This is a genomic window from Halomonas sp. R57-5 (assembly GCF_900070345.1).
GTDB classification, from domain to species: Bacteria; Pseudomonadota; Gammaproteobacteria; order Pseudomonadales; family Halomonadaceae; genus Vreelandella; species Vreelandella ventosae_B.
In genome coordinates, this window is record NZ_LN813019.1 from 4,035,141 (window position 1) to 4,150,483 (window position 115,343).

102 protein-coding genes (2 of these 102 cut by a window edge) are annotated in these 115,343 nt (G+C 54.5%); 44 read left to right on the forward strand and 58 right to left on the reverse strand.

The window, feature by feature from the left end:
• A protein-coding gene (locus tag HALO_RS18380; RefSeq protein ID WP_035577046.1) for a hypothetical protein crosses the window boundary here: on the reverse strand, nt 1–1,098 show its 5' portion. The gene continues 348 nt to the left of window position 1, outside the view; the window shows 1,098 of its 1,446 coding nt (coding positions 1–1,098); the start codon lies at nt 1,096–1,098; its stop codon lies off the left edge, out of view.
• 324 nt (nt 1,099–1,422) lie between these two features.
• Here HALO_RS18380 and HALO_RS18385 point away from each other — a divergent pair, with 324 nt between their 5' ends.
• From HALO_RS18385 to HALO_RS18395, 3 genes are all read left to right on the forward strand, one after another.
• Nucleotides 1,423–1,803 carry a septal ring lytic transglycosylase RlpA family protein gene (locus HALO_RS18385; RefSeq protein ID WP_035577043.1) on the forward strand — a complete coding sequence of 127 codons (381 nt, stop codon included), beginning with the start codon at nt 1,423–1,425 and terminating at the stop codon, nt 1,801–1,803.
• Nucleotides 1,804–2,069: 266 nt separating this feature from the next.
• Nucleotides 2,070–3,068, forward strand: a complete 999-nt coding sequence (locus tag HALO_RS18390) for an NADP-dependent oxidoreductase (protein WP_050713819.1) — start codon at nt 2,070–2,072, stop codon at nt 3,066–3,068.
• Between the two features lie 213 nt (nt 3,069–3,281).
• A complete protein-coding gene (locus tag HALO_RS18395; protein WP_050713820.1) occupies nt 3,282–5,837 on the forward strand; it encodes a glucose/quinate/shikimate family membrane-bound PQQ-dependent dehydrogenase in 2,556 nt (851 codons plus the stop codon).
• Between the two features lie 78 nt (nt 5,838–5,915).
• Here the strand turns inward: HALO_RS18395 and HALO_RS18400 are convergent, their stop codons facing one another.
• Nucleotides 5,916–7,934 (reverse strand): TonB-dependent receptor family protein, encoded by a 2,019-nt coding sequence (locus HALO_RS18400; RefSeq protein WP_035583093.1) that lies wholly within the window; start codon nt 7,932–7,934, stop codon nt 5,916–5,918.
• Between the two features lie 211 nt (nt 7,935–8,145).
• Here HALO_RS18400 and HALO_RS18405 point away from each other — a divergent pair, with 211 nt between their 5' ends.
• Nucleotides 8,146–8,319 (forward strand): YqaE/Pmp3 family membrane protein, encoded by a 174-nt coding sequence (locus tag HALO_RS18405; protein WP_009722289.1) that lies wholly within the window; start codon nt 8,146–8,148, stop codon nt 8,317–8,319.
• A gap of 82 nt (nt 8,320–8,401) precedes the next feature.
• Here the strand turns inward: HALO_RS18405 and HALO_RS18410 are convergent, their stop codons facing one another.
• Both HALO_RS18410 and HALO_RS18415 read right to left on the reverse strand, forming a co-directional pair.
• Complete coding sequence (locus tag HALO_RS18410; RefSeq protein ID WP_331710087.1) at nt 8,402–8,881, reverse strand: nucleoside deaminase; 480 nt, start codon at nt 8,879–8,881, stop codon at nt 8,402–8,404.
• A gap of 38 nt (nt 8,882–8,919) precedes the next feature.
• Nucleotides 8,920–10,182, reverse strand: a complete 1,263-nt coding sequence (locus HALO_RS18415) for a dicarboxylate/amino acid:cation symporter (RefSeq protein WP_035577035.1) — start codon at nt 10,180–10,182, stop codon at nt 8,920–8,922.
• A 396-nt stretch (nt 10,183–10,578) separates the two neighbouring features.
• Between HALO_RS18415 and HALO_RS18420 the strand changes: the two genes are divergently transcribed.
• From HALO_RS18420 to HALO_RS18430, 3 genes are all read left to right on the forward strand, one after another.
• Nucleotides 10,579–11,067: a DUF6438 domain-containing protein gene (locus tag HALO_RS18420; RefSeq protein WP_035577033.1), complete on the forward strand. Its 489-nt coding sequence runs from the start codon at nt 10,579–10,581 to the stop codon at nt 11,065–11,067.
• Nucleotides 11,068–11,133: 66 nt separating this feature from the next.
• Nucleotides 11,134–11,349, forward strand: coding sequence for a TIGR02450 family Trp-rich protein (locus tag HALO_RS18425; protein WP_035577031.1), 216 nt, complete (start codon nt 11,134–11,136; stop codon nt 11,347–11,349).
• 255 nt (nt 11,350–11,604) lie between these two features.
• Nucleotides 11,605–11,811 carry a cold-shock protein gene (locus HALO_RS18430; protein WP_007111402.1) on the forward strand — a complete coding sequence of 69 codons (207 nt, stop codon included), beginning with the start codon at nt 11,605–11,607 and terminating at the stop codon, nt 11,809–11,811.
• A gap of 135 nt (nt 11,812–11,946) precedes the next feature.
• Here HALO_RS18430 and HALO_RS18435 read toward each other — a convergent pair whose 3' ends face one another.
• Together HALO_RS18435 and HALO_RS18440 are read right to left on the reverse strand one after the other, a co-directional pair.
• Complete coding sequence (locus HALO_RS18435) at nt 11,947–12,813, reverse strand: putative RNA methyltransferase (RefSeq protein ID WP_035577030.1); 867 nt, start codon at nt 12,811–12,813, stop codon at nt 11,947–11,949.
• A gap of 55 nt (nt 12,814–12,868) precedes the next feature.
• The gene (locus HALO_RS18440; RefSeq protein ID WP_231896750.1) at nt 12,869–13,705 is read right to left on the reverse strand and encodes a DMT family transporter; all 837 of its coding nucleotides are present in this window, start codon (nt 13,703–13,705) and stop codon (nt 12,869–12,871) included.
• A 190-nt stretch (nt 13,706–13,895) separates the two neighbouring features.
• Here HALO_RS18440 and HALO_RS18445 point away from each other — a divergent pair, with 190 nt between their 5' ends.
• Entirely contained in the window at nt 13,896–14,831 is a 936-nt protein-coding gene (locus tag HALO_RS18445) for a LysR substrate-binding domain-containing protein (protein ID WP_035577025.1), read from the forward strand.
• On the opposite strand, the gene HALO_RS18450 is transcribed toward HALO_RS18445, so the two are convergent.
• On the reverse strand, nt 14,828–15,565 hold the full coding sequence (locus HALO_RS18450; RefSeq protein ID WP_050714211.1) for a helix-turn-helix domain-containing protein: 738 nt from the start codon (nt 15,563–15,565) through the stop codon (nt 14,828–14,830). The two genes, HALO_RS18445 and HALO_RS18450, sit on opposite strands and share 4 nt — an antisense overlap.
• Before the next feature lie 160 nt (nt 15,566–15,725).
• Here HALO_RS18450 and HALO_RS18455 point away from each other — a divergent pair, with 160 nt between their 5' ends.
• A complete protein-coding gene (locus HALO_RS18455; protein WP_035577023.1) occupies nt 15,726–19,193 on the forward strand; it encodes an acyl-[ACP]--phospholipid O-acyltransferase in 3,468 nt (1,155 codons plus the stop codon).
• 105 nt (nt 19,194–19,298) lie between these two features.
• Here HALO_RS18455 and HALO_RS18460 read toward each other — a convergent pair whose 3' ends face one another.
• From HALO_RS18460 to HALO_RS18490, 7 genes are all read right to left on the reverse strand, one after another.
• Complete coding sequence (locus HALO_RS18460; protein ID WP_050713823.1) at nt 19,299–20,054, reverse strand: alpha/beta hydrolase family protein; 756 nt, start codon at nt 20,052–20,054, stop codon at nt 19,299–19,301.
• A 131-nt stretch (nt 20,055–20,185) separates the two neighbouring features.
• Nucleotides 20,186–20,620: a helix-turn-helix domain-containing protein gene (locus tag HALO_RS18465; protein WP_035577017.1), complete on the reverse strand. Its 435-nt coding sequence runs from the start codon at nt 20,618–20,620 to the stop codon at nt 20,186–20,188.
• Between the two features lie 92 nt (nt 20,621–20,712).
• Complete coding sequence (locus HALO_RS18470) at nt 20,713–22,440, reverse strand: mechanosensitive ion channel family protein (RefSeq protein ID WP_050713824.1); 1,728 nt, start codon at nt 22,438–22,440, stop codon at nt 20,713–20,715.
• A gap of 189 nt (nt 22,441–22,629) precedes the next feature.
• Complete coding sequence (locus tag HALO_RS18475) at nt 22,630–23,163, reverse strand: GDYXXLXY domain-containing protein (RefSeq protein ID WP_050713825.1); 534 nt, start codon at nt 23,161–23,163, stop codon at nt 22,630–22,632.
• A complete protein-coding gene (locus tag HALO_RS18480; protein WP_231896751.1) occupies nt 23,160–24,293 on the reverse strand; it encodes a DUF4401 domain-containing protein in 1,134 nt (377 codons plus the stop codon). The genes HALO_RS18475 and HALO_RS18480 overlap by 4 nt, the downstream gene beginning before the upstream one ends.
• Nucleotides 24,257–25,228, reverse strand: coding sequence for a DUF2157 domain-containing protein (locus HALO_RS18485; protein WP_035577012.1), 972 nt, complete (start codon nt 25,226–25,228; stop codon nt 24,257–24,259). Before HALO_RS18485 ends, HALO_RS18480 begins: the two co-directional genes overlap by 37 nt.
• Nucleotides 25,229–25,233: 5 nt before the next feature.
• The gene (locus HALO_RS18490; protein WP_035577011.1) at nt 25,234–26,889 is read right to left on the reverse strand and encodes an FMN-binding glutamate synthase family protein; all 1,656 of its coding nucleotides are present in this window, start codon (nt 26,887–26,889) and stop codon (nt 25,234–25,236) included.
• Between the two features lie 170 nt (nt 26,890–27,059).
• Here HALO_RS18490 and msrP point away from each other — a divergent pair, with 170 nt between their 5' ends.
• Nucleotides 27,060–28,076, forward strand: a complete 1,017-nt coding sequence (gene msrP, locus HALO_RS18495; RefSeq protein WP_050713826.1) for a protein-methionine-sulfoxide reductase catalytic subunit MsrP — start codon at nt 27,060–27,062, stop codon at nt 28,074–28,076.
• Complete coding sequence (gene msrQ, locus HALO_RS18500) at nt 28,076–28,696, forward strand: protein-methionine-sulfoxide reductase heme-binding subunit MsrQ (RefSeq protein ID WP_050713827.1); 621 nt, start codon at nt 28,076–28,078, stop codon at nt 28,694–28,696. Before msrP ends, msrQ begins: the two co-directional genes overlap by 1 nt.
• Nucleotides 28,697–28,725: 29 nt before the next feature.
• Here msrQ and HALO_RS18505 read toward each other — a convergent pair whose 3' ends face one another.
• The gene (locus HALO_RS18505) at nt 28,726–29,304 is read right to left on the reverse strand and encodes an NAD(P)H-dependent oxidoreductase (RefSeq protein ID WP_035577008.1); all 579 of its coding nucleotides are present in this window, start codon (nt 29,302–29,304) and stop codon (nt 28,726–28,728) included.
• Nucleotides 29,305–29,477: 173 nt separating this feature from the next.
• Here HALO_RS18505 and HALO_RS18510 point away from each other — a divergent pair, with 173 nt between their 5' ends.
• A complete protein-coding gene (locus tag HALO_RS18510; protein ID WP_035577005.1) occupies nt 29,478–30,380 on the forward strand; it encodes a LysR substrate-binding domain-containing protein in 903 nt (300 codons plus the stop codon).
• Nucleotides 30,381–30,389: 9 nt separating this feature from the next.
• Here the strand turns inward: HALO_RS18510 and HALO_RS18515 are convergent, their stop codons facing one another.
• From HALO_RS18515 to HALO_RS18535, 5 genes are all read right to left on the reverse strand, one after another.
• Nucleotides 30,390–31,262 (reverse strand): alpha/beta hydrolase, encoded by an 873-nt coding sequence (locus tag HALO_RS18515; protein WP_035577002.1) that lies wholly within the window; start codon nt 31,260–31,262, stop codon nt 30,390–30,392.
• Nucleotides 31,263–31,292: 30 nt separating this feature from the next.
• Nucleotides 31,293–33,590: a TonB-dependent siderophore receptor gene (locus tag HALO_RS18520; RefSeq protein ID WP_231896752.1), complete on the reverse strand. Its 2,298-nt coding sequence runs from the start codon at nt 33,588–33,590 to the stop codon at nt 31,293–31,295.
• Between the two features lie 194 nt (nt 33,591–33,784).
• Nucleotides 33,785–34,759 carry a FecR domain-containing protein gene (locus tag HALO_RS18525; RefSeq protein ID WP_050713828.1) on the reverse strand — a complete coding sequence of 325 codons (975 nt, stop codon included), beginning with the start codon at nt 34,757–34,759 and terminating at the stop codon, nt 33,785–33,787.
• A complete protein-coding gene (locus HALO_RS18530) occupies nt 34,756–35,280 on the reverse strand; it encodes a sigma-70 family RNA polymerase sigma factor (protein ID WP_035576998.1) in 525 nt (174 codons plus the stop codon). The genes HALO_RS18525 and HALO_RS18530 overlap by 4 nt, the downstream gene beginning before the upstream one ends.
• 53 nt (nt 35,281–35,333) lie before the next feature.
• Entirely contained in the window at nt 35,334–36,218 is an 885-nt protein-coding gene (locus tag HALO_RS18535) for a helix-turn-helix transcriptional regulator (protein WP_035576995.1), read from the reverse strand.
• A gap of 143 nt (nt 36,219–36,361) precedes the next feature.
• Here HALO_RS18535 and HALO_RS18540 point away from each other — a divergent pair, with 143 nt between their 5' ends.
• Nucleotides 36,362–37,528, forward strand: coding sequence for an MFS transporter (locus HALO_RS18540; protein WP_050713829.1), 1,167 nt, complete (start codon nt 36,362–36,364; stop codon nt 37,526–37,528).
• A gap of 109 nt (nt 37,529–37,637) precedes the next feature.
• Here HALO_RS18540 and HALO_RS18545 read toward each other — a convergent pair whose 3' ends face one another.
• From HALO_RS18545 to HALO_RS18555, 3 genes are all read right to left on the reverse strand, one after another.
• Nucleotides 37,638–38,327 carry a YoaK family protein gene (locus HALO_RS18545; RefSeq protein WP_197671951.1) on the reverse strand — a complete coding sequence of 230 codons (690 nt, stop codon included), beginning with the start codon at nt 38,325–38,327 and terminating at the stop codon, nt 37,638–37,640.
• A 158-nt stretch (nt 38,328–38,485) separates the two neighbouring features.
• Nucleotides 38,486–39,379: an NAD(P)/FAD-dependent oxidoreductase gene (locus tag HALO_RS18550; protein WP_035576987.1), complete on the reverse strand. Its 894-nt coding sequence runs from the start codon at nt 39,377–39,379 to the stop codon at nt 38,486–38,488.
• A gap of 148 nt (nt 39,380–39,527) precedes the next feature.
• Nucleotides 39,528–39,977 carry an Rrf2 family transcriptional regulator gene (locus HALO_RS18555; RefSeq protein WP_035576985.1) on the reverse strand — a complete coding sequence of 150 codons (450 nt, stop codon included), beginning with the start codon at nt 39,975–39,977 and terminating at the stop codon, nt 39,528–39,530.
• 265 nt (nt 39,978–40,242) lie between these two features.
• Here HALO_RS18555 and HALO_RS18560 point away from each other — a divergent pair, with 265 nt between their 5' ends.
• The 3 genes from HALO_RS18560 to HALO_RS18570 are packed head-to-tail and all read left to right on the forward strand — an operon-like array spanning nt 40,243 to nt 43,403.
• A complete protein-coding gene (locus tag HALO_RS18560) occupies nt 40,243–40,461 on the forward strand; it encodes a DUF1656 domain-containing protein (protein ID WP_035576982.1) in 219 nt (72 codons plus the stop codon).
• Nucleotides 40,462–40,484: 23 nt separating this feature from the next.
• Complete coding sequence (locus HALO_RS18565; RefSeq protein ID WP_035576980.1) at nt 40,485–41,369, forward strand: efflux RND transporter periplasmic adaptor subunit; 885 nt, start codon at nt 40,485–40,487, stop codon at nt 41,367–41,369.
• A gap of 3 nt (nt 41,370–41,372) precedes the next feature.
• The gene (locus tag HALO_RS18570; RefSeq protein ID WP_050713831.1) at nt 41,373–43,403 is read left to right on the forward strand and encodes an FUSC family protein; all 2,031 of its coding nucleotides are present in this window, start codon (nt 41,373–41,375) and stop codon (nt 43,401–43,403) included.
• A gap of 106 nt (nt 43,404–43,509) precedes the next feature.
• Here the strand turns inward: HALO_RS18570 and HALO_RS18575 are convergent, their stop codons facing one another.
• On the reverse strand, nt 43,510–44,403 hold the full coding sequence (locus HALO_RS18575) for a LysR family transcriptional regulator (RefSeq protein ID WP_035576974.1): 894 nt from the start codon (nt 44,401–44,403) through the stop codon (nt 43,510–43,512).
• 109 nt (nt 44,404–44,512) lie between these two features.
• Between HALO_RS18575 and HALO_RS18580 the strand changes: the two genes are divergently transcribed.
• Entirely contained in the window at nt 44,513–45,349 is an 837-nt protein-coding gene (locus tag HALO_RS18580) for an SDR family oxidoreductase (RefSeq protein WP_035576971.1), read from the forward strand.
• A gap of 85 nt (nt 45,350–45,434) precedes the next feature.
• Here HALO_RS18580 and HALO_RS18585 read toward each other — a convergent pair whose 3' ends face one another.
• On the reverse strand, nt 45,435–46,367 hold the full coding sequence (locus tag HALO_RS18585; protein ID WP_035576967.1) for a LysR family transcriptional regulator: 933 nt from the start codon (nt 46,365–46,367) through the stop codon (nt 45,435–45,437).
• 141 nt (nt 46,368–46,508) lie between these two features.
• On the opposite strand from HALO_RS18585, the gene HALO_RS18590 reads away from it, so the two are divergent.
• On the forward strand, nt 46,509–46,901 hold the full coding sequence (locus HALO_RS18590; RefSeq protein WP_035576965.1) for a RidA family protein: 393 nt from the start codon (nt 46,509–46,511) through the stop codon (nt 46,899–46,901).
• 13 nt (nt 46,902–46,914) lie between these two features.
• Here the strand turns inward: HALO_RS18590 and HALO_RS18595 are convergent, their stop codons facing one another.
• Entirely contained in the window at nt 46,915–47,835 is a 921-nt protein-coding gene (locus HALO_RS18595; RefSeq protein ID WP_050713832.1) for an AraC family transcriptional regulator, read from the reverse strand.
• A 204-nt stretch (nt 47,836–48,039) separates the two neighbouring features.
• On the opposite strand from HALO_RS18595, the gene HALO_RS18600 reads away from it, so the two are divergent.
• Nucleotides 48,040–48,783: an SDR family oxidoreductase gene (locus HALO_RS18600; protein WP_050713833.1), complete on the forward strand. Its 744-nt coding sequence runs from the start codon at nt 48,040–48,042 to the stop codon at nt 48,781–48,783.
• A 142-nt stretch (nt 48,784–48,925) separates the two neighbouring features.
• On the opposite strand, the gene HALO_RS18605 is transcribed toward HALO_RS18600, so the two are convergent.
• Nucleotides 48,926–49,492 carry a sugar O-acetyltransferase gene (locus tag HALO_RS18605; RefSeq protein ID WP_035576959.1) on the reverse strand — a complete coding sequence of 189 codons (567 nt, stop codon included), beginning with the start codon at nt 49,490–49,492 and terminating at the stop codon, nt 48,926–48,928.
• Nucleotides 49,493–49,701: 209 nt separating this feature from the next.
• Nucleotides 49,702–50,583 carry a LysR family transcriptional regulator gene (locus HALO_RS18610; RefSeq protein ID WP_035576957.1) on the reverse strand — a complete coding sequence of 294 codons (882 nt, stop codon included), beginning with the start codon at nt 50,581–50,583 and terminating at the stop codon, nt 49,702–49,704.
• Nucleotides 50,584–50,687: 104 nt separating this feature from the next.
• Here HALO_RS18610 and HALO_RS18615 point away from each other — a divergent pair, with 104 nt between their 5' ends.
• The 3 genes from HALO_RS18615 to HALO_RS18625 are packed head-to-tail and all read left to right on the forward strand — an operon-like array spanning nt 50,688 to nt 52,702.
• A complete protein-coding gene (locus tag HALO_RS18615; protein ID WP_092490869.1) occupies nt 50,688–51,266 on the forward strand; it encodes an SRPBCC family protein in 579 nt (192 codons plus the stop codon).
• A gap of 55 nt (nt 51,267–51,321) precedes the next feature.
• The gene (locus HALO_RS18620; RefSeq protein ID WP_050713834.1) at nt 51,322–52,191 is read left to right on the forward strand and encodes an SDR family oxidoreductase; all 870 of its coding nucleotides are present in this window, start codon (nt 51,322–51,324) and stop codon (nt 52,189–52,191) included.
• Nucleotides 52,192–52,228: 37 nt separating this feature from the next.
• Nucleotides 52,229–52,702, forward strand: coding sequence for an SRPBCC family protein (locus tag HALO_RS18625; RefSeq protein WP_050713835.1), 474 nt, complete (start codon nt 52,229–52,231; stop codon nt 52,700–52,702).
• Between the two features lie 324 nt (nt 52,703–53,026).
• On the opposite strand, the gene HALO_RS18630 is transcribed toward HALO_RS18625, so the two are convergent.
• From HALO_RS18630 to HALO_RS18650, 5 genes are all read right to left on the reverse strand, one after another.
• Nucleotides 53,027–54,868, reverse strand: coding sequence for a DUF3413 domain-containing protein (locus HALO_RS18630; protein ID WP_050713836.1), 1,842 nt, complete (start codon nt 54,866–54,868; stop codon nt 53,027–53,029).
• A gap of 267 nt (nt 54,869–55,135) precedes the next feature.
• Nucleotides 55,136–55,411: a hypothetical protein gene (locus tag HALO_RS18635; protein ID WP_035576952.1), complete on the reverse strand. Its 276-nt coding sequence runs from the start codon at nt 55,409–55,411 to the stop codon at nt 55,136–55,138.
• Between the two features lie 148 nt (nt 55,412–55,559).
• The gene (locus tag HALO_RS18640; protein ID WP_035576950.1) at nt 55,560–56,702 is read right to left on the reverse strand and encodes an amidohydrolase family protein; all 1,143 of its coding nucleotides are present in this window, start codon (nt 56,700–56,702) and stop codon (nt 55,560–55,562) included.
• An 8-nt stretch (nt 56,703–56,710) separates the two neighbouring features.
• Nucleotides 56,711–59,770: an efflux RND transporter permease subunit gene (locus HALO_RS18645; RefSeq protein WP_050713838.1), complete on the reverse strand. Its 3,060-nt coding sequence runs from the start codon at nt 59,768–59,770 to the stop codon at nt 56,711–56,713.
• Nucleotides 59,767–60,888 (reverse strand): efflux RND transporter periplasmic adaptor subunit, encoded by a 1,122-nt coding sequence (locus tag HALO_RS18650; protein WP_231896753.1) that lies wholly within the window; start codon nt 60,886–60,888, stop codon nt 59,767–59,769. The genes HALO_RS18645 and HALO_RS18650 overlap by 4 nt, the downstream gene beginning before the upstream one ends.
• Nucleotides 60,889–61,100: 212 nt before the next feature.
• Between HALO_RS18650 and HALO_RS18655 the strand changes: the two genes are divergently transcribed.
• The 7 genes from HALO_RS18655 to HALO_RS23165 all read left to right on the forward strand — a co-directional run bounded on the left by HALO_RS18655 (nt 61,101) and on the right by HALO_RS23165 (nt 66,661).
• On the forward strand, nt 61,101–61,916 hold the full coding sequence (locus HALO_RS18655) for a MipA/OmpV family protein (RefSeq protein ID WP_050713839.1): 816 nt from the start codon (nt 61,101–61,103) through the stop codon (nt 61,914–61,916).
• Nucleotides 61,916–62,602 (forward strand): response regulator transcription factor, encoded by a 687-nt coding sequence (locus HALO_RS18660; protein WP_009286853.1) that lies wholly within the window; start codon nt 61,916–61,918, stop codon nt 62,600–62,602. The genes HALO_RS18655 and HALO_RS18660 overlap by 1 nt, the downstream gene beginning before the upstream one ends.
• Nucleotides 62,571–64,031, forward strand: a complete 1,461-nt coding sequence (locus HALO_RS18665) for an ATP-binding protein (protein ID WP_050713840.1) — start codon at nt 62,571–62,573, stop codon at nt 64,029–64,031. The genes HALO_RS18660 and HALO_RS18665 overlap by 32 nt, the downstream gene beginning before the upstream one ends.
• Complete coding sequence (locus HALO_RS23375) at nt 64,028–64,258, forward strand: response regulator transcription factor (RefSeq protein WP_081899021.1); 231 nt, start codon at nt 64,028–64,030, stop codon at nt 64,256–64,258. Before HALO_RS18665 ends, HALO_RS23375 begins: the two co-directional genes overlap by 4 nt.
• Before the next feature lie 262 nt (nt 64,259–64,520).
• A complete protein-coding gene (locus HALO_RS18675) occupies nt 64,521–64,946 on the forward strand; it encodes a Rid family hydrolase (protein WP_035576937.1) in 426 nt (141 codons plus the stop codon).
• Between the two features lie 131 nt (nt 64,947–65,077).
• Entirely contained in the window at nt 65,078–66,229 is a 1,152-nt protein-coding gene (locus HALO_RS18680) for an alpha/beta hydrolase (protein ID WP_050713841.1), read from the forward strand.
• Between the two features lie 102 nt (nt 66,230–66,331).
• Complete coding sequence (locus tag HALO_RS23165; protein ID WP_152561120.1) at nt 66,332–66,661, forward strand: hypothetical protein; 330 nt, start codon at nt 66,332–66,334, stop codon at nt 66,659–66,661.
• A gap of 589 nt (nt 66,662–67,250) precedes the next feature.
• Here the strand turns inward: HALO_RS23165 and HALO_RS23225 are convergent.
• Together HALO_RS23225 and pip are read right to left on the reverse strand one after the other, a co-directional pair.
• A complete protein-coding gene (locus HALO_RS23225; RefSeq protein WP_172821683.1) occupies nt 67,251–67,421 on the reverse strand; it encodes a hypothetical protein in 171 nt (56 codons plus the stop codon).
• A 718-nt stretch (nt 67,422–68,139) separates the two neighbouring features.
• On the reverse strand, nt 68,140–69,117 hold the full coding sequence (pip, locus tag HALO_RS18685; protein WP_035576931.1) for a prolyl aminopeptidase: 978 nt from the start codon (nt 69,115–69,117) through the stop codon (nt 68,140–68,142).
• 194 nt (nt 69,118–69,311) lie between these two features.
• On the opposite strand from pip, the gene HALO_RS18690 reads away from it, so the two are divergent.
• Complete coding sequence (locus HALO_RS18690) at nt 69,312–69,818, forward strand: hypothetical protein (protein WP_081899020.1); 507 nt, start codon at nt 69,312–69,314, stop codon at nt 69,816–69,818.
• A 119-nt stretch (nt 69,819–69,937) separates the two neighbouring features.
• Nucleotides 69,938–70,234 (forward strand): DUF1330 domain-containing protein, encoded by a 297-nt coding sequence (locus tag HALO_RS18695; RefSeq protein ID WP_035576926.1) that lies wholly within the window; start codon nt 69,938–69,940, stop codon nt 70,232–70,234.
• A gap of 95 nt (nt 70,235–70,329) precedes the next feature.
• On the opposite strand, the gene rhuM is transcribed toward HALO_RS18695, so the two are convergent.
• From rhuM to HALO_RS18710, 3 genes are all read right to left on the reverse strand, one after another.
• A complete protein-coding gene (gene rhuM, locus HALO_RS18700; RefSeq protein ID WP_022519810.1) occupies nt 70,330–71,319 on the reverse strand; it encodes a virulence protein RhuM/Fic/DOC family protein in 990 nt (329 codons plus the stop codon).
• A gap of 233 nt (nt 71,320–71,552) precedes the next feature.
• Nucleotides 71,553–73,679: a TonB-dependent siderophore receptor gene (locus HALO_RS18705; RefSeq protein WP_050713842.1), complete on the reverse strand. Its 2,127-nt coding sequence runs from the start codon at nt 73,677–73,679 to the stop codon at nt 71,553–71,555.
• 292 nt (nt 73,680–73,971) lie between these two features.
• The gene (locus tag HALO_RS18710) at nt 73,972–75,171 is read right to left on the reverse strand and encodes a Bcr/CflA family efflux MFS transporter (protein ID WP_035576918.1); all 1,200 of its coding nucleotides are present in this window, start codon (nt 75,169–75,171) and stop codon (nt 73,972–73,974) included.
• Between the two features lie 244 nt (nt 75,172–75,415).
• Between HALO_RS18710 and HALO_RS18715 the strand changes: the two genes are divergently transcribed.
• Nucleotides 75,416–75,925 carry a cupin domain-containing protein gene (locus tag HALO_RS18715; RefSeq protein ID WP_035576916.1) on the forward strand — a complete coding sequence of 170 codons (510 nt, stop codon included), beginning with the start codon at nt 75,416–75,418 and terminating at the stop codon, nt 75,923–75,925.
• Nucleotides 75,926–76,055: 130 nt separating this feature from the next.
• On the opposite strand, the gene HALO_RS18720 is transcribed toward HALO_RS18715, so the two are convergent.
• The 3 genes from HALO_RS18720 to HALO_RS18730 all read right to left on the reverse strand — a co-directional run bounded on the left by HALO_RS18720 (nt 76,056) and on the right by HALO_RS18730 (nt 82,014).
• A complete protein-coding gene (locus tag HALO_RS18720; protein ID WP_050713843.1) occupies nt 76,056–77,570 on the reverse strand; it encodes an MFS transporter in 1,515 nt (504 codons plus the stop codon).
• A gap of 117 nt (nt 77,571–77,687) precedes the next feature.
• The gene (locus HALO_RS18725) at nt 77,688–80,834 is read right to left on the reverse strand and encodes a multidrug efflux RND transporter permease subunit (RefSeq protein WP_050713844.1); all 3,147 of its coding nucleotides are present in this window, start codon (nt 80,832–80,834) and stop codon (nt 77,688–77,690) included.
• 22 nt (nt 80,835–80,856) lie between these two features.
• Entirely contained in the window at nt 80,857–82,014 is a 1,158-nt protein-coding gene (locus HALO_RS18730) for an efflux RND transporter periplasmic adaptor subunit (protein ID WP_035576910.1), read from the reverse strand.
• 130 nt (nt 82,015–82,144) lie between these two features.
• On the opposite strand from HALO_RS18730, the gene HALO_RS18735 reads away from it, so the two are divergent.
• Both HALO_RS18735 and HALO_RS18740 read left to right on the forward strand, forming a co-directional pair.
• Nucleotides 82,145–82,918, forward strand: a complete 774-nt coding sequence (locus HALO_RS18735) for a response regulator (RefSeq protein ID WP_231500604.1) — start codon at nt 82,145–82,147, stop codon at nt 82,916–82,918.
• Nucleotides 82,915–83,994, forward strand: coding sequence for an ATP-binding protein (locus HALO_RS18740; RefSeq protein WP_035576908.1), 1,080 nt, complete (start codon nt 82,915–82,917; stop codon nt 83,992–83,994). Before HALO_RS18735 ends, HALO_RS18740 begins: the two co-directional genes overlap by 4 nt.
• A gap of 349 nt (nt 83,995–84,343) precedes the next feature.
• Here the strand turns inward: HALO_RS18740 and HALO_RS18745 are convergent, their stop codons facing one another.
• From HALO_RS18745 to HALO_RS18775, 7 genes are all read right to left on the reverse strand, one after another.
• Nucleotides 84,344–85,030 (reverse strand): TetR/AcrR family transcriptional regulator, encoded by a 687-nt coding sequence (locus tag HALO_RS18745; protein ID WP_035576907.1) that lies wholly within the window; start codon nt 85,028–85,030, stop codon nt 84,344–84,346.
• Between the two features lie 25 nt (nt 85,031–85,055).
• Nucleotides 85,056–86,654, reverse strand: a complete 1,599-nt coding sequence (gene ggt, locus HALO_RS18750; RefSeq protein ID WP_231896754.1) for a gamma-glutamyltransferase — start codon at nt 86,652–86,654, stop codon at nt 85,056–85,058.
• Nucleotides 86,655–86,678: 24 nt separating this feature from the next.
• The gene (locus tag HALO_RS18755) at nt 86,679–87,959 is read right to left on the reverse strand and encodes a TRAP transporter large permease (RefSeq protein ID WP_035576903.1); all 1,281 of its coding nucleotides are present in this window, start codon (nt 87,957–87,959) and stop codon (nt 86,679–86,681) included.
• Nucleotides 87,960–87,963: 4 nt separating this feature from the next.
• Nucleotides 87,964–88,467 (reverse strand): TRAP transporter small permease, encoded by a 504-nt coding sequence (locus tag HALO_RS18760; protein WP_050713846.1) that lies wholly within the window; start codon nt 88,465–88,467, stop codon nt 87,964–87,966.
• A gap of 85 nt (nt 88,468–88,552) precedes the next feature.
• Nucleotides 88,553–89,563, reverse strand: a complete 1,011-nt coding sequence (locus tag HALO_RS18765; RefSeq protein ID WP_035576900.1) for a TRAP transporter substrate-binding protein — start codon at nt 89,561–89,563, stop codon at nt 88,553–88,555.
• A gap of 357 nt (nt 89,564–89,920) precedes the next feature.
• Nucleotides 89,921–90,058, reverse strand: a complete 138-nt coding sequence (locus tag HALO_RS18770; protein ID WP_231896755.1) for a hypothetical protein — start codon at nt 90,056–90,058, stop codon at nt 89,921–89,923.
• Nucleotides 90,059–91,138: 1,080 nt separating this feature from the next.
• Nucleotides 91,139–92,077, reverse strand: a complete 939-nt coding sequence (locus HALO_RS18775; protein ID WP_035576899.1) for an aromatic alcohol reductase — start codon at nt 92,075–92,077, stop codon at nt 91,139–91,141.
• Nucleotides 92,078–92,381: 304 nt separating this feature from the next.
• Here HALO_RS18775 and HALO_RS18780 point away from each other — a divergent pair, with 304 nt between their 5' ends.
• Together HALO_RS18780 and HALO_RS18785 are read left to right on the forward strand one after the other, a co-directional pair.
• On the forward strand, nt 92,382–93,230 hold the full coding sequence (locus HALO_RS18780) for an aldo/keto reductase (protein WP_035576895.1): 849 nt from the start codon (nt 92,382–92,384) through the stop codon (nt 93,228–93,230).
• 56 nt (nt 93,231–93,286) lie between these two features.
• Nucleotides 93,287–94,213 carry a LysR family transcriptional regulator gene (locus tag HALO_RS18785; RefSeq protein WP_050713847.1) on the forward strand — a complete coding sequence of 309 codons (927 nt, stop codon included), beginning with the start codon at nt 93,287–93,289 and terminating at the stop codon, nt 94,211–94,213.
• A gap of 75 nt (nt 94,214–94,288) precedes the next feature.
• Here HALO_RS18785 and HALO_RS18790 read toward each other — a convergent pair whose 3' ends face one another.
• A complete protein-coding gene (locus HALO_RS18790; protein WP_035576890.1) occupies nt 94,289–95,212 on the reverse strand; it encodes a bifunctional helix-turn-helix transcriptional regulator/GNAT family N-acetyltransferase in 924 nt (307 codons plus the stop codon).
• Between the two features lie 176 nt (nt 95,213–95,388).
• Nucleotides 95,389–96,198, reverse strand: a complete 810-nt coding sequence (locus HALO_RS18795; RefSeq protein WP_050713848.1) for a sulfite exporter TauE/SafE family protein — start codon at nt 96,196–96,198, stop codon at nt 95,389–95,391.
• Between the two features lie 107 nt (nt 96,199–96,305).
• On the opposite strand from HALO_RS18795, the gene HALO_RS18800 reads away from it, so the two are divergent.
• Nucleotides 96,306–97,088, forward strand: coding sequence for an AraC family transcriptional regulator (locus HALO_RS18800; protein WP_050713849.1), 783 nt, complete (start codon nt 96,306–96,308; stop codon nt 97,086–97,088).
• A gap of 15 nt (nt 97,089–97,103) precedes the next feature.
• Here the strand turns inward: HALO_RS18800 and HALO_RS18805 are convergent, their stop codons facing one another.
• Nucleotides 97,104–97,907, reverse strand: coding sequence for a PhzF family phenazine biosynthesis protein (locus tag HALO_RS18805; protein WP_035576884.1), 804 nt, complete (start codon nt 97,905–97,907; stop codon nt 97,104–97,106).
• A gap of 405 nt (nt 97,908–98,312) precedes the next feature.
• Here HALO_RS18805 and HALO_RS18810 point away from each other — a divergent pair, with 405 nt between their 5' ends.
• Together HALO_RS18810 and HALO_RS18815 are read left to right on the forward strand one after the other, a co-directional pair.
• Entirely contained in the window at nt 98,313–99,995 is a 1,683-nt protein-coding gene (locus tag HALO_RS18810) for a hypothetical protein (protein ID WP_152561119.1), read from the forward strand.
• Nucleotides 99,996–100,702: 707 nt separating this feature from the next.
• Nucleotides 100,703–101,011, forward strand: a complete 309-nt coding sequence (locus HALO_RS18815; protein ID WP_035576879.1) for a hypothetical protein — start codon at nt 100,703–100,705, stop codon at nt 101,009–101,011.
• Nucleotides 101,012–101,117: 106 nt separating this feature from the next.
• Here the strand turns inward: HALO_RS18815 and HALO_RS18820 are convergent, their stop codons facing one another.
• Nucleotides 101,118–101,852 carry an SDR family oxidoreductase gene (locus tag HALO_RS18820; RefSeq protein WP_035576876.1) on the reverse strand — a complete coding sequence of 245 codons (735 nt, stop codon included), beginning with the start codon at nt 101,850–101,852 and terminating at the stop codon, nt 101,118–101,120.
• 200 nt (nt 101,853–102,052) lie between these two features.
• Here HALO_RS18820 and HALO_RS18825 point away from each other — a divergent pair, with 200 nt between their 5' ends.
• Nucleotides 102,053–102,988 carry an AraC family transcriptional regulator gene (locus HALO_RS18825; protein WP_035576873.1) on the forward strand — a complete coding sequence of 312 codons (936 nt, stop codon included), beginning with the start codon at nt 102,053–102,055 and terminating at the stop codon, nt 102,986–102,988.
• Between the two features lie 30 nt (nt 102,989–103,018).
• On the opposite strand, the gene HALO_RS23580 is transcribed toward HALO_RS18825, so the two are convergent.
• The 3 genes from HALO_RS23580 to HALO_RS18835 form a co-directional block, all read right to left on the reverse strand.
• Complete coding sequence (locus tag HALO_RS23580; RefSeq protein ID WP_231896756.1) at nt 103,019–103,309, reverse strand: DUF808 family protein; 291 nt, start codon at nt 103,307–103,309, stop codon at nt 103,019–103,021.
• Entirely contained in the window at nt 103,294–103,971 is a 678-nt protein-coding gene (locus HALO_RS18830; protein ID WP_231896757.1) for a DUF808 domain-containing protein, read from the reverse strand. The genes HALO_RS23580 and HALO_RS18830 overlap by 16 nt, the downstream gene beginning before the upstream one ends.
• A gap of 191 nt (nt 103,972–104,162) precedes the next feature.
• Entirely contained in the window at nt 104,163–105,119 is a 957-nt protein-coding gene (locus tag HALO_RS18835) for a hypothetical protein (protein ID WP_152561118.1), read from the reverse strand.
• A gap of 635 nt (nt 105,120–105,754) precedes the next feature.
• On the opposite strand from HALO_RS18835, the gene HALO_RS18840 reads away from it, so the two are divergent.
• Nucleotides 105,755–108,478, forward strand: coding sequence for an AAA domain-containing protein (locus tag HALO_RS18840; RefSeq protein WP_050713850.1), 2,724 nt, complete (start codon nt 105,755–105,757; stop codon nt 108,476–108,478).
• A gap of 424 nt (nt 108,479–108,902) precedes the next feature.
• Nucleotides 108,903–109,379 (forward strand): DUF805 domain-containing protein, encoded by a 477-nt coding sequence (locus tag HALO_RS18850; RefSeq protein ID WP_081899018.1) that lies wholly within the window; start codon nt 108,903–108,905, stop codon nt 109,377–109,379.
• 312 nt (nt 109,380–109,691) lie between these two features.
• Here HALO_RS18850 and HALO_RS18855 read toward each other — a convergent pair whose 3' ends face one another.
• Nucleotides 109,692–110,630, reverse strand: a complete 939-nt coding sequence (locus HALO_RS18855) for a LysR substrate-binding domain-containing protein (RefSeq protein WP_035576865.1) — start codon at nt 110,628–110,630, stop codon at nt 109,692–109,694.
• Between the two features lie 93 nt (nt 110,631–110,723).
• On the opposite strand from HALO_RS18855, the gene HALO_RS18860 reads away from it, so the two are divergent.
• The gene (locus HALO_RS18860; protein WP_050713851.1) at nt 110,724–111,644 is read left to right on the forward strand and encodes a DMT family transporter; all 921 of its coding nucleotides are present in this window, start codon (nt 110,724–110,726) and stop codon (nt 111,642–111,644) included.
• Between the two features lie 34 nt (nt 111,645–111,678).
• Here the strand turns inward: HALO_RS18860 and HALO_RS18865 are convergent, their stop codons facing one another.
• Together HALO_RS18865 and HALO_RS18870 are read right to left on the reverse strand one after the other, a co-directional pair.
• Entirely contained in the window at nt 111,679–112,629 is a 951-nt protein-coding gene (locus HALO_RS18865) for a DUF808 domain-containing protein (RefSeq protein ID WP_035583080.1), read from the reverse strand.
• A gap of 146 nt (nt 112,630–112,775) precedes the next feature.
• A complete protein-coding gene (locus HALO_RS18870) occupies nt 112,776–113,048 on the reverse strand; it encodes a DeoR family transcriptional regulator (RefSeq protein ID WP_231896758.1) in 273 nt (90 codons plus the stop codon).
• A 300-nt stretch (nt 113,049–113,348) separates the two neighbouring features.
• Between HALO_RS18870 and HALO_RS18875 the strand changes: the two genes are divergently transcribed.
• A protein-coding gene (locus tag HALO_RS18875) for a hypothetical protein (RefSeq protein WP_157693186.1) crosses the window boundary here: on the forward strand, nt 113,349–115,343 show its 5' portion. 1,878 nt of this gene lie beyond the right edge of the window; only the first 1,995 of its 3,873 coding nucleotides appear in the window; its start codon is at nt 113,349–113,351; the stop codon falls past the right edge of the window.

Below are 115,343 nucleotides of genomic sequence, written 5' to 3' on the forward strand. Positions count from 1 at the left end.
CGGCTCCATGGTGAGCGTAAACATGCCGCTGCTCTCGCCATAGGCTGTGCGTGCCGTTAACTGATATTCACCGGGAGCCAGAAAATCAGCGATGCTGGCATCTAGATTACCGGCACTATCATCATCTTCTCGGTAGTAACCGTTAGGCCCCTCAAGTACCAGATACGAGTCGATGTCGCTGGAGCGCATGTCAATCTGGTACATGCCAGCTTCTTCTACTTCTACTTGGTAGCCAAGGTCCTGACCACTGTACCAACCGTTGAGAGAGTCATCGGGAGTGAGCGCTCCATCATTGCGCAGCTCGCCATCTCCCGGTAACTCGTGAGGCTCTACTGAAAGCGTATAGATGCCATCACCATCACCGTAGGCGCTGCGTGCCGTTAGCGTATACTCACCGGGCTCCAGGAAATCAGCAATACGTGCGTCTAAATCACCGGCACTGTCGTCGTCTTCACGAGCGTAGCCATTCGGCCCTTCAATCTCTAGGTAAGCGTCGAAGTCGTCGGAGCGCATTTCCAGTTGGTAAAGGCCCGCTTCTTCTATATTCAGAGTGATTTCACGGGCATCCCCCTGCAGCCAACTGTCGATAGGCTCACCCACTGCCACTGTGTCCGCGTCCGTCAACTCAACGGCGCGGCTGTCAACGGTAAACGGGCCATAGCTGTGGGCATCAGCACCGCTAACCACCACCACGTAGTCACCACTCTCCTCAATACGGTGGCGCACGACGGGGGCATTATCGAGTAGCTGTAACTGGTCATCATAAAGCGCCACAACGCCCTGCAAGGCACCGTTGAGAGAAATCTCAACGATCTCATCCTCTTCCAGTGAAATGGCATAGCGCATGAAGCGGCTACCATCGTTACCGTTCAGTTCGCTGGCCGAGGTTATTTCGCCACGCAGGCGCTCATCAAGGGTGAGCTTTTCAAGGCCAACAATAGCCTCGGCAACCGCCGGCTGATCAGTTGTGTCTACGCTTTCCGCAGACGTTTCATCAGCAGTTTGCCCTGGCAAGGGAATAAGTTGCGCGGCGAGAAAACCCACGGCGGCGCCACCAACCGCCACCAATACAAACGCAAACGAAGAGGATTTAGCCATGAGCTGTTCCTTGTTGAGTCGTAATGACAATCATTAATTAGATAAGCAGTCGTGATTATAAGCTGCTTACTCAATTAAAGTGAGCGTTTCATAAAAAATGCTGCATTGCGCAACGACCATTCTTTATGCATCTCATACCTGGGCTGATAAGTCACTGAAACCCAAGGCCACATAAGCAGAGATTAAAAAATCTTGAAATTGAACCTATTTGCATCGATCTTCTCAAAGCTTGCTGACTCGTTGCGACAAGGGKAGTATCGACAAGCCTATCAGGCACCTCATCAAGAGTGCGGGATTCGCAACACGAAAAACTGAGGTACTCCTATGGGAGCCCAAAAACGACTGATCCGAACGATTTGTTTGGCAGCGGTACTAGTCAGCAGCGCTGCCAACAGTGCTTTTGCACACGAAACAGAAACACAGCAAGGCGTCGCCTCTTTTTACAGTGACCGCTTTCAAGGAGCGACCACCGCAAGTGGGCAACCCTTTGATCAACAGGCACTGACCGCCGCCCATCCGAGTTTGCCGTTTGGAACAAAGGTGTTGGTGACACGCCCGGACACGGGACAAGAAGTAGAAGTTCTGATCAATGACCGCGGCCCTTTCATTCAAGGACGCATTATTGATTTATCTAAACGCGCGGCAGCGAAGCTTGGCATGATTCGCCGCGGTACAGCTCCAGTGATGGTAACGCTGTTGGATTAACGGATAACACATCCTTGGTTGTTGTGTGATACCCATTAGCCTAATCAATGCGACAGCACACGAAGCATCGTTATCTTAAGCAGTCAACAGACAGGGCGACCAGCAATGGTCGCCCTGTTTTTTTTTATATGACTTACCTCATGTGAATTGCTTCCCGATACATTAACGAACTTGCAAGCAGGCTAAGGGTCTCTATGCTGCAAGGAGTTCGAACGCCCAGCCCAAAATACACAGCTCAAAACGCTAAGTATTCGCAGGAGAAATTTATGCAGTCACAATTTTATACGCTTACCGATTACCCCAAGGGCCTTCCCGACCGCGCGCTGTTCAAGTTAGAGACACAAACGCTTCCCGATCTGGCCGAAGGCGAAGTGCGCATTCGTAACCACTGGCTTTCCGTTGACCCTTACATGCGCGGCCGCATGAGCGGCATTCGCACCTATGTGGACCCGTTTGAACTCGGCAAGCCCATGGAAGGCGGCGCCATTGGCGAAGTTATAGAGACCAATGATCCCAGCCTGAAAGTGGGCGACAGCGTCAGCCATATGGGCGGCTGGCGGGATATCGCCCAACTGCCTGCACAAGGGGTCACAAAACTACCCGATCTTGATGTTCCTGAGCAGGCCTATCTAGGTGTACTGGGAATGCCCGGCATGACAGCTTGGACAGGCCTCAACCTGATTGCCGAATGTAAGCCTGGCGATAACGTTTTAGTCAGCGCCGCCAGCGGTGCAGTTGGCTCGCTAGCCGTCCAACTGGCTAAAGCGAAGGGCTGCCATGTGGTGGGTATTGCAGGCGCCGCTCATAAGCTAGCTTGGCTGGRGTCATTGGGCGTCGAGCCGGTCAGCTACCGAGATAGAGATGCTCACGAGCTTAGCGATGCMATTAAGCTCGCCAGCCCCAACGGTATCGATGTCTATTTCGAAAATGTCGGCGGCATTTGCCTTGAAGCGGCGCTTAGCCAGCTGAATGAAGGCGCGCGGATCGCCGTGTGCGGGATGATTGATGGTTACAATGCCAAAAAGCCGGCTCCTGGCCCTAGCAACCTTGCCCAGCTAATTATGCGCAAAGCCAAAATGCAGGGCTTTATCGTCACCGATCACTGGTCGAGTTACCCCTATTTCCTGAACGAAGTAGCTCCTCAGGTAGCGGAAGGCAAGCTGGACTATAAAGAGACAGTGAAAGAGGGCTTAGAAAGCACGCCCGACGCCTTTCTCGCCCTGTTTGATGGCGCCAACACCGGTAAAATGCTGGTCAAACTGTAGCGCTCCGTTCACCTCTATCCCATCCTCATTGCACTCTGGCCGCAGCACGCTTTTCGCTGCGGCCAGCGCTGCAGCTAAGAAAAAATTGTCAAAACGTTAGACCAATAGCGAATTGATAATTAAAATCATCTTTCAGAAATGTGTGTTTTAACCCATCGGCACTGTCGATGGGTTAGAGCGCGTTGTCGGTAGGTTGTAACAAGGGGACACCTCATGGAAGAAAGCACGCGTGATCACGGTAAATGGCCAGCGATTATCGTTGGCCTACTACTCCTTATTGTCGGCTTGGCGCTCGCTTTTGGCGGTAGCAAGCTCGTCAGCGTAGGCGGCAGTGCCTACTACTTAATCGCCGGGCTTAGTATTATTGCCTGCGGCGTTTTATTTACCCTGCGTCGCGGCGCCGCTCTATGGCTCTACGCGCTGATTCTTTTTGCCACCTTGGTGTGGGCCCTGTGGGAGGTTGGCCTCGACTGGTGGCAGTTAGTGCCCCGCGTCGCCATCCTCTGCTTAATCGGCATTCTGCTGCTCCTGCCCTGGTGGCGTAAGCCGCTAGGCTCAAAAGGCGGCAGTCTGGCGCTTGTTGGCAGCATTGCTGCCGCTGTTATCGTGGCCATTGCCAGTCAGTTTAACGATCCTGGCACTATCGAAGGGTCGCTGGCAGATAGCGAGACAGCCACCGCCGATAGCGTCAACCCTGCCCAAGTGGCAGGCGATGACTGGCCCGCCTATGGCGGCACCAATGCGGGCACCCACTACTCTTCGCTCGATCAGATCACTCCGGAAAACATCGGCGAGCTTGAAGAGGTATGGCGCATTCAAACCGGTGACGAAGCGGGCCCCAATGCGCCCCCCGAAATCACCAATCAGAATACCCCGCTGAAAGTGAACGACAGTTTGTATATCTGTACCTCGCACAGCCGGGCGATGGCGCTGTCTCCCGAAACGGGAGAAACCCTATGGGCGTTTGATCCTGAAATCAGCACTATGGGGGCGGATGACTTTTCTGGCTGGGCGCATATGACCTGCCGCGGCCTCGCCTACTATGACGCCGCAAACTATTCTACTGACACTAACGACGCTGCCACCGATAGCGCAGAAGAAACAAACAGTGACGCTGCGCCGAGCAGTGCAACGGCTCTCTCTTTCGACATCTTCGATGACAGCGATATTTTCAGTCTGGATCTCTCCTTCTTGTCCCTGCTGTTTGGTGTTGAAGAAGAAAACGGCGCCCCGCAGCAACCCATGCTCAGCGAGACCGACGTCATGTGCCCTCGCAGGCTGTACCTACCCACGGCAGATGCACGCTTGATTGCGCTGAATGCTGACACCGGTGAGCGGTGTGCCAGCTTTGGCAATAACGGTGAAATTGATCTCACCAACAATATTGGCGAGTTTTCTCCAGGCGGGTACTACTCCMCCTCCCCTGCTACGGTGACTGAGAACCTGATTATTCTAGGCGGACATGTCACCGACAACAGCTCTACCGACGAGCCGTCCGGCGTTATCCGCGCCTTTGATGTACATACCGGCGAGCTGGTATGGAACTGGGATAGTGGCAACCCAGACAATACCGACCCGCTACCAGAAGGCGAAACCTACACGCGCAACTCCCCCAACGTATGGGCACCGATCAGCGTTGATGAAGCGCTAGGCTTGGTTTACCTGCCCATGGGTAACGCTACGCCTGACCAGTATGGCGCCGACCGCACTGAGAACGATGAAACCTACAGTGCAGGTCTAGTGGCACTCGACCTGGAAGATGGCCAGGTTGAGTGGGTTTACCAGTTTGTGCATCACGATCTATGGGATATGGATACACCCGCGCAGCCGGTACTGATTGACCTGGCCACCAATAATGGCACCCAGCCCGCGGTTATTCAGCCGACCAAGCAAGGCAGCCTGTATGTATTGAACCGCGAAACCGGCGAACCGATTGTACCCATTGAAGAAGTACCGGTTCCGCAAGGGGCTGTGGAGGGCGACTGGACGGCCGAGACACAGCCGCGTTCAGCGCTTAACCTGCTACCACCGCCGCTCACCGAGCGCGATATGTGGGGCGCTTCCCCGTTTGATCAAATGATGTGCCGCATTCAGTTCAACTCTTTGCGCTACGAAGGCCAGTACACGCCACCTTCACTGGAAGGCAGCATCGTTTATCCAGGTAACGTGGGTGTGATGAACTGGGGTGGCGTCGCAGTTGACCCCGAACGCCAAGCGCTCTTCACCGGGGCTAAATACCTGGCGTTCGTTTCCAAGCTGGTACCCCGCGAAGAGGTTGAAGAGGGCCAAGGCTCTGCCAGTGAGCAAGGCCTACAAGTTAATGAAGGGGCACCCTATGCTGTTGAACTCGGCCCGCTGCTTTCAGTACTCGGCCTGCCCTGCCAAGCGCCTTCCTGGGGCGATGTGGCGGGTATCGATCTGCAAAGTAACCAAGTGACCTGGAAACACCCCAATGGCACCACACGCGATAGCATGCCGTTTGACCTGCCAATTGGTTTGAACGTTGGCGTTCCGGCGCTAGGCGGCCCGCTGACCACCGCAGGCGGTGTTTCGTTCTTGAGTGGCACGCTGGATCAGTACCTGCGCGGATACGATATCACCACCGGTGAGGAGCTGTATAAAGCGCGCCTGCCAGCAGGTGGTCAGGCCACACCGATGACGTACACGGGCCAGGATGGCCGCCAGTATGTGGTCGTTACGGCGGGGGGTCACGGTACCTTTGGTACCAAGATGGGCGATTACGTGATTGGCTACGCACTACCGGAGTAACCGGTTAGCTTAGCCTCATCACCAACGAGAACGGGCGGCCTCATAAATGAGCGCCGCCCGTTTTTATTTATAAAGCTTTTAGAAACGTACCTCTAGCCCGCCATAAACACTGCGCCCTGGGGCCGGTTCATAGAAACGTCCATAAGTGCCATTCAAGCGAACATTGGCGTAGTGCTCTTCATCTAGCAGATTGCGCACGCCGACATAGGCATTCAACCGCGTATTGCTACCTAACTGCCAGCCATCCCCCACCCGCAGGTTTACTAACCAGTAGCTATCCACCTCTGTCTCATTGGCGTTGTCCGCCACCAAGTCACCTACGTACTGGGTTTCCAGCGTGGCAAAGCGCTCATCCAGACCCTGCCAAGTGAGTTGATTGACCCAGGTTTGCTCGGGCAGGCCAGGAATGCGATTCCCGCCAAAGCTTTCAGTTGGTGTAGCAAATTGATCAAACTCATAGCTCGCCAGCGTAAGAGCGCTATCCAACCGCCATTGGTCGGCGAGCTGCCAGCCTAGCGCCAGCTCAATGCCGTCGCGGTCGGTATCGCCTGCGTTTTGGTAGAAGGTGCGACCGCCGTCATCATAAGGCACCAGCTCATCGCGCACGCGTACCGAAAACAGCGCCAGATCGTAATCCATCGCCAGTGGCTCAATATAACCCCGCAGACCCACCTCACGGTTCCAGGCTTTTTGCGGCGACACCGACGGGTTAAAACCACCGCCCGCCGGATTGGCAAACTCGGAGAACGTCGGCGTTTCAAACGCCGTACCGGTATTGATATAGGCTTGATGCTGCGGACGATAACGGTAACTTAACCCCGCCGAACCGCTCCACTCATTGAAGGTCTGGTCACCGCTTTGATCGCCATCGTCCTGATAGCGATCATCTACTTCTAGCTCCACTCGGTCAAAGCGTGCGCCAAGCGAGAACGTTACCTGCTCGGTCAGCGCTAAATCGCCCTGGGCAAATACCCCAGCGGAGGTCGCCGTTTGGGTCTCTTCCGCCAACTGCTCGCCGACAACACCTTGGCCGTTTACATCGTTGCGGAAGCGCTCATCGTCTTGGCGGGCCACATCAACACCGGTGATATAGCTCAACGGCAGGCTACCCAGGCTGACTTCATGGTGATACTCAGCGCTCGCGCCCAGGTAATCACGCTGATAGCCAATGCGGCTATCACCCACATAGGGCAGCTGCTGCTCAAAATCGCGCTGGGCGATAAAACCTTTGAGATACAGCTCGCCAGGGCCAGCGGACAAATCCTCGTACTGTAAGCCAATAAGCTGCTGATCTACGTTCTGTCCTGCATCCAACGCTAATGAGTTCGGCGCCGCTTGATCACGGCCACTGGCCACTTCACCGGCGTTCAGCGCGCCGGGGTCTTCGGAGCGGGGATTGTCCAGTAGATTGATAATCGCGGTTAACGCCCGGTCGCTGCCTAACTCCCGGCGCAGCTTGGCATTCAGCAAGTATTTCTCTGTTGAGCTCTGCTCCCGATAGCCATCCACATTGAGCGCTGAAAAGCTCACATGGTGCGACCAATCCCCCTGGGCGCCCCCTGTTTGCACAACCGCCTTACGGTAACCATCGCTTCCCACTTCGGTACGCACACTCGAGCCAGGATTATCACGCCCATCGGCGGTGGTGATATCAATCACCCCACCTGCTGCGTTGCCGTAGAGCACCGAAGAGGGCCCACGAATCACTTCGATGCGCTCGGCGCTGTCCAGATCAATGGCATCTAGCTGCGCCTGGCCATCCGGCAGCGTATAGGGAATACCATCCACCATCACGGTAATACCGCGCACCCCAAACGGCGCCCGGGCGCCAAAGCCGCGAATGGAGATTCGCTGGCCTTGGGCGAAGTTATCGCGATTCTGCAAGAACACCCCTGGCACACGAACTAACGCCTCATCCAGTCGTGTACGCTGCTGCCCCTGAGCAATCACTTCGTGGTCAAGCGTTGAAACCGCAGCGGGCGTCGCGTAAAGCTCCCGCGATAGCCGAGGCGCCGTCACTTCCAGCGTGGCCAAGCTATTGCTATCGGTCGGACTCTCTTGAGCCCAGCCTGGGCTTGCACCAAGGCAGCTGAACAAGCAAAAAGACGTGGTGGTGACTTTTAACGGTACTTTTTTTAACGATGCTTTGAACACGGGATCCCTTCCAAACAGCATAGAGCGGAAATAAATGGCGGAGTTGAACGATTGTCTACTCGGCTAGTCGTAGAGAATTAGCCAAGGCATGGATAAATAGATTGATCGTGCCTACACTTGTACAAGTTACCCCAATGAAAGCAAAGGAGGCTTCATGGCGTTTACAGCGACTGATCCAATCAAGATGATTTTTGCCGTAATACTTCCCCCACTCGGCGTATTTTTTGAGGTCGGTTTTAAAGGGCATTTCTGGCTGAATATCATTCTAACGCTATTTGGCTTCGTACCGGGCATCATTCATGCGTTTTATGTAATATTGAAACACTAGGTTTTAATAGCCGGTTTTTAAGAGCCACGTATAGTCAAAACGATGCCGCCCAAGTTAACGCTTGGGCGGCTTTTTTATATCATCACGATAGGCGGGCATGGCGCCGCTTATGCAACGCATGAACGCGCTCATCCAGCTCCGCTATCGGGCCTTCCACCTTGAGCCCAGGCACCACCTGCTGAATAGGCAGGGTCGCGACTGGCGACGGGGSCACACCCAAATCGGCCAGCCAGAGACTCAGCTGTTGAGATGAACTGACGTAGACAATACGCCCAAGTCCTACCCAACCGTGGGCAGCGGCACACATAGGGCAGTGTTCACCCGACGTATAAACGGTCGCCGTTGCTCGCTCCGCCGGCGTCATATGCTGCGCTGCCCAGCGCGCCAGGAAGAATTCAGGGTGCTGAGTAGAATCCCCTTCAGCAATGCGGTTACGATCTTCTGCCAACACATCACCTGCGGCACTTACCAGTACGCTACCAAAGGGTTCATCACCCGCGTCAAGAGCCTCTTCGGCTAGCTCAACGGCACGTGTTAAGTAAGCGAGCTCTCGATCATCCAAAATGGGCTCTCCTTATAGTCGTCATTGGCCTACTGCATTTACCCCTTTGCCGTCGCTGGTGCTTTTTCGACAAACTCCTCTTGCAACTTCTCTCCTTCACTACGCGCTATCACGGAGGTGCCTACCAAGTCGCCTGTCACGTTCAGCGCCGTACACCCCATTCCTACCAGTGCATCGATAGCGGTGAGCAACGCGACGGTTTCAATTGGTAGGCCCACCTGGGCAAACACCGTGGCGATCATGATGATTCCGGCCCCCGGCACCCCTGCCGTGCCCACCGACACTAACGTGCCGATCAACACTATTTGCACCATGCTAATGAAATCCAGCGGTGCACCAATCACGTTGGCGGCAAACACCGCCGAGATGGCGATACGAATCGCCGCCCCATCCATATTTAAAGTAGCCCCTAACGGCAGACTAAAACCATAGATGCTTTTGGGAATTCCTAAGCGGTGGGCAGCATTAACCGTTAGCGGTAACGTACCCGAGCTGCTTTGGGTGGCAAACGCCGTGGCCATGGGCGTACGGGCTTCGCGAAAAAAGGTGCGCAGCTTCACGCTAAACAGCCGCATGATGCCGCAATAAATCAGCAGTTGAGTTGCCAGGGCGATATACAGCACAACCACCATATCACCTAGTGAGAGTAGCGTTTCCAGCCCCTGCTGACTCACCGTTTCGGCAACAATCGCAAACACGCCGATGGGCACGTAGTGCAATACCCCTGACATCACTTTTAGAGTGACCTCGTTTAGCGCTTCAATCACGCCATAAAGGCGTTCACCCATGGCATGCTGCCGCTCCGACTGGCGCATCTTTAGCAATGCGATGCCAAACACCAGCGCCGTAAAAATAATGCCCAACATGTTGAGCTCGGCAAACGCACTAATAATATTATCCGGCACTATATTCAGCAGCGTATCGACAACGCCTGGATTCTCGGGCACAGAGAAACTGGCACTCTCATCCAACGTCATACCGCTGCCAGGGCTAAACAGCGTGGCAACAGCTAAGCCCACCATAATAGCCAGCGCCGAAGAGGTAAGGTAATAGCCGAACACCTTACCGCCCACGCGACCCGCACTGCCCTCGCGGGACTGATTCACCCCCACCATTAGCGTAAACAGCACAATCGGGACAATCAGAAAAGTGAGCAGCCGTAGCAGCAAATCGCCTAACGGCGCTAACCAAACCGCTACCGGCTCCCCGCCCACCAGTCCGACCACAACACCCAACACCAGTGCGATGGTGACGCGTAAAATCAACGACGCCTGACAATAGGCCTTCCATATGCGAGTCATTTAAGTCCCTATAGGTTTGCATGTGTGAGCGGGTCTAATGTGAGCAGCACGTGCCCCATTTATACGTCTCATTCTATTAGTGTGGCACAGCGATATCGATAAGACAGGAGGCGGTAATAAATCAATGCGGTACGCACTTCCTCTGCAGACAGCCGGAGAAACAGCCCATCAATGTGGCAGGCCCGGTGGCTTTTTATAGTGCGCAGACGTACCAAGCATGCGCAGCCTTGTGCATGCTTGTTAATTTAGCGATTACTTTATGGACACCGATGGCGTTAACATACACTGGAAAGCCAAATACCCTCATTCAAGCATTGAGGTATTGTTAGCCCTAACGAAGCCCTCTGCAGCTAACGTATCAAGTCAGATTATCTTTACAAGAAAAGGAGTTTTCGCATGCGTTTTTCTCTCACCTGTTTAACGGTATCCACATTGGCATTGATGACAGCAGGCTGCGCACAACATTCCGCCACGACCAGCGAAAACAGTCTGGCTGAAATCCGTTATGAAGTAGGCCCTTGCTACGGCACCTGCCCTGTCTATAGCGTTGCGGTTGAGGCGGATGGTACGACCCGCTACACAGGTGAACGCCACACGGCCGTGGAAGGTGAGCGTACTCAGGCAGGCAATGAGACCATTTTTCGTTCGCTGCAAGAGCGACTAGCTGCCATGCAACCCGACATGGGAACAACGCAGCAAACCCTTGATTGCGAACCGCGTGCCACCGACCTGCCAAACTATACAGTGACTTGGGTTAATCAGGATGGCGCACAAGCGGTACTTGAGCACGATACTGGCTGTCACTCTGAAAACGGTCGCGAACGAACCGAGATCCTAAAGAGCCTTAATGCAGAGCTTGGCATTGAAAATTGGGTACAACAGTAAGTGCGATAGCCAGTGCATAATCMCTAATGGCAGCTAACACGCGATATCTTTGCCCAAGGAGCGTCAATGCATACGATCAACCCGCGCAAGCTACACCAAAGCAAATGGACGGCTGCCCAGCCAAGCAATAAAGAGAAGCACTTTATGGTTACCCAGCTGCTGCGCGATGAAGAAGAGAACCTAGTAGAGGTCGTGATTGAGGCTGTGTACTCTCATCGCGAGCTCATTTTGCCGTGGCAAAGCTTAAAAGATGACAGCGTGTGGAAAGTGGGCTGGCAATAGAGGCTGTTTAGTGGGCACAACGGTAAGATAGTCAACAAAGGCTTTGACATACGCAACATTTCATGACACTGTAGCTACAGTTGGTTAGCAAGCAAGCATGGTTTCAGAAGTGTACGAAAAAGATTTAGAAATGTACGAGATAGACGTGTACAAAATCTTTCGGCAAGACTGTAATTGTATTCCTTGTTTTATCCGCTATTAATCTGGGTGATACCAGGAACTTTACTAAGCGCTTTGCGCGAAAGGATTTTTACTATGTCTACTGGCACAGTTAAGTGGTTCAACGATACTAAAGGCTTCGGTTTTATTGCTCCTTCTGACGGCGGCGATGACCTGTTTGCCCATTTCTCTGAAATTCAAGCAGACGGCTTCAAAACCCTGCAAGAAGGTGCTAACGTTTCTTTTGACGTTACCCAGGGCAAGAAAGGCCTTCAAGCTTCAAACATCAAGCAAATTTCCTAAGCCTAGGTCTAACAAGACATAGCGCTTTAGAATTTGCTCGAACCTTCCAAGGTTCGGATAACAAAGCCCGCTCATGCGGGCTTTGTTGCGTTTAGAGATATTACTTTTAGCAGATTCTTTTGGACATAGCCCAGGCTAGGTACGCAGCCACTGCACTACCCGCACATCTACCGTCACTTCCAGCCTATCAAGTGCCGCTGCGCGAGCACGCCCCTCAGCGCTGGCCCGGTAAAGATGCGGCGTCATCGCCAACAGATCGGCAATTTCCTCTTTTCCATTTAGCGCTAGCGAGTAGCTTACTCTCTCGCTGCTATGGTGCGTAAAGCCCGCTGGTGTTTCTACCTCGCTTGAACGCTCAGGCTTTAACGTCGGGTAGATAATCTCCCGTAACTCTCGCAAATGATCGGGCCCTGCCTCCACTTGTAGCCATACACCGCCAGTTTTCAATACCCGAGCAAACTCGCCCACTACCGGAAAGCCAAACATGCACAGCACGCTATCCAGCGCACCCGCCTGCACCGGTAAGTGCGCATTGCTGCCCACCACCCAACTGCTTAGCGGTGCCTGTTTCGCATCCTGCTTGGCGGCAGCCAGTACCGCCCACTTGGAAATATCCAGCCCCATCAGCGAAAGTGATGGTGAGGAGGCAGCAGCGTGAGCTAATTGACGCAGGTAGTAACCTTCGCCACAGCCTGCATCCAGGCAGCTAAACGGCTCACTGCTTAGCGTTTGGACCTCAGCGTGGTTCAAGACTGCACGACTGACGGCGTCCGCAATGGGCTGGTAGTGCCCCGCCTCAAGAAAGCGCTGGCGAGCAGCTACCATAGCCTTACTATCGCCCGGGTCATGGGAGCGCTTTTGCTGCACCGGCAGTAAGTTAATGTACCCCTGTTTAGCGATATCAAAACTGTGCCCGGCCGGGCAGCTCCAAGCGTTGCCCGATCGACTTAGCGGTTCGCCATCTAATGGGCAGGCCAGCGCCTGGAAGGGAGTGATGCTCATAGCTGTTTCTGTAACCATTGTGGAAGAGGTGTAAGCGCAACGGAGAGCGGATCACTTAGCGCGTCACCAAGACAATACCCGCCAAAATAACGCCGCCACCCAGCACGAAATTGATACTGAGCGGCTCATTGAGCAACAGGGTACCAAAAAGCACGCCGAAAAGCGGGCCTAGAAAAGAGAACACGCCCAACTGGGACGCGCGATAGCGGCGAAGCAGCGTGAACCACAGCATCAGCGCAGCAAATGAAATAATCAGCGCCTGAAAAACGAGGCTAGCAACCGCCATGGAAGTAAACTGCGCGCTCATTAACTGCCCCGACAGCGCCGCCACTGGCAGTAGCAGCAGCGCTGTCACACTCAGTTGATAGCTCAGGGTGAGCTCCGCGGGGGCCTCGGAAAGTGAGGTCTTGCGGATCACCACCGTCGTAGCCGCCCAAGAGAGCCCGGCGAGCAAACCCAGCGCATCGCCGATGATAATCTCGGTGCTATAGGAGCCGCTCGGCGCCATGGCAATCACCATGCCCAGAAAGGCCAGACCGACGCCCCACCACTGACGAGTGGAGAGCTGCTCCCCAGGCACCCAAAGATGCAGTCCAAGCGCGGCGAAGATGGGCGCGGTGTAGAGAAAGACCGACATATGCGATGCCAAGGTGTAGGTTAGTCCCCAAGCGACAAAAGCGAACTCAGCAGCAAACCCGAGCCCAACAAGTAACCCAGGCCCCCAGTGGTGCCCCACATCCACCCAGCGAATGCCGCGCCAATAGGCGAGCAACGCGACCAGGCAACCGGCGATGGTTGAGCGCAGGGCTATCTGCACCACAGGTGAGATATCCTCAGCCACCCCTTTAATTGCCACTTGCTGGAACCCCAGCACCAGACAAAACAGTAGCATTAGCGATGCTCCCATAGCATCCACAGACTTTCGCTGCGAACGCCCTACCCTGCTTGCAACATGGGCATTTGAGGCTAGCCTTTGATTATTCACTGTGAGCTCCTATAACATTAAGGCGCTCATTGCAGCAGGAAGCGAAACGGCATACAAACGATTACTTGTCGGGCCTAGGCTTAGGAAAACTCATGCTATGAGAATTGAGAGACTACCGCTGAATGCACTGCGTGCGTTTGCCGAAGCGGTACGAGAAAATAGCTTCAAAGCCGCCGCGTATCGTTTGGGGGTTACCCCTGGCGCCGTTAGCCGACAGGTCAAACAGTTGGAGGATCACTTGGGCGTGGTGCTGTTTGAACGTCACGCCAATGGCGTGTGTGCAACCGAAGCAGGCCGGGGGCTTGCTGAAGATGTGCAAGCGGGTCTTTTGCGCATCGCCAGCGGCGTGCAGAACGTCACCGAGCGCTCAGAAGACGCTTTTCGCTTGCTACTGAGTGCGCCACCCTCGTTCCTACAACTTTGGCTACTCCCCCGTTTACCCGGTTTTGAAGCCAATGAGCGGCAAATAGAAATCTCCCTGGATGCCGAGGCGCGCTTAACGCCGCCGTTATGGATGCCCAATAGGGCGCGCTTATCGCTGCGCTATGGCCAGGGGCCTTGGCCCGGCGTTACCAGCCAGCGTCTATTTGAAGACACCCTCTTTCCTGTTTGCTCGCCCACCCTGTTAGCGCAGGAAAATATACACGAGCCCGCTGACTTGCTGGCCCAGACACTGCTCACCGTGGATTGGTGCAGCCATGCGGTTCACCCTATCCCAAGCTGGCACGATTGGTTTAAAAACGCCGGGATGGCAATAAAAAAGATCCCCCAACAACGTCAATACTCGCTCTACAGCTTGGCGCTCGATCAGGCTATTGCCGGGCAGGGCGTGGTACTGGCCAGCTACCCATTGGTGGCCGACCGGCTCGCCAGCGGGGTATTGGTGCGCCCATTTGCGGAACGCTATCCGCTCGCTTCTCCGTTTGCCTATGAACTGATCCTGCCTTCTGAAGGCGTAACGCCACCGGCGGTGGCACGCTTCATCGAGTGGTTGGAGCAAGAAGCCGCTCGATTTCGGGACACATCGCTTTAGCCTTCTCGTTTGTAATCCTGAAACAGCCCATACTGCCACTGCCTTACTGCCAGCACTGAAGTGGTGCCAAATCGCTGGTGAATAGGCAGCCCGCTTTCCCGTTCACACAGGGAATGAAMCTCTTTAGCAAGGCGCTGCATGGTCTGCTGCCATTCGGCATTACCCGCTGGGGATAGCAGGCCATTGAGCACTACGAGCTTTTCACGGTCACTATCAAAACGGGAACGGAAAAACTCATTGGCAATATGTTGTTGAAAGAAGCGTTGGATCGGCCCGTCCGCCCGCCAGCGGAAATTGGCGGCTACCCGCCGCCTGATGCGGTTGCCGGGAAGTAGSTCAATAAGTTTAAGCCGCTCAAGCTTGAGTAGCTGCCGGGTACACTCCGGTTCACTTAGCTGGTACTGGTGATGAATTTCGTCGAAGCTATAGCCATTGATAACGCACACAGCTACCAGAAACAGCTCTCGGTCATCGACAATGCTTTGCTCCTGGGCCTGGGTCAGCTCCTGCAGACGCTGCTCCTCTGCCTGCATGGCCTGCACCAGTTCAGCAAACTCAAGATTAAGCTGATCACAGATGCACTCTAGCCGCGCCAAGGTAAAGTGCTTTTCAGCGAACAGGCGCTTCACCGAGGCCTCGCTCAGCGCCAACCACTGAGCAACATCGGCATAGGTTTTACCCTGAGCGCGAAGCTGGCGTTTTAGCATTTCAATCAGCGAATCGGCTTKGGACATAAAAACCTCATTAGGCAACGTGAAAGGGCACGACGCATAAAAGTAGCAAATACTACTACCAATCAGCACCCATGACACAACTTCGCGCATCAGAGTTGCATCCAGCGAGCCTCATGTAGAAAGTGCTACGACTTCCAGAAATTGATAAGGCAACACCACCATGCATCGACTGCTGCACTTGAAGGGCGCCTTGCCCTATCTGATCGCCATCTTTCTCAATGCGTTTGTGGACCTAGGCCACAAGATCGTGATTCAGAATACGATCTTCAAAAGTTACGATGGCACTGCCCAGGTTGTGCTCACCGCGCTGGTCAACGGGCTTATCCTGCTGCCGTTTATCCTGCTGTTTAGCCCGGCAGGCCATGTGGCCGACACTTACCCCAAGGTACGCATTCTGCGCACATCGGCCTGGGCCGCGGTGGTAGTTTCTCTGGGCATTACGGCGGCTTACTATCAGGGCTGGTTTTGGCTGGCATTCGCGATGACGCTACTGCTGGCCATTCAGTCGGCCTTTTACTCACCGGCCAAATACGGCTTGGTGAAAGGGCTGTTCGGCAAGCCTCGCCTGGCGGAAGCCAACGGGCTGATCCAAGCCGTCACTATTGGGGCCATTCTGGCGGGCACCGTAGCGTTTACCGCGCTGTTTGAGACCTGGGTAATGCCAGATGATCAAACCCCAGCGCAGCTGTTGCGCCAAATAGCACCACTGGGCTGGCTACTGGTACTCAATAGCGCTATTCAGGTGGCGACGCTTTACCGCCTGCCGCTGGATAACACCACGCGACCGGATACCCCGCTCACCTGGCAGCGCTACATCAAGGGCGCTGCCCTGAAAGATAACCTGCGGATTATCGCTCGCCAGCCCGTGATCAGGCTGTCCATTATCGGCCTTGCCACGTTCTGGTCGGTGGGCCAAGTGCTCCTGGCTGCCTTCCCCGCGTATGCCAAAGATGCCCTCAGTATTGATAACACCCTGGTACTGCAAGGCATTCTAGCCGCTAGTGGTATCGGGATCGCGCTGGGCTCTATGCTTGCCAGCAAGCTTTCACATAACCGCATAGAAACGGGCTTGATTCCCGTCGGTGCCGTCGGGGTGGCCGTGGGTTTATGGTGCCTGCCGCTGTTAACCACACCTGTTGGCCAAGCGCTGAACTTTGTGTTTATCGGCATGATGGGTGGGCTGTTTATTGTGCCACTTAACGCGCTGATTCAGTTTCACGCCGCCGACAACGAGCTAGGCACCGTCCTGGCCGCCAATAACTGGATTCAAAACATCGCCATGCTGGGCTTTTTGCTGCTCACGGCGCTGTTCGCACTGGCGGGTGTTGATAGCCACTACCTGCTGCTACTCATTGCCACGGTGGCGATGGTCGGCGGCGGCTACACCATTATTAAGCTGCCGCAGAGTTTGGTTCGCTTTCTGTTGAGCTTCCTGCTGACACGCCGCTACCGGGTCGATGTACATGGCTTGCAGAACCTACCCGCCCAAGGCGGCGTGCTGCTATTGGGCAACCATATCAGCTGGGTGGATTGGGCCATGGTGCAGATCGCCAGCCCCCGCCCTGTGCGCTTTGTCATGCTCAGATCGGTTTACCAACGCTGGTACCTCAACTGGTTCTTCAAAGCACTCGGCTGTATTCCCATTGAGCGCGGCAGCGGTGCCGAAAAGGCCTTGTCCGATGTCGCTGAACAGCTCAACGCGGGCGAGGTAGTGTGCCTATTTCCTGAGGGGGCGATTAGCCGCACTGGCCAACTGGGCGAATTTCGCCGCGGCTATGAGCGCGCCTGTGAAATGGCTAACCCCGATGTAAAAATCGTGCCTTTCTACCTGCGCGGCCTGTGGGGCAGCCAGTTCTCCCGCTCCTCCAGCAAATTAAAAGAGCTACGCAACGCGCCGCTGCACCGTTCGGTAGTGGTCGCCTTTGGTAAGCCGCTGCCTAAAGATACCCCCGCTGATGTGCTTAAACGGCGTATTTTTGAGCAGGCTACCCGTTCCTGGCAGCGGGCCATGGGTGCGCTACCCACCCTGCCTAACGCCTGGATTCAAAGCGTTAAGCGCCGCCCTAGCGACCTTGCCCTGGCGGATACGCTGGGCCGCCCACTCAACGCAAGCCAAGCGCTCACCGCCAGCCTGCTGATGGCAAAACGTATTCGCAAGCTCAATCCAGGGCAGAACGTTGGCCTACTGCTGCCTACCAGCAGTGCCGGGGTTATCGCCAATATGGCCACGCTGCTAGCGGGTAAAACGCTGGTGAATCTTAATTACACCGCCGACCAAGAAGCGTTGACGTCCGCCCTTTCCCAGGCAGAAATCACCACCGTGTTCACCTCACAGCGCTTTGTGAAGAAGCTTGAGCAGCGCGGGCTCAACGTTAGCCAATTGCTTAGCGAGAAGCAGGTGGTCTTTTTAGAAGACCTGCAGACCACGATTGGCCATGCCGAGCGTTTGAGCACTTGGCTTGCCGTGCGCCTATTACCCACGTGGCTACTGCAGCGCTGCTTCTGCCACGGCCATGATGCCGATGCCACCGCCGCCATCCTGTTCTCTAGCGGCAGCGAAGGCGAGCCCAAAGGCATAATGCTCAGCCACCGCAACCTGATGGCCAATATCAAACAGACCTCTGACGTGCTTAACACCCAGAGCAACGACGTGGTAATGGGCTCACTCCCGCTGTTTCACGCCTTTGGCCTTACGGTCACCCAGTTGCTGCCGCTGATTGAAGGGCTGCCGCTGGTGTGCCACCCCGACCCCACCGATGCTCCTGGCATTGCGGGCGCGATTGCCAAGCACAAGGCCACTATCATGTTTGGCACCTCCAGCTTTTTAAGGCTGTTTGTACGTAGCTCAAAAGTGCATCCGTTAATGCTGGAAAGCTTGAGAGTGGTGGTTGCCGGGGCGGAAAAACTCGACGACAACGTACGCACCAGCTTTGCGCTGAAATTCCACAAGCCCGTATATGAAGGCTACGGCGCCACCGAAATTGCCCCCGTCGCTTCGGTCAATCTTCCCGATGCCATGGGCGTTCACTATCAGCAGGTGCAGCGTGGCAGCAAGCCAGGCACCGTGGGGATGCCGCTGCCCGGCACCAGCTTCAAAATCGTCGACCCGAAGAGCTTTGAAGAACTGCCCACCGGCGAGGCAGGCATGATATTGATCAGCGGCCCGCAGATCATGCAAGGCTACCTCAATGACGCCAAGCGCACGGCCAAGGCGCTCCACGAGTCCGATGGCCACCGCTGGTACATCACAGGAGATAAAGGCTTTATCGACGAAGACGGCTTTTTAACCTTGATTGACCGCTACGCCCGCTTCGCCAAGATCGGCGGCGAAATGATCAGCCTCAGCGCCGTTGAAGCGGCAGTTAAAGCGGCCTTGGAGAATACAGACACGGCGTTGATGGCGGTTAGCATCCCCGATAGCCGCAAAGGCGAGCGCATTGTGCTGCTGTCAGAAACAGCGTTAGACGCCAAAACCGTCAAGGCCACCATGCTCGCCAACGGTACGCCAGCCATGATGGTTCCCAGCCACTGGTTTACGGTGGAGACCATTCCTCATCTTGGCTCTGGGAAAGCGGATTTCGCAGAGGCGAAACGTTTGGCTCAAGCGCAGCTGGAAGATACTCGATAGGCGCTAAAGAACAGGAATGCTTTACCAACATGCCCCTCTTAGCTGCCAAGAGGGGCTTCTTTATGGAGGGGAAAATACTGAACCTTTATTCCATGAACTCAGGATTTAAAGGTGTTTTAAAAAGAAGCCTAACAACAGCTCGTAATGCTTATTCTGCCCAGCGCTACTGGGTATATGATCTTCGCCTTCGTAGTAATGCACTTCCGGGCTGCGGCCATGCTTGAGTAGGCGCTGTTCCAAGCGCTTGGTCATTTCAACCGACCACATACGGTCTTGCGTGCCATGGGAAAGAAACAGCGGCCCAGGGTAGCGTTCGATTTCAATCGGCGTGGTCGGCAGCAAGCCTTCGTGACTATCACGCCATGTCCAGGCGCGTTTGCTGACATCCCAGGCTTGCCAGCCCGGGTCACCCGCATCTCGGAAGCTACGGGCATCAAAGGCACCGCACACCMCATCGGGCGGGCTATGGGCGGCGATAGCATCAGGCAAACCAGCAACGGTATCTCTAGCCATCAGCGAGCCGAGCAATAACGCGTGTTCGGCACCGCGTGAAATACCATAAAGCCCTACCCGCTCATCAACGAACTGGAAATCCCTTAAGGCTTTAAACGCTTCCACGCTGCGATCCAGTGGGTAATCAATAATATGCCCGGCGTTCCAGGCATTACCACCGCTTGAGTAGCCATAAGGAAACGCCAGGAAACCATGGGCGGCGAATAGCATCGCGTCACGATGGCTCCACCCCGCCCACGCGCCTTCAGAACCATGCAACAACATGACGGCTGGAAAAGGGCCATCACCCGGTGGGCCATAGGTAACGCCCCAGCCGGGTAGTAAACGCTGCAGGATATTTAAAGGCATCTAGCCAACCCGCCTTTCACCATAAACTTCTCTTTCCTCACCATGATACTTACCAAGCACAGTAAAAAGAGTGAAAGTGATGTAGAAAGCGGTCACTTCTTGTACCTAGGTAGTCTCAGCGCCATAAGGCTTTATAAGGTCAAAACACGTAGTTTTTCCCTGGGTTCTTTAAACGAGTCGGTAGCGATGCCAAACCGCTCCGAAAGCTCGCAGATTTGGCGCCAGTTCAGCTTGCGGCGCCCACTGAGAACTTCAGACACCACCGATTGAGCGCCAATTTCAGGTAGCTCGCTCTGCGCTATCCCATGCTCTTGCATAAGGTAGCGAAGTACCTCATTTCCAGACACCTCAGGCATCGGGCGATGTGCTTCATCATAGGACTCAATGATATCACCCAAGCGATTCGCCAGGCCGGCAAGTGGGTGTGTCTCATCGTCACCGACAAGATCAAGAATTTCATCAAGCGCCTCGACCCGGGCATCGTATTCAGCTTCGGAATGTGGATCGCTAAGAAGAGGGGCAAGATAAACCCAGTGTTCCGTCGCTTGCTCAACGAGTGCGTGCATAGTCACTCCTTTTTCCACTTACCCTTGTCATAACAAGACTACTTTATGGGTAAAATACGCGAAAGCGTTATCTGCCGCTGCACAAACACCCTTTATTCAGATGGTTTTACCTCAACACTATCCACTCCCCCCGTGCTTTTGCCTTGGGCCCCACGGGCGATATCGTTGTGACTGATCACCACAATTTCTCTTGGCCACCACTCGGGATGATTATCGCGGATAAAGGCCAACAGCTGCTCGCGTACGTTCATTTCCGCTGTCCAACCCGCCAAAGGGTCTGAGGTCATGAGGTAGCAGGTGACGGTTTGCGCCGTTCCTGTTTGTGCCGTTACGTAACAGAGCAGCTTATGGTGTTCGATAACGCTGTCTTCTTCTTTGGCGAATTCGAGGAATTTATCCCTTAGCAACCCAATATTGGCACTTAGGTGAAGCGTCAGCGTCAATGACCGGTACATCTTGGTACTTTTTACCGACAAATTATCGAAAGGCTTAGAGGTAAAATAGGTGACGGGCACAATCAAACGCCGCTCGTCCCACGACCTTAATCGAATAAAGGTATAAAAGATGCCTTCGACATAGCACCATTCGCCTTCAAAGATCACCAAATCGCCAATGCGAATGGGTTTAGCAAACGATAGCTGAAATGAGGCGAGGATATTGCCAAGCACCGTTTGGCCCGCCACACCGACTAATACAGCCAATACGCTGGCAGACGCCAGAATCGATAAGCCAAGAGTTTCGAAGAGCTGAACCTGACCCAGTATGTAAATTGATACGGCTGTCACGGTGAGCAGAATAATCCCCCGACGCAGCGCATAGAGTGAGGTTAGCAGTCTGCGTTCGTCTCTAGGCTTAGTATCATCGATTTCGCCTACGATACGACGCGTCAAACGTAGCATGATGGTATCCACCAAGCGCAACGCAATGGTGCCAACTCCCCAGGCCATAATACTGATTAACAGTACCCGAAAGGTTGTGGTGGCAACCGCAGAAAACGACACMACATAATCCAGTACCATCTGAGTGACTAGCGACATCGCAATCAGCGCTGCTGGCATACCAATTTGACTGGMAAAGATGCTGGATACCCSGGAAGGCAGCCATTTCGACATCAAGCCAATCGAACGGTGAACTCCACACCCTACAAGCCCGATAAATAGTACAAACAAGGGAATCGCAATCCACTCCCAAATTCTCAGGATGCCAAACGAGGCCTGGAAGCGTTCGGGAATATAGCTTTCCAATGCTGAGGGACCGTACTGCTCATAAAGCGCCGGAATGTAGGACACGCTGATGGGCATAATCAGCCAGGCTGGCTCCTGGTCACCCACACGGTATCGACCCAAGCGAATATCGTAGGTTTCGCCATCGGCTTTTAAAGAGGAGACTTCAACGTTGCGGCGGGTCTCGCCAACGCGGGGGTTTTGACCTGCGGGATCTTCAATCACCGCGTCTTCACGACCGGGCAGATCGGAAACGCTCAACCACTCGCCGCGTTGAAAAATCTCTGCCAGTTGCCGAGCCAGCTCACGCCCCTGCTCGCGCTGTTCCGCTTCCGAGAACTCGGAGAGGTTGAGTATATGGGCGGCGGCTGCATACTCCTCCTGATCCGTCAGTTCCAGAAAACTCCTGATCGCTTCCCGTGGTGTTACCCGGTTTACCTCTTCTGGGGCCTCACCAAGCCCGATATTCAGCGAGTCAACGGTAAACCACCGACTGTCCTCGCTCTCTCCTCCTTGAGTTTGCGCCGCACATAGGCTGGAGAAGGTCAGTGCCAGAACCAACAACCCCCATGCGAGCCACGAGCCGTTTGCTTTCATATATGCCTTATTCATTGAAGTGGGCCAATTTGCTGACCACCGACAGGCCAATTACATAGCCAGCCCCGCGTAAAACACGGCGCCATCCTTGTCAGTAGAAGCGCAAATTACAGCCTACCTTGCTTGATGGTGCAAGGCGCACCATGGTTATTGCAGGTGAAAGGTGGCCAACAACACGAAAACTGGCAATTACTTAGTCGTTTCACCCAACTGATTAAGCTCATCATCGTACATGGCTACCAATAGCGGCTCACCCTGGGKATTCACCCGAAACTGCCCGTAGCGGGCAGGCTCGTAGCGTTCGGCGTGGCCTTCCTGGAAAAAGAACGCATCGGTGGCAAAGCGCACTTGGCCATTGCGCAACCGATAGCGCAGTTGCCGTTCGTGATCGGCTAAAGAAGTGCCATCATCCAAGCGCTGGAAGTGAGCGATACGCTGTTCATCCAAGCGCACAACCACCACCCCATTGCTGGCTTTCAATAAATCGTTGTCACTCTCAGCTTGATGAAGCATGGTTTGAATTTGGTCTCCCAGCGCAAAGTTGAGCGCCATATAGTCGCCCTGCATCAGTGAACGCGGGTCGACGGGCGCCAGCTCCAGGTAGACGATTTCTCCCTCGGCCAAATGGCGCTCTTTCTGCCAAATCGCCCAGTTCACCACTGCGAGCATCAGCAGTGTGGTCACAATAACGACTGTCCGGTTCCACTTAGCGCTACACATCATGGTTTTGGCTCCCGCTTATCATCAAAAGGATCAAGCCGCCGTAAAAACCAACGTAACGATAAGAGCATTACCCCTATCACAATCAGCGTTAATGCCTTGATTAATAACGTGGTATCCAACCAGTAATAATAACTACCAATGGCCAGCAGTAACGAAAACACACCTAGCCCCACCAGCAAGCGATGGCCAATCGCAAAACCCAATAGCAACAATACAACGCCTTGCACAACCGCTGGCACGTAAACTGAAATCAGCAGTATCACGGCCACACCTAGAGCAGCACGCCGATACAGCATGGGTGAGCGATGGGTAAAAATGCTATGCAGCAGTAACGCTAGCGTCAGCGCTAGCAATGCGGCGCTTAACCCAGGGGCTATCCAACGATCTATCCAAATGTTCATCCAGGCGCTGTCGCCGCTGATTGGCCCTTCAAACCAAAACCAGAGTGGCTTGCCGCTATGCGCTAACCCTTGCATGACCAGCAGCCCCATTAGCAAGCCATAGCCCCACGCCTGCACACTCTTTATACGATGKGGCCAGCGAAACTCATTGAGCCAAACCAACGTCACTGCTAACAGCACCAGTCCACTGGCCGTTTGTTCCCCGCTGCTAATCGCCAAGGCCATATACAGCGCCAGGCTGGCGGCAAAAGCAGAAAATACTCGGTGCACGTAGCTTGGCATCACCAGCGCCAGCAAAGCCTGCAAGCCAAATAACGACCATCCCAGCAGCGACCAAAATGGGTAAGCGGAGCCACCCCAGAACTCTATAGCGGCCCAAGCCACTAGCAATTGCCCAGCCAGGCTCACCGCCAGCGCCAAGTGTTCAAGCACATCACTGCGCGCCGTGCGTAGTAACGCAAACGCAGCGCTTATCATAGCAAGCCCAAGGCCTAACGACGCCGCCGGACTCTCCACTACAAACACTACGCCCATGGCAATAAAGCCGAGCAGGAACAGCGCCGCCAGCCAACCGGAAAACGCCTGTAGTACGCGCACAAACCAGGGTGTTTCAAGCGGTGCTGGGGGAGCGGGCTCATTCAGCGTAACGCCTGCTTGGATCAGCCTAGCTTTTAAACCATCGACACTGCGCGTCACTGGGCAATCTCCCGATGTAGCCGCTTCAGCCATACCACTGCCCCTGCGCCCATGGCAAACACAGCTATCGTCAGCAGTAACAAACTGCCCGCTTGCCAATCGCCCTCCCATAGCAAGACCCTGGCAAGCAGTAGCGTGGCCACCGTTAACAACGAAATACAGCCACCCGCAATCATAAACAGCTCCGGCCGCCAGAAGCGGTAAACGCCATACAGCCCGGCCAGCCAGAGTGGGTAAATCGCCAGTACAGAAGACCATAAGAGGCCTGCATCGACGATCAAGGTGATCATTAACAGCGTTATCGGCACGCCGCTACCCACCGCCAGCAAGCGCACTGCCCACTGCCGTGGCCAACCTCGGTAACCGGCGCCCCACTCCCAGGCTGCCAAGGCCAGGGTATTAAACAAAAACAGCCCCCATTGAGCGGCCTCACTACTGGCCAAAACGCCAAATGGCCCGCCCCAGGTACGAAAATAGAGCCCGATGGCCAAATTGAGTACCCCCAGCCACAGCACCCAAAGCAGTTCAAAGCGCGCCACCCACACCCATGGCAGCGTAAGTAACGCCCAGGCAAAGAACAGCTGCCAAGTGTCAGCACCGGTTTGGTAGACCTGCCCAACTAGCGCCAGCAGAACGCCGACCAACAGCGACGCTGCCGTTAGCGCGACACGCCGAACCGTCGGGCTAGCCTTGCCCCAAACGGCGATACCCACCGCCAGCACTATCGCCACTTGCACCAAACAAAAGCGCAGCCAGCGCCCCATTTCTGCCCAGTTGTAGGCCACGAAAAACAGCACCGCGAAGGCCAACGCCAAGCCGCCTAGCCACAGCAGCAGGCGATCGATAAATACCGCCCAGGCGCGGGGAGAAGGATGTAGCCCGGCAACCTCTACGCCGCGCACCACCTGCTCAGGCGGTATTACTCCCTGTTCGATCAAGGCCACTAATTCACGGCGTGCCGCAGCCATCGCGTTTACTCCAGTTTGGTGAAACGAAGTCGAGCAATCCGAGCAGGCGGCAGGAAAGAGTCTGAGCGGGCATCTTCCCAATAGTGCTTGAACACCGTGTGCTCGCACTTTGCATTGAGCAACTCATTGGGCTTCAAGAAAGCAAATATCTGATCGTAGGACTGAATCTCATTTTCCGAGACACGCCGGATAATGTGCTCGGGCCCCAGTTCGCTAGGGTGGCTAAGCCCTGCGGCGCCCAGCATTTCCGCCAGCGCTTTTAGGGTATTACGGTGGAAGTGGTAGACCCGCGCAGTCTTATCGGCCACATCCAAATGGCGGCTGCGGCTGGGGTCTTGAGTAGCTACGCCGCTGGGGCACTTGTCGGAGTGGCAATTAAGCGCCTGAATACACCCCAGTGAAAACATAAAGCCCCTGGCCGAATTGCACCAATCAGCCCCTAGCGCCATGGTTCGGGCAATGTGAAAGCCGGACATGACCTTGCCCGCCGCACCAATACGAATCTCCTCGCGCAACCCGGCTCCCACCAGGGTGTTATGAACCAGCGTGACGGCCTCGGTTAATGGCACCCCCATGCGATTGATAAGTTCTAGCGGCGCCGCACCAGTTCCCCCTTCACCACCGTCCACGACAATAAAATCAGGCCGCTCACCGCTTTCCAGCATGGCTTTAACGATCGCAAACCACTCCCAGGGGTGACCAATCGCCAGCTTAAAGCCAACCGGTTTACCACCCGAAAGCGAACGCAGGCGGGCAATAAACGCCATCAGTTCCAGCGGCGTCGAAAAGGCCGAGTGAGCAGCAGGGGAAATCACGTCCTGCCCCATGGGCACTTCCCGCGCTTCGGCAATTTCTGCGGTGACCTTGGCCGCTGGCAGTATGCCGCCATGCCCAGGTTTGGCGCCCTGGGAAAGCTTAATTTCGATCATCTTCACCTGATCGTCACGGGCGTTGGCAGCAAAGCGCTCCTCGTTAAACGAGCCATCATCGTGACGGCAGCCAAAGTAGCCAGAGCCTATTTCCCAGACCAAATCACCACCGTGCCTGCGATGGTAACGGGAGATCGATCCCTCCCCGGTGTCGTGATAAAAACCGCCCTTACACGCCCCCGCATTAAGCGCTTCAATGGCGTTGCCCGAAAGCGAACCAAAGCTCATCGCAGAAATATTCAGTACGCTTGCCAGGTAAGGTTGACTGCAATGGCTGCCGCCCACGCGCACACGGAAGTCCGCGTTTTCAATAGCGCAGGGAAGTAGCGAATGGTTGATCCATTCATGCCCCGGCTGATACATATCCAGCAGAGAGCCGAAAGGCTTCTTGTCGCTCTCGTTCTTAGCGCGCTGGTACACCACAGCACGCTGCTCGCGGGAAAAAGGCCGCTCATCGAGATCCGATTGAATAAAGTACTGACGTATTTCCGGCCCGATGGACTCCAAGACATAGCGGAGGTGGGCCAAGATCGGGTAGTTACGGCTGACCGTTCGCCGCGTTTGGCGTAGATCATAAAGCCCCAGCCCAGCCAACATGCCAAAGATCGCCACGCCCCACAGCCACGTTAATGAGACTCCCAACCCTACCAGCGAAACCGCCAGCAGTATCAGGCAGACGACAAAGACAGTATTACGCAGAGGAATACGGGTTAACCCCCGAGCTTCGATCATCAGTACACGAGCTCCTTCTTAACACGCCGCCACAGAGGAAGGCCCTTCAAACCGGCGCTATTTAAACGTAATGGATTTGTGTAAGTTCTGGCGAACTTACGACACCCATTGATATCGAATGCAGCATTCACCCCGTATGCTACCCGTACAGGCTCTAGTGGAGACACCTAATGCTAATAAAGATTGCCAAACCGAGTGATTTACACGAATCCGATGTCACGCCGGAATCCATCTACCTCTCCCGGCGGCGCTTTATGGGCGGGATGGCAGGCCTAAGCGCGGGACTCGCCCTATCCGGCCACGTGCAAGCCAATGCCGACTACTCCGATGTACCCGAAGGCGATGCCCCCGCGTGGCTAAAGGAGAAAATCAGCGACACTCAATGGCGAGCTATTACCCCTAGCGACCCAGACAAAGATAAAATCGCCCCCTTTGATGATGCCAGTGGCTACAACAACTTTTTTGAATTCGGCACTGACAAGGGCGACCCCGCCCGCCATGCGGGTAGCCTGGAAACCCAGCCCTGGAGCGTGGTGGTCGATGGCGAAGTCAATAACAGCGGGCGTTTTGCCCTGGAGGACTTCGCCAAGCCCTCACAGTTTGAAGAGCGCATTTACCGCCTGCGCTGCGTCGAGGCGTGGTCGATGGTGATTCCCTGGCTGGGTATTCCGCTGGCGGAAATCATCAAGCGCGCCGACCCCMCCAGCAAAGCCAAGTACGTGCGCTTTGAAACCCTGGTAGATCCCGAGCAGATGCGTGGCCAGCGCTCCTCGTTCTCAATCATCGACTGGCCCTACGTGGAAGGGCTACGTTTAGACGAAGCCATGCACCCGCTAACGCTGCTGGCCATGGGCATGTACGGCCGCGAGCTGCCCAATCAAAATGGCGCGCCCCTACGGCTGGTAGTGCCCTGGAAGTACGGCTTCAAGAGTATCAAGTCGATTGTGCGCATTTCGCTGGTGGAAGAGCAGCCGGTTAACTCCTGGCAGCAGATTGCCTCGGATGAGTACGGCTTTTATGCCAACGTTAACCCCGAGGTTGACCACCCCCGCTGGAGCCAAGCCACCGAGCGGCGTTTACCCAACAGCCTATTCAACCCCAATACCATCGATACCTTGATGTTTAACGGCTACGCCGATGAAGTCGCCGAGATGTATGCGGGGTTAGATTTGAGGAAGAACTACTGATGACAACGCAGCACAAATGGCTAGCCTGGCGCGTCGCGGTATTTCTGGCGGCGCTAGCACCACTGCTGTTTTGGAGCTGGCAGGTGGCGAATAACGCCGCAGGCCCCGAACCGGGGCGCTACCTGCTACTGAATATCGGCATTGGCGCGCTGTGGTTGCTGCTATTCACCCTTAGCCTTACCCCACTGMCCAAGCTCACCCGCTGGAAAGGCTTTGCGCTGATCCGCCGCCAGCTGGGCCTCTGGACGCTGGCCTACGCCACCCTGCATATGCTCAGTTACGCGCTGTTTATTCTGGGGCTTAACTGGGCATTGCTGGGTAGTGAGATCGTCAAGCGTCCGTATATTATCGTCGGTATGATCGCGCTAATCGGCCTTGCCGTGCTGGGGGCGACGTCTAACAAGTGGTCGATGAAGCGCCTAGGCAAACGCTGGAAGCCGCTACACAAATTCTCCTACGCCATTTTGGGGCTGGTGCTGCTGCACTTCTTCTGGGTGGTGCGCGCGGATATGCAGGAGTGGGCCATGTATGCCGCTATTGCGGCGCTCATCATGTCCACTCGCCTGTCCCCAGTTGCCCGTACACTGCCTAAACTTCGCCATCGATTGAGTCGTACTTAGGGCTTGTAAGAAAAATCAACCGACGAAACCTAGCCAAGTACGCAGCGAAGATGCTTACGATAAGCCGCTTTATCGCGATCGACATCCGGCATCTTCATTACATCGTTGGCGATAAAGGTCGGCAGGGCTTCTAAGCCGATAAATTCCTGCGATTTGTGGAACGGGAAATAGACACCATCCACACCGCGCCCTTCGAAGAAGTTGTCAGGCTCATCGAACGCTTCCAAAGGCGCGTTCCATGTCAGCGATAGCATATAGCGACGGCCCTGCAGCAGGCCACCACTGCCGTACTGCTTGGTCGGATCTTGGCGGCTGCGGCCATCGCTGGCGTAGAGCGAACCGTGGCCTTCTGTGAATACCTCATCGATGTAGCGCTTAACGATCCAGGGCGTTCCCATCCACCAACCCGGCATCTGATACACAATGGTGTCCGCCCATAGGTAGTTCTGCACTTCGGTCTCAAGATTGTAGCCTTGATCAACTACCGTCTCGCGCACCTCATACCCCATTTCCTGCAACGTACTCACTGCCACGCCGTGCAGGGTATTGTTGAGCTCACCGCCAGAGTGGGCAAACGCTTTACCGCCATTAATCAACAGAACTTTCATCAAAACAACCTCTCACGATAGCTAGCACCCCCATGCTCAAAAGCTTTTGCATGGCGCTTAATGAGCGGTATTGTGGATTCAATGCATGCGAAAAAATAGCGACATTCAATCAAGACACTTTTGACTTAAAATCAACAACCCTATTATTTACCATTAAGGCAACTGATAACGTTATGAAAAGCACCCTTGAAGAGCAGCAGGCCTTTGTGACGGTCGTCGATAGCGGCTCCATCACCGGTGCCGCCGAACGGCTTGGCATTACCATTTCAGGGGTTAGCCGTGCGCTCAATCGCCTGGAGCAAAAAATCGGCGTTACCCTGCTACGTCGAACGACGCGCCGCTTAGAGCTGACTGAAGAGGGCGAAACATTTCTAAACCATTGCCGCCGTATTCTGGCCGCCGTGGAAGAGGCCGAAGAGGCTATGTTGGATCGCCATAACCAGCCCCACGGCCGGTTACGAATCAACGCCGCCCCCAGTTTTATGCAGTTCGTTATTGCCCCGCTGATTGGCGAGTTCCGCACCCGCTACCCTGGCATTACACTGGAACTCGACACCCATGACCGTTTTATCGACCTGCTGGAACAGCGGGTTGATCTGGCCATCCGCATCGGCAAGCTGGAAGACTCATCGCTTCACGCCCGCCTCCTCGGCTACAGTCCGCTGCGCCTTCTGGCCAGCCCCTCCTACCTTGAACGCCATGGTACGCCGCAAAGCACCGATGACCTTCTACAGCACAGTTTGCTAGGCTTCAGCCAGCTCGATCATCTTAACCAGTGGCCGCTTACCTGCGCCGACGGGCAGCGCTTACATATTACGCCAGTGCTCGCCGCCTCAAGCGGCAGCACGCTGATAGAACTGGCCATGGCCGGACAAGGCATTGTTTGCCTAGCCGACTTTATGACCATCACTCCGCGTCAGCAAGGCACCCTGGTGGATGTACTATCCGACTGTACTGAACTGCAGACCCAAGCTGTGAACGCCGTGTATTATCGCCAAACCACGCTTTCTCAGCGCACCCGATTGTTTATGGAGTTTTTAGCTGAACAACTGCCAGGGAAGTATTTGATCGCTTAAAACACTCGGTCAGCCGCCCCGAGTGCCCAGAAGCTGTTTGAGAACACGCGACTCCAGCACAAAGGGAACGGACATATGATCTTCGCCCTCCACTTTGTGGAAACTGCTACGTAAACCGTATGCCGACAGGTCTTCAAGCCGCTGATAAAGCTGACTAGCATCCTGCTGGTTCTGGAGTGAGTCGTTGTCGGCCACGATCAATGACAAGCTGTGATGAATAACACTGGTCTCTCCGGCTTCAACCTGCTGCCTGAAGTCGCGTTCATGTTTCAACAGATAGCTATTATTCCACCACAGGCTGGGACTGGCGGCGACGATGTGATTAAACAGATCCGGCCGAGTAAATAAGGCATAAATTGCAAACATACCGCCAAAAGAGTGGCCATAAAGACTCTGGTGATTAGCATCAACAGGAAAGCGCTCGGCGACGGTAGGCATCAAGCTGTGCTCGATAAAATCCAACAGCTCATCCTGTCCGCCCTGAGGTGGCGTGTTTTGCTCCTCGGCCACCGGCGGTGATAAATCGTAAGAGCGCCGCAGGAAGTTATGCGGCGCTTCGCCCGGATAAGCGATGCCCACAATAATGGCCTGGCGGAACGGCTCCTGTGCCCGCTTGGCCTCATGCAAGGAAGCGAAATAAGCGTTGCCATCCAGTACATAGATCACCGGGTAACCGCCGCTGTAGGGCACCTCGCCTTCCGGTTTGCTGATCAGGATACGATAGACGGCGCCTTGCTCGTTTTGCATCGTCCACTCCAGCGTCTGATCCAGAGTCACTTGACGCTCGTCCATTACTGGCGACGTCTGAGCATGCGATGTGGGCACTGATGCAGCCAACAAAACCAGCCCGGCAAACACTAAATTATTAACGAACAGTTTCATAAATCGTTGCCCCCACGATGCTGGTTCTCATCACCATTGGTAAGCGATGCTACCAATCAGACTGCGACCGGCTCCGCGATAGCAATAGATGCCCTCACAGGAGATATGCTCTTCATCCGTTACGTTGGTGGCGTTGAGGCTGGCACGCACCCCCTGCAAAGAGCCCGCAAAATCATAGTGTGCCGCCATATCAATCAAGCTGTATGCAGCGTTTTTATTGCTGTTGGCATTATCAATGTACTCACTACCGATATAGCGCACCCCACCGGAAAGACGCAGTCGTTCCAGCGCAGGAACGCGATAATCCAACCACAGGGACGCCAGGTGACGCGGGGTATTCGCCAGGTCACTGCCCTCGTTGCCATCATTATCCGCGGTGATTTCGCTGCGGTTGTAGTTGTAGCTTGCAGTCATGCGCAGGTCGTCGGTGACATTCCCGACGGCCTCAAGCTCCAGTCCACGGGTACGCACTTCTCCGGTTTGTACTTGAAATAGCGGGTTCTCGAGATCAGTGGTTTTACGATTGGCTTCATCGATCTGGTAGACCGCCGCAGTCAGCATCGCATCACTGCCCGCTGGCTGATATTTCAGCCCCAGCTCAAACTGCTCACCTTCGGTAGGATCGAAGTCATTGCCGCTCACATCGGTACCGCTCTCAGGCAGGAACGATTGCGCATAGCTGAAGTACGGCGACAGCCCCGAATCAAATGCGTAGAGTGCGCCAAAGCGCCAAGTGTTTTTCTCATCCCGGCTTTCGCTGGCAGTACCGGTGAGGTTGTTGCGAGTCTCGTCACGCGCCCAGTCGCGGCGGATTCCTGCGGTCAAACGCCAGTTATCGAGCTTGACCTGATCCTGTAAATAAAGACCTCTACGGTGGGCTTTCCCACTGTCTTTTGTCCACACGTTACTCGGCTGGGCTACAGGCTGACTGTAATCCGGGTTGTCGATATCGATCGACGGCGCGCTGCCGCCCGCATAAATGACATCGTTCTCGAGATAGGCGTAATCGGCGCCTAGCATCACCTCATGTTCCACCCCGCCCTGATCGAAGGTTGCCATCAGCCTAGTATCAGTACTAAGAGACTCCATCTCTTCGTAAAGGCCGACACTGCTGCGGCTTAGCGTTGTTCCGGACAAAGTGCCTGCTGAAAGGTACTGGTTGGTGGTATCCACCTGACCGTAGCGCACATTTTGCTGCAGTTGCAGCTGGTCACTCCAGCGGTGGTTAAATTCATAGCCCAGTGCCCACTGCTCTTGATCCAGCTTGTCAAAGTCTTCATCGCTGGACCAAAAATGGGTCAGGTTATCACCGTCCTGGTAAGGGCGCGGCGATGCCGAGGTCTGGCGCTCCTGGTACTGGGTAATGAAGGTAATGTCGGTACGATCGCTAATCTGCCAATAAAGAGATGGCGCCAGCAGCGAGACGTCATTATCGACCTGTTCAATGTCCGTTTGCGCATCGCGCATAACGCCCACCAAGCGGTACTGCACATCGTTGCCCATATCACCACCCACATCGAACTGGCCTTGCAGATGGTCATGGCTGCCCACCTGCAGTTGCACTTCCTGTGGCGCATCAGCACTTGGACGTTTGCTAACCCGGTTCACCAGCCCACCCGGTGATAGCTGGCCATAGCGCATCGAATCAGGGCCTTTGACTATCTCAATTCGTTCCAGATTATAGGGCACGGTGGAGTAGTAGGAGAGCCAACCGCTATTGGGTTGGCGCAAGCCATCCAGAAAATCGCCATGATATACCGTCGGATACCCCCTCACCGATATCAAGTCAAAGCGCGGATCCATCCCCGCTGCTTCAACCCGAACCCCAGCCGTATAAGCCACCGCCTGCTCTACTGACGACGGCTGCCGGTCACGAAGCTGCTCTTCGGTGACCACACTGATACTTTGCGCAAGCTCTATCAGCGGTGTATCGGTTTTGCTGCCCGCTGRGGTGCTGTAAGCTAAATAACCGTCACTACTGATTCGGCTGCCTACCACTGCCACGGTATCCAATACCATGTTTTCTGCCGTACCTGTTTTTTCCATTACATAGTCCGCAGGCCCGCGCTTGACCACTTTCAAACCACTGCCCTGAAGCAACTGGGCAAACCCCTCCTCCACGCTATAACGCCCATTCAATCCAGCGCTTTGCAGGTCATCAGTGAGATCAGCGGGGAAGGACAACACAATGCCCGCATGGCTGGCGAACTGGCTCAATACACTGCCCAGCGATCCCGGCTCGATGCTGTATGCCTGCTGGCTAGCAGCCTGTTGCGCCTGCCCGTCCGTTGTTTGCGCCTGCGCTGCTTGTAGGGGCAACAGTGCCATCGAACTCATCAGGGCACAGCCCAATGCGATACCACCAAGCGCGCACGTGGGTTTGCCATGGTGGTATCGGATGGATATGAATGTCTGCTTGGGGTTAAAGGGTGTGGTCATCTTTATCTCGTTAATTCCAGAATCGGTTGCTTTATCTCTGGGTCGAACGAGATCGAAAAAGGGACAATAAATAATCCAACTTTTTATTCGCTAGATTTGAGAGCTACCCAATATTGGGTCAGTCGGTCGACGCTAACCGGCAGCGCATTGGCAATGGCTTGCAGCGCCCGGTCGGTATCATCAATAGGGAAAGCGCCTGATACCCTCAGCCCGGCAATGGCGGGATCAAAACGCAGCACGCCTGTACGGTAACGGCTCAACTCTGCTACCAAACGGCTCAACGGCCAGTCCACCGCTACCAGCAGACCGCGTGTCCAGCTATCCGCCTGGGCGGTGGCGGTGGCAACCTCTACAGAGCGTGAGCTCATCTGCGCCTGCTCTCCAGCAACAAGGCGCTGGGTCTTGCCACCAGCCAACTGCGGAATCAACTCGACCTCATCCTCCAGCACGGTGACTTGGGTAGACGTGCCCTGCTTGCGCACGGTAAACACGGTGCCCAACGGCACAACAGTGCCTTGCTCGGTATGCACCTGCAGCGCTTTAGCGGCGGCAACGCCTTTCGCCCCTTKGCCCGTGCGAATAAAGATTTCGCCTTCATAGAGGCGAAGCAACCGCGTGGTCGAGGTTTCCACTACATCCAGCGCGGTGGCCGTGTTAAGTACCAATTGCGTACCGTCGGCCAGGGTATATTCGCGGCGCTCGCCCCGTGCGGTGCGGTGACTGGCCATCCAGCTTTCTATTGGCGCCTGCTGCCAGGCCAACGAACCCAGAACACTGCCTGCTGCCAACAAGGCAAAACTGCGCAGCACTGCTCGACGGCTATGCCCCTGGCGCTGCTTGATCTGCAACGCATCAAGCGAAGGGGCTCCAGGAATCTTCTGCAGTTGCTGACGCAGTTTTTCTACCTGCTGCCAAGCCCGAGCGTGGGCCGGATCCTCCGCTAACCACGCATCATGGGCGTTTTTTTGCTGTTCGGTAACCTCCTCCGAGCACAGCAGCGCATACCAGCGGGCGGCAGATCTGAGGATATCTTTGCGGGCTACCCGGGTATCGCTCATAGCGGTTCATCGCACATCAGTAGCAGGCAGTGCTCGGTGGCTTTGGCTATGTATTTTTTTACCGAACTGACAGAGACCCCCAAACGCTCGGCGATTTCGGCATAACGAAGACCTTCCAGGTGGCAAAGCAGAAACGCCTGGCTAACCTTTTTGCCCAGCCCTTCCAACATTTCATCGACCTGAAACAGCGTCTCCAGAATCAGGACCTGCTCTTCCGGCGAGATAAACACCGGCTCGGGTTGCTGCTTCAGGGCTTCCAGCCAGGCTTTTTCCAAGGCATCCCGACGCACAAAATCCACCCACACCCGGCGGGCAATGGTGGTCAGAAAGTTACGCGGTTCATGGAGTTTGCTAATTTGGTCGGCGTTACTCGGAGAGGTGAGAATGCGCAGAAAGGTATCCTGAGCCAGATCAGCCGCCTGCCAGCTGCAGCCCGTCTTGCGCTGCAACCAATGCTGCAGCCAGCCATGGTGAGCACTGTACATATCAGCCAGCGGCGTACTTTTAGCTGAACCCGGCATTCTCCCCCCCAAACGATCAGCAAACGGAGGGTAATTCTAATAACAGCATTCAGTTAATACAAATCATTATTATTTTCTTTAACTATATTGTCGCTCGCTTTAGTGGTGACCCACTCATTAAAGACCCGCTGCGTAGTATCGGTTCCCTTGTGGGCATAGTAGACCAGCCGCAGGTGGCGCTCTTCATCAACGGTGAGCGTCGTGTGTTCAAACGCGACAGCGCCGATCCCATCCAGATAAAGATGGCGCACGCCCTGACAAGGCGCGTTGACCTCCTGATTTTTCCACCATGCCTTAAACTCAGGCGCCACTTTGGTTAGCTCTTCAACCAATGCCTCTATGGCGGGATCTTCGGTCGCACGGGCAAAGTCGCGTCGGAAGCTGGATAGCATTTCGCAAACCTGCTCTTCCCAGGGTGATAACAGCTGACGCATGGCAGGCTCGGTAAATAACAACCAGAGCATATTGCGGCGTTCAGGTGCATGGGCAGAGAAGTTGAACAGCTTATCAGCGGCAGCGTTCCAGGCCAGCACGTCCCAGCGTAGGTTCAGGATATAGGCGGGCCGTGTGGGCAGGTCGTCCATCAAGGTTTGCACCAGTGGCGGCACGCTGCACCAGGTTTTGCCTAGCTCAGAGGGTAAACGCTGATGGGCAAGCAAGAACAGATGGCGGCGTTCAGCCGCATCCAGCTTGAGCGTCTTGGATAAGTTGTCCAGAAACGTCGCCGATACGCTAATATCGCGGCCCTGCTCCAACCAGGTATACCAAGTCAGCCCCACGCCCGCTAAAGCGGCGACCTCTTCGCGCCTTAACCCAGGCGTGCGCCTTCGACGGCCATGAGGCAGCCCCACCGCTTCCGGGGCAATTTTCTCGCGATGCTTGCGTAGAAACGCAGCCAAGTCTTCCCGCGTTCGATTTAGCGTCCGGGCAGCAGTCATTTTATTACCTTTAGTAACTTATCACTTTTAGTAATAGTATAAATAGTTAAATTGTACCCCTTTAAAAGCCTCTCCAGAATAGCCCTTCGCTGGCAAAACAGCGCTGGCGGATTCTCTTCTAATGCTTATGCCTGGAGTGCGTTATGGCTGRCCAATCTCGTCTATCGGTATATCTCGTGGCACTGGGTGCGKTTGCACTTGGGATGGCCTCTTATGTCACTGCGGGACTAATTCCCCTCATTGAAGACGCCTTTAGTGTCTCTGCGGCCACGGCTGCTCAGTTAGTCACGGCATTTACCTTAGCTTATGGCTTAGGCTCGCCTGTAATCGTTGCGCTACTGCCTGGCAAGCACCAACGCCTGGGCCTACTACTAGCGTTAGCCGTTTTTATTGTGGCTAATATCGCCAGCGCCCTCGCCACCAGTTTTATATCCCTCGCCATATGGCGGGCGGTCGCTGGCGTTGGCGCAGGGGTTTACCTTGCCATGGGCATTGCCGCCTCAGTCGCCATAACTGCTGAGGCTCACCGCGGTAAAGCGATTGCCATCATTATGGGTGGTATGGCGAGCGGCACGGTACTGGGGGTGCCTATCAGCCTGTTACTGGCGGAGCGTTTCGGCTGGGAGTCAGCGATGTGGCTTATTTCAGCACTTGGGTTAATCGCCTACACAGGGCTACAGGTAAAACTACCTGCGATTCCATCCGCACCAACGCTTTCACTTGTTCGCAAACTCGCTATTTTACGAAGCCCTCATGCCATGGCCATACTGGCGGTTTCCTTATTGGGCGCCATTGCCAGTTTGGGCATGTATACCTTTATCGCCCCTTTTATGGCGGCCACCGAGTCAGGCGCTGTTCAGTCGATTACCGGTTATTTATGGGTATGGGGAATTGGCGGCGTCGTGGGCAGCTTTCTGATTGGCCCATTGGTCGACAAATTCAACGGTCCGGTAGTTACCTTGGCGATTATGCTGCTGCTCTTTATAGCGCTCATCGCCCTGCCTTTTTCGGCGTCGGTTCATCCTCTGCTAACGTTACTTCCGGTCGCGCTTTGGGGCGCCGTGGGCTGGGCGTTGCAAGTGCCACAAAACAACGAGCTCGTTCGTACGAGACAAACCCATGGCGACGGCAACTTGGCGGTCGCGCTCAATGAATCGGCGCTCTATTTAGGCAGTGCCATTGGTGCGGCGTGTGGCGGAGTTTTGCTTTCCCTCCACCTGCCCGTTTCGACATTAGCAGTGGTCGCGGGGGCTATCGCTGCAGTAGGGGCATTAGTACAGTTGGCGCTTTTGATAAATGCCCAGCATTAGTGCGCCAGTCTATCTATTAGCGGAGGGCGCTCAGGTACACAGCAAGCCTGATGCCAATGCAGTTTAGTCAATCGTAACTGTGCGACCGGCGAAGGGACGTCACTACCCGTTAGGCTCTTCTGGCGTCCATCAACTTACTTGCCGTACGCACTGTGATAACAATTGCGCTCAAGGGAACGATCATCAAAACCACCCCCAGCCCCAGCATTGCCTTGAAACCAAACAAATTGAACAACACAAATCCGACGACACACCCCGTTAGAAATGAAAAAATCGTCGTCAAATGCGTATAGAGTTGCTTTCGGCAAGAACGGCGGTCGGTCGCCTCACCCCGTGCCACCAAGGATGATAGGAACGAGCCTAACGCGATACCAGCATCCGTTAGTGTGCCGGTCACGTGAGTCGACCTCACCCGCCCGTTTGAGAGTTGCGTTGACGTCGCGTTGTGTACACCCATCAAGAAGCCCAGTGCTATCAGCACTTCCTCGTTGAAGCGTGTCGAGTAAAACAGCAGTTCAAACACCGACACTGCAGTCAATGCCACGCCCTCCGCCAAGAGAATCAGGCAGAAGATGGTTCTGAGTTTCTGCCCCACGACCACGGCAACGCGTGCGAGCGTACTGCCTATCRCGAATGCCAAGAGCAGGGCTGCCAGAAACAACAAGCCATAGGTATCGGGGCTGACTACTTCCGTCGACATTTGTGAGGCGTTGCCACTCATATGCGAAGGGAGAAACCCAAAAGCACCCAACGCCATGGCATTGAGGATACCGGCAGCCGTCGCCAGTACCAGAGCCAAGCAGCGATCCTCGGTATGAGACCGAGCTTTCTTCTTTTTGATTAACAAACGCCTTCTCCGACTACCTAAGAGTTGGCAAGTACGACACTAATACTAAAGCATAGTTCTAATTTAACTAATTGAGAGTTAGCTTACATATCGACAGCTGAAGCCAAACATTAAATGCCAGACATTAGCGTTCTATGGGTAGAAAGCCCTGCCATGGCGCCGTCGGCAACGGCAAACGTCACCGAGCCCGCACCACGCGCTAAGTCGCCGCAGGCGAACACGCCCGGGATTGAAGTAGCCTGCATTGCATCGGTTTTGACGATATTACCCATGGGAGACTCTTCAAGCTCGCAGCCCAATTGTGCTGCCAGTGGGCTAAGGTGAATGCGTGGCGCGACAAATAGACCCTCCAGTGGAAATACGCGGTCATCCTGCATTACCAGCTCGACACCCTCTGCTTGCGCACTAATACGTGCCGCTGCGCCATACTCTACCTGGGTGCCACGCGCCTTAAGCTGAGCCAGCTGTTCGGCATTGGGTTCAAAGGCATCGTTAAGAAACAGCGTGGTGGCGCCCCAGTCGGGCAGCATTAAGCCGTGGGGCATCGCGAGTTCTGAGGTTGCCAGCACACCGATACCCTCTTTGCCCAGCTCATAGCCATGGCAATACGGACAGTGAAAAACGCGTTTGCCCCACAGCTCGGCGAGCCCCGGTAAGCCTGGAAGCTCATCGGTAACACCCGCGGCCAGAATAATGCGCCGTGCCTGATAGGTGCTTCCATCAGCCAGCGCCACCAAGAAATTATCAGCCGCCCCCGTTACTGCCTCCACCCGCCCCGTGTGCCACTCAACCGTTGGGTACTCCATCAGTTGGCTACGGGCCTCTGCTGCTATCTCTGCGGGTGGCGCACCATCCTGGGTTAAAAAACCATGGGAGTGAGACGTAAAACGGTTGCGGGGCTGTCCCGCATCTATCAGTAATATTTTCCGCCTTGCTCGGGCCAGCTGTAGCCCTGCCGCCATACCCGCGTAGCTGCCACCGATAATCACTGTATCAAAACTCATTGCTCTTCCTCCGTGTGCACCCAGCCTTTTAAGCCCATGGTGAATAAACTAATTTCATGTATCTTTTATTGATGCATTAAAAAGCGCACAGAGGTCAATGGCAATGTTGAGAATGCCGATTAACGTCAATCGGGTAGGTGTTGAAGTATTAAGGCGTCGGCAGTTGGTAGCCTTTGCGCGTCGCAATATCGTCAAACTGAGTGGCCAATTCCGCTAGCGTGATCGCTCCCAAGCGGGCGATCAGTAGCGCTTCCGCTTCGCGCATGGCATCAAAAAGCGCCGCATTAACCACCTGCTCTACCGCGCAGTCCGGGTTATCACGGTCGGTGCCGATAGCGAAAATGCGCGGCCCGCCTACGGCGTTGTGTATATCCAGCAGCGTTACGCTGTGCAAATCACAGGCGATGCGCCAGCCACCGTTGTGGCCCTTCTCAGACTTTACATAGCCCGCTTTCCGAAGGCCCGCCATAGTGCGCCGTACCACGGCAGCGTTGGTGCCCAGCATGGCACCAATCTGTTCTGAAGTAATCGGTTGGGATTCCCGCGCGATGTGCAGTAGCACATGCAGCATACGAGAGAGGCGGCTATCTGTTCTCACGGGCAACAGTCAACTATTCAGAGGATAAACAAAGGAAAACGACGAAGCTGCACTTTAGCACACCCGCGAATAGGGCTGGGAATGAACCCTACCAGGGCCACCGCACACGAACCTACACCTCATTCGCCGTTATAAGGCAAACTATGCTCTCGCTCTCTATACTGGTGCTGAGTCACTTTCACTGGCAGGGGATAAATGTCTGGCACGTCATTAGCCCCATTTAGCGCCTCCCATTGTCGTTACTTCCAGGCCACTTAAGGATGTTATGGGTCTTCAAGAAATCGCTGTCGGTGGCATCTACTTAAGCCCTCTGTTGATCTACGCGCTGATCGGCTTTGTTGCTACGCTGACCGTTCGTTCACTACTGCACTGGGTGGTCGGCGAGTACGCGCTCTGGTACGAGGCGTGGTTCGACATTTCATTATTTGTCATCCTCACCGCTGCCACCACGTTCATTTTTACTGTTTTGCTTCAAAGCCCTTAAGACAGCCCTTGAGAGAATCGCCGATGCGCCCTTCGCTCCGTATTTTGCTCACCCTCGTTATTGTCGCCATTGCCGTTGCCGCCGGTGCATGGCTATGGCACTACTACCTCTATACCCCCTGGACTCGTGACGCTCGGGTTCATGCGGAAGTGGTGACGATTGCCCCCGATGTCTCTGGCTGGGTACGCACACTTGAAGTGGTGGACACCGACTATGTTGCCCAAGGTGATACGCTGTTTGAGATCGACAACACGCGTTACCAAGCAGCGGTGGACAGCGCCCAGGCGACGGTTGAACATCGTCAGGCGACCCTGGAGCTAAGCCGCGCCGAGGAGAGTCGACGTAACCAGTTGAGCAACAATCGGGCGATTAGCGCAGAAAACCAGCAGATTGCCCAGATCAACTCGCGCATTGCCGCTGCCGATTTACAGCAGGCCCAGGCAGAGCTGGCCAGCGCCCAGCTTGATTTAGCGCGCACCCAAATAACCGCACCGGTCAGTGGTCATATCCTCAATGTCCATCTTACCGCTGGTACTTACGCTAATCGCGGCACGCCGGTGATGGCGCTGATCGCGGATAATTCCTTCTATGTCGTGGGTTACTTCGAAGAGACCAAAATGACGTCGATCGACGTGGGCGATCCGGTGGATGTGATTCTGATGAACGGCGACACCCATCTGGCGGGCCGCGTAGCGGGTATTGGCCGAGGCATTGCCGATAGCAACACAACCCTTAACCAGCAGTTGCTACCGCAAGTGGAGCCCACCTTTAGCTGGGTGCGCTTGGCGCAGCGCATTCCGGTGCGCATTGCACTAGAAGACGTTCCTGATGACACTCTGCTAAGCGTCGGCATGACCGCAACCGTGCGTGTCCGCCCTGCTAAAAACGCTGCCGATCAGTCTGAGTAACCCATGTCGCCGTTTGTTAGCACCTACCTGACGCCCAACGCCACAGCGGTCAAGTTTGCCATCAAGACCACTCTGGCAATGATGCTCGCTCTCTATATCGCGCTGATGTTCGACTTGGAGCGCCCCTACTGGGCGCTGATGTCGGCAGCGTTTCTGCAGATCCGCCCCATGAGTGGCATGGTGGTAGAGAAAGGCATCTGCCAACTTGTCGGCACCTTTATTGGTGCCGTGGCGGGTATCGCGATCATGGCCCTATTTGCCCAGGCCCGAGTACCCGCGCTTATCGTGCTGACCGCTTKGATTATGCTGTGCACCTACGTGGGCTCACTATGGCGTAATAACTACACTTACGGCTGCCTGATGGCATCCGTCACCGCGATGCTGATCGTGGTTATCTCCAGCGGCAGTTCGCCCGCCGGGATTTTCGATATCGCTGTGGCGCGCCTTACCGAGCTTGGGCTGGGAGCCATCTGTGCCATGCTGGTCAGCTCGCTGCTCTGGCCGTCCCATGTGGGCACCCACCTGGCCACTCAGGCCGACAGCGTGATCAACGAAGCCTTCGAGCATGCCGCCCTGCGCTTAGAAGCCAGCGGCGATATTCCGGCAATGCAGAAAGCCCTGCGCAGCAGCCTCGTGCCGTTAACTCTGCTGGAAACCGACAGCCAGGCCGCCCGCTTTGAAGGCCCGGTAGGCCCCGGCCGAGTGCGCGCAGCCCATGTACTAACCCGCCGCACGCTGCGCTTTTTCGCCAATCTGCAGGCGCTGCATCAGCTAATGCACGACCACGCCGACCGACTCGCCCCACAAAGTATCGAACTCGCAGGTGAGGTCGCAAAAGGCTTTCGCGATGCTGAACACGTCAAAGGGGTCGTTGAGGCCAGAAAAGCCCTCCAGTCGCTACGCCACCGGGTTCATGAAAGCGAGGAAGAGGCCAGCTTAGCCCCTCTCGATCGGCGTCTGCGGTTGGGGCTCCGTGAATCGATCGGCCACGCCATGATCATGCTCGATGCCCGGGAGGCGATTGCCTCGCCGGAGAGCCATAAACTGCGCTCATCGCCACTGGCCTGGCACCGCGATCACCTCGCCGCCGGTATTAACGCCATTCGCTCAGGGCTAGTATTTTCGCTACTGGCGACTTTCTGGATCGTCACCGCCTGGCAGAGCGCCATGATCGCGRTGATGCTGGGCACGCTGTTTTCAGCTTTTTTCGCCAGCCGTGATAATCCCCTGGCGATTACCATGATGTTCTATAAGGGCATGCTGGCGGCGATTCCCAGTGCTTTTCTGTTCGGCCATGTGCTGCTCTCACAGGCCAATGGCTTCCCGATGCTGGCCATGCTGTTTGGCACGCCGCTGTTTTTAGGCCTGCTGGGCGCCACTAACCCGGCGACCATGGGTTACTGCCTGGCCTTCACCATTTTCAATATTCTGCTCACCATGCCCGGAAACGGCATGGACTTCTCGTTCGATAGTTTTGCCAACCGGGTGGTGGCCGTAGTGATCGGGCTAAGCTGTGTGGTCATGGGCTTTCGCCTGCTGCCGGGGCTGGGCACCCGACTTCGGCGGCGGCGTTTAATCAATGCAATTTCCACCGATATCCATGAGCTAAGCCAGCGCTCGATTCGCGACGCCGAAACCCGCTTCAGCGGCCACATGGCGGATCGGCTTCTGCAACTGGCTCAGCATGACGACATGCTACCCGAAGACCAGCGCCACCTGTTTATTCTGGGTTTGACCGGACTGGATGTTGGCACCGCTACGCTGCGCCTGCGTGATCGGCTTGATGATGCACCTCACCCGAGCATCCGCGAGGCGCATCGCCACCTACTAGGCACGCTAGCTAGCGGGTTTGAAGAGAGCGCCAACGGGCGGCCACCTCAAGGGATTCGCGAAGCAGGTAAACAGCTGGATGAGGCGATTATGGCCTATGGCGATGTCCCCGCCGACCGCCGCGTACTGCTGGAGGGTTTGATTGAACGGCTCGAACTGGCCCTAGAGCGCCTTGCGCGCATCATGGCGGAGCGGCCTAGGTAGGCGGAGGCTTCTGGCAACTGGTAAGGGAAGCAAAGCTTAGGCCGAGGTGGTAGATGAACACTCAATCCGGGGCACTTTCCTCCAGTTTAAACTCGTCTCATCCAGCTTAAACTCGCCTCTCTTGCAGCAGATCGATGAAGGCACGCAGGCTTGGCGGCACAAGCCGATTATTCGGGTAGTAGAGAAACAGCCCAGGGATCCGTGGACACCACTCATTGAGCACGGTAACCAGCCTTCCATCGCTCAAATAGGCTTGAGCATAAGACTCTGGAACATAGGCAATGCCTAACCCATCCGCGGCGGCTTCCACCATAAGTGGGCTGCTATCCAAGGTCAGAGCGCCAGGCACATCAACCGCCACGTCCTGGCCATTCTGGTGGAACTCCCAGCGGTAGAGCTTGCCACTCGGCAGCCTCTGTCTTATGCATCGTTGAGACGCAAGGTCGCTTGGCGTTTCGGGTATCGGACGGCCCTGTAGATAGCTAGGTGAGGCAACGGCAAGAAAGCGCAGATCATGACCCACGGGGATGGCTATCATATCCTGAGGAACTGCCTCTCTCAGCCTGACGCCCGCATCAAACCCCTGCCCGACGATATCCACAAGCCGCCCCTCTGCCACAAGATCAAGCTCGACACCTTCATGAAGGGTGAGAAACTGCGGCACAACAGTTTGCAGCAACAAGCGAATGGCCGCTTCGCTACCGTTGATACGCAACCTGCCCGTGACCTTTCCTTCGAAGCTTGATGCATCTTCGAGAATCGTGTCCAAGTCACTCAATAGCGGACTCAAACGTAGTAGCAGGCGCTCACCGCTCTCGGTCAAAGAGACGCTACGGGTGGTTCGGTGCAGCAGCCTGGTTCCCAACCTTTGTTCCAGCGTACGTACGGTGTGGCTAAGTGAAGAGCGGCTGACGCCCATTAGGTCGGCTGCTCGGCGAAAGCTGCGGTGTTCGGCCACTGCCTGAAAGGCCTTGAGGTCGGCTAACGTTGGCTTACTCATTAGTGAATTACTTTCACCTCCTCGTGCCAATTGTTGAGTATTCTTTAACCAGTGATACTGCCCTAGCCTATGTCTTGCAACATTTGTTTAATGACTTAGGGGATTTCTTATGACTAAAACCTGGCTTATCACAGGCACATCCACTGGCCTCGGCCGCCTACTTACTGAACGGCTGCTCGAACGCGGCGACCGCGTTGTGGCCACGCTAAGACGCAAGGGTGCGCTGGACGACTTGTTAGCCCTACACGGAGATCGTTTGCGGCAGTTGACCTTCGACGTAACCGATACATCGACGATGAGAGATGCCATTTCACAAGCATTCGCAAAACTCGGTCGAATCGATGTGGTGGTCAGCAATGCGGGCTATGGTCTCTTTGGCGCTGCCGAAGAAGCTAGCGACCAACAGATCGAGCGGCAAATAGCGACGAACCTCACCGGCTCCATTCAATTCATCCGCGCAGTGCTCCCCCATCTTCGCGAACAAGGGGGCGGCCGCATTGTTCAGGTATCGTCGGAGGGCGGCCAGATCGCCTATCCAAGCTTCAGCCTTTATCACGCCACTAAGTGGGGCATTGAAGGGTTTGTCGAGTCAGTGGCGAAAGAAGCCGCACCTTTTGGAATTGACTTCATTATCGCCGAGCCTGGCCCCACGGCCACCAACTTCGCGGAAGGGCTAGACCGCACACACCCCATGCCAGCTTATGAAAACACCCCTGCGGGGGAGCTACGTAGAGCACTGGTATCAGGCGCCTTTGCCATTAAAGGCGATGCGACCAATACCATTGATGCCATTATTAAAGCAGCGGATATGCAGAACCCGCCATTACGCTTGGCGTTGGGAAGCACCGCCTATAACTCAATTAGTCATGCGCTAAACGAGCGGATTGATTCGCTTGAAAAGTATAAGGACATTGCCCTATCTGCCGACAAAGATGAGGCAAACTGATATGCGGTTAAACTTTGGTTACGCCTTTTATTGGGGATACCCGAGCTGACCGTCGAGTACTATTTAAAGAGGAAGGGCTGCACCGTTAGCGTTTATGCATCTGTCGATCAACGATAGGCGCATGCTGCGCCATCAAATCTACCACCCAATCAATGAACACACGCAGCTTGGCGCTGACGTGCCGATTCGGTGGAAAAGCGACGTACATCGGCATTGGGTCGAGATGCCAGCCATCAAATAGGCGAACCAGCTCCCCGCGAGATACGTGCTCACTGGCCATGTAGTCAGGAAGCCAAACTACGCCGAGCCCCGCTATTCCTGCTGCAAGACCGGCATTACCGTCATCAACCGAAACCACATAGCGCCCTTGTACGGTGACGCGCTCTCCGTTGCGGTACATGGCGTAGGGAGAACCCACCCCGGCCCGGGCCCACCGGAGCCCTACAATGTAGTGAGGGGGAGCTGAGAGTTCTTGCGGGTGTGAAGGCAAACCAGCACTTTTCAGATAGCTCGGCGCTGCGTAAATACCGATCTTCAGGTCGCCTACGCGGCGCGCCACTAACGATAAATCAGTGAGTTCTCCGCCGCGCACCACACAGTCCACGCTTTCACCTATCAGATCCACCATGCGATCACTCGCCCCCATATCGATTTGAATATCGGGATAGCGAGCGTGAAACGCGGGCAAGGCGGGAATCAGAATCATCCGGGCAAAAGGACTGGGTACGTCCACTCTTAATCGACCACGCGGCAACACCGAGGCATTGGAGAGGCTGGTTTCAGCATCATCCATATCGGCCAGAAGCTTGATAACGCGCTCGTAGTAGGCCGCGCCATCCGCCGTGACGTTAACCTTGCGAGTGGTGCGGTTGAGCAGCTTTACACGCAGCCGTGCCTCTAGCTGTTGCACCAGTTGCGTCACGCTGGTCTTGCTCATGTGCAGTGTATCAGCTGCCTTGGTAAAGCTGCCCGTCTCCACGACTCGGGCGAATGCCTGCATTGCGTTAAAACGATCCATGGCTAAGTCAAACACCTTGTGATTGTTTGAAAACTACAAACAATGTTGAACAGAATTCGCCGTTTATCCACCACGAATGCAGGCTTAAAGTGACTTCATCGTAAACAACGGGTCGGTTCCGGCCTACTGATGGAGATACCCATGGCTAAGCGTGACGTCGTTTTCCCCCAAGGCCGCCAGGCGCTTTATGAACAAAACACCTATTCCGCTGCTGTCCGCTCTGGCGATTTTCTGTTCGTGTCGGGCCAGGTCGGCAGCCGTGAAGACGGCTCGCCCGAGCCAGACTTCGCCGCTCAGGTACAGCTCGCGTTTAATAACCTGCAGCGTGTTCTGGAGGCAGCAGGCGCAAGCTTTGACGATATCGTCGATGTGACGAGCTTCCATACCGACCCGGAAGCCCAATTCCCTATCTGGTTGGAAGCCAAGGCGCGCGCGTTTCCGGAAAAACCTTACCCTAACTGGACAGCGGTCGGCGTCACTTGGCTGGCGGGCTTTGATTTTGAAATCAAGGTCATTGCCAAACTCCCCGAGTAAGCAGCCATGTACCTCAAGCGCCTATCCGTCTCGGCGGAGCGGCGCTTCTACTGGCGGCCCCGATGGTTTTCTGCAAGCGCAGTGCGTCACGCTTTGGCGGCGATTTGAAAAGACGGCCGTATTCGCGAGTGAACTGAGAGACACTTTCGTACCCCACTTCAAAGGCGGCATTGCTCGCGGTAACACCTTCGTCAAGCATCAGGCGGCGCGCTTCGATCAAGCGCAGCCGCTGCTGGTATTGGCCCGGCGTTAGCGACGTCATCTGCTTGAAGTGCTTGTGAAACGAGCTAAGGCTCATGCCCGCCTCAGTCGCCAACTGTTCCACCGGCACGCGTGAGGTGTAGTTAGCTCTGAGAATCTCGATAGCAGCGGCGAGGCGGCTTGCGTAACTATCCGGATCGGCAATCTCCCGCAGTGCATTGCCGTGAGGCCCCGAGAGCAGCCAATAATGCAGCTCCTGCATGATGCCGGGGCGCAGAAGCGGCTCGGATTCGGGACGATCCAGCAGKTTCATCAGCCGGGATGCGCAGTCAATCAACTCGGCTTCGGTGTCTTCGGCGAATAACGTCTGCATCTCGGATGGCCGCTGGGTACGCACGCTGCCCATGTGGGCGGTAAGCTCGCGCAAGATCCTTCTATCCAGGTCAATCGCAACGGCCAGATAGGGCTCACTCGGGCTGGCTTGGACAATCCGCCCGACGACCGGCATATCCGCGCTCACAATCGCCGACTCACCGGCCGCTACCACTCGGCTCTGGTGCCCAACCACCATGCGTTTTGCTCCCTGTAACACCAGGCAAACCAACGGCTTGTATACCGACTGCAAATCACCAGCAGGGGTTTCGACGCTCATCATGCTAAGCCCCGGCAATGGGGTTATCACCAGGCCATCGTGATTGGCATAGGTTTGAACCGCCTGTTTGAGTGAGTTCATATGCATTCCTCCAGCATCCCATCTCAACGTTAGCATGGCTCAGAAAGGGTTTCTCCACACCTGCAGGATCAGGCAAGTTTTGCGCAAGGCTTGGCAAGCCTTGCCATCAGCAAATGCCTACACTGAGATGACTCAGCCATTATCGCGGACGCCTCAATGGTCTTGAGTCATGCAGCGTTATTCACATTGATGGAGGGTTTAAAAGTGAAAACTTCAGGAAATACCATGCTCATCACCGGCGGTGGATCAGGCATTGGCCGTGAGCTTGCGCTTCGCTTCAACTCGCTTGGCAACACCGTAATCGTCGCCGGGCGGCGCATGGAAACGCTGGAGGAAACCATCGCTGGCCAGCGCGACATGCACGCGATGGTTGTCGATGTTGAGGATCCAGAGGAGATCACCGCCTTTGCTGAGCGTGTCATCGCCGAGCATCCCAACCTCAATGTGCTGATCAACAATGCGGGCATTATGCGTCGCGAGGACTTGTCCTGCACCCGAGACCTGAGCGATGCCGAGCAGACAGTCGTCACCAACTTGCTGGGGCCCATCCGACTGACAAACGCGCTCACTGACCACTTGGTAAGCCAGCCCGMCGCCGTTATCGTGAACGTTTCCTCTGGCCTAGCTTTTGTACCGTTGAGCGGCACGCCAACCTACAACGCCACCAAAGCGGCCATTCACTCCTATACGATCTCCCTGCGCGAACAGCTCAAGGGCAAGGTCGAGCTTATTGAGCTGGCTCCTCCTGCGGTTCAGACAGAACTGACACCTGGGCAGTCGACCCGTGAAGGCTATATGCCGCTTGATGACTATATCGAAGAGGTCATGACACTGTTTCAACAGCAACCGACACCCAAGGAGATTTTGGTGGAGAAAGTCAATTTCTTACGCTGGGCAGAGCGTGACGGACACTTCGATCAAGCGGTCGAGATGCTCAGCAAGATGTGAGTTCCCCTATCCTCTAGCCTTCTAACTCGCACATGCACTGTTTGCTGATGGCCGCAGTGCATTTGTCCATTCACGTCTGCCAACCATGCTCAGAGCGAATAAAGGATAGAAGACAAGCCCTTACCTCAACGCAAGCTAACGATTACCCACCCTTCACTGCAATATTTTTAATTATGCGAGCAGGATTACCGCCTACCACCACATTATCGGGTACATCCTTGGTTACAACAGCGCCCGACGCTATGACCACGTTATTGCCTACTCTAACGCCTGGATTAATGATGGCTCCACCACCAATCCAGACGTTATCGCCAAATGTAATCGGCTTTGCGTATTCTTTACCCGCATTGCGCTCATGCGGATCAAGCGGATGGGTCGCCGTATAAATCTGCACATTCGGCCCAAGCATGCAGTTATCGCCAAAGCGTATTTCACAAACATCCAGCAGGATGCAGTCGAAGTTAGCGAAAAAGTTTTCACCTACATGGATGTTATACCCGTAATCCAAACGTAGATTGGGCTCTATATAGAGATTTTCTCCCGTCGATCCGAACAATGCTTTCAAGGCTTTCAAACGCTGGACGTCAGTTTCCAATACGTGATTGTAGAGCCTCACTTGTCGTCGTGTTTCTTCACGCTCTTTTAGCAGTACCGGATCAGCAGGGTTATAGAGCTCCCCTGCTAGCATCTTGTCTTTTTCTGAACGCATTAGTTGTTTTCCTTGCTAAAACCCATCGTTAATCAACGCTAGCCGTTATTATCCTGACGCCGCTTCGTCGTAACATAACGCAGCTGGTTGACGAGCAAGCATCGAGGTCATCAGTCCCTGAACACGGCTAAGACCATAGGGACGCTAAAGCTTGGATCGATGATCGCGCGCCCCAGCGATTCAGGCCGTGATCTTTCCACGCCCAGAGATTATTCCTGAACGACAAATGATCCATTGGGGTAATAGTTGCAGATGAACTCCACAAAGGCCCGGACTTTGGGGCTCTGTAAGCGTCGAGAGGTATGCAGAACCCAAAGCTCGACTTCGTTGCCGGCGGCGCCCCACGACACCAGCTCGCCTCTTTCCAGCAGGCCTCCAATGATGGATTGCGGCAACATGGCCGCTCCTGCACCCGCCACAGCGGCATCTCGAACAGTCAGGAGCGAGGACAGCCGTAAGACAGGCTGTGGTTCGACGGACAATTGGCCATCCTGGACGAACCAGACCTCACCTTCTCGATACGTCGGCATGACAATCGCCGGAATGCGGAGCGGCTCATCCCCGCTCTGCTTTGGTATCTGAACCGAGGGAGCTGCCACCAAGACAAGTCTGTCTCGGGCAAAACACCTGCCCACCAGCATGCTGTCCTTGTGCGGATTGATGCGGATGGCGACATCGAAATGCTCTTCGACGAGATCGGCGAGCCGGTCTTCGGCCACCGCTTCTATCTGCACGTCGGGATGGATCGCCTGGAAGGCGGCAGCCAGTCGCCCAAGCGCCACCTGCGAAAACAACAACGGTGCCGCTACGCGCAGCCTTCCTCTCGGGGTATCAAGGCCATCTCGCGCCGCCGCTACTGCTTCGGCCACCTCACGCATTGGCCCCTCAATTCGTGCGAGCAGCAGTTGGCCAGCTTCGGTCAGCTCGAGGCTGCGGTCACTTCGTTCGAAGAGTCGAACGCCTAGGTTTTCTTCCAGATCAGCCACTCGGCGCGACAAGGTTGCCTTGGATCTGCCGCTGGCCCGGCTTGCACGTCCAAAACCGCCGTGGACGGCCACCAGTTGGAAATCATTCAGAGCGTTTAGATCCATGATGTCTCAAATTTGATACGAACCATCTCTAATTTAGCGTCTTTGTTTTGAATATGAAACCACCTATTGTTCGGTCATACGCAACCCGAACCAAAGGAGTTCTTATGAAAAGCCCTAAGACACTAATCCTGACTTCCCTGGCAGACGAGCCGCGCGGTAACCATTCGGATGGGAATAGTAGCGACCCTGCTACCCATCGCGCCGAACGGCCAGGAATCGCCGTCACGCTAGAGTGCTTTATTCCTGGCGAAATCAAAGACGTTTTCGACTTCGTTGCTGCACAGGACGTACTGCCAAAGATCCTCACGGGTTACGGGCTTGTGCCAGCTGTGGCGTCAACGTCAGATGTCTCTGGCCCCTGGGATCGGCCCGGCTCGACACGCACCSTGCACCTTCACGATAGCAGTAGCGTGCGCGAAGGCCTCACGCATTACGACCGTCCAGCCTTTTTCGCCTACCACGTCAGCGACCCGAGCTTTTCGCTGAAGCACCTGATGTCGCATGCATGCGGCCAGTGGTGGTTCGTGGCAGTGGAAGGCGGAACGCAGGCTAAGTGGGCCTATACGTTCCACGCAAGAAACGGCCTGGCGGCGATTCCGCTTAGGCTTTTCGTAGGCACCCAGTGGAAGGGATACATGAAGGTCTGCTTKAACAACATCGTCGACCATTTCGACGCCGCGTGACGTCTTCACGCCCAAACCAGTATCAGTCAACAACCCGCAACCCAAGGAAATCATCATGACCATTCTCGTTACCGGCGCCACCGGCACTGTCGGCCGCCAAGTTGTCGAACAACTCGTCAAGCGCGATGCCGATGTCCGCGTGCTTGTCCGCGATACCCCTAAGGCCAACTTTCCTACGAGTGTTGGCGTCGTCCAGGGTGATCTGCTCGACGTGGACTCGCTACGCAATGCCTTCTCCGGCGTCTCGACGCTCTTTTTGCTCAACGCGGTGGTGCCCGACGAGTACACCCAGTCGCTGATCGCGCTTAATCTCGCCCGTGAGGCCGGCATTGAGCGAATTGTCTACCTCTCGGTCATCCACAGCGATCTGTACGTCAATGTGCCGCACTTTGCCGGCAAGTACGGTGTGGAGCGCATGATCGAGCAGATGGGCTTTAACGCCACCATCCTGCGGCCCGCTTACTTCATCGAGAACGATCTGACCATCAAGGAGGTAATCACCGGATACGGCATTTACCCAATGCCGATCGGCAGTAAGGGCCTGGCGATGGTCGACACGCGTGACATCGGCGAGGTCGCCGCCCTTGAGCTCCTGCGCCGCGAACAGTCAGCCGTACCGCTACCGATCGAGCGAATCAATCTCGTTGGCCCCGACACGCTAACCGGCCAGGACATTGCCGCTATTTGGACCGATGTACTTGGTCGCCCCATCGCCTATCCGGGTGAGGATACCGTCGCGTTCGAACAGAACCTATTGCAGCACATGCCGAGTTGGATGGCTTACGACATGCGCCTGATGAGCGAGCGTTTCATCACCGAGGGGATGCTCCCCGATACCGGTGACGTTGACCGGCTGACTGCCCTTCTGGGTCGCCCCCTTCMCTCTTATCGCGAATTCGCCACCCAGGTCGCGGCCTCAGTCTGACGGCAGCGCACTCCCAATCAACATAAGGAAACTCACCATGATCTACTCGACCGCTACTGTCCCGGTGAACCCGGCAGGGGAAACCACTCTGACCCGCACGCAGGCCTGGCAAGGCCTGGTGCTCAAGGCCCGCGACGCCCGCCTATTCTTGCCCGAAGGCCTATGCACCCGCTGCGACGTCGTGGAGGAAAGTGCGACGCACTTCGTGCGCGAAGCCACCATCGCCGGCACCAATCTGCGTGAGATCATCACCCTGGAGCCGGAAAGCAAGGTCMCTTTCTTCCAGGCCACGGGCCCCCGCGAAGGCGCGATCATCAACGAACTGTTCGAGGACGAGGCGGGGGCGCTCCAGCTTCGCTTTTACTGCTACCTCGGCCTGCGCGGTAAAGAGCCGGGCAGCACTGAGGAGCAGGCCGAACAGGCCCAGTTCGACAGCGACAAGGGCTACAAGGCCGCCTTGCTATCGACGCTCAAACGCACCCGCGAATTGATTGCGGACGGCAAGCTCTGAAACGGCCGTACGCTAATGCAGCTCTATCGTTGCGTAGCGAGCAACGATAGAGCTGAAGGCAAGACCAACTCCAGGGCTAAATTAGGTGCCCATTGTGTATGTGCCTTGCTTCACACAACGGCGCAGCCAATTCACTATGCCACTACACTTGTTGTATCTGGTCATTGAAACCMCCGAACCTTCAACGCCGCACCGGGGTTCGGGGTCGAAGACCTGCAGCTTGTCGGGTTACCCATTGGCCTGCTCAACAGATGGTTATAGGGATTGAAGCCATGGTTGATTCACTCCGTATGCTGAAGCCGGCAATGCACCATCCTTGGTGTCTTAGCGATAGAACCTCGACAGCGCCCTGAGTACCTGGTTCGACACCCGGGCCTCAAGCTCGGTATCGTCGAGTTCGTTCATGCGGTAGTCATAGACCTCGAAGGCCCCTGTGGGATGCACGGCCACCTGATAGTCGGGCATCAGGATTCCATAACCCATATAGCTGCCTGAAAGCATCCAGTCGCGATGGGGGTCGACGTCCAACAAGCTTTGCCCCAGGGKGTAATGTTGAGGAGCCGATTCACAGTCGAGCAGTTCCTCGAGCAGCGTCGGTGCGATATCGGCGTGGTGCGTTCGCCGCTCCAGCACCCCACCGGACCGTCCCGGCAAATGCATCACCAGCGGAACCTGAACCTGCTCCGGCGTGTAGTTGCTGCCATGTCCCCAGTAGTTCTTGCCATATTCGTTGAAGGACTCTCCGTGGTCGGCAGTAATCACTATCGCAGTATCCTCAAGCCGCCCACGGCGCTCCAGGTCATCGAGTACACGTCCCAATTGCTGATCCACATAGCGCGCTGCCGTGCGATAGCGGTTCCAGTAAGGTTCGGGATCAAAGTCAGGCCCCAGGCTCATGTGGTTGATATGCTCCCAATAGGGTGTGAACCGTGGGAAGTCTGGCGGATGGCTGTAGCCGTGCACGGCATCATAGAACAGGAAACCAAAGAACGGGCGCTCATCTGACCTTGCCTCTTCTTTGTCCATCCAGGCTAGCCAGTCATCGGTGATCTGCTGGTCGCGCTCCCAAGGCTCACCCTGTGCTGCCTCCAGCGAGACATCCTTGAGGCCGGCGAAAACGTTACGGTCAAAGGCAGGGCTCACCAGCGTCGCCGAAGAGAGAACCTGAAAGCGGTAATCGGCAGCCTCTAATCGCTCCATCAGCACCGGGGGCGTCTGGCTGGCAGTAAATGCATCCCAGTAGGTGACTGGCAGGCCATAGAAGAGGCTGAAGACGCCTGCCTTGGTGGAGTTGCCACCACTGATATGCTCACGCGCCCTGAACCAACCGGGTTGATTGGCGTACCGGTAAAGATTCGGCATCACTTCAGGAGTAAGCATGTCGTGACGCAGGGCATCCAGCAACACCAGCAGCAGGTTGTCGGAAGGCACCGACGGCGAGCAGCTCAGCGGCGCAGAGGGGTAGACCAGATCCTGCGCCTTTCCCTCCGTCGCCTCGAGATCCACCCGATCGCGCACCGCCTGGGGGTCGACCCACCCCTGCTTGACGAAGAAGCGCTTGGCAGTGGCCGGATAGAAGACCGGCACATGACGCGTCATGCCGGTGATGTCACGGTCATAGTGGGCATCCGCCCAGGCATGCCAACCGTGCACCCCCAGCAGGGCCAACAAGCTCACTACCAGCATAGCGACCGCAGGACGTGCAGGTGGACGTCGCTTGAACAGCAGCCCGAGAGCACCCTGAACCGCCAACATGCCCAGCACGCCGCCGACGGCCAGTGTCCAGGCGACCCATGAGAAGCTGAACACGTCTCCCCCGGCGTTGAGCAGTAGGTCGAGGATGAAGCCGCTCAGGTGGAAACGATACTGAGCGTAGACGAAGGTATCAAGCAGCAGAAGCAACTGCAGGCCACTCGCCCACAGGGTGGTCAACAGCCATAGCCCGATGCCGCGCAAAAGCGTGGCCAGCACGAACATCGGCAAAGCTCCCAGCCATACCAGCAGCGAGAGATGACCGAGGAAAACCATCAGCAGGTAGCTCCACTGCTCGGCCCCCTCGGGCTGGATATAGCCGACATAGCGCAGCGAGATCATCCAGGCAAGCAGCAGGTTGGCCAGGGTCCAGGCGCCAAGCCAGCGCCACCGGTGCAGGAGTCGATAGATCATGCGCGAAGTCTCCAGAGACCCGAGGCTCTTCAGTCGACGTTGGGTGGAATAGAGCGTTGACTGTCGCAGCCGCTGGCTTACTGAAAACTTACGCAATACTTCTTGATCGTTCCGATCCCCCGCTAAGACTTCTGAATGACGCATTACCGGGCAGCCTCGTCCCATGCGACGAGGACACCACATGCTTCCATCCACCGATGTCATTCCTGATGCCTCTATGCCTTGCCGTCGCTGCTCAATGATGGGCCTCGACAGGTCTGTATTGGCCTAGACATGATCGGAGAACGGCAGACTACGGATCCGCTGCTGTGTGGAGGCGAACAGCGCGTTGGCCAGCGCAGGCGCGAGCGGGTGAATGCCCGGCTCACCAACGACGCTTGCCGGGAACGCGATGGTGACGTCGTCGAGCGCGACGATGGCGGACTCGCCAGAGCCGTATCGCTTGACTGCGCCGACGAGCATGGTCGTTGCGTCATCAGCGTTGGATGGCAGCGCCCTCCTGGACCGCCGATTGACGACCGTGGAATCTGGATTGGGGGACATGAGACCTCCGATGAGTGATTGGCCACTATGAGGGAGGCAAGAGGCATCGCTTGGCATCCTTTGGCTGTACTCTTGAGATACAGCCAAAGTGATCTCCGGTTATGGCCCGCTGACACCAATCGGCATCATTCGATCCCGGTCGGATGCGTCAGACCTTTATTCCAAACAGCTTTTCTGCATTTCGGAACGCAATTTTTTCCTTGGCTTCACGGGGCAGATCCACCGCCCGAAACCAGTCGGTTCCTTGCTTCATGTCTGCAAACGGGTAATCCGTTCCAAACATCACCCGATCCACACTGATGTACCTCAGCAAAAGATGAAGCAGTTCATCCTGGAAGAATGCGCTGGTTGTGTACCAGAAATTGTCACTGAAATATTGCCCGATAGGCTTGTTCAGCGAGTCTTCCGTCGACTCGCTCATATCTCCCACGATACGCTCGTAGTAGAACGGAAGGCCCTCTCCCATATGGCCGATAATCATCTGCAGTTTAGGAAATTTATCGAACACCCCAGTGATGATCAGTCGAAGACATTGAGTCAGCACCTCCTGGTGCCATCCATATCCTGATCCGCTGAAAATGTAGTTCTGGAACAATTGGTCATACCCTGGCCGCATGGTGTTGTAATAAATATTGAACACGTCTTCCGGGGGGAAGCCGGGATGCAGGTATATCGGCACATCAAGTGCCTCGGCGCGCGCCAGAAGGGGCTCGAAATCCGGGTGGTCGAGGAATTTGTTGCCAATGAATCCATTGGTCATGGCCCCCAGAAAGCCATCTTCCCGAACGGCGCGTTCCAGTTCGTCCGCTGATGCTTCCGGGTTCTGCAGAGGCAAGGTTGCATAGGCCTGGTACCGCCCCGGATGGGTGGCCATCGGGCCACCGGCAATCATCTTGTTGAGACGATAGGCAAAATCGATGCCCTCCTGACCAGGGACATTCTGCACGCCCGGCGTATGCGCGGAGAGGATTTGAACATTGATCCCCGCCTTATCCATTGCACCGATGCGGCCAGGGCCGAGTTCGGCAAGACCCGTTTCCCTGAGGTACTCTACGTGTTGATCGTTAATCGCGTTCAGCGCGATCAGTTCCTCGGTGGTATAGGTCTCTTCCGTGGCGATAAATGGCAGATCCTGGTCTCGCAATGCGATGACCGATTTCTCTGTCGCGGCAGCACTGGAGATAATGCCAGGCGCGGACAACCCAGCACCAACACCAAGTGCCGCCGCGCCAGTTAGAAAACTGCGGCGTCCCATTGTCAGGCTCTCTAGGTTTTTTTCGATCTGTTTCATGACAATTTCTACTCCGATGTTTGCGTTGCGTGGTTTGGGGGCAGCTTGAACCGCCCCGGGATATTGCCGATGTCATCCACGTAGCTGTACACCACCGGGATAACCAGCAAGCTCAGAAGCGTTGAAGTGAGCAGCCCACCAATGACCACGAAGGCCATGGGGGCCCGGAAGCTGGGATCGCCAGCCCACCCTAGGGCGATCGGCATCATGCCCGCCCCCATGGCAATGGTGGTCATCACGATGGGCCGGACACGTTTTTTGCAGGCATCGAGAATGGCGTCCACGCGTTCCAACCCATGCACCCGACGGGCGATGATGATGTAGTCCACCAGCAGGATTGAGTTCTTGGTGGCGATGCCCATCAGCATGATCAATCCGATCATGGCAGGCAGCGRCACGGGCGTCTGCGTGAGGAACAACGCCAGGAAAGCCCCGGGGATGGAGAGCACCAGCGCCACCAGAATGGTGACCGGCTGCGTGAAATCCTTGAGCAGCAGCACCAGCACCATATAGATACACAGCACGCCGGTCAGCATGGCAATCCCGAAGCTTGAGGCAAGCTCCGCCATTTCCTCTGCATCGCCTTCTGGTGTCTGAAACACGCCGCGCGGCAACTGACGTAAACTGGGCAGTGCCTGCACGGCCTCTTCGATTTCTCCCAAAGGCTGCCCTTGCAGGCTCACCTCGAAATTGACGTTGCGCAGACGATCATGCCGGGTGATTTCCGAAGGTCCGCTGCCCCACTCAAAGGTAGCCACGCTCTCCAGCGGCACTGGTCCGTTCGCACCAGGCACTGGTAGCCGTTTAAGGGTCGCCATATCCTCCCGCGCGGCATCCGCCAGTCGGACCATCACCGGCACCTGACGCGAGCTGAAGTTCAACTTAGGAAGGTCCTCAGCGTTGTCGCCTACGGTCGCGATGCTCAGCGTGTCGGCGATGGCCTGAGCCGAGACCCCAAGGTCGGCGGCGCGGGCAAAATCAGGGCGTACAATGAGTTCAGGCCTGACCAGGCTGGCCGTCGAACTCACCGCGCCGATGCCGGGAATGGCGCGCATCTCCCGCTCGACTTGACGGGCATGCAGTTCAAGCACCCGGCTATCCTCACCGGCAAGCACCAACTCATAGCCATCCCCCTCATCACCTACGCGAGTTCGCACGCCGGGAAGCGTGGCGAGKGCAATACGTAACTGCTGCTCTATGTCTTGCTGCGTAACGCCCGCGCGGGTTGCGCGATCCGCCAAACCGACGGTCAGTTCCACAGAGGTCACATCAGAGTCACTGCTGCCGGAGTTCTCACCGATGGCCGCAAAAACGCTGACTACATGCCGTTGCGTCACCAGTCGTGAGCGTGCCTGCTCGGCAAGCGCCTCCGCTTCAGACAAGGTGCTGCCGGGCGGCAAGGTGAGCGTCGCCTGCGTCTGGGAATTATCATCGGGGGGTATGAAGGTCCCCGGCAGGGTCGAGGCCAGCCAGATACCTCCTGCAAAGCAGGCCGCCGCCGCGAGGAGCGTCGTCTTACGGTGGCGCAGGCACCCGTTAGCAACGATCAAGTAGTAGTTAATCCACGTTGGATCGCGCGAGGGATGTTGGGGTTTGCGCAGCAGATACGCAGCCAGCATGGGCGTGAGAAGGCGCGCCACCAGCAGCGAAAACAGCACCGCTACCGAGGCCGTCCAACCGAACTGAACGAAGAATTGCCCGACGGTGCCGCTCATAAAGGCCGTGGGTAGAAAAACGGCAATCAATGTAAAGGTGGTGGCGACAACGGCCAGGCCAATTTCCGCCGCCGCGTCCATGGCGGCCCGGCGCGGGGGCTTGCCCATTAGCAGGTGCCGTTCGATATTCTCAATCTCGACAATGGCATCGTCCACCAGCACCCCGATCACCAGCGAGAGCGCCAGCAACGTCACCACATTGAGCGAGAAGCCCATCAGGTGCATGAAAGCGAAGGTGGGGATGATCGAGAGGGGAAGCGTGACCGCCGCTATCAGTGTGGCTCGCCAATTGCGTAGAAAGCAGAACACCACCAGCACCGCCAGCGCCATCCCCTCGAATAGCATGTGCATGGAACCCTGGTAGTTCTCCAGCACCGGCCCAACAAAATTGAAGGCTTCTTCGACCTCGACATGGGGATATTGCGCCTGCAAGTCGGCAACAGCAGCCTGCACCCCCTCGGCCACATCCACCTCACCGTACTCCTCGGCACGGGTCATCTCGACGCCGACGACGGGCGCGCCATCAAGCAATGCCATCGAGCGCCGCTCGGCCACGGTATCGGTGACCGTCGCCACCTCATCAAGGCGAATACGGCGACCGTCGCTGAGTGCCAGCTCCATCCTCGCCAGCTCGGCTGCGGATTCAGCGTTGGCGATGATGCGCACGGCCTGTTCGGCTCCGCCGACATCCACGCGCCCACCGGGCGCCTCCAATTGCGCCTGGCGCAGCTGGCGTGAGATATCCAACGCTGTCGTGTTCATCGCCAGCAGGCGGTCCGGATCCAATGCCACGCGGACTTCGCGATCGACCCCGCCGATACGCCGAACCGAGCCAACGCCTGGCACCGACAAGACGGCCTTGGTCATTTTGTCATCGACGAACCAGGAGAGTGCCTCATCGTCTAGATCAGAGGAGGTCACCGCGTAACGTACAATCGGCTCACTGAAAAACTCACCCTTGCGAATCACTGGATCACGCAGGTCGGCGGGTAGATCCGAGCGGATGCGAGCAACAGCGTCGCGCACATCCTCAAGAGCCTCTTGCAAGGACTTTTCCAGCCTGAATTCAATAGCAATGTCGGCATTGCCATCCGTCAGCGTTGTAGAGATGTTTTTGACGCCGGAGACGGTAGCGATGGAGTCCTCGATCTTACGGGCAACCTCGTTCTCCATTAAGGCGGGAGCCGCCCCCGGCAATGAGGCGGAGACCTCCACGAGGGGCAGCTGTACATCCGGCAAGTCCTGAATAAACAAGCCTCGGAAGGAGATGAGTCCCCAGAAGGTCAATAGGATGAAGAGCAGAACAACCGGAATAGGATTGCGAATCGCCCAGGATGAGGTATTGAGCGTCATACCCCCTCCTCGGCGTCGGTCTCAACCACCCGCACCTGATCACCGTTGCCAAGAAAAGCACCGCCCGAGGCGACCACTCGGGCATCGGGTTCAAGCCCGGCGCGAATTTCGATTCGATCCTCCGTGTGCTGGCCCAGGGAAACTTTCTGCTCCGTTATCTGACCTTCATCGCTGACGCGATGGACGTAGCCAAAGCCATCGCGAAGCTGCACCGCGGCGCGGGGTAGCGTCATCACTTGGCGGGTGCCCAGCTCAAATTCACCCCGGGCAAACATTCCCGACCGAGCGATGTCGCTTAACGGTAGGTCGACATAAACCAGACCATTGCGTGTAGCGGTGTCCACTAGCGGCGCAATGGTGCGCAAGCGCCCTTCGAGCTCATATCCACCGGGCACGGTGACCCTGGCAGTCTGGCCCGGTCGCAGCTCATTCAGATCAGACGCGGCGACCTCTGCCCGCCACTCCAGGCGACCATGGCGCGTCAACCGGAACAGCTCCTGATCAGTGCCGGTGATAGCACCAACAGTGGCCGTGCGGGAGGTAATCAAACCGTCGTCCGGGGCGACCACCTGCGTCTGAGCCAAGCGTAGCGCTTGGGCTTCATGCTGCGCTTGCGCAACGCCTAGCCGCGCACGGGCGGTAAGTTCGGCGGTTTCGTATTGCTGAATTTGCTGCTCTGAAAGCGAGCCGGTGGTTTTCAAACTTCGGGCACGCTGGGCATTGGCATTCGCTTCCGCAAGCGTTGCCTCGGCTTCCGCCACGGCGGCGCGGCTCCTAGCCAGCTCTGCGCGCACCGTCGTGTCGTTATAAACGGCCAGCACCTGCCCTTCCGTGACCTCATCACCCACGTCTACCTTGACGTCTACCAGCCGCAGGCCACCGATTTCGGTACCGATAATGATTTCCTGCCACGCAGCGATATCACCATTGGCCGCAATCGTCGTCGGAAGCGTCTGAGGTTCTAATGTCGTCACGTTGACTGATAGTGAGGGCTGCGCTGTCGGTTCGGCGACGGCATCGCTTTCCGACGACACCGCCTGCATAAATGCCAGGGCGGCGGCGCTAGCGATCACGGCAATCGTAATGCCGAAACAACATTTTCGTTTTGGAAATGGCATAATCCAGGCCTGCTGCAAAGGGTTCAATTCATTGATGAAAAAGAAAATCCAAGAATTTCAGTTGAACCACTATCGGCCTGTCTTCCTTTCTCATTTCTTACTGACGTAACGTTTTAAATAAATCGGCACCAGTAAGAAACGCGTAAGATAGCGCTCCTGATGATGGCACTTTCATACCACTCTCACTTTCAAACCCTGCTAGGAGTACAACTATGAGTCCTCATCAATCGCTATTACTGAACGGCCGCCTCACCACTATGAGATTGGTGACAGCCGCATTTCTCGGTGGTCTTGTTATTGCCTCTCCGTTGGCGTTCGCCGACGAAGAACATTCAGACGAAACCACTTGGGGATTGGGCGTAGGTGCAATGAGCGACCAGGATCCCTATGCCGGCATCGACAGGGAAACCACCCCATTTCCCTTGCTCCTGATCGAAAACCGGTACATTAGTGTCTTCGGACCGGAAATCGAATTTAAACTGCCGAGTCTTGTCATCAGCGACTCACAACAGCTCAATTTCGGTATCGTCGCCCAGTACGATGAGAGCGGCTACGAGCAAGGCGATGCTCCGATTCTCAACGGCATGAGTGAGCGCGAGGGCGGCTTCTGGGCGGGGGCAAAAGTAGAGTGGGAAAGCGAGCTGTTCGAGGTCAGCGCCGAATGGCTCACCGACGTCTCCGGCAACAGCGRCGGGCAGCGCTTCGATCTTGGCCTGGAGAGAACGTGGGATTTCGGCGAACATATAATGCTAACCCCATACTTAGGGGCGTCCTGGCAGGACGACAAGAACGTCGATTACTACTTCGGTGTTCGCGATAGTGAGGTTCGCTTCGATCGCCCCGCCTATAAGGGAGAGTCGGCTACCAATATCGAGGCGGGGGTGCGCGGCGTGTACCAGTTTGACCAGCATCACTCTGTGCTGGTAGGTGTTGAGGTCACGAGATTGGCGAACGAAATCAAAGATAGCCCGCTGGTGGATCGTTCGACCCAAAACGCCGTGTTAGTTGGCTATCTTTATACATTCTGATGAGCCGCATACTGCTGATCGAGGATCATGACCGGCTAGCCCACTTGATGTGCAAAGGGCTGGTGGACGCCGGTATCGGCGTTGATGTGGTCGACCGCATCGATTCGGCTTGGGCTGCCGTTCAGCAGATGCCCTACCAGGCACTGGTACTCGATCGTGGCTTGCCGGATGGCGATGGGCTGCTATTGCTCAAGAAGTTGCGCAACGCGGGCCTTAGCGTGCCCTGCCTGGTGTTAACGGCTCGCGATGCGCTGCATGACAGGCTAGAAGGCCTCGAAGCCGGTGCCGACGACTACCTCCCCAAGCCGTTTGCCATGGATGAGATGGTGGCACGTGTCCGTGCCTTGCTACGCCGCCCTGCGGAATTCCATTCAATCGACCCCATTCACGGCGACCTGAGGCTGCATACGGAAAGCGGCGTTCTGTTTAGCGGCGACAAGAGCATTACCCTCGCCCCGGCGGAGCTGCACATCATGCAGTTGCTGTTATATAAGCACGATGAGGTAGTTCGCCGCAGCGCGCTGGAAGCAGCGGCCTGGGGGCTAAGCGAGGCGGTGACACCGAACGCCTTGGATGTCGCCCTGCACCGTTTACGCCGCAAGCTGCTTGCCATCGGTTCGCGCCAGCGGATCGCCAACGTGAGAGGGATGGGATATGCGCTTCGTCAAGCGGATGACGCTCAATAGCCTGAGGCTGAAGGTGCTGCTGGCCTATTTGGCAGGTATGGTGCTGAGTATCACACTGCTGGTAATTGCCGCAGCGGTGGTGCTTCAGAGCGATCTACTGCCTCGTATGGATATGGCCGACGCGGCCGATGGGCTGGTGGACAATGTCGAGTTCGACACTCGTGGCCGGCCCGTTGGTTTCGACGCCAGCATGGACGACCGCGCTTGGCTATACGAAGGCCCACAACCCGAAACGGCGTACCGTATTCTGGATGATGCCGGGAACGTGGCGGTGGCCTCGAGTGCCGGAGAAGCTTTCTGGCCAGCCGACGGCGAGGTTCTACGTTTGGCGCGGGGCACCTTTTCCTTTGAGTATGACGACAGAACTTTCTACGGTGCCACGGAGCCCTTTGAGCATGGTGAAAGAACGTGGTATCTGCAGTTCGTCGCTAGTTCAAGATTCGTTGATGTCCTCTATCTCGTCGCCTTTCCACTGGTGGCAGCGGGCGTACTGGTGTTTGGCTTTGTCATGTTCGTTGCCTTCGGTCTATGCGCCTACATTACCTTGCGCTTAACCCTCAAGCCGCTGCGCGATGTTTCCAAATCGGCGGCGGCTATCTCGCCGCGCTCTATAGACGCCCGGCTCGATACGGACGCCGTGCCTGTGGAAATTGCCCCGCTGGTACATAGCTTCAATCACGCTCTGGAACGCCTTGAGCGGGGTTATCGCCTGCAACAGGAGTTTCTCGGCCACGCGGCCCACGAGTTAAAAACGCCCCTGGCGCTGATCCGCGGGCAGGTTGAGTTGCTCGAGGAAGGGCGAAATGACCGCAAGGCGCTATTGAGCGATGTCGAGTACATGACCCGCCAGGTGCAACAACTGCTACTTCTGGCCGAAGCGAGCGAGGCGCACAACTACCAGTTTAGCGTTGTTCGAATGCACGACATCGCCCACGAAGCTTCCATCTACTTGCAACGCATGGCGGAGKCCGCCGACGTGCATTTAACGGTACTCGCCGCCGACGATAAGGTGACATGGGAGGCTGATCGCGGGGCATGCTTCACTCTGCTCAAGAACTTGCTGGAGAACGCTATCCAGCACGCCCCCGAGCAGACCCTAGTCAGCATGGAGATCCAGGAAAATATAATAACTGTGCGTGACCGTGGCCCAGGCGTCGAATCAGAGCAATTGGCCCTGCTGTTCTCACGCTTCTGGCGTGGGGCGCATCGACGCGACCATGGAGCAGGCTTGGGGCTGGCCATCTGCCAAGAGATTGCCATGGCACACGGTTGGGAGCTTTCGGCCCACAACGCCCATCCCGGGTTGATCATGACCTTATGCAGAGAAAACGAGTCCAGTGAAAGCGATTCCCGCGAAAATATTACCAGCGAACGAGTGTACCACCGTCAAGATGAACGCCCACCCCAAGGTCATTTGAAAAGGCAGTGACATGGGTGGTTCCCCGCCTCGGTGATCGCCATGCCACCCCAGGAGTTGCCAACCAGGACAACGTCTCCAGGCTGGTTATCAATGGTGCGAGTAATAAAGAAGCCGCCCGCGCTCTGGGTATCAGCCCCAGCACCGTCGGTACCCATGTTGAGAGCATTTTCCGAAAACTAAACTGTGCCACACGTGCTGCAGCCACACTCAAGGCGCTCACGGCAGGCCTGCTTTAAATGGTTGGTCTTACGAATTGCAATGCGGTTTGGTGAAAACGCAATGCCAGTAAGAAACGAGAAAGAAAAGTAGGCCGATAGTGGAACCATAGGCTCGTCGAACATAGAAACTCCTAACCAGAATACAAATTAGCGACGACGTTGACTGCATGTATTGAAGACATGCTGACAACCAGCGGCCATTGCTCATCCAACAGAGTATCAGGCGCGATTGAATGGTCATCCTTACAAGCGACCCTATGAACGTACTAAGGAGGTGGTCATGCAAATTTTAAGACGCAAACCATTAAACCCGCCCAACCTGCCCAATACTTTGACCGAAGGCCATAGCCAAGCCGTATTAGTTCAGGGTGGCACCCGGGTGCTGATGTCTAGCCAGGTGGGCGTCGACACCGAGGGCCATTTAGCGGGCCCAGAGTTGCCCGAGCAGACCCAGGCAGCACTCGACAATATCGAACGGTTACTAACAAGTCTTGGGGGCGATCTCACGCGGGTGGTAATGCTACGAATCTACTTAGCCGAATCCGTGCGGTATGAACAGCAGGTGGTGATGGAGGCGTTGAAGCATCGATTCCCTATCGCGCCGCCGGCCGCCACCTGGTTAATTGTGTACGGCCTTGCCGAACCGGAATGGTTAATCGCTATTGAGGCCGAGGCAGTGCTGCCGGGGTTTGCCTTAAACAGCTAAATGATTGCAATACTTGAAATAATAATGCAACTCGTTATACACCGCACAGCCTGCCTGCCCGGTCATTCAAGGATAAGGGGGAGCACATTGGTGACTCTCTGTCAGAGGCAAGCAACTACAGAGAGGCTTCCATGATTCGCCGGCTTAGCGTTCTACTTTTCACACTTTTCTTGCTGACCTCCTGCGCCGTGCCACCGGATTCTCCACGCTTTCAATCCTCAGGCAGCCTGCCTCGCTATGATCAGGAGAGTTTCGATCAATATGTGCACGATACACGTGCATGGATTGCGGATAACCGCGCTTTCATCAGTGAAGATCGCGACCTTGAAATACAGCTCAATACGCCGTTCGAACTCCGCCCTGATAAACCGGCGAAACGCGGTATCCTGTTAGTTCATGGACTGGGTGCAAGCCCGTGGTATTTCATCGATATTGCCACCGCCATGGCGAATGACGGCTGGCTGGTTCGCTCCATTCTTCTGCCTGGCCACGGCACACGCCCCGCCGATCTGATGCTGCCTGATAATGATGATTGGGAAAAAATCATTGCCCATCACGCCAAACTGCTAGCAGCCGAGGKCGATGAACTTTGGCTTGGCGGTTTCTCAACCGGCGGTAACCTGGTCACCTCCCATGCGTTCACAGACGACAATGTCGATGGCCTACTGCTGTTTTCTCCTGGATTTTACCCCGATACCCACTATCTATTTCTCGCCCCGACCATTTCCTATTTATGGGACTGGCTCGATATCGATGATGAGGACAATATTGTCACTTACCAATCATTTCCTGCGCGTGGGGCCTCGCTCTATTACCACTCGGTCAGTACCGTGCAAAAAAATCTCAAAACCGCACACTTTAATAAACCTGTCCTGATGACGATGAGTCAACATGATAGCGTCCTTGACCCCAACGCGACGCTCACTGCCTTTCAAAACCGCTTTCCCAATCTACAATCGCGCTTCGTCTGGTACGGCGATCCACCACAGCACCGTGACGATCCCCGCGTCACCGCCCTGACCAGCCACCTTCCCGACCGGCGAATCAGCAACTTTTCCCACATGAATGTGCTGTTTGCACCCGAGAATACCTATTACGGTCAAGCGGGCAGCTACCTCATGCTGGAAAACGGCCAGGACGGCCTCGCGCCACCCAATGACCCCAACACCCTCTGGTTCGGCGCATGGGGTCAGAGCGACGCGGAAAAATACCACGCCCGCCTGACCTGGAATCCCTACTTTGACGACCTCCTTGATGATATTCGCGAGGTAACAGGAGACTGATCGACATCCCCCCGCCTGAGTTTTTCGGGGCTCATGGAGAATAGGTGCAATAAAATGGTTATATCTATACTTTCACTACCCAAGCGTTTTTTTGTGCTATGCATGAAAGAGAAAACGTCATTCTCAAATGTTTGGTTCCCGGAATCCCCTGGAACACTAAGCCATTCACAGTGCTTTGCGTTACGCATAACAATAACGTTAACTGCTTTTTTAGCTTTGCCCTTGATGCTTCTTAATGCTGGATCAATTGAAAGCGTCATTGCCGTCTTCAGCGTTGAAGCTAGCACTACGGCCTTAATCTTTTCAAAAATAAAATCAAAAAGCACTACAGCTTGGCTACTAAGTTATATTGAGGATGAGATAGTGGAATCCACAAACACAATAGGAATGGCAGGCGCAGGTACACTAATCTTTATATATCTTTTATCCTGACTGATTGCTTAATTGTCGTGCTTAAGGCCGGATAATTGACTGAATATTTACAAAAACTGAGGCGCAAAATCTAAGAGCAACTTCCGGAAAACCTACCAAGCAGTTCTCGCACTCACTAAACCATGCTCAGAATTGAAGGGCTTGCCACGATACTGCCGTGGCGAAGCGCCCATGAGGTGCTTTCGGATTCTTAGCCGAGGGAGAGAAATATAACGGAAACAGGATCACTGTAATTTTCTAACCTATCCACCACAAGAAGCATACGCCATCGCGTCACGTATCCCATGGATGACGAACCAATTGTCTCTATGAATCAAGAGCTTGCTGCGAAGACATTGACTCGAGATAAGCAATCTCTTTATCTTCACCGGAACCTCTCTCAACGGATGCTACACCTGTGTAAATGCTAATGTAAGAATTTAGGCTGCATTTAAAATCCTCATAACCTACTTCTTATCTTTAAACAACTAGCCATCTCTCAATAAACCCAGTGACATGTGATTAATTTAAACCTACATGCCACCGAGTAGCTTCAATGACTTTAAGTCACTTCATAACACACTACCTACAACCGCCCTATTAGGTTCGTTTAAGGATTGTCAGAAAGTACCTGGGAGGCCGGAACGTCCTGTGTGCCATTATCTGCAGATGTCGATCCAGAATAAACAATTCTGTTATCTTCATCCGAGCCTCTTTCAGCAAGCACTACGCCTGAAGAAAGCATTAATGCAATAATTAAGGCCGCGTTTAAAAACTTCATGATTTACTCCTTACGTTTAACTAATCGATCAACCTACTGAGCTAAAACCAACCTTATGGATCGCTTCCCCTCTAACTTCATACCTGTGAGTTAATCAGCTCTTTTAGAGAAGAAGGCTTGGTTTGCTAGTCGCTTCATCAGCACATGAATGATAGATTCAAAATGAATGGATCAGAATGCCAAATACTCTTCCTTTCTTGCCTGATCCAGTCTTTCGGTATACTCCCGATAATCTTTTAACATTGAGAAAAGAGATGCCAGCATGACGCTCTCGTCAGACAGCTCGTAATGAATAAAGGCAACTGCTAACCAAAACCTTCACCGAAATCGTGGATATAAGCATTTCGCCCCTCAATAGGCATATTCAGGACTACCACTGCAACGAGTCCGCTGCAGTATCAAAAAACACCGAGGCTGGGGACAATCCGGTAGCTTTTAGTCAAAAGCCCCCATGTCATCATTTAAGACGGAAAGCCTTTTTAATCCTCCCCACCAGCGAAGTGGGTGTCTAAAAAACACTACCCACAATTGTCCTGTTCTGATATCTCCACACGGTCGTAGACTTTGACCGTTTGGGAGTAATTGAGTAGTTCCAACGCCTTCTCTCCGTAGCCCTGTGCCACAAAAAACTGGTTCACACCTAGCGCTCTTCTAATGAATCAATGCTCGGCGAATAGTGAGAGGAAGGACTGACGGGCAGAAGACATGAAATCAGGCGTCACTGTTCATAGGAATGGGTATTAGTTGTGGACGCAAAGCAATCTGTCGCTCGTATCAACTGGTCGCAAATGCCGGGCTCGCTCCACGCGTGCCCTGCTCCTTCGACCAAATGGAATTCGGAATCTGGCCACGCTTGGTGAAGCGCCAACGCATTTCGAACGGGGCATGGCATATCGTAACGCCCATGAACAATAACGCCTGGGATGCCTTTCAAACGATAGGCGTTAGCGAGGAGTTGCCCTTCTTCCAGCCAAGCACGATGGGTAAAGTAGTGGTTCTCCAAGCGTGCAAATGCCAACGCATAATGCCCATCTCTGTACGGTTCTGATAACGCGGGATCAGGCAGGAGCGTGATGGTTTCACCTTCCCATATTGTCCACGCCTTAGCTGCTACGAGCTGAACATCAGGGTCATCTCCCACCAGGCGTCGCCGATAAGCGGCAACCATATCGTGTCGCTCTTCTAACGGTATGGGCGCTTGAAACGCCGCCCACTTGTCGGGAAACATCTCAGACACACCGAACTGATAGTACCAGTCGATCTCAGCCTGGGTGAGCGTATAGACGCCTCGCAAAATCAACTCACTGACACGTTCAGGATGCGCCTGGGCGTACGCAAGGCCCAGGGTAGAACCCCAAGAGCCGCCAAAAACCATCCACTTGGTTACGCCAACATGCTCACGTAGCCTCTCGATGTCTTCGACTAAATACCACGTAGTATTGGCTTCGATACTGGCATGGGGCTCTGAACGTCCACAGCCACGCTGATCAAAGAGAAGAACATCGTAGTGCTCAGGGTTAAACAGACGTCGATGATCAGGCGAAATTCCACCGCCGGGGCCACCATGCAGGAACACCGCAGGCTTACCGCCCGGTTTGCCAACACGCTCAAAATAGACCGTATGGCCATCCCCAACATTGATCATGCCTGTTTCGTAGGGTTCGATCGGTGGGTATAGGGTTCTCAAGTTCGTCATTCAAGTCTCCCGATTCAGTTTCACCTTTCCAAACACCGTTTGACACTTCCACCTTCGCCGACGACTTTACTACAGGCGATTCTCAAATGACCTCGAAGAGCGGTCAGGAATGCTAGTATCTAGGAAAGGAAGTGACCCCGGAAGTGGTACAGCCAGCACTGGATCAATCAGGCAATAAATGAAAGGACCTCATCATGATTGAATCAATAGAAGAACTCGACGCCATCCGAAAGTCGTGTCACTCGATGGTCACTAAAAGCTCGGGCCTTTCTGCGGGTACCGCGATCATCCCAGTACCTGGGTTGGATATTGGCTCAGACGTGGCCATATTGATGCGATTAATTCCCAAAATTAATGAAAAATTTGGCTTATCGCCAGAACAAATTGACGGTATGGATACTCAATCCAAGCTCTTTGTGATGACCGCTATTTCAAATACTGGAAGCAAATTGGCCGGGAAATACATCACCAAGAAACTTATCGTCATGCTGCTACGCAATATGGGCGTCAAGGTAGCGTCCAAAGGTGTTGCTAAGTTCGTGCCCTTTGTAGGTAGCGCTGTGGCAGGTGGCATTAGCTTCACCGCCATGAAGTACATGGGTAACAGCCATGTTGAAGATTGTTATCAAATTGCCTTGGCGGCACTGGAAAAAGAGCGTCGGGAACATGAAATAGTGATTGAATCAGAGCCAGACGTATAACCCGCCCCTCACTGCAGAGATACTCAGTAAAGCTGAATAGCGGTCTTTCTAATGTGGCTCCGCTAGTGGGCGGTGATATGCTCTAGCTGATTTCTTAACGATTACATCAGGAGAATTTAATGCCCGCTTACGTCGTACTAACTCGTGAACATACTCACGACGCCAAGGAAATGGAGCGCTACAGCGAGAAGGCGAAAGCCGCTCGTGAAGGCCACGATCCGCAACCGCTCGCTTTTTATGGCGATTTTGAAGTGCTTGAAGGTAGCGCTATGGAAGGTGCGGTGATTCTGCGCTTTCCGGATATGGCTGCCGCCCGCGCCTGGTATCAAAGCCCCGCCTACCAGGAAGCCCGCAAGCATCGCTTCCAGGGCGCCGACTACCGCGTTTTTATCGTTGATGGCCTAACAGAAGCCTAAAGAACCTCACCTGCAAAGGCGATGGAACCCTCGCCTTTGCGGGGCCGATTTTCCCTACCCCAATCATGACGCAACGATTACCCCCGCGTTAGCGCTCAACTTTCTTTAAGCAGTACAAAATGCTCAATCAATCGAATCATCAGCGTTTTCTGATCGGGCAGACTTTCCGCCACTAATAACGCTAACGCGACCAGCGTGTTGTCATTAATAAGCTGCTCAACAGGGCGTGCCAGTAACGCGGCGTTGCGGCGCAGGTACCACAAAAACAGAAAAGAGCCACAGCGCTTATTTCCATCAGCTAGGGGATGGTTCTTGATAACAAAATAAAGCAGGTGCGCCGCTCGGGTAGCCACATTGGGGTAAAATAGCTCATCACCAAAACCTTGTTCGATGGTGGCGAGAGCTGATGTCAAACCATCACCCCGCACCTGTCCAAAAAGCTCGGTTGCTTCGCCTTTGCTAATGAGAGTTCGCTTCAACTCACTAATGGCTTTCAGTGCCTCTTCCAACCCTAGCGAATGCATATCAGGCTGCTTGATGTTTAACTCAGCTAATTGCTGTTCATCGTAGCCCTGCAGCAAACTCCAGGAGCGTGCGTAGTCGCTAATAACACGCGCAACGGCTTCGCCCTCGATAGATACCAGCCCTTGGTTGGTCAAGGTTCGGCTGAGCAGATTGACTGCCTGTTCAAACTCGATACCGCGCTCGGTTAGTCGGCGTTGGTTAAGGGTATAGCCTTGAACCAGATATTGTTTGAGTACATCGGTAGCCCACTTGCGAAACTGTACACCACGCTGAGATTTCACGCGGTAGCCAACTGAAATAATGACATCAAGATTGAAGTGATCAACCTGATAAGCTTTGCCATCTTCGGCAGTATGTGCAAATTTTGCACATACTGAATTTCGCTCCAGCTCTCCCTCGTTAAAAACGTTACGAATGTGCTTTGTAATAACCGAACGCTCGCGCCCAAACAGTTCACACATCTGCGCCTGACTCAACCACACGGAGTCCTGTTCCAACGCCACTTCCAGCTGCGCTTTGCCATCTTCGCTGGTGAATATCTGTATTTGCTGGTCATTCATCGATTGCGCCCCCGTTTTTATCCCGATCTACCTGTCGCTAAAGCGACTCTCTTAGTTAGCTAAGTATAAATCGCGACTTAAACTGTACACCCATACAGCAAAAATCCCAAAAAATGTTTGCTGTTAAACATCCACGAACGCTCTGGGTGATGGAAAACGCGATACCAAAACGCCCCGAACCAAGTCGGGGCGTTTAGCGGTTGTTGCACCTCTGGGGTACAGGCGGAATTAAATCACCAGCGATAGCTCACTTTCGCGCTGATTTCGCGACCCGGATTATAGTAATCGGCGGTGCTTGAACCGACCACGTGCTGCTCGTCAAGCAAGTTGCTGACATTGACGGCTAGATCGGCGTCTTTGGTGAGCTGATAGCTGAAGGCCGCGTCAAAGAGCGTTGCCGCACTGCTTTTTGACGTATTGGCGACATCAAAGTAGTAGGAGCCGATGTAACGGGCGCCGAGGCCAACACTCATATCCTGGCTTGGCAAGGTATAGTAGCCCCACAGCGACGCCGTATGTTTGGGTGCTGCGGTGAACTCCTTACCCTCTCTGGCTGCGTTGCTGTCGCGTACCACTTCCGACTCCATATAGGAGTAACCACCGGCCACGCTAAAGCTATCGGTCAACTCAGCCTTCGCTTCCAGATCAAGGCCCCGTACGCGGGACTCACCTACGGTTTCCCGCTCGATAACGCCATTGTCCTGTACAACCGAGATGGTGACGTCGTCCCTGGTTAGGTCATAGATGGCCGCCGAAAACAGCGCATTCGTACCAAAGGGAGAATATTTCGCACCAATTTCGTACTGCTCGCCCCGTTCGGGATCGACACCAATCGTGGGCGGTGCGACCGACTCCACCATGCTGACATAGGTAGAGATTTCGTCGGTGACCCGATAGGTCAGCGCACCGCGAAGTGAGGTCTCAGAGAAGTCATCGGAATCGGTAACGCCCGCCATGTTGGTGCTTGAGACATCCATCGAGTCGTTGCGCACACCCGCTGTCACAATGAATCGGTCATAGAAGGACAAATTCTGAGTCAGGAAAACCGACTCGGTGGTGAAATCCTGCTTGTTGCTGCTATAGACGTTGAGGCTACTCGGCGCACCGCTAAAGACAGGATTTGCGATATCAATGGAGGTCGCATCCCCGTAAAACGAACTGTCTTCGGTTGAGGCATCGCGATACTCGACACCCACAAGCGTGCTGCTATCGACCTGATCAAAGCGGGCGTCGTATTGCAGGATAGCGTTGCCGATCAACTCCTGAGCTTCGTTGTCGGTACCAAAATAGTCGCGATCCACCACGCTGCCAACTCGCGCTGCAGAGTCAGTGATATAGACGTATCCGAAGTCGTCGGTCAGGTCGCTATAGCGCAGATTACCGCGCAGCGTCAGGCCGTTGTTGAAATCATGGGTGAGCTGCCCGGTGAGGCTGGTACGCTCAACATCGTGATAGTTGAAGCCAGGCTCGCCGAAGAAGTCGCTGCGGTCGTACTCCCGGTCGAGCGGATAACCACCGCTATTGGGGGTGTCATCACGCTTCAGGTAATCGAAGATAACGCTTGCTGAGGTGTACTCCGTCGGCTCCCAGGCCAAGCCACCCATCAAGAAACCATTATCGTCTTTGGAGTGATCGTATTCGCGGTCGCTGTCTCGGAGGGTGCCGGTAAAGCGGTAGGCCACTGTCTCGTCAGCGTTCAGCGTGTCCCCCACATCAACACCGGCCTCTTTGGCGTCGAATGAACCGTAGGAGAGATACCCCTCCCCAAAACGCTCAAAGCGTGGCCGTTTGCTCACGAAGTTGACCGAACCACCCGGATCCGCCGGACCAAACAGGGTGGAGTTGGCGCCGCGCAATACTTCAACGCGCTCGTAGGCGTAAGGCTCTTCGCGTACACCGCGCATTGAGCCTAGCGTCAGCCCGTCACGGTAAGTGGTGGCCTCGAATCCGCGAATTTTAAAATAGTCGTTACGGTCATCGGTGCCGTAATAATCAGTGAGCACGCCTGGCGTATATTGCAGCACTTCCTCAGTGGTAGAGGCGCTGCGCTGCTCAATCTCCTTCTCGGTGACGACCGACACGGAGGCAGGTGTATCAAGAATACTGGKGGCGACCTTACCACCCACCCACAGCTCCTGAGCCACTATCGAATTGGCATCATCATCAGCGTAGGCCTGGGCGTTGACGATAATGGGGGCGAGGCGATATCCCTCGTTATCGTCACTGCCTTCGCCGGTCTCCTGGGCGTTCCCGAGCATGGGAATACTCACCAGCGTGGTGCCGCACAGAATAGCGGTAGTGGTCTGCTGCCACCGTAACCGGCTTGCGCCGCGCCGGACTGTGCTACTGCTATCAGTCATGTTGAAGATCCCTTGAAATGATTAAACCGGCCCTGCTCGCCTTATGGTTTTCTTTTAAAAGGCCGTGAGAGTATCCAAAGGTGGCAGCACCTAGTCAATAGTAATAACACAAATCATAATCATTTATTTTGAACTTTAGTTCATGATTGCAATACACGTATGAGGTCATGCACCAGCCGACTACCCGTCCTATATCTGCAGCGCTCGTGTACCAGCGGCATCTGATCAACAAATAAAAAAAGCCCCGTGTTATCCAAAACACGGGGCTTTTGACAAAGGAGTGTGGCCTGGCTCAGTGTGCCTCGACAGCGGCACGCCCTTTGATGATAGAGCGGGCAAGCATCACATACCCCACCGAACCACAGGCGGCCATGGCCAGAATGACCGCTTCAAGCGTATGCGGTAGCAGTGCAGACAATCCACTCAGAATCCCAGCGATGCCGAACTGGGCGGCACCCAGCAGCGCTGCGGCCGTACCACTGCTAGTGGGAAAGAACTCCAAAAAGCAGGCCTGAATATTCGGCGAGATCGCCCCCACCGCGCCGATGGTCAGCATCATGGCGGCGAGGAAGGCGTAAAGCGACCAATCCATAAAGGCAGCCATCACCAGCAATAGTATGCCGACAGCCTGACAGCCCGTTGCCAACTGTAGGATACGCAGTGACGGTAGCCTGGAAAGCAAGACTCGATTGAGAATATTGAAGATAAGCATCGCGACGATATTCGCCGCAAACAGCATCGAAAAGCTTGAAGGTGACTGGCTGAAATGCCCCTGATAGATAAATGACGCATAGGTGATGAACATCATCAGGGTAGAAAAAGAGGCAGCCTGCCAAACGATGAACGGCAGGGCGGGTTTTGTCGATAATACCAATTTGTAACGCGCCAGCAGGCTCATCTTAGGGCTTTTCGCGCGCGACACCTTGCCCTTGCCAGTAAACAGCACCCGCACCAGCAACGGCACCAGCAGCACCGCGTACACCGCCAAGGCGAAAAAGATAGTGTGCCAGGAACCCAGCAACAAAATCGCGCTGCCTACGCTTGGCGCAATGCCAGGCGCCAGCACCATGATAAAGCCCATCATCGAGAACAGCTTCGCGGCGTCGCGCCCCGCCACCCGGTCACGCACTAACGCCGGTACCGAAACCAGAGTCAAGCCGGCGCCAATGGCCTGAATTGCCCGCCCACCGAGCAGGGTGTTCAGGGAATCCGCCATACCAATGACAATGCTTGAGAGCGCAAAAATCGCCAGCCCGCTCATCAACACCCGCTGGCGCCCGAAGCGGTCTGAAAGCGCACCGCCGATTAACTGACCCAACGCCAACGCAAATACATACACCGAAACACTCAACGATACCGCCTGCTGAGAAATCCCCAGCGATTCACCAATGACCGGAAAGGCCGGCAGATACGTATCCATGGAAAACGGGCCCAGCATCATGGTCATTGCCAGGCTCAGCACCACAATGAAAGGCGTTTTAGATTGGGTCATAGAAGCTCGCGGTAAAAGGCGTAATGATGGACAACACCCACGATATGATACCGACTGATGTCATCATGGCAATCGAATAGAAAATGAGGGGGTGGGCTGCAGGGCGGTAATCGACTAAACACTTAGCCAGTTTGTTATCGGTTTGCTCGGCCATACATTAAAAACTATTCTTAAAAACATGCTTAAAACCAAGCTTAAAAACCATGCTGACAGCACATCCCCAACGAGGAATGAGGAGGCAAGGATGTCTATGCCCCAGCCAGAACGACTTCATCTCGACAGCGATGCAGCGACCGGCTACCCCAATTCCCCTCTACCAGTGCTGATTTATCGTCAGGTTCTCGATATCAGCAATGCAGAGGAGCGGGCCGAGGCGTTCGAAGTGATGTTCAAACGCCACGGCTGGCCCCCTGCGTGGCGCTACCACCTGTATGACTTTGACCACTTTCACTCCACCGCCCATGAAGCACTGGGTATCTTTCGCGGGCGGGCACGGGCGCGGCTGGGAGGCCCTAACGGCCAGGAGCTGATGCTTTACCCAGGCGATGTACTGGTGCTGCCAGCGGGAGTTGGGCATGCCAGCCTAGAGGCGGATGATGATTTCTGCATGGTAGGCGCCTACCCTCCCGACCAAGAGCCGGAAATAGAGCGCGGCGACCCCGCACAGCTTGCGGCGGCACAAGAACGAGTGGCTGCCGTGGCCTTACCCGAGGATTCGCCGGTCGGCGGGTCTCTGGCAGGGTTGTGGGGGTAAAGCGACTGTTGCTCAACTGTTCGATGGAGGGGGCAGATAGATAAGGCTGCAACAGCACCCCACAACATTCACTTTGGCAGCTAACATCGGAGCTAGTACCGCATGGATGTACACCAGTGCCCAACCAACATCACTCGTGCGCACCCACCTTGTCTGGGTGGCTACCCAGCATCAGAAAAACCACCACCGACAGCAAGGCGATGAGAATCGCAGCAGCTGTTAGCAGGATCGAGTGCGTGGTGGAGAACGCTGCCTTCGCGGCCATGATGAGTGCATCCGCCTGATCTGCAGCCAGCCCTTGTGCCACAACGATGCTATCGCTCATTGAGCGCGCTGCCTGTGCAGCGAGGGCTGGCTCCAAGTGTGGCGGCAGTACAATAGTGCTGGTATAGACGCTCGCCATGAAAACCCCGAACAGGGTGATGCCGAGCCCACTGCCCAATTCGTAGCCGGTGGCTTCCAAAGAGCCTGCAGCCCCTCCTTTCCTGGCATCCACAGCCCCCATGATGGCAATCGAGGAAGCGGTCAGGCCAATGCTCAAGGTTAGCCCCAGCACGGCCAAGGCTGTTGGCACTGTCCAGTCAGGCGCGTGGAAGTCAGACTGCGCCAAGTAGCCCAACGCTGCTGCCGCGATCACCATCGACAGACTGGCAACCAGCCGTAAGCCAAACCGGTTGGACAGGTAACCTGCAACGGGCCCACCAACTGCAGCGGCCGCCATGATCGGCACCATGAACAGACCGGCCTGCAGCGGTGTCTTGCCCAGCACATATTGCAGCTCTTGCGCCAGCGTCAGCTCGACACCTGCCAGTGCGCCGGCAGCCACTAGCGCCATCACCAGGCCAGCGACAATGGCCGGATGACGAAATAGCGATAAGTCCAGCATCGGCTCCGCCGAACGCAGCTGGATACGTGCAAACCAGGTCAGCATCGCTAGCCCCAGGAAGAGCACCAACCCTGCACGCCATAGTGGCTGCCCCGCTCCCMCCCCAGACTTGATGCCGTAGACCACCGAGATAATGCCAACAAGCAAAATCAACGCCTGGCCGAAAGACCACTTGCCTGGTGTCGTTGCCTCGCGGCGCGGCAGCAGACCATAGACGACCGCCACCACCACTAGCATGATCGGTACATTAATGAGGAATACCGAGCCCCACCAGTAATGTTCCAGCAAAGCCCCACCCACCAACGGTCCCACAGCCGCACCTGCGGCCCCCACCGTTCCCCATAAGCCAAGCGCCATCGCACGCTCGCGCTCGTCTTCGAAGGTTTTGCGGATGACACCTAGCACACAAGGCATAATCATCGATCCGCCAATAGCGAGCAGCACTCGAGCACCGATCAACATGGCGGGTGTCGTCGAGAATGCCGCCAGTAGTGACGCCACCCCGAACACGACGAGCCCGGTCAGCAGCACACGGCGCGTTCCGATTCGGTCAGCCAGCGTGCCCATCGGCACCAGCAGGCCAGCCATCAGCAGCGGATAAATATCGATGATCCACAGCACTTCGGTGCCAGTGGCACCCAGCGCTGGCGTCAGCACCGGTACCGCGACGTGCAGAATCGTCATATCGATAACAACAGGCAGGAACGCCAGCATGACGGCAAACAGCACTAGCCAACGTTGTGGGATAGCAGAAAACATTAAACACTTAACTCCTAAATAGTGGATATCACTTCCGACGCTGCCACTGAAAAGGTGTCTGACACAGGGGACGCCGACAGCGTTAGCACGATAGGCGGAATCAGTCGGCGCATGGCATTAATGCTCTATATCGTTATCGGGTTGTAATGATGAAGGGCGACGAGCCGTACGCCAGCTACTAACGCGCTCCTGAAGGCCTATCACGAAAACGAAGAACACCGGAACAAAGAGAATTACCAGAAGCGTTCCGCTAACCATGCCGCCGAAAACGCCCGTGCCTATCGCATGCTGGGTTTTGGCACTGGCGCCAAACGCGACCATCAACGGCACCACCCCTAAGCCGAAAGCGAGTGAGGTCATAAGAATCGGGCGCAGGCGCAGGCTGGCGGCTTCCACTGCGGCCTCCATCAGCCCTTTACCTTGCTCACGCAACTGCTTTGCGAATTCAACAATCAGGATCGCGTTTTTCGCAGACAGTCCGATCACGGTGACCATACCGACTTTGAAGAAAACATCGTTAGGCAGGTCACGCAGCAACATGGCGGCCACCGCCCCCAGCAACCCCAGCGGCACAACCAGGATGACCGACAGCGGAATCGTCCAGCTCTCGTAGAGAGCGGCTAACACCAGAAACACCGCCAGGATGGATAGCGCCACCAGCATGGGTGCCTGGGCAGCGGACTGGCGCTCCTGAAGGGACTGCCCCGTCCAGGCCACTGCGAAACCGGGCGGAAGTTGCTGCGCCAGACGCTCCATTTCAGCCATGGCGTCACCAGTGGAAGTCCCCTTCGCCGCACCGCCAGAAATACTAGTGGCGGGATAGCCCAGGTAACGCACCATTTGTAGCGGTGTTTCGTCCCACACCGGCGTGACCACCTCTGACAGGGACACCATCCCTCCCCTGCTATTACGCACGTGCAGCTTGAGCACGTCATCAACCTGCATGCGTGCCGACGCATCCGCTTGCATAATCACCTGCTGCATCCGGCCTTCATTCGGGAAATCGTTGATGTAGGATGACCCCATTGCGGTAGACAGGATTTCGCTAATGTTGGCGAACGACACGCCAAGCGCTTCGGCTTTCTGGCGATCAATATCAAGGCGAATGCTCGCCCCTTCTGGAAGGCCGTCGGAATAGACGTCGCTGACGACCTTGCTCTGCGCCGCCAGTTCCAGCAGCGTCGTCTCGGCAGCCTTAAGGGCGGCCGGCCCCTGGTTGCGTCGATCCTGCAAGAACATCGTAAAGCCGGACTTGGTGCCCAATTCATCAATGGCCGGCGGCAACATACTCATCACCGTCCCTTCGTTCAATTGACTCATGGCTGCCTGAGCTCCTTCCGCTTCACTCGCCGCCGTGGCACCGTCACGCTTCCCCCAATCCTTTAGCGTGGTGAACGTCAGCGCTGTATTCGCGCCAGACCCAGAGAACCCGAAGCCCAAAATAGACATATTGCCGTCTACGGCAGGGCGCGCCATGACGTACTCCTCATACGCCTTGACGACATCCAAGGTACGCTCGGTTGTCGCATTAGCGGGTAGCTGGATACTGGTCATGAAATAGCCTTGATCCTCTTCCGGCAGAAAAGCCGAAGGCAACTGGCGGAAGGCGAACMCCAGCACGCCTGCGATGACCACAAACACCAGCATGACCCGACCACTGCGGGCGACCAGCCTCCCCACACGCGATTCGTAACGGGCGGTCATACGTTTAAGCGACCGGTTGAACACGCCGAAGAAACCGCCTTTGTCGTGGTGCCCCGGCTTAATGGGTTTGAGAAGGGTGGCGCATAGCGCCGGTGTTAGCGTCAACGCCAGAAACGCTGAGAACAGAATCGAGACCACCATCGCCAGCGCGAATTGCTGGTAGATCACACCGACCGAGCCACTCGAGAAGGCCATCGGGATAAACACCACCGTCAATACCAGGGTGATGCCCACCACCGCACCAGTAATTTCCTTCATCGCCTTGATGGTGGCGTCCTTTGGCGACAATCCCTCTTTGGCCATGATGCGTTCAACGTTCTCGACCACCACGATAGCGTCATCGACGATGATGCCAATCGCCAACMCCATGCCAAACATCGTCAGCACGTTGATTGAGAAACCTGCCAGCAGCATCACCGTGAAGGTTCCCAACAACGCAATCGGCGCGACCAGTGCGGGAATCAGCGTGTAACGGATGTTCTGTAGAAACAGCAGCATCACCAGGAACACCAATACCATCGCCTCGATAAGGGTATGGATGACCTTCTCGATAGAAACCTTAACGAACGGGGCCGTATTAAAGGGGACCGATGAGCTCATACCCGCGGGTAGCGCCTGGTTTAACTCAGCCAAACGCGCTTGCACACTTTCCGACGTGCGGACAGCATTGGCACCGGGTGCCAGCTGTATGGCTGCCGCCGTCGCTGGCTGGCCATTCTCACGATTGGAGAAGCCGTAGGATTGGGCGCCCAACTCAACTCGCGCCACATCGCCCAACACCACTTTGGAGCCGTCGACATTAGCGCGAAGTACGATAGCGGCGAACTCTTCCGGCGTGCTCAATTGCCCCTGTGCGGTCAACAGCGAGGACACCTTTTGGCCGGGTAAGGCCGGAGACGCGCCGATGCTGCCCGGCACAATCGGTGCGTTCTGCTCCGTGATCGCGGTCGAGAGATCATTCACCGACAAGCCGAAAGCAATCAGCTTCTCCGGCTCTATCCAGATTCGCATTGCCTGCTCAGCACCGAACAGCTGCACACGACCAACACCGTCAATGCGGCGCAGTTCCTCGACGATATTGCGCGCCATATAATCGTTCAGGGCGATCTCATCAAAGCGCCCATCATCGGAATTCAGACCTACGATCATCAGAAAACTGGATGACGCTGACTCTACGCTCAGCCCATCCTGACGAACCGCCTGGGGTAACCGAGGCTCGACTGCCTTGAGTCTATTCTGCACATCCACTTGGGCCAGTTCCGGATTTGTCCCTGGCTTGAAGGTGGCGGTGACAGATGCCGACCCTGAAGAGTCCGCCGACGATTCGAAGTACAGCAGATTCTTGACGCTGGACAGTTCTCGTTCGATGAGACTGAGCACGGCATCGTTCATGGTCTGCGGTGTGGCGCCGGGGTAAGTCGCAGTGATGGTCACCGAAGGGGGCGCTACCGAGGGGTAGTGAGCGACCGGCAGCTTAGGAATGGCGATCACGCCCAGCAGGATGATAAACAGCGCGACCACCCACGCAAAGACTGGGCGCTGGATGAAGAACTGAGGCATTGCGGAGACTCCTGAAGCTTAATTAAGAAGATGCCACTGAAGCCTCAAGAGGCGATGACCTATGCCAATCAGTCGCGCTGACTTCGACACCATCAGAAAGTCGCTCTATACCCTCGACGACAACCTTCTGCCCCTCTGTCACCCCCGTCTTAATCCGATAATTACCGTTCGCCAATTCACCAAGCTCCACTGAGACCATCACCGCCTTGTCGCTGTCACCAATCAACCACACGTAGGGCTTACCGCCGATGCGCACCACGGACTGTTGCGGCACCGTCAACGCGTTGTCATAGCGTGCGTAGGGCACGCGGGCGCGCACAAACATACCGGGCAGCAGGCGTCGATTGGGATTGTCCACGAGTACACGCAGTAAAAAGTCACCCGTGCTGGCATCCACATTGATGCCCGAAAAAAGAATGCGTCCGGTGACATCGTAGGGTGTACCGTTGCTGCCGAGGATGGTGACCGGTAAACCATTATCTAGCGAAGGTTGCGCCGCCATCGCATCTTGAAGCGATTCAAGTGAGGAAGCCGAACGCTGAACATCGACATAAACTTTATCGATCTGCTGAACACGGGCCATGGGCGTGCTATCGCTGCTGCCGACAAGCGCTCCCACCGTTACCAACTCTTGATCAATTCGGCCAGCAATGGGAGACGCCACCGTGGAAAACTCTAAGTCAAGGCGGCGACGTGACAGCGTGGCACGCGCTTGAGCCACCTCAGCAGCGGCCTGCTGACTTTTGGATACGGCGTCGTCATAGGCCTGGCGGCTCACCGACTGCCCCCTGACCAGCGACTCCAACCGAGCGGACTGCGCACGGGCATTCGCAAGCTCGGCTTCGGCTTTCTGCAAAGCGGCTTCTGCCGTTTCCACTTCCGCTCGAAACGGCGCTGGGTTGATTTCGAATAATGGCTGCCCCGCACTCACGTCGGTTCCCTGTTCGAAAAGTCGACGTTGGACAATTCCGCTGACCTGCGGACGAATTTCCGCCACTTGAAAAGGAGCGACCCGGGCCGGTAAGTCTTCGGTCAGCTCCAATCTAACGGGTTCCAAGGTAACGACAGACACTCGGGCAGGAGACGGCGTTACTTCTTGCTCAACTGGCCCGCAGGCGGTTAGCACGCTTAGCAGCAAGGCACAGAGGCCACCATTGCGGTAAATATGTCGGATCGTCATGCATCTTCCCTTCAGGCATCGTTCTTTCAGACCTAGCTCATTGAGAAATAGGTAAACATTTGCCTAGCAATAAAATTGAAGGGGACTATATCGCTATAGCGTGGTATTAACGTCGACGGTATGTGTAGATATGATGGAGAACACAATTAATGTTTCATTAGGCACTTTTATGTCCACGACTCAACAGTCGCCAAATTCTTCTTCTGGCCTGCAAGCACTGGTTCTCATCGCCGAAGACGAGCCTGAGATCGCTGATATTCTTCAGGCTTATCTGAGACGTGAGGGCCTTCGAACTATCCACGCAGAAGATGGACGCAAGGCATTGGAAATGCATTTGTCGATGAAGCCCGATCTCGTCTTACTTGATGTAAAGATGCCTAAAATGGATGGTTGGCAGGTGCTGTCGGAGGTTCGCCATCGTGGTGAGACGCCCGTCATCATGTTGACCGCGATGGATCAGGACATCGATAAACTCATGGGCTTGCGTTTTGGTGCCGACGACTACGTCGTCAAGCCGTTTAACCCTGCTGAGGTTGTCGCACGCACTCAGGCAGTGTTAAGGCGCACCATGGCTGATGCTAGCCATCAACCCCGTGTCCTCCGGGTGCCGCCCTTTGAGATCGACCTGGAACAACACGAAGCCTTTGTTCAGGTAGGAGGAGACTCGCATAGCCTTGCGTTGACGCTCACCGAATTCAGGTTGTTGACGCACCTTGCACGCGCGCCCAAAAAAGTTTGCACCCGCGCAGAGTTATTGGCCGCCTGCCTCCCCGAGGGTGAGGCGCTTGAGCGCACTGTCGACAGCCATATCAGCAAGCTGCGTAAAAAACTGGAAGACGTCGATGTGAGAGGCATACCCGTTGGCATACGCGGCGTTGGGTATCGGCTGTGGGGAACAGAATGAAACTCATTGGATTGAGCCGGACAATCGCATTGACCATGGCAGCGATGGCGTTTGGGATAACACTGCTAGTCGTGGTGACCTCTTATGTGTTCTATTTCATTACCTTCCATTTTTGGCAGGGGTCGATTAACGAACCAAACATGTTCCCGTCGGGGCTAGAGTGGGCTTGGCTCGTTAGCACTACGCTGGTTGGGCTGGCGTTCGCCGTGATAGTGGGCATGCACTTGGCACGTCGCATTCTGGTACCCCTAAACTCCGTAACAGAAAGCATGCGTCGCGTCGCGCAAGGCGACCTGGACGCACGCGCCGCTACGGGTGATCGCTCTTTAGGCGAGGCCGCCGTTTTGGCAAACGACTTCAATGCCTTGGCAGACCAACTACAGCGTATGTCCAAGGAAATGACGTTCTGGAATGCGGCTATTGCCCATGAGCTGCGTACGCCCGTTACTATTTTACGCGGACGCCTGCAAGGCTTGGCAGAAGGCGTATTCCCCCCCGAAAAACCCCAGTTTCTGAGTCTCCTTACCCAAATCGATGGCATGGCACAACTGATTGAAGACCTTCGCGCCGTGAGCTTGGCCGAAAGCGGCCATCTGAACCTTGAGATCAAGCAATGTGACCTTTCTGCTGAAATTGAATCAGTTGTTGAATTTTGTAGACATACCCTAAATGCATCAAATCATTATCCAACCCTTGATCTGCAAGCTGGCGCCGTTTATTGCGACCCTGTCCGTATTCGTCAGGCATTGCTTGCGTTGCTGGAAAACGCTCGCCAGCATGCATCACCAGGGTCACTCATCATCCAAACGCGCCAGAATGACGGGTGGTGTGTTTTGCGTGTTATGGATTCCGGCCCAGGTATCCCTCAGGAAGATGCCTCTCAGATTTTCACGGCCTTCCGGCATGCGCGGGACGCTGACAGTGGTATGCCAGGAGACAAGCGAGGAAGCGGGCTAGGATTGGCGGTAGTCGCGGCTATTGCAAGAGCCCATGGTGGCGAGGCTAAATGCTACCCCTCTGATGAGGGTGGCTCTTGTTTTGAGTTGCGCTGGCCTTCTCAATCACACAGTACGTGATGACATAGCGCGTGATGACATAGCGCGTGATTGCTGAATGGTCGGCGGTCGGTGCCTATCCACTTCCACTAAGCCACGAGCCATAGGCAGAGCGCGACGACCCCGCACCACTGGCGGCAGCACAATCTCGAGCTGCTGCTAAAAAATGGCGAGCTGAGCTACAAGAGCCCAACCGCTTTCTCCAGTATGTTTCGTAAGGTGCTCGGCCAATCTCCAACGGCCTTCATTCGGGCGGCTAGTCGCCCGCCGGAGGAAGGCGGCGGTTCTGGCTTGGTTTGCTGTCGTAAACTTATGCAGCAGATGGGCAAGTAGATGAGGTATTCGGAGCCCTGCAGATAGTCCTTGTCGCTTATTTAATCACCCGGGACTCAACACATAGATAGGAAAGTATTACCTCGACCGCATGGGCACGCCGCTCAATCAACCAATCCGGGTCAGCCAGATCCTGCTCGAAGATGATGGATAGCGTGTCGCGTTGATTGATGTGAATGATTGATAGCGAAAGAATAGAAATGTAGAGCTGGGTAGGGTCTACAGCCGAGCGAAATACCCCTGCTGCTTCCCCTCGCTTTAGGGTATCCCGGATCATGCCTACGAGCGGCGTCGTTTGCTGGACGACTTTGCTCGATTTGCGCAGCATGCGCCCACCCAGCAAGTTCTCATTACGCACCAGGCTGGTGAACTCGGGATGCTCGGCCATATGATCGAAGGTGAATTCGACCAGCGCGCGCATACCTGCAACGGGCTCGAGATAGCTTAAATTGAGTGCCTGCTCCTTGGCGCGCAACTCCTCATAGACTCGTTCGAGAACAGTCAGGTAAAGACCTTCCTTGTCATCGAAGTAGTGATACACCATGCGCACATTACAATCGGCTGCACGCACGATACGTTCCATGCGAGCGCCATCGTAGCCGCGCTCGGAAAACTCTTGAGTCGCCGCTTGAAGCAGGCGCTCGCGTGTTTCATGAGCATTACGGCGGGTTTTTCCCCGGGTACGGGCACTCTGTTTCACATCGAGCGTATCGCTTTTTGTCATGTACACATCCTTGTTTCTATTGGTGCTATAGCCCTAACGCGATGCCATCGCTGCGAGGATCATGAGCCGCGTAAAAGCCTTTCGCCGGGTCGATAACGACCGCGCCGGGGTGGCCAGCTAGGGCACTTTGTGCGGGTAGCGGGCTCATCTGATGACCACGCCGGGTCAATTCAGCGAAAATAGCATCTCCCGCATCCTGTTCAAGTTTTAGCGTGTCACGTCCATCGGAAAAGGTTCGCCCCAGTAGGAAGCGCGGCGCTTTAAGCGCACTGAGCGGATCCATGCCATAGTCTATCAAGCGCGTCAGCACGGCAGCGAGGGTTTGCGGCTGTCCATCTGCTCCTTGAGTACCGTAAAGTAAACGAGGCTTTCCATCGACACGATACATACCCGGGTTAAGGGTATGAAAAGGACGCTTTCCGGGGGCAAGCGCATTCGGATGAGCAGGATCAAGACTGAACGCGGCACCACGGTTATGCCACAAAATCCCCGTATCACCGACACTGACACCGCTGCCCCAATCGTAATAAATCGTCTGCAGCATGGAGACGGCATTACCGAAACGATCAGCTGCCGCTAGATAAACCGTATCGCCATGCTGATAAGCGAAGGGCCAATCMAATGCTTTCCCCGCCTCCACTTTTGCCGCTTCAGCATCAAGATGGGCAGGCGATAACAACCTTTCACAAGGCACCGACGCGAAGTCGGGATCAGCCAGGTAGCTATTACGATCCAGGAAAGCGCGCTTTACCGCCTCCACCAGCAGATGGTAATAATCGGCGCTGCCCTCTTCGATCCTGAAGAGGTCAAAACGCGCCAGGATACCCATTATCTCTAGTGTCGTCATACCCTGGGTTGGGGGACGATGGGCCAGCAGCTCGCCACCCCGATAGGGCACCGACAGCGGCTTTTCTACTCGTGCTCGGGTAGCCGCCAGATCAGCGCCGGTGAGTGGAGACCCTGCCGCTGCCAGTCCAGCGGCGATTTTCTCCCCCAACTGCCCTTCATAGAAGTCTCGGTAGCCGTGGGTCGCAATGGACTGTAGTGAAGCGGCCAGCTGTGGCTGGTACAGTTTTTCACTCTCATGGGGAATCTTCCCGCCTGGCATAAAGTGCTCTCGCACGCCTGGCATCATAGCCATCTCATCACGACGAAAATCAAGCCAGAAGCGCTGCGATGGCGTTATCGGGAAGCCTTCCCTCGCTAGCTGTATCGCTGGCTCCATCAGCGCTGCCCAGCCAATTTGGCCGCCACAGTTCTGACGGGAAATCTCATGCGCCTGCCCCCAGGTGTCGACCGTGGCAGCCGTCGTCAACATGGAACCTGGCCCTCTCGTAGGCAATTGGCCAGACAGTTCCAACTTAGCCTGTGGCGCCTGGCCAATGCCTGACAGGGTTTGCACACCACCGTTTGCATCCGCAATGATCATGAAGGCATCGCCGCCAAGACCGGTAAAATGCGGATACGTCACTGCCAGACAGGCCCCCATGGTGATAGCAGCTTCAACCGCATTTCCACCTTTACGAAGTACCTTAAGACCCGCTTCTGTTGCCAGTGTATGTGGGCTGGTTACGACCCCCTCATGGGAATGCGCCAACGCTGATGAAGTTGTGCTAATAGACATTGCTACCATCCTTATTCTGGCTGTTTAGCCGCCATACACCATATTGGGTAGCCACATACTGATCGCGGGAATATAGGTCAGCAGTATCAAGGCAAACAGCGCAATGCCAATAAAGGGCAATGCACCACGTACCGCCTGGACGTAATCGACACCGTTGATAGTGCCCGCCACAAACAAGTTGAGGCCAAATGGCGGCGTAAACATACCAATCGCCCCATTCACGGTCAGTACTGCCCCCAGGTGGACAGGGTCAATACCAACGCGCATACCCACGGTGTAAAACAGGGGTGCGAGAATCACCATGATGGAGGAAGCATCGAGGAACATGCCGGCAATCAGTACCGTCACATTGATCAGAAGGAAGATATGGTACGGATTCTCTGATAACGACAGGATAGCGTTGGCCAACATCGCGGCTAACCCATTACTGGAAAGGAACCACGCCAGCACTGACGCAGCAGCGAGAATAATCATTACCTGAGCCGTTGTGGTCGCCGCTTCAATCATGCTTTGGAATAGCTCTGCAAAGCTCTTCTCACGATAAATCAGGGCGGAGACCAACAGGGCATAGATCACCGATACAGCGGCTGCTTCAGTGGGCGTAAAGATACCCAGGTAGATACCACCCAAGACGACGAGAGGCACACCCAACCCCCACGAAGCATCTTTGAATCCTGCTAAAACCTCGCCCCAACTGGGCGGCTCCACGGGCGTTACACCGTCCTTTTTGGCGCGGTACCAACAGTAAGGCAACAAACAGGCGGCGTATAATAACCCGGCACCGACCCCTGCCATGAACAGCGCGCCCACGGACACCCCAGTGACAGCCGCGTAGACGATCATCACTACCGAAGGGGGAATGATGATGCCCAATGAACCGGCAGACACCAGCACGCCAATCGAAAATTGACCGGAATATCCCTCCTTGCGCATGGCCGGATAGAGCAATGACCCAACCGACACAACGGTGGCCGGACTCGATCCGGAAATAGCACCAAAAAACATACTCGCTGATACCGCCGTCATCCCCATGCCACCGGTAAAACGCCCCACCAACAAGTTGGCCAAGCGGATAATACGCTGCGATAACCCACCCGCACTCATCAAACTACCGGTGAGAATAAAAAAGGGTATTGCCATCAATGGAAACTTATCCAACCCAGCAAACAAGCGCTCGGCAACTATGGTCAACGGAATATGGCTAAAACTCCCCATCGCCACCGTGACGGAACCCGCCAACGCAATAAAGATGGGCGTTCCCACTAACATCAAAACAGCTAATAGAACCAGGAAAGTGATGACCATATTCTTATCCAATTTGATCAAGGTGGGCAGAGGCTTGCTCTCGACCAAGCAACGTCCGGAAGAAATGCTGGGTAAAGCGAATGCCCATTAAGAGAGCGCCCACTGGAATGGCCAACTGAACGATCCACATAGGCGCCTGCAGAGCAGAGCTCACCTGACCGAACCGATGGGTTTGCTCAGTTAACTGGATACCGTAAACCACCAGGAAGAGGCAGAAAGCGATAGAAACCGCATGAACTAGCAACTCTATCCACTTCACCATAAGGGGAGGACTAAACCTGCGTAGAATATCGATCCCAATATGAATCCCTTGCCGTGCAGCAACGCTCGCGCCAAGCAGCACCATCCATACAATTTGGTAACGCACCAGCTCCTCAGCCCATGAAAAACCATCGTTAAACACGTAGCGTGCAATGACGTTGGCGAAAAGAATGAACGAGGCGGACAAAATCAGCAGGCCAATCAAAACCTCCTCGGCACGCGATATTAGGCGATCAAGTTTGCGCATAGCGGACTCCACCAGCGATGAAAACAATGGGGGAATAAAAGGGCTATCGGGATCACCGATCAGCCCTTTAATGGGTTACGCGCTACTACTCGGCATCAGCAATGGCTTGCTGGAATTCCGCCATTAGATCTGCGCCAATTTCATTGGCAAACTCATCGTGCACCGACGCTGTCGACTCTCTGAAAGCCGTCAGTTGGGCATCATCCAGTGTGCTCACGTTAGTGCCACTGGCTTCGATAGTGGCAATGTAGCCCGTTTCACGGCGGGCGGTTTCTTCACGCTGGAATGCGGTGGTTTCACGTGCAGCGTCCGTCAATAGCGCCTGGTTTTCAGGACTTAAGCTATCGAACCAACTCTGGCTAAACAGAAATGCATAGGCTAGATAAGCGTGGTTGCTGATAACCACATCCGACTGCACTTCATAAAATTTCATTTGTGTAATCGATACCAGCGGATTTTCCTGGCAGTCGACAATGCGTTGTTGCAGCGCGTTGTAAGTTTCGCCGAAGGCAATCGGTACCGGGTTAGCGCCCATCGCTTTAAACTGTTCCATGATGATAGGGCTTTGCATCACGCGTACCTTTTGGCCTGCGAAGTCTTCCGGGCCATTAACGGGTTGGTCGCAGGTAAATTGCTTGAAACCACTTTCCCAAAAAGTAACCCCCTTCAGCCCCACCTGTTCCACAGTCGCCAATAGATCATCACCGGCCTGCCCATCAAGAACGGTGTGGGCGATATCGGGAGAAGGGAACAAGAAAGGCAGATCGACGATCTGCATGGCGGGAACGAAGCCCGATAACTTGGCGGTCGGAATAATGGCAGCTTCCACAGCTCCCATCTGCAACTGTTGGGTGACTTCGACATCATCACCGAGTGTGTTATTAGGGAAAATTTCTACTGAAATCTCACCGCCGCTTCGCTCAGCCACCATGTCCCTGAAGCGCTCAGCCGCCAGGTGCTGTGCGCTATCTTCAGGCAAATCATGGTGAAACTTGATATTAATATCGGCGCTTGCCATACCAGTATGTGCCAAAGCACCCAACGCGAAACTACAAGCGAGAGCCTTCAGCTTCATATTCTTAAATTGCTTTTTCATGGTGTGATCCTTGCCATTGCGCCCATTCAGAAAACACTCTTCATGGAGCGAGTTAAGTAACTATTTACTTACTTAAAGAAATAGCAATTATCATGCCACCTTGAAAAATGAGAGATTCTGCGGGTTGTTGAGCGTACCGACGCATAAATTCGCACCAACTTTGTGCTGAAGGACTCAATATGGTGCGAATTTATTCGGGGCCTGATGCCACCTATCAAGCCATCGTCCTCTTAGTCAATTCTTGGCAGGATCGGGCCGGGAGCTCTTTGCCGCCCGGCAGTGTTTGAACAGCTTTTGCATCGAGGGCTTGGGGGTCGAACAGAGCGCGCTACTTGAAGGCTTTGAGGCAGCGCGCAGTTACTCCGTTACAAAGACGGCCAGCGGTGCTATTCCCAAATATACATAAGCCGACTGCTCATTAAGCCAAGCTCTGACGGCCGGATCAGGTTCGAGTTTCATCGCCTCGGAAATAACATTGGTATCAAGAACGATCATTCAAACCTCATCGGGTCGCGAGCTAAAGCTCGCCTCCCACAGGTCAGACCGCCAGAAATAACGAAGAGCCAAATTAAGGCATTACATTCAGTTTCTACGGCCAATTGGCATTACGATCCAAGTACAACACTGTCTGAGGCATTATAAGCAATCTAGATTAGCCATTATCATCATACTCGGATTAAAAAATACGGATTATAAAGCGCTCAAATACCGCTACTATAAAGATAATTAAAGACAAAAGGAGGCTTACTTATGTCTCGTGAAGGATCGCACTGCCCCTCGTGTCATATTGGTTTGATTGTAGGGGGGCACTGTAATAACTCTAAATGCTTGAGCAGTCCGTTTTACACACCAGGTGGTAGAAAAAATGGTAATGGAAAGAAGTTAGTGCCTCCTAAGAAGAAAGGCAGTTGGTCAACAACACTATTCCTTCTCATTATCATCGTGGTTATATTTGCCTTTTTGAACAAATAGAGATATTTATCGATTATTTACTTTACGGTTGAATGCAGTGTCAGCGTGCGGCTACCTTGAGCACATGCTCGCGCATCCAACTGAGGCGCCAATTATGGCGGGTTTGCTGCTACAGCAGGCAGCGCGGGACATACACGATCTGGTAGGTTTAGAGGCCCCACCTTGCTGTGGTACATAACATCCGGAACGGTAAGGTGGCGCGATCTGTCGACGAAAGGTTCACTGAACATAATACGGCTATCAAAAAACTCTGCACAGTGAATGCGAGGTTTATAGAACAGCTTTTTAGATCACTATTAGTGAGCCTATTGGCTACATTATGAACCCGCAATGTTATACCTGCGTAAGAAGGGTCGCGTTCAACMCTCCCTCAAAAGTTGCTTACTCATAGGATTAAGCGACTGCTTTTTGGCCAAAAGGCAATCAGGTTGCGGTCATCCCCGCTTCTTTGCTCAGCGGGCACTACTGATCCACTTCAAGCGACTATGCATTACTGAGTATGAGCCATTGCATCAGATTCTTTCGTGGCATGGGAATGTCTGCCATCCTCAGCAGCCAAATACAGAAAGGGCAGTCACTTAGACGGCCCTTTCATTTTACGTGTTATGAGTGTGTATCGCCTAAGTGACGACGTAGCCACGCCTTGACATCGACGGTATCGATGCCCTTTTTATGATTATAAGTTTTTGATTTTTCCCACCACATACCGGAGCCGAGGGCGAATGCGGCACGGTAACGTAGCATTACATCATCCGGGGTAAGAGCGAGTTGGTGATTAAGCTCATCAAGGGATAACTCGACACACTTGACGGGTTTGCCTGTTAGCTCTTCGACGACAGCGGCCAGTTGGCCGTACGAAAGCGTATCGCCAGCGACAAAGACAACTTCGTTGGAGATGCGAGGATCCTCAAGATATATCTCGGTCGTTAGGCGACCAATATCCTCGGGTGTAGTGACCGTAACACGCGTATCCCAGCTTCCGAGTGCTCGGACGGTATTGGTCTCAAGGTCGACTACCCCAAAGGCAGGCTCGAACAAAAAGCTCGTAAACATCCCTGTTGAGATAATTACCCATTCTGTTTTTTGCTGTGAGCGTAGTAGCTTTCTCACTTCATATTGCTCGTCGAACACAGGCTGGCCGCTGCCTTTCCCAACGATGTCGTAATCGACCCCGAACTGCCAGGGAAAGTATCGTGAGACACCTGCCTTTAGGACTGCGTGCGCAATCTTTGTCTGTGTGCCAGATCCCGCCACGAACCCCGTACAGCAGATAACCGTATGAAATTCAGAAAATAATGCGGCTAGGTTAGCTTCAGTTCCATCAGACAAGTCGAAGGGAATGATCTCGACCCCATGCATCTCAAGCTCATTAGTGCTGTTCTTTTTGTACGCATCCGAAGATGTGGTGAAACCAGGTTCAACCAAGACGCAGACAGAATCAGAGTTAACCCTGGAGATCATATTTCTGATCACTTGCATACCGAGCTGGCCAGCGCCAAGAATAAGAACTTTTCCAACATCGCGGTTTTCGGTAACGGGCATGTGTATCACCTAGAAAGTATTCAATTGAGGTATCGTTGTTATTCAGGTTTCAGCAAAGGTTATGCATGGATCCAGTAAACCATCGGTTGATTGCTGCCTGAAACAACTCTCAAGCAGGCTAGATGCGAATGCATGGATTGTTAATGGCTATAGTTGGAAAAGACAATTCGGAATATCTAAATAGCGTGCCCGTTAAAATTATTGGCATTTATAGAAAAGCATTTTGCTTTTAATGGAATTAAAAGTAGTCAAGTGAACGTCTACCATGTGGGCAATGTTTTATTGATAGAGTTGCTCCATACCAATGACTTATTCTCCAACAGCACAAGTAGACTCACGAATCCCTGCCTTGGGCTATGGCTTGTGGCAGATACCCCCGGAAACGAGCGCCGAGCTGGTCAGTCGCGCTTTGCAGACCGGCTATCGACTGATTGATACAGCGGAGGCTTATTACAATGAAGAAGGGGTTGGCGAAGGGATTCGCGACAGTGGCGTAGCGCGTGAAGAGATCTTTGTGGCCACGAAGGTATGGAATACTCATCACGGCTACACTCAAACCCTACACGCCTTCGATGCCAGCCAGCGACGACTAGGCCTTGAGTGGATCAACATGTATCTGATGCATTGGCCCTCACGAATGCGTGATACCTATGTGGAAACATGGCAGGCAGTGATCCGCCTGCGTGACGAGGGCCGGGTCGGTGCCATCGGCGTTTGTAACTTCTCTGTTGGGCAACTACAACGCTTGATGAAAGAAACGGGGGTGACACCGGTACTCAATCAGGTTGAATTACACCCTTTCTTCCAGCAGAAGGAACTGAGAAAGTTTCACCGCGAGCAAGGCATCATAACCCAATCATGGAGTCCATTAGGTTTGTGGTGGCAGAAACCGAATCCTAGCTTATCGCCGCTGCAAGCCCCCCAGATACTCAAACTAGCAGAGCGGTATGGGAAGACTCCTGCTCAAATCATTCTGCGTTGGCATCTCGATAGTGGCCTAGCGGCAATCTCGAAATCCGTGCGGCCTGAACGTATTGTAGAAAACTTTCAGCTATTCGACTTTGCTCTGACGCCTGAAGAGACGAGGATGTTAGCCCAGCTGGACCGCCCTGATGGCCGCCTAGGGCCAGACCCAGAAACGGCCGATTTTTGACCCAACGAACCCAGCATTCGTTATGCTACCTAATCAGACGTTAGAGAGAACGCAACATGGATCGGCTGCAAGCCATGCAGATATTTGCCCGAGTGGTTGAGATGCACGGCTTCAGTAAAGCCGCAGAGAACCTGTCCATCCCTCCCTCTACGGTTACTCGCGCTATTAAGGAACTAGAGAATTTCCTGGGTGTGAAACTGCTCCAGCGTACCACGCGACACTTGAACCTGACCCCAGATGGCAGCCTTTACTACGAGCAATGTCGTCGTTTACTGACAGAGCTGGAAGCTGTCGAGGCCAGCTTTGCCGGTAGCGCCGGACGAGCCAAAGGCAAGCTACGCGTCGGCATGACAGCCTCAATGGCCCGCTTATTCGTATTGCCTGCCATTAAGACGTTCCAAGCCCGTTATCCCGATATAGAGTTAACCCTGACGATGAGTGACCGAACAGTAGAACTGGTTCCGGAAGGTATCGATTGCGTTATTCGAGCAGGAGTACCTCAAGATTCTCCCMCCTTGGTAGCGCGCCGTATTGCGAGCTTTGAATGGTTAACGTGCGCCTCACCTGGGTATTTGAAAGAGCACGGTGAGCCACAGTCATTGGAAGATTTGAAGCACCACCACGCTGTCGGTTTTCTGCCTGGGCATCAAGGGCGATCAATGGATTGGCGCTTCGTGGTTAATGACGAAGAGCGAGTCGTACGGATGTCCGAGAACTTAATCGTTAACGACACTGACACCTATATCGCTTGTGGCCTGGAAGGCTTAGGCCTGATACTTGCAGCAAGTTATATGGTGCTGCCGCACCTTCATAGTGGAGAATTGCAGCGAGTACTGAGCCACAGCCAAGCTCCCGCAGTGCCCATATCGGTTATGTATCCACAGAACCGCCACCTATCACCCTCCGTGCGGGCATTCGTGGATTGGGTCATTGAACGCATACAACTTGCCGAACCACGGTGGCAAATTAGCAATATCATTTAAAGGTTTGCGCTCGCCCCCCTTGCTGTCCGGCACACGACTGTTGCCTAGGCAGAGCGATGCTTCGCAACGTGGGTACTACAGCTCACGGCTCCAAACTTGACCGACAAGATCCTTGCCGAAGCTGTGATGGGGCGTTTCCTCAACCAGTTCGAAACCCGCCCTTTCATAGATCTTTCGCGCACCAATAAGAACACTGTTGGTCCACAAGATGATTTTTTTATAGCCAGCTTGGCGGGCGAATCTTAGGCATTCATCGACAAGACGGCCACCTATTCCAAGACCGCGGGCGCAGGGATCGACATAAAGTAACCGCAGCTTTGCGGTCGCTTCGTCTTCCCTAACGACGAACACGGAGCCAACGACGCTGCCTTGCTTCTCGACGACCCAGCACCGTTCCCATTGCGGGTCATAATCACGCAGATACTTGGCGACGATGTCTGCTGTCAGTGCTTCATATTCACTGTTCCAGCCGTACTCCTGGGCATACAGAACTGCCTGTCGATGGACGATCCATCCCATATCGCCCGGCTGCGGGTCGCGCAGCATGTAACTCGAATCGGTATCGCCAAGCAGGCTCTCAATTTGATGCATTGCCTCAATCAACTGGTTTTGCTCAGGCTCCGAAAGCCGCTTGAGCATGGCAACAACTTCGCGCTGCGACGCATCACTCAACGGCAGGTAAGTTTCCCGCCCATGATCAGTCAATTGCAGTTGCGCCGCCCGGCGATCGGAGGGCAAGGGGATTCTGGTGATGAGCCCCTTCTTCTCGAAGCCTTTCAGCACCCGGCTCACGTAACCGGCATTGAGCCCCAGCTCCCGGCAAATATCTGAGCTGGTAAGCATCGGCCGATGCGCCAGCTCATACAGAATGCGAACCTCCGTTAACGAGAATGGGCTTTCCAGCAGATGCTCGTGCAGCACACCAATCTGACGCGTGTAGAAACGGTTGAAGCTTCGCACCGTTCCAGCTCGCTCATGCAAGCGTTGTTCTGCGGCCATGGAAGAGGCCTCCAGTTAGTTGCTTTAAGCACATAATTAATTGCTTTAAGCAACCATGTCAACAAGATCTCATAAGAAACTACTGACAAAATAAATGAAGCTCTCTCGACTGCGCGACGCCCTGAATATCAAGCGCCACACATCTCCCAAACAGGCATCTCCCAAGCAAGCAACACTCAATGAACAAAAACCATCACCACCAGCACCATGGTCAGCAATAGCAAGTACACCCTGGCATGAAGACGGTCAGGAATGCGTCCGATCCAGGTCGMTGCCAAGCAGATACCGAGCCATGAGCCCACTGCCAATACCAACAAGGCGCGCAGATCCACATAACCGGCATACCAGTCCCCCACCGCTGGGTGATTTGCCGACAGCAACACATACGTCGCGGTGCCACTCACCGCCATGGGCAACGACAACGGATTGGCCATGGCAGTAGCTGCCGTCATACTCGCGCCTCTACGGCGCATGAGCGGTACGGTCATCACACTGCCGCCAACGCCCAGCAAGGCGGCCACCGCACCAATCACTGTCCCCGTCATCGCCGTTACCCCACGMCCCATAGGATGCACATCACTCTCCGCCTGATGCAGAAAACCGGGTCGCAGAACAGCATCCGCAATCGTAATACTCAGATAGCCGATAAACGCCCAGCGCACCCACTCGCCACTTAATGACACGGCAGCCGCCGCGCCAAGCACGGCTCCCATGGCAATATAGACCACCAGCGGCCGCACCAGGTGCCATTGCACGGTTTGTCTTAGATGGTGGCGCCATGTGGACAGGGAAGCAGCAAAGATCATCAACGCCGTCGAGGTGGCTACCGCGATATGCATGGCCGCCTGACCGATACCACTATCCGGCCCGTGGACGTAAATCAGCAGGGKATACAGCAAGGGAACCACCACAAACCCACCACCGAAACCGAACAATACGGTGGTCACTCCCGCCAACCCGCCACAAAGCAGCAATACGCTATACACCGGCACTCTCCTGATGAAACCAAACAGCAGGCACTATATGCTGGCAAGGATTGGCCGACATTCGTCGTTCGGACAACCATCAACGCGTTTCAGCCAGGTTAACGCTAATGCTCAATACGCCTCTTTCAGATGTGGATCATGTAGCACGGCCCGTGGTGGCCATCGGCACTGACTACCGCCCCGGTACCCTCCTCGACTTTCATACCCATCGACGTGCCCAGTTTCTCTATGGCATGACCGGCTTGATGGAAGTCAATACGGATGACGGTACCTGGATGGKGCCGCCCTATAGCGGCGTCTGGTTACCTGCGGGCAAGCGCCACCAAGTGCGCATGAATGGGGTGAGCACCCGAAGCTTGTATATCGAACCCCACGTCGCGCCACGTGCTTCGAGCAACTGCGAGGTGCTGGTCGTGACGCCTCTCCTGCATCACCTGCTGCTGGCTTCCGCCCACATCCCCGCGCTCTATGATGAAAACGGCCGCGATGATGCCCTGGCTAAACTACTCCTATACGAACTGGAACAGGCTCAGGCCCTGCCACTATTTGCGCCTTTGCCCCATGACCTTCCGCTCGCCCGCCTGTGCAGAGAGTTTCTCGGCCAGCCGAGCATTCACACTCTTCCGGAGGAGTGGGCGCGGCAGTTACATTGCAGTCAGCGCACCTTCAATCGTCTATTCCGTCAGCAGACCGGACTCTCCTTTGGCGTATGGCGCCAACAGGCCTGCCTGATGGCGGCAATTCCCAGGCTGCTGTCTGGCAGTTCCGTTACCCGAACCGCACTGGAACTTGGCTACGACAGCCCAGCCGCTTTCTCCAGTATGTTTCGCAAGGTGCTCGGTCAATCTCCCAGCGCTTTTGTTCGGGCGGCTAGTCGCCAAAAGGAATAACTTCCTTAACAATACCTAGCTTTTCCACTTACTCTTGGGCAATGTGATTACCCCTTGCAGATAAGGCGCCACGCGGCCTTTGATAATCACGCGCTCGCCTTCCACGCTGCAGCTGAGCGCGCCTTTTCGGGCGCCGCCCTGGCGTGCGGTTAGCGTTTGCTTGCCTAACCGCTTAGCCCAATAAGGTGCAAGCGACGTATGGGCCGAGCCTGTCACCGGGTCTTCTTCAACGCCCACCTTGGGGCCAAACCAACGGGAAACAAAGTCCACATCATGGCTTTTAGCGGTGACCGCCATCCCCCGCCCCGGCAGCTGTTTAAGCTGTTGCATATCCGGTGCTAACGACTCAATCAACGTCGCATCATTAATCACCACCACGATATCGTCAGAGATCAGCAGCTCTTGAATGTCGATGCCGTTGAACGCCGCCGCTACCTCAGCGTGCATTGCCAAGGGTTCTAGCGTTTTCGCGGGAAAATCCATCGCCAGCTCGTCACCCTCACGCTTTACCAATAACTGCCCACTGCGGGTCTGAAATTGCAGAGTTTCTGAGCTATCACCTAGGGCATTAAAAATTACCCACGCAGCAGCTAAGGTGGCGTGACCGCACAGATCCACTTCTACCGAAGGGGTAAACCAGCGCAGATGGTAGCCTGCCTCCGTAGGTACAAAAAACGCGGTCTCGGAAAGGTTATTCTCCGACGCAATGGCTTGCAGTAGCGCATCATCCAACCATACTTTCAGGGGACAAACGGCCGCGGGATTACCTTCAAAGGGCTGGGAGGCAAAAGCATCTACTTGGTACAGGTCAATTTGCATGGCATTAGCTTCAAGAAAAAAGTTGGGTGGACATAAGGTTTATCAAAAAGCGATATAGCACACTATGAGTGAGCGCATTTAAAAATGTTTAAACTCCACAGCCAATAGGCCGAGCTCTTAACTACGGGGTAATACTCTACCTGTGTGTTTGCCATTCGTATTTTCCAGACGAGCCGACCATTCGCGGCTCCACCAACCAACACGTATTTCCCCCAGTCCCCCACCTGCCCTAGCATCATTTCCAGCTCATGACGTTGTTCAGCATGTTCGGTGGTGTTTTCGTTTTTCAGCTTGATGAGCTTCTCTTCACCGTCAACACGAGATGATAAATTATAATTTATCTAATATATTACGTCACTCTAATAACGTGATCCCTTAAACCCCAACACTAATTTAAGAAATTTTATGAACAAAGAACATATAAGATATACGGCGAGGTTATTTTCAGCGGCTTTCACAGTGATACTACTAGTGGCGGGCAAACCAAGTTATGCGACCAGTTTAGAGCCGGAAGATGGTTCACAGCGCCAGTACTATATTGGTATGCGCTCTGGCACAGGGGCCTCGGATACTATCACCGATAAGCTAGCTATCGAAAATATCGCTCGCTACGGCCTCAGGACACGAAACAACCATGCGCTTACCCTAAACATCGAGCCACGTTTTCTACGAATCACCTCGGGTGTCAGTGACGTGCTGTATGAAAGTAACCGGTCTAAAGAGCGCGAGCTTACCAGCGCAAGTACAATGGAAACTGATTTTGGTCTTGAAGTAACCAGCGATGGTAACGCCACACCCAATACAGAAAACAGCGCGTTCTGGAAGACAATAAATTCGCGGCAAGACGCATTCACTTCTGAGCAAGTGGGACAGGCACTCAGCATTCCTGGCCTAATAACTTCACTACCGTTGGAGGTGGGTGCAACGGCCGCTTTAAATGGTTTGCCGTCGCTTCCTGAAATGACACTGACGGTAACTGAGATAACTGACGAATGGATCACTGCCGATATCAGCGCGTCGGAGCATACGCAACCGGTGGTTTTACCCGTTGGAGCCGATGAAAGTGAAGTAACGGCAAACCTTGTCGAATCACATGGCCGCATACGCATTAACCGCGATACCGGCTGGCTCGAGTCGCTGGCGCTTTTTATTGAGCAAGCCGTTCATCATGGCGAGCGGACGGTGCCAAGACATTTACTCCTATATGTAACGGCCCTACCCGACGATACCGCTACCGGCGAGAACTTCCTCGACCTTTTGCGCTTCAGTTCTTCCGGACTGCCTACTAGTCTCAAGGACGATCCCACAACTTACGAGTTCGAGTACACGCTTCCTCAGGTCGAGACTAAAGCGCCCCTAAATAATACCCAGCCGACTGATGATATCGAAACACTCTTTCCTGATCGCGACCAAGCGATCTATAGAATCGATGAAGGAGACAATGTGCTGATACTCAGAGTGCCTTTTAATATCGAAGATCATCAAACGCCAGGCTACGCAAGCTTAAGCGAGCTAACGCTGACGGATGCTCAAGGAGAGAAAATCGAGTTCCCTCTGTTGACCACCGATGTCCTCCAAGGAGTAAGAAATACCGACGGCGTGACCATCGAGATAAGACTGAAGCCATTGGGGTGGAATGAAGTCGACTGGGGTGCTATCCACGGCGTATCGGCAACGCTTGCTTACCGTACTTATACGGTGGAAGAGCAGCTTTTTATCGAACTAGCCGATACGCCCCAAGAGATAACCAGGGGCGAGGCAACAGCAAAAACAATTCCGCTCGAAAGTGAGCCCAACCAATGGCGCTTGGTGCTTGAAAATCAACAGGATCAACTCATGATTGATCGCAGTGCGGGTTATAAAGACATCAATGCGTTCTCTACCTCCCGACTATACGATTCACCGCTGTCACTGACCGAAAAGAGCTTTTTGTATGGCATAACGGATCCTTTGTCTTGGGTTATGCAATTAAGGCTTGAAGGTGATCCCCAGCGCTTTCCCTTAATCCACGTGAAGTACGCAGACGTGCCAGAATACGTTGATGTCACATTTGAGCCAGGGCTATCCGCGAGGCGTTTGATGGATTGAAGGAGCGCAAGGCCGTCACGCTGGCAGCCGATATGAAGAATTTATCGACAAGCGTGCTCCATGCCTGCAGAGCAGAAAATGAGCCTATCACGGTGCCTATTCGGCTCAAGGGCTAGTCATAATGTGTTCCACACCTCGGCAGAACACAAAAGCAAATTGGAGGCACTACGGTGGAGCCTAACCCAAGATGCCGTAGAAACTAGAGCCGGTGTATTCGCAGACGTTTTTTCGACGGATGCCTTAATAAACGGTTTAGATAGCGAAATGCGATGCTTCAGAAAGGGCAGCCAATTGGACTGCCCTTTCTTTCGATGCGCTATGCACGAAAACCAGATACGTAATAAAAGCCAGATCAGCGCTTACCTTCAACACGCAGCTCAGCCACTTCATCTAGCGCCAAGCCTATCGCTTCAGCAATCTGCTCATCACTCAACACCTCACGCAGCCAACCCAATAACGCCTCGCTGCCTGGGCGCTGAGGTGCGCCTTGACGTGTGTATAGGACAATAGCATCGTGCTGGGGCGATGGGTGTCCGGAATCAGTGAACCACTACATAAAGCTGTTTAGTGCCGTAAAGTTGGCGCGGATCCTCGTGTAAACCAACTACTCGCCAACCAATGAAATTGGCTGGGCAAAAAGTTATTATCCAGCTAAATAATTTTTCTACCGAATTCATGCACTTTTATATCCTCTAACTGGACACTCTATGCATAACCTATGGATTCCCGTCGTCGCCATTTTCGTCGTTGCTGGCCTGGTATTCGGTAGCCAGGCCTATTCCGAGGCCCAGCGTGATGCCCACATCGCCGCGACTATATCTGAACGCCTCGACAGTCAGGCACCGGCCGAAATTTCCCACTTGACGCAAGTCAACAAGGGCTATGGGGTGTGCGGCGACTATGAGCTTTCAAGCGCCGAGTCCGGTCGTTTCTACTACAATCACGCCACCAAGCGCCTAGTGTTGGGCACCGATGCCCCGCTGTATCACGACAACTGCGAGGGCGTCTCTGACTGACCCCTTAGAACCTGTTCACGATCTTTTCAGCAGTAAAGTGATTGCGCACAAACCCCATACCCCTCCTCACGCAGCGCTTTTCTATGCCGCTGCTTTAGTGGCCCTTTTACCCCTCGAAACTTCCACCATATTCTCTCGGGACGAGATCAGTCTCTTCATCGCCAGTCCTGATAAGGTTGACGATCATTTGCGCGACCAATGACGGTGGGTGAGCTATCGAAGTAGCCCCATCTTCTTGCTCCTGTGCGGTGCTCAGGCCTGATTTCACCGAGCCATAGAACTCGGTCGCTGTCATGAAAGGGTGTATCAACGAGACGGTGATGCCTGCATCCTCCAGCTCAAGCCGTGCAACTTTCGAGATCATGTTGAGTGCTGACTTTGAGCTCGTATAAGCAGCCGAACCGGGGTAAGTCGCTAAAGTCGCGCCCGAGCTAACATTGACGATGCATCCGGCTCCTTGTTTGCGCATAAGAGGGATCACCGCTTGCATCATAATCAGTGGTGCAACTGTATTTAGATTGAGCAGTCCCCGAAAATCTTCAATGGCGATGTCTTCAATCGAGGCATATAGCCCCTGTCCTGCATTGTTGATCAAGACATCGATTCGACCATACCTCCCCTGCGCAATCTGGACAGTTTTTGTAACCTCGACTGGGTTGGTGACGTCGCAGGGTAAGGCAAGAACATCATTTCCCAGCTCTATCGCCAAATCGTCGAGCCTATCTTGACGTCTCGCCAACAACACAGCACGCGCGCCAGCTTGAACGACCGCGCGAGCTGTCGCTTCACCAATGCCTGATGAAGCCCCCGTCACAAGGACTACCGAATTTTTAATTTCCATAGCGTATTCCCTTTCTGTAAGACGTGAAGTTGTGAAAATAAACAGGGCTGTAACGCTAGAGCGTCCATGAAAGAGCCCAACGGGATCGTCAATATTTATAACAGTGCACCTAAACGGTGGCGTGTCTATTCCAGCCTATAAATTGCACATTCCTGCTTAATTCATGGATGCGCCATGCAAGCCATGCTAGAAGTAATGACATGAATAATTCGATTGAAAAACTCAGATCGCTTGTAGAGAAACGTGCGAAATCCGTTCTTACCCAAACTCATATCCCGCGTTTGGATATTCTCCGGGTTTGCGCACCGACCGAGCTTTTTCCTGAGATCTATCAGCCCCTGATTAGCCTGATCCTGCAAGGTAGCAAGAGGATTGTCATCGGAGATCAAGTCGTCAACTATCAGGCAGGACAAAGCTTTATTTCATCCGTCGAGCTGCCCGTGATTGGAGAAGTCGTAGAATCGAGTCCGACCACTCCCTACTTGGCTTTGCGCCTATCTCTCGACCGAGCTTTAGTCACAGAGATGTTATGCAAGGTTGATAGTCCTTTGAGCATGTCTGAGACGAGAGGCTTCTGCATTGACCACGTGAGTGACGATCTTGCTGATGCTTGGTACAGGATGGTTCGCCTTACCGATCAGCCGGAGGATATAGCCTTAATCGCGCCTCTCATCGAACGTGAGATCCTGTATCGAATGCTGCGCGGCCCACAAGGTGCGGTGCTAAGACAAATAGCAGGCATCGATGATCGCTTTTTCCAAATCCGGAGTGCTATCACATGGATTCGCCAAAATTACGCAACGGCATTCCGGGTTGAGGAGCTTGCGGCGACAGTAAATATGAGCCCTTCAGCTTTTCATCGACGCTTCAAAGCGACGGTTAGATTGTCGCCTCTTCAGTATCAAAAACAGATCAGACTCTATGAAGCGCGCAGAATACTCTTCACTGAATCTGGCGGTGTCACCGCCGTCGCTTTATCGGTTGGCTACGAGAGTCTGTCGCAATTCAGTCGAGAATATTCTCGGCTGTTTGGCGCGCCCCCTGCGCGCGACATAAGAACGCTTCGCCAAGATGCACGAGAGGGAGAGCCAACAGAGTTCACTGATCCCGACACTTTCAGTGCTCTGAGCCGTTAAAAAGCACCACCGCAAACACCGGCGTAAACCCTATTCGACATGCGCCTTCTTAACAGGAAGTAGGTGCACCACGCCCACCACCACCGAGCCCACCAAACAGCCAATCACCGCAGAGCACAGTGTATTGAAGCTCCAACCCAGCGTGCCGCCCAAGGCACCGGTTGCCTCGCTAATACCATGCTCAATATGGTGTACCCACTCATAGGGCGCGTTGAACCAACCCGTACCATCGGCACCTAGATTGGCCATCAGTATATGCCCACCCACCCAGAGCATGGCGACAGTACCCACGACCGAGATGGTCGCTAGCACCTTAGGCATATGGCTGTCACCAGACCACGGCCCAGTGTCTGCATTCCCGAACTATCCCCCTGGGCGAGCCTCAGGCCGATATCATCCATCCTGACCAACAGCGCCACTACGCCATACACCAGAAGTGTGATGACAAACGCGACCACCACCAGGCTAACCATCTGCGACCAGAACCCTTGATGGGAGACAGTGGCAAGCGCGATCACCATGATTTCGGCGGACAGAATCAGGTCGGTACGAATGGCGCCACCCACGATCTGTTTCTCGGCCTCTGGCCCCTTCTCTACCGCTGGCTTATCGTCGTCATGCTGACCAGAGAGCTTGTGCCAGACCTTCTCAGCGCCCTCAAAGGCCAAGTAGGTGCCGCCCACCATCAGGATGATCGGCAATAGCGCGGGCAAAAAGTGATTCAGCAGCAGCGCCACCGGCAGGATAAAAAGCAGCTTGTTGCGAATCGACCCCAGCGCGATCTTCTTCACAATCGCCAGTTCCCGCTCCGCTGTTACCCCCTGCAAATATTGCGGCGTCACCGCTGTATCATCGACCACCACCCCGGCCGCCTTCGCCGTCGCACGCCCAGCGGCGGCACTCACATCGTCCAATGATGCTGCGGTCAACTTCGCCAATGCGGCAATGTCATCCAGTAATCCTATCAAGCCGCCTATGGCCATGGATGCTTCCTCCGTGAATAACAGGTGCAGATAGTAGAGCACAAAGCGGCTGGGTAAGAGCACCAATAAGAGTAAGTATCGGGCACGACAGCCCAAAGCAGCCCTGCTGGCCCTTGCTAACGGCCATTCTGATGATAAGCGACCATGCCCGCGTATTTGTTAAGCTGGATATGGTCGCTTGGTGGGGAACGTCAGGTAGCGATCTGCGGTGAAGTAGCAGTTGCCTGCCCTGATGGCTCCACCATTGCCGCCTCTGCCGAGGAGAACTGTTTAGAAGGTTTGGTTAGCAAATAAATCTGAGCGCCAACGCTGATAGGCAACAGGCTGAGACCGACTGTTTTGGCCAGTAGAAACAGCCACTTATTATCATAAAACTCGTTTACTGCCAGCCAGACCGTACCGCCTCCGATGACGACTATCAGGGCTATACCCCAGCAGAAAATTACCGCCGTAGCATCGGTGAAACTGTTTAATCGCTTGACGATTAGCGTGAGGATCCAGATACCTCCCAACACTGCCAGTAGCAGCAGGAAAAAGCCACCGGTCTGCAACGTTGACTCGGCTGCCCCGTAGTAATCCATCACTGATAGGTTGTTCAAACGCCAAACCATGATGCCGCTAATTGCGACGCCCATTACGCTGATCACCAAATGGGCAAACAGGTAGCGACGCAAGAAGGCCAGGCAGTCCAACTGCTTTTCCGCAGGCATATCCGGGCGCTGACGCATGAGCGCATGTGACGGTTCGACGTCGCGGAGAGTGCATAACGTGAACCCCATTAACAGTGCCACGATGCCAATGATTGCCAGCACTCCTATCAATAGTAGCGGGTACCCTAAGTACTCCTCTATACGGTTCGATGACGCCCAATTGATCATTAAGGCAATAGCCCCTAATGAGTAGGTGCCGATCCCGGCGAGGCTACCCCAAACGCGACCGAAGGCATTGATACCCACGACGATGTGCAGAACAATCAACGCGAGATCTATGGATACGTACGGAGTGAAATAGCCCTCCCAAAAAAAGACGTCATTATAGTAGCGTGGTGCCATGTCCCATAAGAAATTGTCTTGGAGCAAGAGAAGAGCACTACCTATCTGTAAGCTCAATAACAGGTAGGCAGCCAGCCAGTAGCGGTGCCGATCCATGCGCGGCTCGCTCTTTGAGCGGAACCAGTAAAGTTCTTTCAAGATGTGAAACATATCATTCCCTTGGTATTACAGTAACATTCGAGGTGGGCGTACAGATGCTGAACAACAAGCAGGATATTGACCAGCAGTTGTTGAAGCGTGTTTACAAGATCATTCAAACTTTGAACACCTCCAATAAGCCCGAACCAATCATACTTTGCTGCTACTCCTCTTTGTAGTCTAATTCAATTTATTTAAACACACTGGCGCTTTATCCATTTATTCAGCTCTTCAGCGCTGGGGTTGGAAGTCACTTCTTGGGTTGGGCCAGAATATGCCTTGCCCAACCGCAGCAGGAATGACATTGATGGCACTCAGCTTCTATACGATTCCTTCCCCATATAGCCAGGAGGCCAATACCGTTATACTCAACGCAATGGCTACTCATATTCGCAATACAGCTATTCCTGAGTAACCGCATAACGTTCTGGGTCGCATCCAATGCTGTGACCTGAATGAAACGTGCAGCCTACTGGCACTGGGTCAGTTTTCTAATGTGGACGATAGTGTCAAGATAGCATCCTTCGGGAATATCGAATCATTGGATACGTATTCTGATACCATGCTTGATATTTCTACGTTTTAGGTAAGAGATGCATAAAGAATCGACGGTTTCCATCTATGTAAACGGTGAAAACAAAACTAGGCAGATCAACGATTGGAAGATAAGGCAAGGGGCTACATGGGATGCTCTAACGCTGACTTGCTACTTCCCCTCTGGCAAGTCTTACTCCCGCCCACTTCGCGAGTGCGAGATCATTCCTACCCAGGAATTGCATGAACAACTTGTCGTAAAAAAGGGGAGCACAGTATTTAGCGTCGTCGAGAAGCTCGTGTTATACGGTAACAAATGTGCCGTCATTCAATATCCCGGAAATCCAAAAGCCTACGTAATGAATATAGACGACATTGAAGTCTTACCAAAAACGGCGATGAAGGATGAATCGATATTCCAATATTTCATTTCTTTAGCAAACGAAAGAGTCAAGCAAGCGGCACCAAAAGATAAACCAATTGCCGAAAATGTGCTTCGCCAACTGAATCAGATTCTACCTCACGCTGAGACTGCGCTGCACGCTTACTGTAGCGGGAGCAATCAACCGCGAGAACCCGCAGGAAACGTTATCTACCCTTTCGGGATTAATGAAAGCCAGCTGGAGGCGGTGGAGCGTGCTTTCACTTCACAAATCAGTCTAATCGAAGGCCCTCCAGGCACAGGCAAGACGCAGACGATATTAAATATCATCGCTAATATCCTGCACCGTGGAGAAACCGTTGCCCTCTTGTCCAATAACAATGCCGCCGTGGAGAACGTCTACGAGAAATTAGATAAAGTCGGGCTGGGTTATTTGGTAGCCAAGCTGGGTAGCAAGGAGAACCGCGAGAGCTTTTTTGCCAGCGCATCCACCCCGCCATTGGATTCCCCTGCCCCTGCTCCCGACATTGAGCATATCCAGGCTCTTCTACAACATCTAAGGCAGTACTTGCATGCTCAGAATGCGGTGGCCCGGCTGCAAGCTGAAATCGACGAACTGACCATTGAACGTCGCTACCTGTTGCAATGGCAGCACGAAAATAGCGTGGAAGCGTCCACCGACCTAGATAAGTACAAGTTGTCTCCGCAACAAACAACGGATCTGTTGGCGTACTTAAACCAACTCGCCGAGCGGCGTATCGGTATCAAAGACCGAATTAAACTACTGCTCAACTTTAAAATTCTGCGCATAAAACCTTTCGATGAGTGGGAACAGCGCAAGTCCGCAATCTATACATTACAGCGTCACTATTACGACAAGGCTCTTCTGGAGAAAGAAGCGGCGTTAACAGCTTATCGTGAAGAACTGCAGCGCGGTCAATTCGAGACATTGCTGAATGATCTAACGTCCAGTTCTATGGCGTACCTAAAACACCATCTTCACCAACATACTCCCAGCCAGGGGACTTTCAATTCAGATAACTACCGCCGGAATTTCGATGAGTTTTTACAGCGTTACCCAATCATTGGTAGCAGTACGCACTCTATCGTCAACTCGCTCGGCAAGGGTGCGATTCTCGACTATGTCATCATCGACGAAGCCTCCCAACAGGATATTGTTCCTGGAATCCTGGCGCTGGGATGCGCGAGAAACCTGATCATCGTTGGCGACAGAAAGCAGCTCCCGCACATTCCAACGCCATTAGGTATCCCCACTCCCTCCGAATTTTACGATTGCGAAAAGTACAGCCTGCTCGACTCATGCGTCAGCGTTTTCAACGAATCGATCCCGATGACACTGCTGAAAGAGCATTACCGGTGTCACCCTAAAATCATCCAGTTCTGTAACCAGCAGTTTTATGGCAACCAGCTCATCCCGATGACGCAAGACAACGGCGAGAAGGCGTTGACGCTGCTCGTCACCGCCAAGGGAAACCACGCACGAAATAACGCGAATCTCAGAGAACTGGACTCCTTACTCAATAAGCTCGAAGGGGCTGGTGAGAGCGAATGGGATAGCGAGAATGGCAGAGGTTTTATTGCGCCTTACAACGCACAGGTTTCTCTTTCCCGCACTCACCTGCCCGCTGATTTCGCCAAGAACACCGTGCACAAATTCCAAGGCCGGGAGTGCGACGAGATAGTATTTTCCACCGTACTGGACAAGAAACATGGTAGCCAGAGCAGTCTAAGCTTTGTGGATGACCCTCACTTGGTCAATGTGGCGGTATCCAGAGCCAAAAATAAATTCACCTTGGTGACGGGTGATGATGTATTTGCCGCAAGCAATGGGCACATTGCCGCACTGATGCGTTACATCGAGTACTACGCCGATGAAAAGCAGATCCACCGTGCTCCTGTTGTTTCAGCCTTCGACTTACTTTATGAGGAGTACGACCAGTCGCTGGAAAGACTGAACGCTAGGCTGCTGGCCAGCGACTCACAATTCAAGTCTGAACAGATCGTGGCGCGGATACTGCGTGATACCTTGTTCCAGAAAGCATATCAGTCAATGATGTTCCACTCCCAGGTCGCACTTATTCAACTCGCTTCATCGGCCAACGAAGCCTTGACGGCGCGCGAAAGAGAATTCATGGAAAACCGCGCAAGTTGCGATTTCGTGATCTATTTCAGGGTAGGAAAGACACCGCTGGGGGTGATCGAGGTCGATGGCGGGGATCATGACAAACTACAGCAGGTTGAACGAGATGCTTTGAAAAACAGCATTCTGCAGAAGAGCAATATCCCCTTMCTCCGGTTACAAACCGTCGAAAGCCAGATTGAAGAAAAGATCGCGGATTTCTTGTTTCAGTGGACAAACATTGCCTCAGCCGCAGAGTAGCTTAGCCCCCTGTGTCTCAACCTGAATCCAGGCCCCTCGGTAGCGTGATCTGATATAGCGGATACGAGTGTCCATTGGATACCAGAGCGCGTTTAAAGTTGGCATCTTTCCAGGCGGAAACAACCATTAGCTCTACCACCTATCAGAGTAGAAGAATCCATTAACTGGGCAATCTCGGCGGGCAGTATCAGCGCATTAGGGCTAACGCTGTATGTGTTATCGCGGGAGGGCCTGTAGCCATTATCAGCATTGTGATTGTGTCGATGTACCCAGTGATTCCCGTCGTGTTTGGATCACTGGTGCCCAGGCAAGGTTTAGCGGCAACGTTGTAAAGGGGATAGTGTTTTCAATTATGGCGATGGTGTTGATAGTGGCGGGGAGTGGTTAAAGCGTTTACAATAAATTAAAACTAACATGGAAGTTTATGAACCAACCTGCACACTCCTCAGATTTAAACTATAGCAAAGCTCAAAAGCCAGGGCTTAGCTTGGATATTTTGAATAGTCGCGGCCGATTAGGGAGGTTGCGCTTTTTAAAATATTCGCTGCTTATCTTTATTATATGGGCGGCAATAGGTGCTGCCAGCAATGTTCTATGGAGTCTTTACTATCCTGAGTGGCATAACGCACTGAGTCTATTCATGATTTTTGTAACAATTATGGTCTCAGTGATGGGAGTTATCTTTTGTACACGTAGATTAAATGATTTCAATGCAACAGGATGGTGGATGTTGATTTTCTTCGTTCCCATTGCGACACCTATAATGCTATTACTGATGTTATTATTACCAGGTACTAAAGGGGAGAACCGTTTCGGCCCCGTACCTCCTAAAAATAGTAAATGTGTATATGTGTCGTTACTATTGATGTTGTCTTTACTCTTTTTAACGGCAACTCTATAACGCATAAGTCACCATCGCAATTGGGCTCTCGTTGATTTTTCTTGGCGCGGGCTTTCAGTGCGTTGTGTACTTCCTCAGGAATGCTGCTGATCGTCATCATGCCCAGAGCTCGACCTCCTATCGCATGTGGTAAGCGCAGCGGCGCTCTATGTACATTCAAAATAGCATGTCGAATACATAAAGAAAGCACGTGGACGATGCTTTCGTCAGAGAGCTAGTTCGCTGAGGAGGCCGTTATAAACCTTCCGTTTGCAACGGTCATGGTGGTGCTATTCCCAGCGCCACACGAGCCGATTACACCGATGATAAAGATCATATTTTGAGCCGATTAAAATTTATATTCGGCTCATCACCCAACACCTCACGCAGCCAACCCAATAATGCTTCGCTGCCTGGGCGTTTAGGCGCGCCCTGGCGTGTGTATAGGGCGATGGCATCGTGCTGGGGCAAGCTCTCGGCCACCGGGCGGATCAGTTCGCCATTTTCTATTAATCGTTGCGTTGTGCGCCGCCATCCCAAGGCGATACCGTGCCCCGCGATAGCCGCTTGCAGCAGCAGCGGATAGCTATCGAAAACAGCACTCTCTGCTGATGAGAGTTCAAAGTGCCCCATGGCACGAAACCAGCCATCCCACTCCAGCCAATCCGCCGGGTCAGCGTGGTGGTGGAGTAGCCGCTGATTCAGCAAAGCGTTGAGGCTCAACGGGGTAGTGGCCCCTTTCAAATAAGCTGGGCTGCAGACCGGAAATATCTCGTCCTCGGCGGTAAACACCAATTGATGGCTCCCGCTAGGCCTACCGTTGGTTTGCAGCGCAATGTCGAAGTTGCCACTAAATTCGGTAATCGGCCTTGTCGACGTCGCCAGCTGTATCTCAATTTCAGGATAGCGACGATTGAAGTCAGCCAGCTGTGGCATCAGCCAATAGAACGCTTCGCATAACTGGCAGAACAACACGACGCGCTTATCATCCGGGGCGCCGCGCAGCGCCTGAGCCCCCGTGGCGACGCTTTCCAACGCCTGGGAAACCGTACGGCCAAACTCGTGCCCCTCGCGGGTAAGAAACACACTGCGATTACGGCGCTCAAAAAGCATCACGCCGAGGTCTTCCTCCAGAGCACGGATCTGTCGGCTGATAGCCGCCTGGGTCAGGTGGAGCTCATCCGCCGCGCGCGAAAAGCTTTCAAGCCTGGCGGCAGCCTCAAAGGGGCGCAGCGTCGCCAGCGGTGGAAGAGACTTGATGAAGTTATCCATAATCTGAGCTCATGCATTGTGACGCAGAAGTCGTTTGAAGCACTGCTAGAGGCAGCGGCATTCTAGAGCGGAATTCATATCTGGAACGCTGCAATGAAGGCCACCGCTGAACCACAAGATAATATCCTACAGGGCATCAGCCTTATCGTGGGGGCTGTCTTTCTGCTGGCGTTGACCGACGCCCTGGTTAAGTATCTCAGTGCCAGTATGTCGCTATGGCAACTCTATGTCATCGCCTCAACACTATCGCTGCCGATACTCTTTGGATTGATCATTGGTCATTCAGGCCCCCGCCCCAAGGTAAAAGCACGCCGCTGGGTGGCGATAAGAAGCCTGCTTCTGTTGCTGATGTGGATAGCCTACTACGCAGCACTGCCGCTGGTTCCACTCTCGGTGGCGGCGGTCGCCATTTACACCMCGCCGCTGTTTATTGCCGTGCTGGCTGCTTTTGGGGCGGGCGAGCATCTTTCACGCCAGGCGTGGCTGGGCATACTCTGCGGATTCCTGGGCGTGGTGGTGGTGTTGCGCCCTGACGGCGACACCTTCACACCCGCCACACTGCTACCCGTGCTTGCCGCCCTCTTTTATGCGCTAGCCATGCTGGTCACTCGCCACCACTGCCAAAGAGAACACCCCTTACTTCTCACTCTGGGATTAAATCTAGCCTTCCTGGCAGCAGGCACTCTCTTCAGTGTGCTGGTCGCAATCCACAGCACAGCAACACTCGCCGAACGCGCGCCGTTCCTGTTCGCCGGTTGGCAACCGCTAGACGCCGAAGCGTTATTGATCGTGGGCGCCTACGCGCTACTGCTGATCATTGTGAATACCGGGGTGGCAAGGGCTTATCAAATTGCCCCTTCGGCGTTGATAGGCACCTTTGATTACGCCTACCTCATCTTTGCCAGTATTTGGGGTTACCTGCTATTCAGCGAAGTGCCCGATGCCATGACTTGGCTGGGTATGGGCATGATCTTAATCGCGGGAGTGATGGKGTTACGGCAACGGCGGGGCTAATCGAAATTTCTGCTTACTTATTCGCAACGTGCACCTATTTAGCATGCGCCTTCTTGGTAGGCATAAGGTGCCCCCCCCCCACCACCACCGAGCCCACCAAAAAGCCAATTACTGCAGAGCACAGCGTATTGAAGCTCCAGCCCAGCGTGCCGCCCAAGGCACCGGTTGCCTCGCTAATGCCTAGCTCAATATGGTGTACCCACTCATAGGGTGCGTTGAACCAACCCGTGCCATCGGCACCCAGATTGACCATCAGGATATGCCCACCCACCCAGAGCATAGCGACGGTGCCCACGACCGAGATGGTCGCTAGCACCTTGGGCATGGCCGTCACCAGCCCACGGCCCAGGGTCTGCATGCTCGAACTATCCCGCTGGGCGAGCTTCAGGCCGATATCATCCATCCTGATCAACAGCGCGACCACGCCATACACCAGAAGTGTGATGAAAAACGCGACCACCACCAGGCTCGCCAGCTGGGACCAGAACCCCTGATGGGAGACCGTGGCCAGCGCGATCACCATGATTTCAGCCGACAGAATCAGGTCGGTACGAACGGCGCCACTTACGATCTTTTTCTCAGCCTCCGGCCCTTTCTCAACCGCGGGCTTGTCGTCGACATGCTTGCCGGAAAGTTTATGCCAGACTTTCTCCGCGCCCTCAAAGGCTAGGTAGGTACCGCCCACCATCAAGATGATCGGCAATAGCGACGGCAAAAAGTGATTCAGCAGCAGCGCCACCGGCAGGATAAAAATCAGCTTGTTGCGGATCGACCCCAGCGCGATCTGCTTCACAAGCGACAGTTCACGCTCCGCTGCCACCCCCTGCAAATATTGCGGCGTCACCGCCGTATCATCCACCACCACCCCGGCCGCCTTCGCCGTCGCACGCCCAGCAGCGGCACTCACATCGTCCAGTGATGCTGCGGATAACTTCGCCAATGCGGCAATGTCGTCCAATAATCCTATCAAGCCGCCTATGGCCATGGATGCTTCCTCCGTGAATAACAGTTGCAGATAGTAAAGCATACGGCGGCTGAGTTACCTTCAAAGTGTTTTGAGGCAAAGGCATTCAGTTGCTATAGGTCGGTTTTCAATGCAAGCGATATGGTCTTACTGACAAAGCCCACTACTTACTGAGTGCCTTCATGAGTTTGCCCAAGTAACACCGAATAACGCGTGCTACGCCCACCGCCGGGTAGTTTGGAAAGGCAGCCCTTCTCCAGCAGTTCTGCCAAATCCCGCGTTGCGGTGGCTTTACTAACTTTGGCCAACGATTGGTACTTACGCGCATTGATGCCCTGCGCAAATTCCTCTCCTGCTGTATCCAATAAGCGGTTCAGCACCTTGATTTGCCGTTCGTTCAGCACGGTGGTCGCATGACGCTGCCAGGAGGTGGCTTTCATTAACACACGGCCAATCCTTAAAAGAGCCTGTTCGAGCGCCTCTTTCAGCGTGTCCAGAAACCACAACAACCACGGCGCAATAATGAGGCTTCCTTTCTGAGCGCTTTCAAGATAATCGTATTAAGCTTTGCGTCGCGACATGATAGCTATGCTCCTATATCTCGCGAAAACAAATGATAGGCTAGGGGTTAGCGGTGGTGTTCAATTGAATAAGAGAGTGCGCGCGTGAGCTATTTTCAGAGAAAACTGTGGTTTGCCGACCAAAGTGGTCAGCACCAACTGAAGCAAGACGACCTGCTTATGCTCCGTGAACCTATCGTCGTGCTTGGCGAGCCTGGTATGGGGAAGACCCAATTACTTAAGGAGCTAAGCGCGAAAGGTGGCAACGCTTTCTGCCGCGCTCAGCAATTGATTAATAAGCCGCGTCCACAGACTCTTCTCGGCGACAATGAACGTCTAGTTATCGACGCGCTCGATGAGGTTTCCTCTCAATCCGACGGCGATGCGGTCGATTTAGTACTGCGAAAGCTAGGGGAACTCGACTACCCCCCATTCATTCTCAGTTGCCGAGTGGCGGATTGGCGTGCTGCTATCTCAGCACAGGCGATTGCCGACCAATATGACGATGTGGCACCGCTGGAAGTGCACTTAGAACCACTCGACGAAGATGAACAGCATGAACTGCTCACTCAACTTATCGGCAACGCGAAGCGTGCCCAGACGCTGCTCGATCATTTCGTGCGGTTCGGCCTCGATTTCCTTGGAAATCCACAGACACTAGAGCTGGTAGCCGCCCTGCCTGAAGATCGGCAGTTGCCGACGACCAGCAGTGATCTTTTCGAGGATGCAATCGAAACACTCCGAAAAGAGCATAACCCTCTGAAAAACGAGCTGCCCCATGACGCGGTTCTTGATGCGGCGGGCGCAGCATTTTCAGCTCTGATACTCACGAGCAATGCMCGCATCACCGATCAACCGAGCGGTGCGATTCATCCCACTGACAAGGCACTGCCATTGGCAGAGGTTGAAGCATTTGATAACGGCCACGTGAAGTTGGCGGCAAACACAAAACTTTTCGCAACCGATCTGGACGGCCTGACCTACACCCATCGCCGCATCGGTGAGTTTGTTGGCGCGCGCTGGCTAGCCGCGCGGGCCGATACGCGAGCGAAGCGACAACGTCTTCTCAGGTTGTTCCAGTCGCACGGGCTAGTGCCCGCTTCGCTGCGCGGTCTCCACGCCTGGCTGGCACGCGATCCGCAATTAGCAGATGCGGTTATAGACGCAGATCCAATGGGAGTAGTCGAGTATGGCGACGCGGAGGCACTAGCGCCCGAGCAGGCGCGGCGGTTATTCACAGCAATTGAACGGCTCTCTGCCAATAATCCTCGATTCAGCGGCTGGCAGGAATACCGCGCGGCGGCGTTGGTAACACCGCCTCTGATGAGTGAAGTTGTACGCGTAATTAGTAACTCTGGGGCCGAATTCGGACTAAGGGCATTCTTGTTGCAGCAACTCAAAGGCGCACCAACGGCTGAGAACCAACGCACGTTATTACGCGATCTCATGCTTGATGAGGCCGAGCCGTACGGTATACGGCATGAAAGCGCTCAGGTACTGGTTGCACTTGGTGACGAGAACTGGCCCGCGCTGCTTGAACAGCTAAGGCTGCAGGTGCGGACTGACTCCCTTCGGCTCGCGCATGAGCTGCTTGATGACATCGGCGTAGATACTTTCAACGATGAGCAAATTGTAGCGATTATCCTTGCCCGCGATGGGCTATCGGTATGCCCGATTAGAGCAGACTCCGAGAGCACTACTGTCTTTGGTTTCTATCGCCTTGCTAAGCATGTACCTATAGCTCGGCTGGACGGTTTGCTTGACCTCTTCGCAGCTCAGGCAGTCTCGCTTCTGCCCGAGCATGCGGGGATCGAAGAAAACGACTTGACCGATCTTCAATATGCCCTTGTACTCAAGCGCCTCAAAGATGGCAGGCCAGTCGAAACGCTGCGGCTATGGCAATGGCTCGAACCCTTCTGGGAGCAAACCTCCTACCAACGTGACCAAGGTAAAAAAACAGGAGAGTGGCTAAAGGCTAATCCGTCGGTACGCCAAGCGATCCAACGGCACGCCTTAATTGACAAAGTTGGCAACAAAAATATATGGCAGAGAGCTTGGCGACTCCAACAGGGGGTCATCGACCTGTATCCCACACAGGGCGAAATTATTCACCTGCTCCAATCGCTGGATCCCAATGACCGCACCGACGAACGCTGGCGAGAAATTATTATGCTT

Excerpts from the sequence above, each read along its gene's own strand:
- HALO_RS18385 (WP_035577043.1), top strand. The coding sequence starts at position 1,423 with ATGGGAGCCCAAAAACGACTGATCCGAACGATTTGTTTGGCAGCGGTA.
- HALO_RS18405 (WP_009722289.1), top strand. The coding sequence starts at position 8,146 with ATGGCGTTTACAGCGACTGATCCAATCAAGATGATTTTTGCCGTAATA.
- HALO_RS18415 (WP_035577035.1), bottom strand. The coding sequence starts at position 10,182 with ATGACTCGCATATGGAAGGCCTATTGTCAGGCGTCGTTGATTTTACGC.
- HALO_RS18420 (WP_035577033.1), top strand. The coding sequence starts at position 10,579 with ATGCGTTTTTCTCTCACCTGTTTAACGGTATCCACATTGGCATTGATG.
- HALO_RS18425 (WP_035577031.1), top strand. The coding sequence starts at position 11,134 with ATGCATACGATCAACCCGCGCAAGCTACACCAAAGCAAATGGACGGCT.
- HALO_RS18430 (WP_007111402.1), top strand. The coding sequence starts at position 11,605 with ATGTCTACTGGCACAGTTAAGTGGTTCAACGATACTAAAGGCTTCGGT.
- HALO_RS18435 (WP_035577030.1), bottom strand. The coding sequence starts at position 12,813 with ATGAGCATCACTCCCTTCCAGGCGCTGGCCTGCCCATTAGATGGCGAA.
- HALO_RS18440 (WP_231896750.1), bottom strand. The coding sequence starts at position 13,705 with ATGCTACTGTTTTGTCTGGTGCTGGGGTTCCAGCAAGTGGCAATTAAA.
- HALO_RS18445 (WP_035577025.1), top strand. The coding sequence starts at position 13,896 with ATGAGAATTGAGAGACTACCGCTGAATGCACTGCGTGCGTTTGCCGAA.
- HALO_RS18455 (WP_035577023.1), top strand. The coding sequence starts at position 15,726 with ATGCATCGACTGCTGCACTTGAAGGGCGCCTTGCCCTATCTGATCGCC.
- HALO_RS18465 (WP_035577017.1), bottom strand. The coding sequence starts at position 20,620 with ATGCACGCACTCGTTGAGCAAGCGACGGAACACTGGGTTTATCTTGCC.
- HALO_RS18485 (WP_035577012.1), bottom strand. The coding sequence starts at position 25,228 with ATGGCTGCGGCACGCCGTGAATTAGTGGCCTTGATCGAACAGGGAGTA.
- HALO_RS18490 (WP_035577011.1), bottom strand. The coding sequence starts at position 26,889 with ATGATCGAAGCTCGGGGGTTAACCCGTATTCCTCTGCGTAATACTGTC.
- HALO_RS18505 (WP_035577008.1), bottom strand. The coding sequence starts at position 29,304 with ATGAAAGTTCTGTTGATTAATGGCGGTAAAGCGTTTGCCCACTCTGGC.
- HALO_RS18510 (WP_035577005.1), top strand. The coding sequence starts at position 29,478 with ATGAAAAGCACCCTTGAAGAGCAGCAGGCCTTTGTGACGGTCGTCGAT.
- HALO_RS18515 (WP_035577002.1), bottom strand. The coding sequence starts at position 31,262 with ATGAAACTGTTCGTTAATAATTTAGTGTTTGCCGGGCTGGTTTTGTTG.
- HALO_RS18530 (WP_035576998.1), bottom strand. The coding sequence starts at position 35,280 with ATGCCGGGTTCAGCTAAAAGTACGCCGCTGGCTGATATGTACAGTGCT.
- HALO_RS18535 (WP_035576995.1), bottom strand. The coding sequence starts at position 36,218 with ATGACTGCTGCCCGGACGCTAAATCGAACGCGGGAAGACTTGGCTGCG.
- HALO_RS18550 (WP_035576987.1), bottom strand. The coding sequence starts at position 39,379 with ATGAGTTTTGATACAGTGATTATCGGTGGCAGCTACGCGGGTATGGCG.
- HALO_RS18560 (WP_035576982.1), top strand. The coding sequence starts at position 40,243 with ATGGGTCTTCAAGAAATCGCTGTCGGTGGCATCTACTTAAGCCCTCTG.
- HALO_RS18565 (WP_035576980.1), top strand. The coding sequence starts at position 40,485 with ATGCGCCCTTCGCTCCGTATTTTGCTCACCCTCGTTATTGTCGCCATT.
- HALO_RS18575 (WP_035576974.1), bottom strand. The coding sequence starts at position 44,403 with ATGAGTAAGCCAACGTTAGCCGACCTCAAGGCCTTTCAGGCAGTGGCC.
- HALO_RS18580 (WP_035576971.1), top strand. The coding sequence starts at position 44,513 with ATGACTAAAACCTGGCTTATCACAGGCACATCCACTGGCCTCGGCCGC.
- HALO_RS18585 (WP_035576967.1), bottom strand. The coding sequence starts at position 46,367 with ATGGATCGTTTTAACGCAATGCAGGCATTCGCCCGAGTCGTGGAGACG.
- HALO_RS18590 (WP_035576965.1), top strand. The coding sequence starts at position 46,509 with ATGGCTAAGCGTGACGTCGTTTTCCCCCAAGGCCGCCAGGCGCTTTAT.
- HALO_RS18605 (WP_035576959.1), bottom strand. The coding sequence starts at position 49,492 with ATGCGTTCAGAAAAAGACAAGATGCTAGCAGGGGAGCTCTATAACCCT.
- HALO_RS18610 (WP_035576957.1), bottom strand. The coding sequence starts at position 50,583 with ATGGATCTAAACGCTCTGAATGATTTCCAACTGGTGGCCGTCCACGGC.
- HALO_RS18635 (WP_035576952.1), bottom strand. The coding sequence starts at position 55,411 with ATGTCCCCCAATCCAGATTCCACGGTCGTCAATCGGCGGTCCAGGAGG.
- HALO_RS18640 (WP_035576950.1), bottom strand. The coding sequence starts at position 56,702 with ATGAAACAGATCGAAAAAAACCTAGAGAGCCTGACAATGGGACGCCGC.
- HALO_RS18650 (WP_231896753.1), bottom strand. The coding sequence starts at position 60,888 with ATGCCATTTCCAAAACGAAAATGTTGTTTCGGCATTACGATTGCCGTG.
- HALO_RS18660 (WP_009286853.1), top strand. The coding sequence starts at position 61,916 with ATGAGCCGCATACTGCTGATCGAGGATCATGACCGGCTAGCCCACTTG.
- HALO_RS18675 (WP_035576937.1), top strand. The coding sequence starts at position 64,521 with ATGCAAATTTTAAGACGCAAACCATTAAACCCGCCCAACCTGCCCAAT.
- HALO_RS23165 (WP_152561120.1), top strand. The coding sequence starts at position 66,332 with ATGAAAGAGAAAACGTCATTCTCAAATGTTTGGTTCCCGGAATCCCCT.
- HALO_RS23225 (WP_172821683.1), bottom strand. The coding sequence starts at position 67,421 with ATGAAGTTTTTAAACGCGGCCTTAATTATTGCATTAATGCTTTCTTCA.
- pip (WP_035576931.1), bottom strand. The coding sequence starts at position 69,117 with ATGACGAACTTGAGAACCCTATACCCACCGATCGAACCCTACGAAACA.
- HALO_RS18690 (WP_081899020.1), top strand. The coding sequence starts at position 69,312 with ATGATTGAATCAATAGAAGAACTCGACGCCATCCGAAAGTCGTGTCAC.
- HALO_RS18695 (WP_035576926.1), top strand. The coding sequence starts at position 69,938 with ATGCCCGCTTACGTCGTACTAACTCGTGAACATACTCACGACGCCAAG.
- rhuM (WP_022519810.1), bottom strand. The coding sequence starts at position 71,319 with ATGAATGACCAGCAAATACAGATATTCACCAGCGAAGATGGCAAAGCG.
- HALO_RS18710 (WP_035576918.1), bottom strand. The coding sequence starts at position 75,171 with ATGACCCAATCTAAAACGCCTTTCATTGTGGTGCTGAGCCTGGCAATG.
- HALO_RS18715 (WP_035576916.1), top strand. The coding sequence starts at position 75,416 with ATGTCTATGCCCCAGCCAGAACGACTTCATCTCGACAGCGATGCAGCG.
- HALO_RS18730 (WP_035576910.1), bottom strand. The coding sequence starts at position 82,014 with ATGACGATCCGACATATTTACCGCAATGGTGGCCTCTGTGCCTTGCTG.
- HALO_RS18735 (WP_231500604.1), top strand. The coding sequence starts at position 82,145 with ATGATGGAGAACACAATTAATGTTTCATTAGGCACTTTTATGTCCACG.
- HALO_RS18740 (WP_035576908.1), top strand. The coding sequence starts at position 82,915 with ATGAAACTCATTGGATTGAGCCGGACAATCGCATTGACCATGGCAGCG.
- HALO_RS18745 (WP_035576907.1), bottom strand. The coding sequence starts at position 85,030 with ATGACAAAAAGCGATACGCTCGATGTGAAACAGAGTGCCCGTACCCGG.
- HALO_RS18755 (WP_035576903.1), bottom strand. The coding sequence starts at position 87,959 with ATGGTCATCACTTTCCTGGTTCTATTAGCTGTTTTGATGTTAGTGGGA.
- HALO_RS18760 (WP_050713846.1), bottom strand. The coding sequence starts at position 88,467 with ATGCGCAAACTTGATCGCCTAATATCGCGTGCCGAGGAGGTTTTGATT.
- HALO_RS18765 (WP_035576900.1), bottom strand. The coding sequence starts at position 89,563 with ATGAAAAAGCAATTTAAGAATATGAAGCTGAAGGCTCTCGCTTGTAGT.
- HALO_RS18770 (WP_231896755.1), bottom strand. The coding sequence starts at position 90,058 with ATGATCGTTCTTGATACCAATGTTATTTCCGAGGCGATGAAACTCGAA.
- HALO_RS18775 (WP_035576899.1), bottom strand. The coding sequence starts at position 92,077 with ATGCCCGTTACCGAAAACCGCGATGTTGGAAAAGTTCTTATTCTTGGC.
- HALO_RS18780 (WP_035576895.1), top strand. The coding sequence starts at position 92,382 with ATGACTTATTCTCCAACAGCACAAGTAGACTCACGAATCCCTGCCTTG.
- HALO_RS18790 (WP_035576890.1), bottom strand. The coding sequence starts at position 95,212 with ATGGCCGCAGAACAACGCTTGCATGAGCGAGCTGGAACGGTGCGAAGC.
- HALO_RS18805 (WP_035576884.1), bottom strand. The coding sequence starts at position 97,907 with ATGCAAATTGACCTGTACCAAGTAGATGCTTTTGCCTCCCAGCCCTTT.
- HALO_RS18810 (WP_152561119.1), top strand. The coding sequence starts at position 98,313 with ATGAACAAAGAACATATAAGATATACGGCGAGGTTATTTTCAGCGGCT.
- HALO_RS18815 (WP_035576879.1), top strand. The coding sequence starts at position 100,703 with ATGCATAACCTATGGATTCCCGTCGTCGCCATTTTCGTCGTTGCTGGC.
- HALO_RS18820 (WP_035576876.1), bottom strand. The coding sequence starts at position 101,852 with ATGGAAATTAAAAATTCGGTAGTCCTTGTGACGGGGGCTTCATCAGGC.
- HALO_RS18825 (WP_035576873.1), top strand. The coding sequence starts at position 102,053 with ATGAATAATTCGATTGAAAAACTCAGATCGCTTGTAGAGAAACGTGCG.
- HALO_RS23580 (WP_231896756.1), bottom strand. The coding sequence starts at position 103,309 with ATGCCTAAGGTGCTAGCGACCATCTCGGTCGTGGGTACTGTCGCCATG.
- HALO_RS18830 (WP_231896757.1), bottom strand. The coding sequence starts at position 103,971 with ATGGCCATAGGCGGCTTGATAGGATTACTGGATGACATTGCCGCATTG.
- HALO_RS18835 (WP_152561118.1), bottom strand. The coding sequence starts at position 105,119 with ATGGATCGGCACCGCTACTGGCTGGCTGCCTACCTGTTATTGAGCTTA.
- HALO_RS18850 (WP_081899018.1), top strand. The coding sequence starts at position 108,903 with ATGAACCAACCTGCACACTCCTCAGATTTAAACTATAGCAAAGCTCAA.
- HALO_RS18855 (WP_035576865.1), bottom strand. The coding sequence starts at position 110,630 with ATGGATAACTTCATCAAGTCTCTTCCACCGCTGGCGACGCTGCGCCCC.
- HALO_RS18865 (WP_035583080.1), bottom strand. The coding sequence starts at position 112,629 with ATGGCCATAGGCGGCTTGATAGGATTATTGGACGACATTGCCGCATTG.
- HALO_RS18870 (WP_231896758.1), bottom strand. The coding sequence starts at position 113,048 with ATGAAAGCCACCTCCTGGCAGCGTCATGCGACCACCGTGCTGAACGAA.